Source organism: Streptomyces sp. NPDC039424 (assembly GCF_055639495.1).
Genome location: NZ_JBVKAI010000011.1, coordinates 171,299 through 279,327, shown reverse-complemented (window position 1 = coordinate 279,327; position 108,029 = coordinate 171,299). Strand labels below are relative to the sequence as shown.

Sequence of the window (108,029 nt, the reverse complement as noted above, 5' to 3'; positions counted from 1 at the left end):
CGGCCCTGGTCATCACCGCCGAGGCGGACGTGCTGCGCGACGAGGGCGAGGCGTACGCGAACAAGCTGCGCGAGGCCGGAGTACCGGTCACCGCCGTCCGCGTCCAGGGCATCATCCACGACTTCGTGATGCTCAACGCCCTGCGCGAGACCCACGCGGCCGAGCTCGCCATCAACCTGGCCGCGGGCACCCTGCGCGCCGCCCTGCACACCGCCTGACCCGAGGAGACCCGCTCACATGACCACCTCCACCCCCACCGTCGTCCTCGTCCACGGAGCCTTCGCCGACGCCGGCAGCTGGGCCGGGGTCATCGCCGAACTGCAGGGCCACGGCATCCCCGTGATCGCCCCGCCCAACCCGCTGCGCGGCCTCGCCTCCGACGCCGCGTACGTCGCCTCCGTCGCCGCCCAGATCGACGGCCCCGTCATCCTGGTCGGCCACTCCTACGGCGGTGCCCTCATCACGGTGGCCGGCACCACCGAGAACGTCGTCGGCCTGGTCTACGTGGCCGCCTACGCCCTCGAGGAGGGCGAGAGCCTCGGCGAGCTGCAGGGCCGCTTCCCGCTCTCCTCGCTGGTGAGCAACCTCAAGGAGTGGACGTACCCGGTGGCGGGCGGCGACCCGGCCGTCGAGGTCACCATCGCCGAGGACGCCTTCCCGTCGGTGTTCGCCGCCGATGTGCCCGCGGGCGTCACCAAGATCCTCGCGGCGGCCCAGCGTCCGCTCGCCGCGGCCGCGTTCGAGGAGACCGCCGCCGCGGCCGCCTGGAAGACCAAGCCCTCCTGGGCGCTGATCGCCGGCGCGGACGAGGCGATCAACCCCGAGGTCGAGCGCTTCGGCGCCAAGCGGGCCGGCGCGACCGTCGTCGAACTCGAGGGCGCCTCGCACGCCGTCGCGGTCTCGCAGCCCAAGGAGGTCGCCGACCTGATCCTCGAGGCGATCCGCGCGACCAGCTGACGGCTCCCCCCGAACGGCCGCGCGGACACCCCCTCCCCGGCGGAGCGTCCGCGCGGCCTCGCGACTGGACCCTGTGGTGGGCCAACTGCCGCAGCGCGAGCTCCAGTTGGGCCTGGAGCAGGGCGGTCGCCGACCTGATCCTCGAGGCGGTCCGCACGACCGGCTGACGGCTCCCCGAAACGGCCGCGTGGCCGCGGGGCTAGCCGAGCCCGCTCTTCTAGACCCTGTCGTGGGCCAACTGTCGCATCGTGAGCGCCAGTTGCAGCCGGAACCGCCCCTGCGGGGTGCGTACCGGCCAGCCGAGCAGGTGTTCGGCGTGGGTCAGCCGGTCCTGGAGCGTGGAGTGGTGCACGTTGGCCTCGGCGGCAGCCGCCCGCAGGCTCGCGGTGGCGGCGACGGCGTGCAGTGTGCGCAGCATCCAGGGCGCGTCCGCGGCGGCGGCCTCCACGGCCCGCACGTCCGGCGGTGGCTCCGCCCCGGGCGCCACCAACTCCGCGAGCAGCGCGACACCGCCCAGCTCCTCGGCCCACACGACCCGCTGCCCCGGCTCCTGCGCGCTCGCGTCACCGGTGAACCGCAGCGCGGTGCGGGCCGCGGCCCAGGAACGGGGCAACTCCAGCACGGGGACGGCGGGGCCCACACCCACGCGCCCCGGCGGCAGCTCGGCCTCGGCCGGCCTGCCCGGCGCGGGCAAGGCCCCCTTGGGCGACCCGGACTCCCGCCGGGGATCGTCGGCCGTGTCGCCCGTCTCGGCCCGGCCGTACCGGTCGACGGCCCGCCCGTCCCCGTACGCGTCTCTCGGCTCCCCAAAACCCTGCCGCCCCTCGGCGACCCCCGCCCGTCCGGACCCGGAGACCGGCACGATCCGGGGCGGCCCCTCGGCCGGGACGGCCACCCGGGCCCGGGTCGCCGGGTCGGCGGTGTCGAGGCCCAGGCGGCGGGCCGCGTGCAGCCGCGCCGTTTCGGTGCCGTGGCGTCCAGGACCGTCTCCACCAGCGCGGGATCGTCGATCCGCGTACCCGGGGCACGCCCCCGGGTACGTACGGCCGCCGCGGCCCGTTCCAGGACCACCGCGTCCACGACGCTCGGCTCGGCCGCGACCCGCTCCAGCCACAGGGCCGGCGGCCCGTCCGGCACCAGCGGCGCGCACGGCCAGCCCGGATCCGGCGCCCCCGCAACCTCCGCGCGCCGCCCGTCGGGCGTGACCCGCAGCCCGACCCGTCGCTCCTCGTCCACCAGCCGCGCGGCACACCCGGCCAGCACGGCGGCGCCACGCACCAGCGCCTCCAGACCGGCCCGGTTCTCGGTCAGCCGGTCGAAGTAGGCGATGACCTGCACGGCGGCCCCGGCGTCCGGATCCAGCGCGGCCAGCCGCCCGGCCAGTTCCTTCATGCCCCCATGGTGCGGCATGCCCCCGGGGTTGGTCAGCCCCCGCTTCCACCCCGGTCGCCACAGGACCGACGGCCGTCGCGCATGGGTACGACCCGGACCTGATCGGCGTGGAGGGACTGTATGCGGGTTCAGTCGGCGAGCAACCGCCGCAGCCACTCCAACTGAGCCCCCCGCGCCGCCTGAGACAGTGCGGCCTGGGGGGCGAAGCCGTCGAAGCCGTGGAAGCCGCCGGGCCAGACGTGGAGTTCGGCGATGCCGCCTGACTGCCAGAGGCGGGTGGCGTAGGCGACGACCTCGTCGCGGAAGGTCTCGGCGGAGCCGACGTCGAGGAAGGCGGGGGGCAGGCCGGAGAGGTCGGTGGCGCGGGCGGGGGCGGCGTAGGGGGAGACGTCGGGGGTGCCCCGCCGGTCGCCGAGGAGGGCGTCCCAGCCGGTCTCGTTGGCGGTGCGGTCCCATATGCCGAGGCCGGCCATCTGGTGGCTGGAGACGGTGTCGTTGCGGTCGTCGAGCATCGGGCACAGCAGCATCTGGCCGAGGGGCCTCGGGCCCTGGCGGTCGCGGAGCAGCAGGGCCAGCGCGGCGGTGAGGCCGCCGCCCGCGCTGGCGCCGACGAGGACGATCCGCTCGGGGTCGCCGCCGATCTCCTTGGCGTGCTCGACCGTCCACAGCAGGCCCGCGTGGACGTCGTCCACCGGTGCCGGGTGGGGGTGTTCCGGCGCGAGCCGGTACTCGACGGAGACCACGACCGCGCCCAGTTCCCGCGCCCAGGCCAGCGGGGCGTCCACGCCGACCCGGTTGTTGCCGAGGATCATGCCGCCCCCGTGGACGTGGTAGATCACGGGCAGCGGCGCATCGGTCGCCGGGGCGGTGGGGCGGCAGATCAGCAGCGAGACGTCGGGCGCGCCCTCGGGGCCCGGCACGGACCGGTCCTCCACGTCGAACGCGCCGCCCAGGGTGAGGTCGAGGTCCGCCAGCATCTCGATCCCCGGGCCCTGCCGGACGGTGTCGATCTCCTCCGGGGTGAGCCCCGGCGAGATCACGTCCTTGATCATCTCCAGGGCGGCGGCGAGTTCCGGGTCGAACGGGGGCGGGACCGACGTCATGGTGGCTCCTCACGCTGGGCGCTGCGGCTCGTACGGTCATCATCGGCGCGCCGCGCCCCGGCGGCGGGCCGCCGTACGGCGGAACCTGCCCGCCGCATGGCGGGTGGCCCGCGCCCCCGACCGCCACCGCGACGGGCGCAGGGGCCGCAGCCGTGGTGGCCGGGCCCCTGCGGGGGTGCACTGCTCGGGTCAGGCGGCGGCGGTCTCGCCCGCGTGGCTGTGCAGGCGCGCGACGACCTCGGTGAGCTGGGCGGCGACCTCGGCGTCGTCGGCCGGGTGGGTCTCGGCGAAGCGGGTGAGGGAACCGGGGATGGAGAGCTTGAGGTCCTCGATCACCTTGCCGCCGGCGATGCCCACGGCCTTGCGGGCCTCGTCCTGGGCCCACACGCCGCCGTACTGGCCGAAGGCGGTGCCGACCACGGCGACGGGCTTGCCGCCGAAGGCGCCGGCGCCGTACGGGCGGGACAGCCAGTCGATGGCGTTCTTCAGGACGGCCGGGATGGTGCCGTTGTACTCGGGCGAGAAGAGGAGGAAGGCGTCGGCCGCCTGGGCGGCCTCGCGCAGCTTCGCGGCGGCGGCCGGGACGCCGCCCTCGACGTCGACGTCCTCGTTGTAGAACGGGATGTCGGCCAGACCCTCGAACAGCTCGACCTGGGCGCCCTCCGGAGCGAACTTGACGGCCGCCTCGGCGAGCTGGCGGTTGTGCGAACCGGCGCGGAGGCTGCCGACGAGCGCAAGGATGCGAACAGACATGGGGTACTCCAAAGGGGCTGAAACATCGCTGTAACGATCCGGACCGAGGTCCGTTTACGTTTCTAGCATCCTAAGCGGACCGCGGTCCAGTTTTGTTCCCGATGCTTTACGCTGTCTTCATGTCCAGCGCCCTGCCGCCTTTCCCCCAGCCCCAGGAGCCCCTCGACCCGCCCCAGTTGCTCGAAGTCGGCTCCGCTCCCGAGGAGCCGTGCCTGCGTGCCGACGCCGCCCGCAACCGCGCCAAGCTGCTGGAGGCCGCCGCCCGGCTGATCGCGGAGCACGGTGTGGCCGGGGTCACCATGGAGGCGGTGGCCGCGGCGGCCCAGGTGGGCAAGGGGACCGTCTTCCGCCGCTTCGGCGACCGCACCGGCCTGCTGACGGCGCTGCTGGACCACTCCGCGAAACGACTGCAGACGGATTTCCTGGGCGGACCTCCGCCGCTGGGCCCCGGGGCGCCGCCGCTGGAGCGCCTGCGGGCGTTCGGTGTGGCCGTGCTGTACCGCTCGGCCGAGCAGTTGGACCTGCAGCTGGCCGCCCAGCCGGAGCCGACCCGCCGGTTCACCCACCCCTCCGTACGCGCGCTCCACACGCACGTCACGGTGCTGCTGCGGCAGATCCTGCCGGACACCGACTGCGAGCTGCTCGCCCAGACGCTGATGGCGTATCTCGACCCCGCCCTGATCCACCACCTGACCAGGCAGTGCGGGATGCCCATGGAGCGACTGGAGGCCGGCTGGACCGACCTCGTCGCCCGCGTGACGGGTACCGCGCACCCCCGCTGAGCCCCGTTCGGCCGCCGCCGAGACCTCGCTCCGCGCGAGCAGATCCCCCTCGTCACCGCCCGCCAATTCGTGAAACCTTCACCGAAGTTGCCCCGCCCGCCCCCGTCTCCCGGGCTTCTGCCAAGATGCGGTACGTCATGGTGCAGATACCGAACTCGCCCTCGCCCGGGTCGCCCGCACCGCGCTCCGTCCCCACGAGTGCCGATGTGGCCCGCCTGGCCGGCGTCTCACGCGCGACCGTCTCCTACGTCCTGAACAACGCCAGTGCGGTACGGATCAGCGAGCCCACCCGCCGCCGCGTCCACCAGGCCGCGAAGGAACTCGGGTACGTGCCCCACGCGGCGGCCCGCAGCCTGCGCGCCGGACACAGCCGCATGGTCGTCATACCCGCCCCGACCGTCCCCGTGGGCCCGCTCTACGGCCAGTTCGTCAACGAACTCCAGTGGGCCCTCGGCCGCCTCGACTACACGGTCGTGCAGTACGGCAGCGTCGGCCTGCGCGGCGACGAGGCCGCCCGCGCCTGGGCCGAACTGCGGCCGGTCGCCGTCCTGGTGCCCGGCGCCGGACTCGGCCCCGAGGGCGTCGCCGTCCTCAAACGGGCCGGCGCCCGAGCCGTGGTGACCCTCGGTCCCGAGCGCGTCGAGGGGGCCCACGCCCTGCTGGTGGACCACGCCGGCGTCGGCCACCGCGCCGGCGCCCATCTGTACGCCCGCGGGCGGCGCCGCGTCGGTGTGGTCGTCCCTGAGGACCCCGGCCTGGAGATCTTCTCCCGGCCCCGCCTGGAAGGCGTACGGCGGGCCCTGCACGGCACCGACGCCGCGGTGACCGCGCTGCCCCTCGCCTACGACGAGCAGGCCGCCGCCCAACTCGCCGCGCGCTGGCGCGACTTGGACCTGGACGCGGTGTTCGCGTTCAACGACGAGTACGCGATGCTGCTGATGCGCGCCCTGCAGGACGCGGGCGTCCGCATCCCCGAGGAGACCGCGGTGATCGGCGCCGACGACCTGATGCTCGGCCGCCTGCTGCGCCCCAGGCTCAGCACCATCCACATCGAACTGCCCTCCGGCCGCGACCTCGCCGAACTCGTCGACCGCGCGGTACGCGACCCCGCCGCCGCGCCCGAGACGCACAGGGTGCTGGGCGCCTCGGTGGTACAGCGGGACTCCAGCTGATCGCGCACTACGATGTTGCGTGCTCAACCAAATGCCCCCGGCGATCGGAGAGCCGTCATGCCCTTGCTCGATCCCAAGACCTGGCAGTCCCTCAACTCCCGTGTGCTGACCGGCCCCGAGCACGCCGTCTCCGAGCCCGCCACCGGCGACCGGCTCGGCACCGTCACCCTCGCCTCCCCCCAGGACGTCGAGGCGGCGGCCGGCGCGGCCCGTACCGCCCAGCGCGAATGGGCCCGCGCACCCCACTTCGTCCGCGCCCAGGTGCTGCGCCGGGCCGGTGACCTGTTCACCGCGCACGCCGCCGAACTGCGCGAGTGGATCGTCCGCGAGTCCGGCTCCATACCCGGCAAGGCGGACTTCGAACTGCACGTCGCCGCCCAGGAGTGCTACGAGGCCGCCGCCCTCGCCTCCCGCCCCGCCGGACAGGTCCTGCCCAGCGAGGCGCCCCGGCTGTCGTACACCCGACGGGTCCCGGTCGGCGTGGTGGGCGTGATCTCCCCCTTCAACGCCCCGCTGATCCTCTCCATCCGCTCCGTCGCCCCCGCCCTAGCCCTCGGCAACGCGGTCGTCCTGAAGCCGGACCCGCGCACCGCGGTCTGCGGCGGTCTCGCGCTCGCCGCCGTCTTCGCGGAGGCGGGTCTGCCGGAGGGCCTGCTGCACGTGCTGCCCGGCGGAGCCGACGTCGGCGCCGCCCTGGTCGAGGACCCGCGGGTGCCCGTCATCTCCTTCACCGGATCCACCGCGGCGGGCCGCGCGGTCGGCGAGGCGGCCGGGCGCCACCTCAAGCGCGCGCACCTCGAACTGGGCGGCAACTCCGCCCTGATCGTGCTGGAGGACGCCGACCTGGACGCGGTGATCTCCACCGCCGCCTGGGGCTCGTTCTTCCACCAGGGGCAGATCTGCATGACGACCGGCCGCCACCTGGTGCACGCCTCCGTGTACGAGGAGTACGTCGAACGGCTCGCCGCCAAGGCCGACTCCCTCGCGGTCGGCGACCCGCACCGGGCCCAGGTGCACCTCGGCCCGGTCATCGACGCCGGACAGCTCGCGAAGATCCGCGGCCTGGTGGAGACGAGCACCGCCCGCGGCGCGAAGCTCGCCGCGGGCGGTACGTACGACCAGCTCTTCTACCGGCCGACGGTGCTGGCGGGCGTCGACGACGACACCCCCGCGTACGCCGAGGAGGTCTTCGGGCCCGTCGCGCCCGTCCGCCCCTTCCACAGCACCGACGAGGCGGCGGCCCTGGCGGCGGACGGCCCCTACGGGCTCTCCCTGGGCATCGTCACCCGGGACACGGCACGGGGCCTGGACCTCGCCGAGCGCATCCCCACCGGCATCGTCCACATCAACGACCAGACCGTGAACGACGAGGCCGTGGCGCCCTTCGGCGGCATCGCCGCCTCCGGCACCGGCGCCCGCTTCGGCGGCGAGGCCAACCTGGAGGCCTTCACCGAGGTGCGCTGGACGACGGTGCGCGGGGACGTGGCGGCGTACCCCTTCTAGGGGAACGAGCCGGGACAGGCAACGAACAAGGGCCGAGAACCAAGAACCAAGAACCAGAACCGGGGACTACTCGCCCTGGGTACCGGCCTCCTGCTCGGCGATGCTCTTGCGGACCTCGTCCATGTCCAGCTTCCGGGCCTGCCCGATGACGTCCGTCAGGGCGGACTCGGGCAGCGCGCCGGGCTGGGCGAACACGGCGACCTGGTCGCGGACGATCATCAGCGTCGGGATCGACTGGATACCGAAGGCCGCGGCCAGCTCCGGCTGGGCCTCGGTGTCCACCTTGCCGAACACCAGGTCCGGGTTCTCCTCGGCCGCCTTCTCGTACACCGGCGCGAACTGACGGCACGGCCCGCACCAGGACGCCCAGAAGTCGATCAGGACGAACTCGTTGTCCGTGACCGTCTGGTCGAAGTTCTCCTTGGTGAGCTCCACGGTGCTGCTCATGCGTCTACCTCTTCCTCGACATGGGGGGCGAAGCCGTCGGGACAACACGGCCCTCTCAGTACATATTCCGGCCGCCTACCCATGTGGCCACCGGGCACACCACCCACCAGACTGTGCCCATGACCCAAACGGAATCCATCGCTTACGACGTCGTGGTGCTCGGTGCCGGCCCCGTCGGTGAGAACGTCGCCGACCGCACCCGGGCGGCGGGGCTGACCACCGCGGTCGTGGAGAGCGAGCTGGTCGGCGGTGAGTGCTCCTACTGGGCGTGCATGCCCAGCAAGGCGCTGCTGCGCCCGGTCATCGCCCAGTCGGACGCCCGCCGCCTGCCCGGTCTGAGCCAGGCCGTCCAGGGCCCCCTCGACACGGCCGCGGTGCTCGGCCGCCGGGACGAGTACACCTCCCACTGGAAGGACGACGGCCAGGTCGGCTGGCTGCGCGGCATCGAGGCCGACCTCTACCGGGGCCACGGCAGGCTCGCCGGGCCGCGCACGGTCACCGTGACCGGCCCCGACGGCGGGCAGCGGACCCTCACCGCCCGGCACGCCGTCGCCGTGTGCACCGGCACCCGCGCCGGGCTGCCCGGCCTGCCCGGGCTCGACGCGGTGCGGCCGTGGACCAGCCGGGAGGCCACCAGCGCCAAGGCCGCGCCCGGACGGCTGATCGTGGTCGGCGGCGGGGTCGTCGCCACCGAGATGGCCACCGCCTGGCAGGCCCTCGGCTCGCAGGTCACCCTTCTGGTGCGCGGCAAGGGGCTGCTGTCCCGCATGGAGCCGTTCGCCGGTGAACTGGTCGCCGAGGCGCTCATCGAGGCGGGCGCCGATGTGCGCACCGGCGTCTCCGTGGAGTCGGTGGCCCGGGAGAACGGCACCGTCGTGGCGGTCACCGACGGCGGCGACCGCATCGAGGCCGACGAGATCCTCTTCGCCACCGGCCGTGTCCCGCGCACCGACGACATCGGCCTGGACACGGTCGGTCTGGAGCCCGGCTCCTGGCTGCCGGTCGACGACAGCCTGCGGGTGACCGGCAGCGACTGGCTGTACGCGGTCGGGGACGTGAACCATCGCGCCCTGCTCACCCACCAGGGCAAGTACCAGGCGCGGATCGCGGGCGCCGCCATCGCCGCGCGGGCCTCCGGCGAGACCGTGCCGGAGTCGGATCCCTGGGGTGCCCACGCCGCCACCGCCGACCACCACGCCGTACCGCAGGTCGTCTTCACCGATCCCGAGGCGGCGGCGGTCGGCCTGTCCCTCGCCGAGGCGGAACAGGCCGGCCACCGGGTCCGGGCCGTCGACGTGGAGTTCTCCTCCGTCGCCGGAGCGGGCCTGTACGCCGAGGGCTACCGGGGACGCGCCCGCATGGTCGTCGACCTGGAGGACGAGATCCTGCGCGGCGTCACCTTCGTCGGCCCCGGCGTCGGCGAACTGATCCACTCGGCCACCGTCGCCGTCGCCGGCCAGGTCCCCGTCAGCCGCCTGTGGCACGCGGTCCCGTCCTACCCGACCCTCAGCGAGGTGTGGTTGCGGCTGCTGGAGGCCTACCGGGGCTGAGCAGGCTTCCGGCGTCGGCGGGGTGCCGGGCGTGGCGTAGGTGTCGCCCGGTCCCCGTGTACGGCGGGGCCGGCCGCGCCGTACACCCTGGCCCCCTCCGGTGTCAGGGCAGATCGAAGCCCAGTTCCCGTGCGGCTGCCTCGGGGGTGGGCTGGGCCCACCGCTCGGCCATCGCCTCGTTGGACGACAGTGAGCGCAGTTCCGCCCGGTCCAGATAGAGGGTGCCGTCGAGGTGGTCCGTCTCGTGCTGGACGATGCGCGCGGGCCAGCCGGTGAAGACCTCGTCCACCGCATGCCCGTACTCGTCCTCGGCCCGCAGCCGCACCTCGGCGTGCCGGGCCACCACCGCCTGCCAGCCCGGCACGCTCAGGCAGCCCTCGAAGAACGCGGCGCGGCCGGTGCCGACGGGCTCGTACGACGGGTTGACCAGCACCCGGAACGGCTGCGGCACCCGCCCGCGCGCCACCCGCACCTCCTCCGGCACCGGAGCCGGATCCTCGATGACCGCGATCCGCAGCCCCACTCCGACCTGCGGTGCGGCGAGGCCGACGCCCGGGGCCGCGTGCATGGTCACGCGCAGCGCCTGGACGAAGCGGGCCAGCAGGGCGGGTTCCAACTGCCCCTCGAACGGCTCGGCGCCGCGCCGCAGCACCGGGTCACCGGCCGCCACGATCGGCAACGGGCCGTCGGCGGCGAGGAGTTCCTCGACCCGCTCGGCAAGAGGCGTACGACCGCAGGGAGATGCCATCGCGCCAGCATCGCACGACCCCCGCACCGCCTCATGTGACCGGCATCACTTCGTATCCCGGGAACTCGGCGGCCTCCGGCTCCGACTACTGGACCGCCCATACTGAGAGACAAGCCCCCGGAGAGCCCCGCCGATGTCCACCGCTCCCTCGACCGCCCCGGACGAGGCCCCCCAACTCCCCGCCCCGGCTCCCTCCCCGAGCCGCTGGGCCCCCTTGCGTCCCCTGATCCTGCGCCTGCACTTCTACGCGGGCGTCCTGGTCGCGCCGTTCCTGCTCGTCGCCGCCGTGACCGGCCTGCTGTACGCGGGTTCGTTCCAGGCCGAGAAGCTCGTCTACTCCCATGAGATGACCGTCCCGGCCGGCAAGGCCAGGCTGCCGATATCCGAGCAGGTGGCCGCCGCCCGCAAGGCCCACCCCGAGGGCACCGTCTCCGCCGTGCGGCCCTCGCCGGAGGCGGACGCCACCACCAGAGTGCTGCTCTCCGGCGTCGAGGGCGTCGGCGCCGACCACACCCTCGCCGTCTTCGTCGACCCGTACACGGGCAAGGTGCGCGGCGCGCTCGAACAGTACGGCTCCACCGGCGCGCTGCCGCTGCGCACCTGGATCGACGAACTCCACCGCGACCTGCACCTGGGCGACACCGGCCGGCTCTACAGCGAGCTGGCCGCGAGCTGGCTGTGGGTGATCTCGGGCGGCGGGCTGGTGCTGTGGTTCTCCCGCCGCCGCACCCTGCGCAAGGTGCGCGGCACCAGCGGGCGGCGCCGCACCCTCGGCCTGCACGGCAGCGTCGGCGTCTGGGCCGCGGCCGGTTTCTTCTTCCTGTCGGCGACCGGTCTGACCTGGTCGACGTATGCCGGGGCCACCATCGACGAGCTGCGCACCTCCCTCAGCCAGGCCACCCCCTCGGTGTCGGCGGCGGCGAGCGGTGAGCACGCGGGCCATGGCGCGGCGGCCTCCTCCGGCGGCGACGCCGAGCACGGCGTCGGCCTGGACAAGGTGCTCGCGGCGGCCCGCGCCAAGGGCTTGAGCGACCCGGTCGAGATCGTCCCGCCCGCCGACGCGAACTCGGCGTACGTCGTCAAGCAGGTCCAGCGCAGCTGGCCCGAGAAGCAGGACGCGGTCGCCGTCGACCCGGCCACCGGCCAGGTCACCGACGTCCTGCGGTTCGACGACTACCCGGTGCTCGCCAAGCTGACCCGCTGGGGCATCGACCTGCACACCGGCATCCTGTTCGGGATCGTCAACCAGATCGCCCTCGGGCTGCTCGCGCTCGCCCTGATCCTGCTGATCCTGTGGGGCTACCGCATGTGGTGGCAGCGCGGCCGGGGCTCCGCCTTCGGCCGTCCCGTCCCGCGCGGCGCCTGGGCGCAGGTGCCGCCCTACCTCCTGGTCCCGGCGATGGCGGTGATCGCCGTCCTCGGCTACTTCGTGCCGCTCCTCGGCATCCCGCTGGCCGCCTTCATCGTCGTGGACGTCGCCCTCGGCGAGATCGCTCACCGCCGAGGGCGCCGGGCGTACTAAACGGTTTCGAAGTCACCCGCGAGCGCGGAGGCGATCCGCAGATGCGACTCCGCCTCCGCGTGCCGCCCCTGCCGCTGCAGCGTGCGGCCCAGCATCAGCCGGGCGTAGTGCTCCACCGGGTCGCGCTCCACGATGACGCGCAACTCGGCCTCGGCGCGCCGCAGTTGCGCCGAGTGGTAGTAGGAGCGCGCCAGCAGCAGCCGGGGTCCGGTCTGCTCCGGCGCCTCCTCGACCACCCCGGCCAGCACGCGCGCCGCGCCCGCGTAGTCCTTGGCGTCGAAGAACAGCCGCGCCCGCTCCCAGCGCTCCGCCGCCGTCCCCTGGTCGTAGTACGTCGTGTCCGTTCGAGACTCCACTGCTGACCTCCTTCGAGGCCGACAACGGAACCCGGTTGTTCAATATTCCACTACTTCTCGGGGGGGGGAGCCCGGCGGACTCCTGCGTTCCATTCCGTGCAGGACCCCGTCCTTGCGTTTCGAGGATCACGTCGAGGAGTGGAAGGCGGGGCCACGGCACCTGGCTGTCCCGTCGGTACGCCACCTCGACCCACTGCTGGAGCACCACCTTTTCCCGGCGCTCGGCAGCCGGCGGATGAACTCCTTCGATCACAAGGTGGTCGACGGCTTCATCCGCACCATGGACCGCAATGGTGTGGGCCAGGCCACCCAGTCCAACGCCTGGTCGTCGATCTGATGAGCGGCTGCGGTCTGCGGAACGGCGAGGCGTTCGCGGTGAACCTGAACAACATCGTGGCCGATGACGTGTATCGGGTCTCCGAGCAGGTCGTGCAGTCGACGCGCCAGTATGGGCCGCTCAAGCACAGGAGGGCGGGGGAGTACCGCGATGTGCCGCTTCCCGCTCGCATCAGGGCGACGATCGAGCGGTACGCCGAGAAGCACGGCACGTTTGACGGCTACTTGCTGCGTCAGCCGACCGACCCTCGCAAGCCGTATCCGTTCCGTTTTCGGGGCGCCTCCAGCAGGTCCGCCGGGAGGGCCCACGCCCTGCAGTTCCACACGGCCTCAGGGTCACCGCTCACTTCCGCCGATGGCTGCGGCACGTCCCTGGGCGGGGACGCGGGCGTGCCGGAGCGGTGCTCCGGCCTGATGGAGGCTGGTGAGGGCCAGCCGGTAGGAGGTGATCAGCCCGGTCTCCGTGTAGTCCAGACCCAGTTCCTGGCAGTGGCGCCGGACGATGGTCCGGGCCTTGCGCAGGTTGGGGCTGGGCATGCTGGGGAACAGGTGGTGCTCGATCTGGTGGTTCAGCCCGCCCAGTGCGATGTCGGTGAACCGGCCGCCGCGCACGTTGCGTGAGGTGAGCACTTGGCGGCGCAGGAAGTCCGGGCGGTCCTCGCCCGTCAGAATTGGCATGCCCTTGTGGTTGGGTGCGAAGAGGGAGCCGAGGTAGACGCCGAACAGGCCCTGGTGGACGGCGAGGAAGGCGATCGCCGTACCGGGCGGCAGCAGCCAGAGCAGGACGGTCAGGTAGACCGCGAAGTGGGCGAACAGCAGGGTGCCGTCGAGCGTTCGGTGTTTGAGTGAGCGATTGGCCAGCGCCTTCGCGCTCGACACGTGCAGGTTGAAGCCCTCCAGTGTGAGGAGGGGGAAGAAAAGGAACGCCTGCCAGCGGCCGATCAGGCGGGGGAGCCCTTTTGCGGCCCGGGCCTGGTCCTGGGACCAGACGAGCAGGTCGGGGTCGAGGTCGGGGTCGAGTTCCTCATGGTTGGGGTTGGCGTGGTGGCGGGTGTGCTTGTCCTGCCACCACCCGTAGCTCATCCCGATACCGGCACCGGCGATCCGTCCGGACGCCTCGCTGGCCCGGCGTCGGGGGAACACCTGGCGGTGGGCTGCGTCATGGGCGAGCAGGGCGACCTGGCCGAAGACAACGGCCAGGAAGACGGCGACCGCCAGGGTCCACCAACTGTCGCCGATGAGCGCGACGGCGGCCCACCCGGCAGCGTAGAGCCCGGCCACCACTGTGGTCCGCAGTGCGTAGTAGCCAGGGCGGCGATCCAGCAGGCCGGCATCAGCGATCTTTCTCGACAGTCGGGCGAAGTCACTGCCGGACGTCCCCGAGGGCGGGGGGCGGCCTGTGGTGTTCCCGGTCATGATGGTGAACTCTCTTCGAGGGCGGCAGATGGCTCAATGCCGCCTCGGGAGCCGCTGAGACCGGGCCGCGGGTAGGGATGCGCTTCCGCCACTGCGGGATGCGCATCGCGCGACCGCGCAGCAAAGGAAGACGTCTGCTTCGTCCGCCAGCGGCAGCGCAGGCCCTTTGTCTGATGCTGGGTTCCCTGCCAGGCAGGTCTCACACCGTGACAGGACAGGGCTTCTGGAGCGGTCCGCGCGCTTTCATGGCAGAACCGAGGCCGGCCCGCGAATGGGCGGACCCCAGCAGGCGGGCACCGGCGGGAATTGAATGGGCTGATTTGTAGGGAAATCTTTGCGTTAGCGGGCCGGGAGGATCAGAGTCGGAGGGGGACAGGAGGCGAACGTGACCGTTCTCGCGACGTTTCTTCTCATCATCGGGGCAATTTTGATCCTGCTCGGGATGCTCCTGGTCGCCGTCGGGGCAGTCGTGATCTTCGTGGGGATTGCCTTGATCGCCATTGCGGCCTTCCTGCTGATCCGGAGAGCGCTGAGGCGCCGACAGTAGAAAGGGCAAGGCCGAGGCGGGTGTCTGTGCGTTCGGGCCAGGGCGGTGGCCGCCGAGGCGGCCCGGGCCGAGGGCGAGGCCGGAGAAATGGGATCGGATCAGGCCGAATGCGTCGAGCTGTCATTGACGCCTGGCTGGCTAGGCCGCGGTTTCCGTGATGAGGACGGCGGCGGTGACCGGGCCCGAGGCGTCAGTGGTGGCCGCGTCGGCTACGGCGGCCCGGACGGCGCGGGCGACTTCCAGTGGATGGTGTCCGGGGGCGACCGCGAGCTGGACCTCGATGTGGCGGCCGGGTGGATCGGCATGGTCCTCCACCTTGACCGGGCGGCTTCCCAGCACGGCGGTGAGTCGGGCGACGCCCGGAACACCCGTCGCGACGTCCGCCAGCTTCCCGGCGGGCCTCCGCATGGGTCCTGTTCCGGTCACCGGGGGCGAGCTTCGCGCGGCCGCAGTTTCCGGCGTCGGCCCCATGGCCCTTGCCGCGGTCCGCGACTCCATGCCTGTCTCCGGGCCCTCATGGAGATCTGTGACGCGCAGGTCAGCTGCCACGGTGGCCAGGCCGAGCCGTTCAGTGGCCGCGTTGAGCAGTGCGCTCCTCAACTGGTCGGCGGTGTGGGGCAGTGGCTGCCCCAGGGATGCCGTGAAGGCGGCTTCGATCCTGAGGGGGCCGGGCGGTAGCGCGCTGGCCGGCGGACGGACGGCCGGCTCGGACACGGGCTCGAGCGGTGCCGACCCGATACGCAGAGACTCCAGTCGAACGCCGGGAATCTCGGCGGCCGCGCGCCCAAGGGCCCGGAGGGCCGCTTGCTCGGTGATCCATGTCCCGTCGTCGGGCCCGCCGAGCGGGAGCAGCCGGCCCAGGTCGAGCTGGTGCCGTACTGCCTGCGTCCACGCCTCGGTTTCCACCGGCCTCTCACCCTCTTTCCCGCACTGCGCCCGGAGTGTCCGCGAGGGTCCCGGGCAGGGGCGCTCGGGCCCTTCGTTGGACTACCCCGCCTCATGGTCCGCATCTCGCGCAAGATGCACCGAAACGAATGTAATCTCGATAAAGGGTGCAAAGCGTGCTTCTTGAGCTGACGTGTTCGGCGTCTATGCCCTGGGCAGCGGATTCGCGCGCTATGGGATCCATTCGGGAGCGGGTGCCTGGTGTCGGTAGTGGCAGATCCGTCACACGCGGGGTCAGTGATCGAGGTCGGAGAGCTGCAGGCGGCCATCGATCTGGATGGCGGGCCGGGAAGTCGTGAAGTCGACATCACCGTCAGCGCGTGAGGCTGCCCGACGAGGAGGACGAAGGGGTCTGGGGCTGGGCGTCGTCGGCCTCGTGGTCGGGCGGTTCATGGAAGGGGAGCTCGAACCGGGCGACTTCGTCCGCCGCCGAGACCGGCAGGAGCGGATCCGCGATAACCGGCGACGGGCCCGGGGAGACTGGCGGCAGTGACCGGTGAAGCCGATCGGCGTCCGCGCGTCCCCGCGGGGAGCGTGATGCGATCACCGTCGCCGACCGGGTCGCCGTGAAGATCGCCTCCCAGGTGGCGCACGAGGCGCTGAGCAGGTTCACCGAGTCGGCCGGCCACGTGCCGCCCGGCCGCCGGACGCCACGCGTGACGACGTCCGTGCGGCGGGCACCGGAGCGGAATCCGAGGCCGAACAGAACACCTCCCTGGGGGGAGAGAAACCCCAGGCCGGCGGGCGCGACGCGTTGTGCCCCCAGCAGGATTCGAACCTGCGCCACCCGCCGGCATGGCGTTTGATCCTGCCTTGTGGCGTGGCGACTGGTGCTCGGCCATCCGCTCACGCAGGCCGCAGGCGAGGACGACGGCGATGCGTGGTGTCGCCCCGGTGTCCTGACCGGACCAGGAACAGCTCAGGGGCGGCCATGAAATGCCCCGGCGCGCACCGCAACGCCCCTCGGCGTGGCATGGTCGGGTTTACGGGGCGGAGTGGTCAGTGTTTGAAGGCGTCCTTGATCTTTGCCGCAGCCTGCTTCAGGTTGCCCTTGACTTGGTCTCCACGGCCTTCCGCCTGCAGGCGGCGACTGCCGGTGGCGCGGCCGGTTGTCTTCTTGGCATCGCCCTTCATCGCTTCGGCTCTGTGCGCGATTTTCTTAGCGATACTCATGGGTGGCCACCCTGGGTGAGTTGTCTTGTGGGGTTTGGCGGGAGGGCTGTCCCGTGGCGCTGATCAGCGTTCTGTGCGTGCGGTGGCGACCTACCGCGGAGCGGTTCGGTGCCCGAACGGCGCGGTCTGCTCCGACGACCGCCATCCGGGACCGGAGGTAGATCACCGTGGGGTGAGTTCCCCCGGGCGTTCGCGGTCTCCGCGCGGGCGGGCTCGCGTGGGTCTACCAGGTCGTCGCGGTCCCTCCTGGTGGAGGCCGTATCGCGAGGATCTGCCTGCTCCAACAGTAGAACCACACCGTCCACAAGGCCACGGGGACCGGGACGCAGGGTGTGGAGTGTTCCACGTGCGGCCCGTCGGCTTGTCCAGGCGCCGGCGACCGCCCGTTCTGGCCCCGCCGACCACCGGGACGCCGCCGGCGCGTGACGGAGTCGCAGCAGGGTGGACGCGATCGCGCGGCTTCCGGGCGCCGGCCGGACCGCGTGTGGGCCGAAGGAGCAGCGGGTGGGGCTTCACCGTTGGGATGCCTTTTCTCGTCGCCGTGAATACGCTGAGAGTGGGTGTTGTTCATGGAACCACTGACGAGGCTGCCTCTGATCGCACGGCTGAGGGGTACGCACGTGTGGCGGGCGTTCGCGCGGCTGGGTGCGGTCCACTGGGCCCGGCTCGCCGCCGCCATCACCTTCACCAGTTTCGTCGCCCTCTTTCCACTGATCACCGTCGGCGCGGCGATCGGTGCTGCGCTGCTGAGCAAGGACCAGCTCGGAAGGCTTCAGGACAAGATCGCCGCCCAAGCGCCGGGGCTTTCCGATCTGCTGAACCTGAACGGCCTGGTCGCGCACGCCGGAAGCGTTGGGCTCATCGCGGGCGCGCTGCTGCTCGTGATCGGCATCAACTGGGTCGGCGCCCTGCGCGGGTGTCTGCGCGCGGTGTGGGAGAAGGAGCAGGATCCGGGGAACCCGATCCTGCTCAGGCTCAAGGACGCCGGTGTGCTGGTCGGTCTCGGCGTGGTCGGGCTGGTCGCCATGGGCAGTTCCGTGTTCGCGAACAGTGCCGTCGGCTGGACCGCCGACAAAGTCGGGATCGAGGGCGGGGCGGGACGGGCGCTGCTGTTCTTCGCGGGCCTGGCCATCGCCCTGCTCGTCGACTTCCTGCTGCTGGTCTACCTGCTCACCCGGCTACCGCAGGTACATCCAGGCCGACGCGCGGTCGTGGTCGCCGGCCTGATCGGCGCGGTCGGGTTCGAGCTGCTCAAGCTGCTGCTGACCGGCTATCTGCAGGGCGTCGCGGGGAAGAGCATGTACGGCGCCTTCGCCGTGCCGGTCGCCGTCGTGCTGTGGATCAACTTCATGGCCAGGTTGCTGCTGTACTGCGCCGCTTGGACGGCGACGGCGGTGCGGTCCGGTGAAGCGGCCGAGGGTGAGGGCCCGGCTCCCGGGATCAGCCCTGCGGTCGGTGACGCATCGCGGGGCGCGGCGGCCCACGGCGGACCAGCGGCACCGCGCCGCACTGCGGCTCCACCGCGCGGCCCGTGATGCCGAGTGCCGATTCCGTACCTGTCATGCCGGGCAGGCTGGTCGGGCCGATGCCCGGAATGGCGCGAGTAGTCGCTGCCGGGAAGGCGATGGGCACTCAGGGGCGGCTTGCCGCGTCGATGCGCGACTTGGTGGCGTCCGTGAGGAAGACGCGGGTGCTGCCCGGGGAGGTGGTCGTACATCACGGTGTAGTGCTGTACCTCGGATGGTTTCTCCAGACAGAGGTCGCTGGTGAACCGTTCGAGGTAACACCACCCCCGTCTCGGGGCTGTCGGCGAACTGCAGGATGGTCCCAGCCCGTCCGGTCGTGCCGGACACGGTGGCTGGAAATGGTCTCGCGGCCGGAGACGGTCTGGGCCAGGACCAGGCCGGATCGGGTGTGCTCGCTGGCCCAGGCGAGATCAGTTGACGAGGGTATGCCTGTGAAGGGGGGATGCTGAGGTCCGCCTTCAGGAGTGCGCGGACGCGGTCGGCAGGGTCTCCGCGATTTCACCGAGGATGGACGCGGTCAGCTCGACGTCGTGTTCCTGGTCGGTGGAGTAGTCGGTACGGCCGAAGACCGCCTTCACACACGTGGCTCGTCGCCGGGACGTGCCAGACGTGATCTTCGTCGGCGTAGGCGGCCCACAGACCACACGGAGCGTTCAGGCCGCCGCCTGCGGGGAATTCCCGAAGGACCATATTGCTCAGCGCACCCGACCCCGCGCCTTCAGCGGCACCGGCGGCAGCTCCGGCGCAGGCAACGGATCCCCGTCGTACCCCTTCACAACCCCAAATCGCGACCCGTTCATCCAGTCTTCCCGGGCCTGACCGACTTCGTCCTGCGTACGCCCGACGAAGTTCCACCACATGATGAGCTCCTCGGCGAACGGCTCGCCGCCGAGCAGCATGAGCCCGGCGTCCGACTCGGCGCGCAGCGGCAGTTCGGTGCGTCCGCAGCCGAGGTAGAGCATCGAGCCCGGCAGTACGGGCACGCCGTCGACGCGGACCTCGCCGGACATCGCCAGGACGCCGTACTCGAAGTCGGGTTCCAGGGGCAGCCGGACGTCGGCGCCCCGGGTGAGCGCGAGGTCGGCGCCGACGATCGGGGTGTACGCGGTGCCGGGGGAGAGGGAGCCGTCGAGGTCGCCGAGGAGGACGGTCGCGGTCAGGCCGGGCGCGGTGACCGTGGGCAGTACCGGGTGGTGCTCGAACTTCGGGTCGGTGTGGCGGTGCGCGTCCGGCAGCGCGACCCAGAGCTGGGCGCCGTGCAGGAAGCGGGCGTGCGACCGCGGGCTCTCCTCCGAGTGGCTGATCGCCCGGCCCGAGGTCATCAGCCCGAGCTGCTTCGGCCGAATCGTCTGCAGGCTGCCGGTCGAGTCGCGGTGCAGCACCTCGCCCTCGTGCAGCCAGCTGACCGTCTGCAGCCCCATGTGGGGGTGCGGCGGCACCTGCATGCCGGGTTCGTCGGCGATGTCGTCCGGGCCGTAGTGGTCGACGAACGCCCAGGCGCCGATCATGCGCCGGCCCAGGTTCGGCAGCAGCCGGCGCACCTCGGTCGACTCGCCGAGTCTCACGCGACGGGGGCTCAGCAGCTCGCGGACGGGCTCGGCGGCGACGAATCCGCGCCCACCGCACACGCTGGGCACGGGCGCACGGTCAAGGTTGCTCATGCCGCCAACCTAGCGGGCACGGGTGTCCGGCGCCGAACGCTCAGCCGGTCGAGGCGAACCGGTCGCGGACGGTCTCGAAGACGGGGCGGAAGGTGTCCCACCGGGCGCCCGGGGCGGAGAGGTAGAGGTCGTACTCCCGGCCGCCCTCCTTGCCGTAGCCGAGGTCGACGGCGCGGAAGACGCGCACACGCCCCCGGAAGGTGAACTCCCACACCGCGGCGGGCTGCCCCCGGAACGTGGTCCGCTGCATGCGCAGTTTCCGGTAGCTCGGGTAGTTCGCCTTGGTGTTGGCCTCGATGTCGGCGAAGTGGGCCATGGGGCTCGCCCCGGCGGGCTCGACCATGCCGACGGTGATCCCGGCCAGCCCGGAGGGGTCGGTGTAGGTGACCTCGTCACTCGCGCCGGGGCCCGCCTTCCAGCCGTCCGGGACGGCAGGTTCACGCGGGCGGGGTTCCCGTGCCTGCCGACATCAGGCGCGGGAACCCCGGTCGGGGGGCGGACCTCAGCGTGCGGTCAGCTTCCACAGGTGGTCGGCCGTGCCGTTGTCGGTCCACTGGAGGACCTGGGCGCCGGAGGAGGTGCTCATGGAGTCGACGCCGAGCAGGAGGCCGCTGTTGTAGTTGGCGATCTTGTAGTAGCCGTCGCGGGCCGGGATCAGCTGCCAGAGATGGTCGGCGGTGCCGTTGTCACCCCAGATCAGGGCGGTGCCGCCGTCGGAGGTGCTCATGCCGTTGATGCCCAGCAGCAGCCCGCTCTTCTGGTTGACGATCTTGTACAGGCCCGATCCCGCGGCCACCAGGGTCCAGTTCTGGTCGGCGGCGGTGCTGGACGAGGCCTGGACGACGGAGGTGCCCTGAGCGGTGCCCGCGTTCTGGGTGTCCAGGGCGAGAGAGCTGTTCTTGTTGGTGATCTGGTAGCGGCCGACGAGCGAGGTGGAGGTGCCGCTGGGAGTGATCACCAGGTGGTAGCCGTCGGAGGCGTTCATCGTGACCGGCACGGTGACGGAGCCGTTGCTGACGGTGTAGTCGGCGTCGGAGACGGTGATCGGGCCGGGGGACGCCGTGGTGCGGCCGGTGTGGGGGGAGTACTCCAGCTTGACGTGGACGGTGCCGCCGAAGGCCGACAGCGAGGACAGGCCCTTGACGGTCACCGCGCAGGAGCCGGTGCAGCCGCCCGCGATGACGCTGATCTGGTTGCCCGCGCCGTTGCGGGAGGCGAGACCGTCGATGCCGGTCTGGGCGGGCGGCGTGGTGACGAGCATGTTTCCGGACATGTCGCCGTACCACTTGTACGTCCAGTACGAGCCGTTGGGTGATCCGCCGGTGTCGGTCAGGGTGTCGCCGAGGGTGCCGTAGTGGTTCCAGAAGGCGAGTTCTGCGTCGCGGACGCCCGCCCGCTCGAACTTGGCCGCGTACCCGATGAGAGCGCCGGAGTTGCCCATCTCGGAGGGCGTGCCGTACTCCTCGATGGCGATCGGCCGCGGGCTGATGCCCAGGCTGCTCTCCAGCGCGCGGTACGCCGAGACGTGCGCGGCGATGTCCTTGCTGCCCTGCAGCTCGTGCCAGGCGATGACGTCGGGCACCGTGCCACTGGCCTTGGCGTCGGTGAGGAACGTGCTCATCCAGGACTGGTTCCACGCCGAGTAACTCGGGCCCTGGATGGGCGTCTTGGTGTCCTTGGCCCGGACCTCCTTGTACGTGCGCGCCCAACCGGCGTCGAAGGCGCCCGCGTTGGTGGTGTCCCAGGTCCAGTCGGGCTCGTTCCACAGCTCGTAGGCGGCGATGTCGGTGGCGCCGGAGGACTGCACGGAGGCGATCTGCTTGTCGACCGCGGACAGCCAGTCGCTCCAGCTCACCCACTTGTACGGGAAGTTGGGGTACCAGTCGGGCATGCGGACGACCACCTTGGCGCCCGCGCGGGCGGCCTTGGCGGCCACCACCAGCGCGTCGCCGGCGGGCTTGGGCTCGCCGTTGGGCAGCTGGGCGCCGCCCGGGGCCATCTGCACGAAGGTGTTCGGCTTGAGCGGGGTGACCAGGCTGTCGGCGGGGGTGCTCGCGTCGGCCAGGCCGTAGAGGCTGCCGGTGGCGACATGGGTGACCGGGCGCAGGGTCTGGTCGGCGTTGACCACCAGGGTGGTGGCGGAGGTGGGGGCCGCCTGGGCGGGGGTGGCGAGGGCGGCGGTGAGGACGGCCGTGCCCACGGCCGCCGTCAGGCGTCCGGAGAGTCTCGTGCGGCTCATGAAAGGGGGTGCTCCTCACGGAGGGAGGGAAGGGAGGCGGGTCAGTCCTTCACGGCGCCCGCGGTCACACCCGCGGCCACGTAGCGCTGTGCGAGGACCAGCAGGACCGCCGCGGGGACGGAGGCGACGACGGCGGTGGCCATGATCGCGTTCCACTCCTGGTTGTTGTTGCCGATGTACCGGTAGATGCCGAGGGTGATCGGCTTCCAGTCGCCGCCGCCGTCCAGGGTGTTGGCGAAGACGAAGTCGCTCCAGGCCCACAGGAAGCCGAAGAGCGAGACCGTGACGATCGCGTTGCGGCTCAGTGGCAGCACGATCGAACGAAAGGTGCGCCAGGTTCCGGCGCCGTCGATCCGGGCGGCGGAGATCAGCTCGCCGGGGATGCCGGACATGAACGCCGTGAAGATCATCACGCCGAACGGCACGGCGATGGTGGAGTCCGCGACGATCAGTCCCCACCAGGAGTTCAGCAGTCCCAGGTCGAGGAAGATGCCGTAGAAGCCCATCGCCATGACGATGCCGGGGACCATCTGCGCGATCAGCAGCGCCAGGCTCAGCGCCCCGCCGCCGCGCGGGCGCAGCTTGGCCAGGGAGTATCCGGCCGGGGCGGCGATGACCAGGGTGAGCGCGACCGTGCCGAGGCCGATGAGCAGACTGGTGCCCAGGTAGGGCAACTGGTCGTCCAGGACGGCCCGGTAGCCCTGGAAGGTCGGGTGCAGCGGGATCAGGTCGGGCGGGTCCTTGCGCATGTCCTGCTGCGGGGTGAGGGACACGTTCAGCATCCAGTACACCGGGAACAGCATCAGCGCGGTGAGGAGCAGCCCGAGGAGCGTGTAACGACGGGAAGAGGTACGGGACTTCACGCTTCCTGCCTCCTCTGCACGCGGATGTACAGCAGCCCGAAGACGAGCGCGATGAGGATGAGGATGTCGCCGACCGCCGCGCCGGGGCCGAACTTGGGCAGCAGCGTGCCGAAGCCGAGCTGGTACGACCAGGTGGCGAGGGTGGAGGAGGCGTCCCCGGGGCCGCCCTTGGTCATGATCCAGATCAGGTCGAACACCTTGAGCGTGTAGACGAGCCCGAGCAGCAGCGTGATCGCCGAGACCGGGCGCAGCAGCGGGAAGGTGATCCGGCGCAGCTGCTGCCAGGCGTTCGCCCCGTCCAGGGCCGCCGCCTCGTACAGCTCGGCCGGGATGTTCTGCAGCCCGCTGTAGAGGATGACCAGGTTGAACGGGATGCCGATCCAGATGTTGGCGACGATCACCGAGGTCAGCGCCCAGTCCGGGGAGGTGAGCCAGCCGACCGGGTCCACGCCGATGAAGTGCAGGAAGTAGTTCACCACCCCGGACTCGCTGTTGAACATCCACGACCAGGTCGACGCCGACACGATCAGCGGCAGCAGCCAGGGGATCAGGAACAGCGCGCGCAGGGTCGGCGCCAGGCGGAAGTGGCGGTTGAAGAAGACCGCGAGGGCGAGGCCGATGGCGTACTGGAAGGCGATCGACACGAAGGTGAAGACCAGCGTGTGCCGCATCGCCGGGCCGAAGGTCGGGTCGTCCAGCACCTTCTGGAAGTTGTCCCAGCCGGAGAAGGGAGCGTCCCCCGCCACGAACGACCGGACGGTGTAGTCGCGCAGGCTCAGGTCGAGGTTGCGGTAGAGGGGGTAGACGTAGAAGGCGGCGAGGTAGGCGATCAGCGGGGCGGCGAAGGCGAGCGCGGTCAGCCGGCTCCGGCGCCGCTGCCGGCGTTCCGCCGGCGGCCCGCCGGGGCCGCCGGCCTTCGATGCCACCGCGGCCCGGCGCGGTCGCTCGACTCGGGCGATGGTCATGGTCGCGGGCCTAGCCCTTCCGGGCGCTCGCCTGGGCGGTGGCCAGGGCGTCCTGCGGGCTCTTGCCGCCGGACAGGGCGGCCTGGACGGCGGTCCACATCGGCTGGGAGATGGTGGGGTACTTGGAGCCCAGTCCGCCGCTGGTGCGGCCCCGGGCGGCGGCCACGGCGTCCACCCACGGCTTGAGCTTCGGGTTCCGCTCGACCTGCTGGGCCTGGACCGAGGCCGTCGGGGCGACGTACATCAGTGTGGTGTCGGTCGTCAGCAGGTTCGTGGAGCTGGTCAGACAGGTGACGATCTTCTTGCTGACGTCGTAGCGCCCGGTGTCCTTCTGCACGGGGACGGTGACGAACTCACCGCCCGTCGGGACCGGCGCCGAACCCCCGCTCTGCCCGGGGATGTTGATGATCCCGTAGTCGAAGCCCGCCTTGTCGGCGTTGCCGAGCTGCCAGGTGCCGTTCTCGCCGAACGCGTAGTCCCCGGTGGCGAACTCCTGCCAGCTGGTGGTCTGCGTGTTCTGCAGGACGTCCTTGGGCGCGTATCCCTCGTCCACCCACCCCTTCCACAGGGACAGCGCGGCCACGCCCTTCGCGGAGTCCAGCTTCGTGAGGTCGCCGCCCGCGCCCCAGAACCACGGCAGGAACTGGAAGCTGCCCTCCTCCGTGTTGATCGCGGAGAAGGTGATGCCCTTCTTCCCGGCGGCCTCGACCTTCTTCAGGGCCGCGGTGAGGGAGTTCCAGTCCTTGATGCCCGCGGGGTCGACGCCCGCGGCGGACAGGACCTTCTTGTTGTAGTAGAGGGCGAGGGTGTTGGCGCCGATCGGGACACCGTAGGAGGCGTTGTCGATGGTGCCCGCGCCGATGATGTTCCGCTGGATCGGCTTGGTGTCGATGCCGAGGTCGCCGGTCTTGTTGAGGATCCCCGCCTCCACCAAAGTCGAGACGACCGGGTTGTCCACGAGCATCACGTCGGGCGCGTTGCCCTGCTGGGCGGCGAGCAGCGCCTTGTTGCCGAGGTCGGTGGTGTCGTACGCGGTCCGCTTCAGCTTCACCCCGGCCCGGGTGCCGCACGCGGTGACGGCCTTGCCCCAGGAGGAGGAGGCGTCGAACTGCGGGTAGGGGTCCCAGAAGGCGTACGTCCCCGAGGACGAGGACGACGACTTGGAGGAGTCGGAGCCGCCACCGCAGGCGGTGAGGGAGGCGAGGGTGCCGGCCGCGGCGAGCGCGGCGATCAGGGCGCGGTGGGTGGGAAGCAGAGGGCTACGGCGGGTGGGTATCACGGGGTGACCTCGTTGTCGTGGCGGGGCGGGGTGGTCAGGAGGTGGGGAGCCAGACGCGCATGCTGCCGTCCTCGCGGTTGGCCCAGGCGTAGTAGGGGATGGCGGTGAGCTCGACGGGATCGCCGTCGTCCGGCGCGGTGTCGGAGGCGGACCCGTACGGCCACCAGTCCGAGGCGGGGATCCGGCGCCGCCGGCCGCCGGCCACCACCGTGGTGACCCCGCCCAGCAGGTCGGGGCGGTGCTTCACGGCGAGCGGGCGGGTGGTGTCGAGGACGATGCCGTCCAGGCCGCCGCCGGGGTGGTCGGCCTGCTCCAGGCAGTACACGAGCGGGCCGCGCTCGATCGCCACACAGCCGCGGACGGCGTCCACCCGTGGGTCGGCCGAGGTGAGCCGGGGTTCGAGGGCGAGCTCCAGGACGACCCGGTCGCCGGGGGACCAGGTCCGCTCCAGCCGCAGCCAGCCGTCGGTGACCGGGGCCTCGTACGTCTGCTCCCCGCACCGCACGCGGAACTTTCGGCACCAGTGCGGGATCCGCAGCGACAGTGTCCACGGGCGGTCGGCCGGGGTCTCCTCGACGGTGAGGGCGACCGTGCCCTGCCAGGGGTAGTCGGTCTCGGCGCGCACGGTGATCTCGTCGTGGCAGTAGCGCCCGGTGACGTACTGGTGGATCTGCACGCCCCGTGCGTCGCCGGACGCCATGTAGTGGTCGAGGCTCGCCAGCAGCCGCATCACGTTGGGCGGGCAGCACGCGCAGCGGAACCAGCGGGTGCGGCGGGCCGACTGGTCGCCGCCGGGGTCGGTGTGGCCGTCGCGGACCTGGAGCGGGTTGACGTACAGCCAGCGCTCACCGTCCAGGGAGACGCCGGCCAGGAAGCCGTTGTAGAGGGTGCGCTCGATCAGGTCGGAGTAGCGGGCCTCACCGGTCAGCAGGGCCAGGCGCCAGCTCCACTGGACCGAGGCGATGGCCGCGCAGGTCTCGCAGTAGGCGCGCTCGTTGGGCAGTTCGTAGGGGTCGCCGAAGTCCTCCTGGTCGTGGTGGGCGCCGAGACCGCCGGTGATGTGGGTCTTCGTGCTGGTCATGGCCTGCCACAACCGCACGTTGGCGGCGAGGAGTTCGGCCTCTCCCGTCTCCGTCGCCAGGTCGGCCGCCGCCGCCAGCAGGTACAACTGCCGTACGGCGTGCCCCTCGACGTTCGTCGCCTCGCGCACCGGGACGCGGTCCTGGCAGTAGGCCTCGCCGCCGAGCAGGCCGTGTCCGTGGCGGTCGACGAAGTAGCCGGCCAGGTCGAGGTAGCGGCGCTCGCCGGTCTCCCGGTACAGCTCGACCAGGGCGGTCTCCACCTCGGGGTGGCCGTCGATGCCGTCGATGGGCCTGCCGCTGCCGGGCGGGCCGAAGACGGAGTCGATGTGGTCGGCGAACTTCACGGCCACGTCGAGGAGCTCGGTGCGGCCGGTTGCCCGGTGGTGGGCCACGGCCGCCTGGATGAGGTGGCCCGCGCAGTACAGCTCGTGGCCCCAGCGCAGGTCCTGGTAGCGCTCGCCGCCCTTGACCAGCTGGAACCAGGTGTTGAGGTAGCCGTCGGGCTGCTGGGCGGCGGCGATCAGGGAGACGATCCGTTCCACGTCGGCCGCCGACTGCGCCGAGTCGTCCCCGGCCAGGTGCCAGGCGGCGGCCTCCAGCCACTTGTAGACGTCCGTGTCCACGAACGGGTAGGCGCCCTGGAACCCGCCCTCGGCCGCCGCGTCCGCCGACGCCCCCGGCGCGGGCGCCGCGAGCCGCAGGTTGTGCAGGTTCCCGGCCGACTCCAGCAGGCGGGGGCCCTGCGGGAGGGACACGCGGGCGTTGGTCTCGCGGCGGGCGTGCCAGAAGCCGGCGTCGACGCGGGTGGTCGCGGGGCGCAGCGCGGCCCGGGCCTCGGGCCCGAGGCGGACCGGGCCGGTGGGGGACAGGGCGGAGCGTGTGCGGGGCATGGCTCTCCGGGATCGGTGAGATGGCGGCGGTACGGAGCCGTTTTGCGCAACCGTTTTCTCGACGGAAAGTAGAGGGCAGTGCGGAAGGCCGGTCAAGAGTCGCGGCAAGAGATTTTTCGGTTTCCCAGTCGCTTGGCAGTTCAGCGGCTGAACTGTCACCATGTCAGGCGTCCATGTCGTTGAGAAAAAGGTTTGCCCGTGACCTCTGCTCCAGGCTCTCCCCCCACCGGCCGGGCCCGCCTCGCCGATGTCGCCGCGCTGGCGGGCGTCAGCGTGGGCACGGCGTCGAAGGCGCTGAGCGGCGGCGGCCGGATGCGCCCCGAGACCCGGCAGCGGGTGCTCGACGCGGTGGAGGCGCTCGGCTTCCGGCCCAACCAGCACGCCCAGAGCCTGCACAGCGGCCGGAGCTGGACGGTGGGCCTGATGACGACGGACGGGATAGGCCGGTTCAGCACGCCGGTGCTCCTCGGCGCCGAGGACGCGCTCGGCGCCGGGAAGATCTCCGTGCTGCTGTGCGACACCCGGGGCGACGCCATCCGGGAACAGCACCATCTGCGCACCCTCACCGACCGCCGGGTGGACGGCATCATCGTGGCCGGGCGCCGCACGGACCCGCGTCCGCCGCTGACCGGCATCGACCCCTCGATCCCCGTCGTCTACGCGCTCGCCCCGTCCACCGACCCCGCCGACACCTCCGTCGTCACCGACGACCGCGGCGGCGCCCACCTGGCCGTCGAACACCTGCTGGCCACCGGCCGCACCCGCATCGCCCACATCACCGGCCCCGAACACCACCAGGCCGCCCGCGACCGCGCCCGGCACGCCGTCGAGCACCTCGAGAACGCCCAACTGGGCCTGGCCACGGGCCGGGTGCACTTCGGCGAGTGGAGCGAGGCCTGGGGCCGCCGCGCCGCCGACGCGGTGCTGCGCACCGCCCCCGACACGGACGCCTTCTTCTGCGGCAACGACCAGATCGCCCGGGGCGTGGCCGACGCGCTGCGCGAGCGGGGCAGGGACGTGCCCGGCGGCATCGCCGTGGTCGGCTACGACAACTGGGACACCATGGCGCTGGCCTGCCGTCCGCCGCTCACCACGATCGACATGAACCTGACCGAGATCGGCCGCATCGCCGCCCTGCTGCTGCTCCAGGCGATCGACGCGGAGCCGGAGCCGGGGGTGCACACGGTGCCGTGCCGACTGGTGGTGCGGGAGTCGAGCTGAAGCGCCTCCTCGGGGCGCGCTGTCCGGCGCGGGCGAGGGGGATCATGACATCGGGCTCGCCCGGCCGCGGACGTGGTTCACCGGCTCTGCTGCCGGTCGGGGCCCGGCGCCGGGGCTGTCTCTCCCACGGGGCGCTCCCCGGTGTCGGGCCGCAGGATGCCGGTCACCGTCCCGGTGAGCGCCACGAGGAGGATGGCGGCGCCGGTGAACAGGCAGACCGTGGTGACGCCCAGCCCGGCCGCCGCCGCGGTGGTGGCGGCGGCGCCCAGCGGGCCCAGGGCGGAGTGGATGGTCCAGAACGACGAGGTGACCCGGCCCAGCAGATGGCCGGGGGTGACCTCCTGGCGCAGCGACATCGAGCAGATGCCCGCGATGCCCGCGCACAACAGGTGGACGGTCACCAGCGCGGCGATCACCGGGACGGTCCGGGCGACGCCCATGCAGGCCACGGCGATGCCCGCGAGGGAGAAGGCGCCGATCCAGCTGACCCCGAACCCCAGGCGCCCCCGGACGCGGGCGACCACCGAGGAGGCGGCGAAGGAGCCCACGGAGCCGGCGGCCAGGACATAGCCGACCGTCGCGTCCGGGCGGCCGAGCTCGTGCTTGACCAGGTAGACCACGAGGTCCGTGAGGCCGTACGTGAGGAAGGTCAGCACGGACAGCAGCACGGTCAGCGGGCGCAGGACCGGATGCCCCCACAGGTAGCGGGCGCCCGCCAGGAACTCCCGGCGTCCGCCCGCGCGTTCGGCCCCGGCGGACGGCCGGGCGGCGGCGCCCAACCGGACGTAGCGGATGCCGAACGCGGAGACCGCGAAGGTGGCCGCGTCGATGCCGATCGCGGCGGCCGGCCCGGCGGACGAGGCGACGAGCCCGGCGAGCGCCGGGCCGACGACACCGGCCACGGCGTAGCTCGCGAAGAGGTGGCCGTTGGCCCGGGTGATCCACTCCGGTGCCACGAGCGACGGCACCACGGTCACACAGGTGACATCGAAGAGCATCGAGAAGACCCCGGCGACCGGCACGACCGTGTAGAGCAGCCAGACCGGTGTGGCGAACGTCCACACCAGCGGCACCAGCAGGTACAGCAGACAGCGGGCCGCGTCGGTGACCATCAGCAGCCGCCGGCGGTCGAGCCGGTCGACGAGCACGCCGGCGAACAGGCCGGTCAGGATCGAGGCGACGCCGGTGAGCCCGGTGACCACGCCCATCTGGACCACCGAGCCGGTGCTGTGCAGCACCAGCAGCGGGATCGCCACGTAGGAGAAGGCGTCACCGAGGGCCGACAGGGTCTGGACGGTGAGGAAGACGCGATAGCCGGGGTTGCCCCATAACCGAGGGCTGTCGCCGTCCGCTGAGGTCACCGTCCGCCTCCCCTGTCGACCCGGCGAAGGGATCACACGCTACACGGGATCAACGTCCGGGGGTACGAACGTCGTTCAGCCCAGCCTCGTCAGCAGCTCGGCGGCGAGCGGGGCGGAGGAGGCCGGGTTCTGGCCGGTGACCAGGTTGCGGTCGACGACCACGTTCGGCGCCCACGGCTCGCCCACCTGGACCGCCACGCCCGCCTCGGTCAGACGGTCCTGGAGCAGCCACTCGGCCTTGCCGGCGAAACCGGCCTGGGTCTCCTCGGCGTTGGTGAACGCGGCCACCCGGTACCCGGCGAAGGCGTTGGAGCCGTCGGCCGTGACGGCCGCGAGCAGGGCGGCCGGGCCGTGGCAGACCACGCCCAGCGGCCTGCCCGAGCGCAGCGCTTCGGCCAGCAGCCTGCCGGAGTCGGCGTTGACCGCGAGGTCCTCCATGGGGCCGTGCCCGCCGGGGTAGAACACGGCGTCGAAGTCGTCGAGCCGTATGTCCTCCAGCCGGACCGGGGCACGCAGCTCGGTCATGGATTCGAGGGTGCGCGCGATGGCGTCGGCGTTGCCCTGTCCGCCGTTGGCCTCGGCGGAGAGGCTGCCCGGGTCCACGGGCGGGACCACGCCGCCGGGGGTGGCGACGACCACCTCGTGCCCCGCGTCCTTGAACGCCCGGTAGGGGGCGGCGGCCTCCTCCGCCCAGAAGCCGGTGGGGTGCTTGGTGCCGTCGGCGAGCGTCCAGTAGTCGGCGCCGGTCATGACGAAGAGGATGCGTGACATGGGTTTTTCTCCGGAACTCGGGGTGTGCGGTCGCCTGCGAACGTAGTCCGTCCAGCCATAGGTTTCCAATGAAGGTCCCGATGTCAGGCATTGGAACTTCTATGGCACCCGGAGGAATACCGGAGTGATACTGAACCGGGTGGACAGCACTTCCCTCGACCTGAACCTCCTGCGCACCTTCCTCGCGGTCTACCGCTCGGGCTCCTTCACCGGCGCCGGGCGGCTGCTGGGGCTGTCGCAGCCCACGGTGACGACCCAGATGCGCGCCCTGGAACGGCAGACCGGGCGGGAACTGTTCGAACGGCTGCCGCGGGGCGTCGTGCCGACGGCCGTCGCCGACGAGCTGGCCGCCCGCGTCTCCGCGCCCCTCGACGAGCTGGCCACCGTGGCGGGACCGGCCCCGGCGGCGGGCGGCCGGCCCGACCCGGTCCTCCTGGCCGGGCCCGCCGAGATCCTCTGCACCCGCGCGCTGCCCGCCCTGGCGCCGCTGGTGGCGGAGGGCGTACGGCTGCGGGTGGCCACCGGGCTGACGGACCCGCTGCTCGACGAACTGCGGGCGGGCCGCCACGACCTGGTGATCACCACCTCCCGGCCGCGCGGCCGGACGCTGAGCGCGGTCCCCCTGGCGGACGAGGAGTTCGTCCTGGTCGCCGCCCCCGTGTGGGCCAGGCGGGTGAAGGAGCCGCTGGCCGTCGAGGGGCCCGCCGTGCTGCACTCCGTGCCCCTGATCACGTACGCCGAGGACCTCCCGATCGCCCGCCGGTACTGGCGGCACGCCTTCGGCCGGCGGCTCTCCTGCCCCGCCGCCGTGACCGTGCCCGATCTGCGCGGGGTGCTGTCGGCCGTGGTCGCGGGCGCGGGCTTCACCGTCCTGCCCCGCTACCTCTGCCTCGACCAGCTGGCCTCCGGAGCACTCGTCCCGCTCCACGAACCCGAGGACCCGCCCATCAACACCGCCTTCCTGGCCCAGCGCCCCGGCCCGGCGGACAACCCGGACGTGGCGCGGGTGCGGGATCTGCTGCTGCGGGCGGCGCGGTCGTGGTAGCACAGAGAGGTCGCGAGCGGGAGTGGGTCCACGGCGTCTGACGGAGGGTCACATGCGGGCACTGCACACGGCGTTGCTCCTCGGCACGGGTTTGTTCTGGACGGCCGCCTACGTGCTGCTGATCCGCACGGGGCTGCGGGAGCGGACCTTCGGCATGCCGGTCGTCGCGTTCGCCACCAACATCAGCTGGGAGTTCATGTTCGCCTTCGTACGACCGCCGTCCGGCGTCCTGCACCCCGTCAACATCGTGTGGTTCTGCTTCGACCTCGCCATCGGTTACACCGTCGTCCGCTTCGGCCGGGCCGAATTCCCCTCCCTGCCCGAGCGGTTGTTCCTGCCGGCGCTGGCGGCATTGCTGCTGCTCGCCTACCCGGGCATGGACTTCGCCTCCGAGCAGTTCGACCAGGGCGCCGGCGCCGTCACCGCGTTCGGCAGCAACCTGGCGATGTCCGCGATGTTCCTGGCGATGCTGGCCGCCCGCCGCGGCACGCGCGGCCAGTCCCTCGGCATCGCGCTGACCAAGCTCCTCGGCACCGGCTGCGCCTCCCTGGCGCTGCTCACCGACCCGGACGTGGATCCGCGCTACGAGAACCCCCTGATGTACTACCTCTACACCGGCTGTTTCCTCCTCGACGCGGTCTACGCCTGCGCGGTGTACGCCGTGGGGCGGCGCGGCGCCGGGCCGGTCCCGGCGGCCCCCGTCCCCCGCCCGGCTGGACTCCCCGTACACGGCCTGGACGAGTAGTCTCGAAGCCCCGCCGAACGAAGGAGTTCCCGATGGCCGACGAGCACGCCCCGGAGGCGGAGCGGGACGCGGTCCTCGCCGCGCTGGGCCCGGTCGTCGACGGGCTCGCGGCGACGTTCGGGCCGCTCTGCGAGGTGGTCCTGCACGACTACCGGCAGCCGGAGAAGTCGGTGGTCGCGATCGCCGGGGAGGTGACCGGGCGCACGCTGGGCGGGGCGATGAGCGAGATCGGCATGCGGATGGTCACCCGGGGTGACACGGCGGCCGACGAGCTGAACTACCTCACCCGCACCCCCTCCGGGAAGCTCGTCAAGTCGTCCACGATGCTGCTGCGGGACTCCGGCGGCACGGTGTTCGGCGCGCTGTGCGTCAACCTCGACGTCACCGCGCTGACCCAGGCCCACACCCTGCTGGGCGCCCTCGCCGGAACCGGCACGGACGCCGCCGAGCCGCCGGTCACCGCCTTCGGCGACGACATCGACGCCGTGGTCGACGCCATCGTCGACGCCCACCGGCTCAGGCAGAACGCCGGCTGGGCCCAGCTCGACCGGGCGCAGCGCCTGGAGCTGTTCCGCGGCCTCGACGAACAGGGCGTGTTCGCGGTGCGCCGGGCGGTCGAACAGGTCGCCGGGCGGCTCGGCATCTCCCGTGCCTCCGCCTACAACTACCTCGCCCAGGCCAGGGCCGGCGGCGCGGGCTGACGGCCGGCCGGTGTCCCCCGAATGGCGGCGCCGGGTCGACAGACCGACGATGGACTGGTGGGGACCGATCGCCGTCGGAGCGCCGGTGCCGCCGTGGCCGCCGGGTGACGGGGACCGGCCCCCGGCCGTGGTGAGCGGCCGGAAGGGAGGACACCGTCATGGCGATGCTGGAAGTGAAGACGGTCGAGAAGCCGGACGAGCGGCGTGACTTCCCCCGGGGCCACCTCGAAGTGGTCCACCTCACGGGCCTGGACTTCGCGGTGGGCACCTTCGAACCGGGCTGGCGCTGGACGGAGTCCGTGGGCCCGATCGCGGGCACCGAGAGCTGCCAGGTCCACCACAACGGCTATGTCGTGCAGGGGCGGATGCATCTCCGCATGGACGGCGAGGGCGGCGAGTCCGAGGTCGGGCCCGGCGACGTCTTCGTCTGCCCGCCCGGCCACGACGCCTGGGTGGTCGGTGACGAACCGGTCGTCGTGTACGACTTCGCCGGACAGATGGCCCAGGAGTACGCGAAGGCCTCCGGGACGTGACGACAGGCTCCGGCCGACGAGCGGGTGCCGCTCCCTCCGAGGAGGCGGCACCCGCCGCTGCCCGGGCTCGGCCGGGGTGAGCGGTCGCCGCCTCACACCGGCAGCAGCCGTCCGATCAGCCCGCTGAGCTGCCGGGCCGTACGGCACTCGTGCATCTCGACCAGCTCCGCGTACCCGGGCGCCGCGGAGTCGCCCGTGCCCCACTGGGCGCGCGGCTCGGGGTTCAGCCAGTAGACCCGGCGGGCCCGGGAGGCGATGTGGCGTACGGCGGCCAGGTTGGGGTCGCTCATGTTCGTACGGGCGTCCCCGAGGACGAACACCGTGGTGCGCGGGCCGACCGCGTCGCCGTACCGCTCCGCGAACTCGCCCAGCGCGACACCGTAGTCACTGCTGCCGTGCCAGCCGGTGAGCACGGCCTCGGCGCGGATGCGGGCGCCGAGCCCCTCCGGGTCGGCGGCGCCGTGGTCGAGCAGCCCGGTCACCTCGTCGAGCCGGTTGACGAACGCGAACACCCGCACCTTGCTGAACTGGTCGTGCAGCGCCTGCACCAGCAGCATCGTGAAGTCCGAGAAGCCCGACACCGACCCCGACACGTCGCACAGCAGCACCAGTTCGGGCCGGACGGGACGGCGCCTGCGCAGCACCGGCCGCATCGGCACCCCGCCCGTCGACAGTGAGCCGCGCAGGGTCCGGCGCAGGTCGATCGTGCCGCGCGTGGCCCGGCGGCGCCGCGCGGCCAGCCGGGTGGCCAGCTTGCGGGCCAGCGGCCGGACGGTGCGGCGCAGTTCGGCCAGCTGGTCCCGGCCCGCGTACAGGAAGTCCACCCGGTCTGCGGTCGGCGCCACCGCCCGCCGGGCGATCAGTTCCCGGCCGCGCCGCTCGGCGACCCGCCGCCGCGCCTCCGCCGCGACCAGGGCACGGAAGGCGTCGATACGGCGGCGGATCTCGTCGTCCAGCAGCCGCTGGGCGAACCCGCCGGTACCGGGCCGCCCCCGGACGTCCGCGCGCACCCGGGCCAGCAGCGTCTGCGGACGGAGCCGGTCGAGGGTCTGGTACGAGGACCAGCCGTCCGACTCCGGCGAGCTCCCGTACCCGCCCAGCGCGTCGACGGCCTCCGACGCCAGCCGGGCCAGCGCCGCCCGGTCGTCTTCGGCGAGGGCGGCGGCGAGCCGGTCGCGCAGCTCGTCGCGGCCGGCGGGAGCAGAGGTGCCGGGCCCGCCGACGCCGCGCGGGAAGTACAGGTCGAAGACCGGGTCGAACACCGCCCGCTGCCCCGCGCCGTGCAGCAGCGTCGCCGCCAGTCCCTCGCGCAGCAGCTCCCGGTCCGCGAGGCCGAGCGCCTCCACCGCGCGGGCCGCGTCCACGGTCTCGCCGGTGCCGATCCGCATGCCGTGCGCGCGCAGCGCCCCGACCAGGCCGGTCAGCCGGTCGGCCACCCCGGTGGGGGTGCTCACAGGGCCTCCAGATCGAGCTTGGCGGCGGCCTTCAGGATGTCGTCCTGGTGCTTGAGGACCACGCCCAGGCTGTCGCGGACCACGGTCTCGTCGAGCGTTTCGGCGCCCAGCGCCAGCAGCGTGCGCGCCCAGTCGATGGTCTCGGCGACCGAGGGCACCTTGCGCAGGTCCATCGCGCGCAGCGCGCCGATCACCCGCACCACCGACTCGGTCAGCGCCTCGTCGAGGCCCGGCACCTTCAGCCGTACGATCCGCCGCTCCAGCTCCTCGTCGGGGAAGCCGATGTGCAGGAACAGGCAGCGGCGGCGCAGCGCCTCGGACAGTTCGCGGCTGGCGTTGGAGGTGAGCACGACGAAGGGGCGCCGGGTCGCGGTGACCGTGCCCAGCTCGGGGACGGTCACCTGGAAGTCGCTGAGCACCTCCAGCAGCAGCCCCTCCACCTCGACGTCGGCCTTGTCGGTCTCGTCGATCAGCAGCACCTTGGGCTCGTCGCCGCGGATGGCCGTCAGCAGCGGGCGCGGCAGCAGGAACTCCTCGCTGAAGATGTCCGTGCGCGCGTCGTCCCAGGTCTCGTCGCGGCCCGCGCTGATGCGCAGCAGCTGCTTGGCGTGGTTCCACTCGTACAGCGCCCGCGACTCGTCGACGCCCTCGTAGCACTGCAACCGCACCAGCCGCGCCCCCGCGACCTCGGCCACGGCCTTGGCGAGTTCGGTCTTGCCGACCCCGGCGGGTCCCTCCACCAGCAGCGGCTTGCCCAGCCGGTCGGCGAGGAAGACGGTCGTGGCCACGGCGGGCGAGGCGAGGTAGCCGGTCTCGGCCAGGCGGGCGGAGACGTCGTCGACGGATGTGAACAACGGGGCCTCCGGGTGCGGTCGGGCGTCAGGTTCCGGGCTCCTATCTAAGCGCTTGTTCACCCAGCCTGTCACGTGTGTTCCGGTGTCCTGGTCCGGTCCGCCGGACACACGTGGGAGGGCGGCCACCGAAGTGACCGCCCCCGGCACCAGCGCCGTTCACGCCGCCAGCGCCACCGCCTCGACCGCCGGAGTGCCGAGCACCCGCCGCGCGGTGGCCAGGCTCGTCCCCAGCGTCACCGTGGCCGCGACCGCGGTCACCGCGAGCCAGACGCCGAGGAATTGGTGGGGGAGTGTGCCGTCGGTGCGGGTCATCGTGAACGGGACGACCCCCGCCAGCGCGGCCACCGTGCCCGGCAGCACCCCGGCCACCGTGAGGATCAGGCTCTCCACGCCCACCGAGGCGAGCACCTGGCCGGGAGTCGCGCCCGCCAGACGCTGCTGCCCGAACTCCCGCCGCCGGTGCACGGTCGCCGCGTACAGCGAGTTGACCAACATGACGCAGACGAACACCACGATGATGCCGACCACCGTGAGGTTGAGGGTCTCCAGGTTCTTGGCGTCGACCGACCTGGTCAGTCCCGAGGACCTGAGCGCGTCGTTCTCCACCGCCTGCATGGTCAGCGTCGCCGTGGACACGGCCGTGAAGAGGATCAGCGACATCAGGATCCCGGCGAGGTGCCCGACCCGCTCCCGCAGACCGCGCACCGCGAGCCAGCCGCTCGCCCCGGACAGCGACAGCCGGGACAGCAGGCGCCCGAAGAGCCCCGGCGACAGCAGGGCCAGGCCCACCGACAGCAGGATCGCCCCGTAGGCCGACGTCGCCATCAGCTGCTCGTCCCGCGCCGAGAAGGCGAAGGTGGCCGACGCGGACCCGGCACCGGCGAGCAGCGCGGCCCAGCCGGAGACCGTCCGCGTCCGGCCGAGCCGCCGGGTACCCGGGCGGGTGGCCCGCCGCACGGCGAGGAACGCGGCGCCCGCCGACGCGAGCAGGGTGATGCCGAAGCCGGAGGACAGCGCGACCGCGCCCAGGGCGGGTTCGACCGACCACGCGACCTGTCCGCTCCGGTGGAACATCCCGAGCAGCGCCCGCCCGCCGAGCATCGCCGGGCCGATCGCCAGTGCCGTGCCCGCCAGGGCCACGGCCACCGCCTCACCCACGACCATGCGCCTGAGCTGCCCCGGGGTCGCGCCGGAGCAGCGCAGCAGTTCCAGTTCGGCGGACCGCTGGCGCACGTTCACGGTCAGGGTGGAGGCGACGGCGAAGAAGACCAGCAGGCTGCCGTAGGCCCCGACGACATTCGCGGACAGGGTCAGCGTGTCCGCGCTGACCTTGTCGACGCCGGGCCGCGCGGCCGTGTCGTGCAGCGAGTTGAACGTCATGACGATCGTGGCGCCCAGGAAGGCGGACAGCAGCGTGGCGAGGAAGCGGCCGGGCCGGCGCCGAATCGAGTGCAGAGCGAGTGCGAGCATCGGTCACACCCCCGCCGGCACGGCGTCGCCGAGGTGCGCCAGGCGTTCGGCGACCGCGTCGGCGGTCGGCTCCGCCATCTCGCCCGCCAGCCGCCCGTCCGCCAGGAACAGCACCGCGTCGGCGTACGAGGCGGCGACCGGGTCGTGCGTCACCATCACCACGGTCCGGCCGTGCAGCCGCACCGTGTCCCGCAGCAGCCGCAGCACCTCCCGCGCGCTGCGTGTGTCCAGGGCGCCCGTCGGCTCGTCCGCGAAGATCACCCTCGGCTCCGTGACCAGCGCGCGGGCGATCGCCACCCGCTGCCGCTGACCGCCGGACAACTGGCCGGGCAGATGGCCGAGCCGGTCGCCGAGCCCGACGGCCGCCAGCACCTCCCGGACCTGTGCGCGGTCCACGCGCCGGCCCGCGAGCTTCAGCGGCAGCACCGTGTTCTGCGCGACGGTCAGTGTGTCCAGCAGGTTGTACTGCTGGAAGACGAAGCCGATCCGGCCGCGCCGGAACTTCGTCAGCTCGCTCTCGCCGGAACCCGTCATCTCCTTGCCGTCGACCACCACGATGCCCCGGTCCGGCCGGTCCAGCCCGGCCGCGCACTGCAGCAGCGTGGACTTCCCGGAGCCCGAGGGACCCATCACCGCGGTGAACGTGCCGCGCTTGAGACCGAGCGTCACCCCGTCCAGGGCGGTCACGGCGCCGTCGCCGCTGCCGTAGGTCTTGGTCACCTTGACCAGGCGCAGCGCGTCGGCCGTGGGCACCGGGCCGTGCGGGGGGCGCGAGCCGTTGCGGAACATCGTCATCACTCTCCGTCCGGCACCCTCTGTGCCTCACCGAAGACGCTACGGACGGGCGGGCCGGGGCACATTGGGCGTACGACCCGTATCACCGGGTGTACCCAGCACCACCCCGCCCGGGACGCGGGTGCCCTCAACTCAGGAGCACGACCTCCAGCGTCCGCGGCCCGTGCACACCCTCCACCCGGTCCAGTTCGATGTCACTGGTCGCCGACGGGCCGGAGATCCAGGTCAACGGGCGGGTGGGGTCGAGGCGTTCGAGGGCCTCGGGGACGGAGGCGACGACCTGGCCGGGGACGCGCACCACGCAGATGTGGTGGTCGGGGATCAGGGTGATACGGCGACGGCCCTGGTCGGGGGAGCCGTCCAGGACGATCGTGCCGGTCTCGGCGACGGCGACCGCGCAGCCGGTGACCACGCTCTCCACCTCGTCCAGCTCGTGGGGTGTGCTCGCGGCACGGTCATGGACCCGGGTGGCGTCGGCGGCGGACAGCCATTCCGGGGGAAGGCCCGGGGGCACGAGCACATACCGGCTCCCGCGCTCGGCGAGCAGCCGCATGACGAGGTGCGGCAACTCCTCCTCGGTCGCGCGGTGCACGATCGCCCGGTAGTCCGCGAGGTTGTCCGCCAGCAGATCCACCGTCTCCTCGGCACCGAGCTCGCCGTGCCGGCGCAGGTACTTGCGGGGGACCGCCCGCTCGTACGGCGGGTCGCCCGGCGGTACGTCCGCGAGCGCGCGGCGCACCCGCCCCAGGATCCGGTCCCGGCTGCTCACTTCCCGGCCCCCTTCTCACGGTTCTCACCGTGTGTGCGCTGCCACCAGTCGCGGAACGGCTCCGCCGGTACGGCCGGCAGGTCCCGCGTGCCGCTCCACGCCCGGCCCGGGCCCGGCAGCGTACGGGGATGCAGCCGGCGGGTGCGGGAGGCGAGCCGCTGCCCGGCGCGCAGGGCGCCGGGACGGGCGAACGCCCAGCGCGCGGCGCGCATCGCCGCCCGCTCGGCGGCATGCCCCTTGGCGGGCTTGAGCACCACCTTGTTGCCCGCCCGGGTCACCGTGCCGCCCTCCGCGATCCGTTCCCGCAGATGCACCAGCACCTCGGGGATGTCGATGGCCACCGGGCACACCTCGTAGCAGGCACCGCACAGCGAGGAGGCGTAGGGCAGGGAGGCGTCGATCTCGCTCGCCGTTCCCCGCAGTTGGGGGCTCAGGATCGCGCCGATGGGACCGGGGTAGACCGAGCCGTAGGCGTGGCCGCCCGCCCGCTCGTACACCGGGCAGACGTTGAGGCAGGCCGAGCAGCGGATGCAGCGCAGCGCCTGGCGGCCGACCTCGTCGGCGAGGGTGTCGGTGCGGCCGTTGTCGAGGAGGACCAGATGGAAGGTCCTCGGCCCGTCGCCGTCGGTCGTGCCCGTCCACATGCTGGTGTACGGGTTCATGCGCTCGGCCGTCGAGGAGCGGGGCAGCGTCTGCAGGAAGACCTCCAGGTCCCGCCAGGTCGGCACGATCTTCTCGATGCCGACGACCGAGATCAGTGTCTCGGGCAGGGTCAGGCACATCCGGCCGTTGCCCTCGGACTCGACGACCACCAGCGTGCCGGTCTCGGCGACCATGAAGTTGGCGCCGGAGACGCCCACCTTGGCCCGCAGGAACTTCTCCCGCAGGTGCAGCCGGGCCGCCTCGGCGAGTTCGGCGGGTGTGTCGGTGAGGCCCTCGGGGGCGGGGCGGCCCCACTCCTTCATCTCGGAGCGGAAGATGTCCCGGATCTCGCCCCGGTTGCGGTGGATGGCGGGCACGAGGATGTGCGAGGGCCGGTCCTTGCCCAACTGCACGATCAGCTCGGCGAGATCGGTCTCGTAGGCGCGGATGCCCTCCGCTTCGAGTGCCTCGTTGAGTCCGGTCTCCTGCGTGGCCATGGACTTGACCTTGACGACCTCCGACTCGCCGGTGGCCCTGACCAGTTCGGCGACGATCCGGTTGGCCTCGTCGGCGTCGGCCGCCCAGTGGACGGTGCCGCCCGCCGCCGTGACCGACTCCTCCAGCTGGACGAGGTAGTCGTCCAGATGCCGGAGCGTATGGTCCTTGATCCGCTTCCCGGCCTCCCGCAGCTCCGCCCAGTCGGACACCTCCGCCACCGCCTTCGCCCGCTTGGCGCGGATGGTGTGGGTGGCGTGACGCAGATTGCCGCGCAGGGTCTGGTTGCCGACGGCCTCGTGCGCGGCCTTCGGGAAGGACGGCATGCCCACGAACGTTCCGCTCATCCGGCCGGTTCCTCCTCCGTGCTCGCCAGGATCTCCGCGATGTGCACGGGCCGCATGCCCGTCCTGAGCCGTGTCATGGTCCCGCCGATGTGCATCAGACAGGAGTTGTCGGCCGCGCACAGCACCTCGGCGCCCGTCGACTCGGCGCTCCGCACCTTGTCCGCGCCCATCGCCGCGGAGACGTCCGGGTTCTTCAGCGCGAAGGTCCCGCCGAAGCCGCAGCACTCGTCGGCGCCGGGCAGCTCGGCCAGCTCCAGCCCCTTGACCGCCTGGAGCAGCCGCCGCGGACGGTCGCCCAGCCGCAGGCCGCGCAGCCCGTGGCAGGTGGGGTGGTACGTCACCTTGTGCGGGTAGTACGCCCCGACGTCCGTGACCCCCAGCACGTCCACCAGGAACTCCGTCAGCTCGTACGTCTTCGGCACCACCGGCGCCAGCACGGCCGCGAGCCCGTCCCCGCGGCCCTCGGCGCGCGCCCGCTCACCCATGCGCGGATACAGCTCCCGCACCATCGCCCCGCACGACCCGGAGGGCGTCACGATCGCCTCGTACTCCCCGAAGACATCGGAGAAATGCCGGGCCAGCGGCTCGGCCTCGTGGCGGTAGCCGGTGTTGTAGTGCGCCTGCCCGCAGCAGGTCTGGGCCATCGGGAAGTCGACCTCGACGCCCAGTCTGGTCAGCAGTTTCACCACCGCGCGGCCGGTGTCCGGATACAGCGTGTCGTTGACACAGGTCAGGAACAGGGCGACACGCATCGCGGCTCCTTGGGGTCGGTCATCGGACGAGTGCAGCGTAATGGGCGGTACAGCGCTCGGGGAGTCCCCGGCTCACGGCGCGGCGAGCCGGGCCTGGGCCGCCCGCCACCGTGCCGCGCCGCCCTGGGGTTCGTACCGTGTCAGCGGCTGCGTACGGACCAGCAGTCGCCGCATGCCGGCGAGGTCGCCGGCCGGCCCGTGCGCCCGGGCCTGCACCAGTACGTTGCCCAGCGCGGCGGCCTCCGTCGGTCCGGCCACCACCGGCAGTCCGCAGGCGTCGGCGGTGAGCTGGCACAGCAGCGCGTTGCGGGTGCCGCCGCCGACGACGTGCACCACGTCCACCGGGTGCCCGGCCAGCCGCTGGGCGTCCTCGACGGCCCGGCGGTGGGCGAGCGCGAGGGAGTCGAGGATGCACCGCGTGACCTCCGCCGGGGTCCGCGGCACCGGCTGGCCCGAGGCCCGGCACGCCTCGGCGATCCGCTCGGGCATCCGGCCGGGCGCCAGCAAGGCGGCGTCCCCCGCGTCCACCACCGACCGCAGCGCGGGGACGGCGGCGGCCTCGCGCAGCAGCGCTCCAAGGTCCGCGTCCCCCCAGGCCCGCAGGCACTCCTGGAGCAGCCACAGCCCCATGATGTTGCGCAGGTAGCGGACCGTGCCGTCCAGGCCCAGCTCGTTGGTGAAGTTCGCCGCCCGGCTCTCCTCGGTGAGCACGGGCGAGGACAGTTCCAGCCCGGCCAGGGACCAGGTGCCGGTGCAGATATAGGCGAACCGCTCGCCCGTCGCGGGCACGGCGGCCACCGCCGAGGCGGTGTCGTGCGAGCCGACCGCCGTCACCGGCACGGGCCCGGCGAGCCCGGTCTCCTCCAAAACCTCCGCCCGCAGCACCCCGGCCGGATCCCCGGGCCGCCGCAGCGGCGGGAACAGGCCGAGGTCGATGCCCAGCCGGTCGGCTGTGTCGTACGACCAGTCGCGGGTGCGGGGGTCGACGAGCTGGGTGGTCGAGGCGTTGGTCAGCTCGGTGCCCTGCTCGCCGGTCAGCCAGTACGTCAGCAGGTCGGGGATGAGCAACAGCCGCTCGGCCGCCGCGAACTGAGCCGTGGAACGGGCGGCGGTCAGCTGGTACAGGGTGTTGAAGGGGGCGTACTGGATGCCGGTCGCCGCGTACAGCTCGGCGGCCGGTACGGTCGCCCACACCTTCTCCGCGACGCCCTCCGTGCGGGCATCGCGGTAGTGCACCGGGTTGCCCAGCAGGGCGCCGTCCGCGTCCAGCAGGCCGTAGTCCACCGCCCAGCTGTCGATACCGACGGAGTCGATCCGGCCCCCGGCCTCGGTGCCGGCCGCCCGCAGCCCGTCCAGCAGCCCCCCGTACAGCCCGAGCACGTCCCAGCGCAGCCCCTCCGGGACGCGCACCGGCCGGTTGGGGAAGCGGTGGACCTCGCTCAGCTCCAGCGAGTCGGGACCGACGCGGCCGACCATGACCCGCCCGCTGGAGGCGCCGAGGTCGGCCGCCGCGTACGCCCTCACTTCGGCGCTCATCGCAGGAACGCGGCCGCCACACCCGCGTCGACGGGGACGTGCAGCCCCGTGGTGTGCGTCAGGTCCCCACCCGTGAGCGCGAACACGGCGTTCGCCACGTGCTCGGGCAGCACCTCCCGCTTGAGGATGGTCCGCTGCGCGTAGAACTCGCCCAGCTTCTCCTCCTCCACCCCGTACACGGCGGCCCGCTGCGCCCCCCAGCCGCCCGCGAAGATCCCGGAACCGCGCACCACCCCGTCCGGGTTGACGCCGTTCACCCGGATCCCGTGCTCGCCCAACTCGGCGGCCAGCAGGCGCACCTGGTGGGCCTGGTCGGCCTTGGTGGCGGAGTAGGCGATGTTGTTCGGCCCCGCGAAGACGGCGTTCTTGGAGGCGATGTAGACGACGTCGCCGCCCAGCCCTTGCGCGATCATCACCCGCGCCGCCTCCCGCGACACGAGGAAGGACCCCCGGGCCATGATGTCGTGCTGGAGGTCCCAGTCCTTCGCCGACGTCTCCAGCAGCGGCTTGGAGATGGAGATACCGGCGTTGTTGACCACCAGGTCCACGCCGCCGAAGGCGAGCACCGCCGCCCTGAAGGCCTCGGCGATCTGCTCCTCGGAGGTGACGTCCACGGTCACGGCGACGGCCTTGTCCGGGCCGCCCAGTTCCTCGGCCACCTCGGCGGCGTTGTCACCGCTCAGATCGGCGACCACGACACACGCCCCCTCGGCCACCAGCCGATGGGCGATCGCCTTCCCGATCCCGCTGCCCGCGCCGGTCACCAGCGCCACCCGGGTCGCCAGCGGCTTCGGCTTCGGCATCCGCCGGAGCTTGGCCTCCTCAAGGGCCCAGTACTCGATCCGGAACTTCTCCGCCTCCTCGATCGGCGCGTACGCCGACACCGCCTCGGCGCCCCGCATCACATTGATCGCGTTGACATAGAACTCGCCGGCCACCCGGGCGGTCTGCTTGTCCTTGCCGAAGGAGAACATGCCGACGCCCGGCACCAGCACGATCGCCGGGTCGGCGCCGCGCATGGCGGGGGAGTCGGGCAGAGCATGCCTTCGGTAGTAGGCGGCGTACTCCTCGCGGTACCCGGCGTGCAGTTCCTCCAGCCGTGCGACCGCCTCCTCCAGCGGGGCCGTGGGAGCCAGGTCGAGCACGAGCGGCCGTACCTTGGTCCGCAGGAAGTGGTCCGGGCACGACGTGCCCAGCGCGGCCAGCCGCGGATGCTCGGCCCGGGCCAGGAAGTCGAGGACGACCTCGGTGTCCGTGAAGTGCCCGACCTGCGCCTTGTCCCGCGAGGCGATCGCCCGGACGTACGGCGCCAGAGCGGCGGCCCGCGTCCTGCGCTCGCCCTCGGGCAGCGCCTCGTAGCCCTCGACCACGGGCCCGAACGGCTCGGCCCTGCCCCGCTCCTGAAGGAACGCCTCGGCGGTGCGGATGATGTGCAGCGAGTTCCGCTCGCACTCCTCCGACGTGGCTCCCCACGCGGTGATCCCGTGTCCGCCGAGCACGCATCCGACGGCCTGCGGGTTGGCCTCCTTGATCGCCGCGATGTCCAGCCCGAGCTGGAAGCCCGGCCGCCGCCACGGCACCCAGACCACCGTGTCGCCGAAGCACTCGGCGGTCAGCTTCTCCCCGTCCGCCGCACAGGCCAGCGCGATCCCCGAGTCCGGATGCAGATGATCCACGTGCGGCGCGCCGACCAGCCCGTGCATCGCCGTGTCGATCGAGGGAGCCGCCCCGCCCTTCCCGTGCAGGCAGTAGTCGAACGCGGCGACCATCTCGTCCTCCCGCTCGACCCCCGGATACACCTCGACGAGCGCCCGCAGCCGGTCCAGCCGCAGCACCGCCAGCCCGGCCTCGGTGAGCGTCCCGAGATCGCCTCCGGAACCCTTCACCCACATCAGCTCGACGTCCCCACCGGTCACGGGGTCGGTGTCGATGCCCTTGGCGGACGCGTTGCCGCCCGCGTAGTTGGTGTTCCGGGGGTCGGATCCGAGCCGATGGGACCGGGCGAGGAGGGCGGCGGCTTCGGGATGGGTTGCCATGAATAATCAGTCCTTCGTGACACGAAAGTGTGGGTGAGTGCACCCCGCCCAGGGGCGCGGGGAACTGCGCGACCGGCCACAACGGGCCCGCAGCCCGCCATGGACAGAACCCGGCAGACGCTTACGCGCCCCAGCCGGCCTGCTGACCACTGACCCGCTCGGCGACGATCTTCTCCGCCCACCCGGACCGGCGGTAGGCCGCGATCGGGTCGCCGTCCAACCCCATTTCCTCCCGCACATCCCGAAGCAGTGGCCGCACATCCGTGTTGTACGCATCCATCAGCACGGCATTGGCTTCGAGCACGTCACCGGAAGCCTGCGCATCAGCCAACGCCCGCCGGTCGACCAGCAAAGCCTTGGCCGTAGCCTCCTGCACATTCATCACCGAGCGGATGATCGCCGGAATCTTCGCCTCGATGTTGTGGCACTGGTCGAGCATGAACGCGACCTCGGCCGTGAACCCACCCCCACGCACCACCTCGTACATGATCCGGAACAGCTGGAACGGATCCGCCGCCCCCACCATCAGGTCGTCGTCGGCGTAGAACCGCGAGTTGAAGTCGAACCCGCCGAGCTTCCCCTCCCGCAGCAGCGTGGCGACGATGAACTCGATGTTGGTCCCGGGTGCGTGGTGCCCCGTGTCGACCACGACCTGCGCCTTGGGCCCGAGCTTCAGGCAGTGCGCGTACGCCGTACCCCAGTCCGGAACATCGGTCGTGTAGAAAGCGGGCTCGAAGAACTTGTACTCCAGCAGCATCCGCTGCCCGTCCCCGAGCCGCTCGTACACCTCGGCCAGCCCCTCCGCCAGCCGGTCCTGTCGCCCCCGTACATCGTCCTGACCGGGATAGTTCGTCCCGTCCGCGAACCACAGCTTCAGATCGGCGGAGCCCGTCGCGTCCATGATGTCGACGCACTCCAGCAGATGATCGACCGCCTTGCGCCGCACCGCCGCGTCCGGGTGGCAGACGCTGCCCAGCTTGTAGTCGTCGTCCTGGAAGGTGTTGGAGTTGATCGCGCCCAGGCTCACGCCACGTTCCTCGGCGTGCTTGGCCAGCGCGGCGTAGTCGTCGACCTTGTCCCAGGGGATGTGCAGCGCCACGGTCGGGGCCACACCCGTGACCGCGTGCACCTGGGCGGCATCGTCCAGCTTCTCCCAGGGGGACCGCGGAACGCCCTGCTGGGCGAACACCTTGAAGCGGGTCCCCGAGTTCCCGTACGCCCACGACGGCGTCTCGACGGCCTGGGTCTTGAGCGCGGCCTTCACCGCGGCGAGGTCGGTCACAACAGGGCTCCTGGGGCATCAGGTGGGCACGACTGAAGCGAATCGATGAAACGATTCAGAACGGCAAGCTATGAGCCCCCCGAAGGGGTGTCAAGCTCTTGGACACGCCCCGTTTTCCGTGACTCGACAGTGACCTTGGGCTATCGAAATTTTTTCGACACGGACCCATTGACGTGACATGGCCGCCATGCCTAACGTCCCGGCCATCCAGTTGAAACCTTTCACGACGCCGTGAGGGCCGCCCCGCCGGCGTCGTCGAGGAGCCTCCATGACCCACCCGTCCGACACGGGACCGGCCCCGGTGCTGGCGCTGAAGGGTGTCTCGAAGTCCTTCGGCGCCGTACGCGCCCTGCGGGACGTCTCCCTGGAGCTGTTCCCCGGCGAGGTGCACGCCCTCGCAGGTGAGAACGGCGCGGGCAAGTCAACCCTGATCAAAACCCTTGCCGGGGTGCACCGGCCGGACGCCGGCCAGGTGCTGCTCGACGGCGAGCCCGTCGTGTTCCACGGCCCCAAAGACGCCCGCGACGCCGGTATCGCCGTGATCTACCAGGAGCCCACGCTCTTCCCCGACCTGTCGATCGCCGAGAACATCTTCATGGGCCGCCAGCCCCGCCGCGCCCTCGGCCGCATCGACCACAAGGCCACCCACGCGGCGACCGCCGCCCTGATGAAGCGGCTCGGCGTCGTCCTCGACCCCGACCGCTCGGCGCGCGGCCTGTCCATCGCCGACCAGCAGATCGTGGAGATCGCCAAGGCGCTCTCCTTCGACGCCCGGGTCCTGATCATGGACGAGCCGACGGCGGCCCTGACCGGCAGCGAGGTGGCCCGGCTCTTCGGCGTGGTGCGCACCCTGCGCGAGCAGGGCGCCGCCGTGCTGTTCATCTCGCACCGGCTGGAGGAGATCTTCCAGATCTGCGGGCGCGTCACCACGCTGCGGGACGGGGCGTGGATCGCCAGCGAGCCGCTGGAGGGCATGACCGAGGACGACCTGGTGCGCCGCATGGTGGGCCGCGACCTCGACGAGCTGTACCCCAAGCAGGACGTCACGCCCGGCGAGGTCGCGCTGTCGGTGCGCCGGCTGACCCGGGAGGGCGTCTTCACCGACGTCTCCTTCGAGGTGCGGCGCGGCGAGATCGTGGGCCTCGCCGGGCTGGTCGGCGCCGGACGCACCGAGGTCGCCCGGGCCGTCTTCGGCGTCGACCGGTGGGACGCGGGGGAGGTGGAGGTCGCCGGACGCAAGCTCACAGGCGGCGCCCCGTCCACCGCGATGGCCGCCGGGCTGGCCCTCGTCCCCGAGGACCGGCGAGCCCAGGGCCTGGTGATGGACATGTCCATCGAGCGGAACATCGGCCTGACCGGACTGCGCTCGACCGTGAGGGCCGGGCTGATGGACCGGGGCGCCGAGCGCAGCCGCTCCCTCGACTGGGCGGTGAAGCTCCAGGTGAAGTACGCCCGGATCGCCGACACCGTCTCCACCCTGTCCGGCGGCAACCAGCAGAAGGTCGTCCTCGCCAAGTGGCTGGCCACCGGACCCGAGGTGCTGATCGTCGACGAACCGACCCGTGGCATCGACGTCGGCACCAAGGCCGAGGTGCACCGGCTGCTGGGCGAACTGGCCGCCGACGGGGTGGCCGTCCTGATGATCTCCTCCGACCTGCCCGAGATCCTCGGCATGGCCGACCGCGTGCTGGTGATGCACGAGGGCCGGATCACCGCCGAGATCCCGCGCACCGACGCGACCGAGGAAACCGTGATGGCCGCAGCGACCGGGAGGGCCGCCGCATGACGGTGACCACCCCGAACCCAGCCCCTGTCGCCGAGGTACCCAAGTCCAGTGGCACCCGGCTGGTCGACCGCGTCTTCAGAATGCGCGAACTCGCCATCCTCGCCGTCTTCCTGGTGATGGTCGCCGTCACCCAGGCGGGCAACAGCGAGTTCCTGTCCGAGCAGGGCATCAAGGACCTGCTGCTCAACTCGACCATCCTGGTCCTCGTCGCCACCGGCCAGTCGCTGGTGGTCATCACCCGCAACGTCGACCTGTCGGTCGGCTCGACGCTCGGCATCAGCGCCTTCGCCGCCGGTACGTATTTGCACGACGGCGGCAACCCGGTGGTCGCCGTGGGCCTGGCCGTCCTGCTCGGCGTCGGCTGCGGGCTCCTCAACGCCCTGCTCGTCAGCCTCGGCCAGGTGCCCGCGCTGGTCGTCACCCTCGGCACGCTCTACATCATCCGGGGCGTCGACTCCATCTGGGTCGGCTCCCGCCAGATCGTCGCGTCCGACCTGTCCGGCGGGTTCGTGGACTTCGGGTCCGGCGGCATCTCGGCCGTGCCGTGGCTGGCGCTCATCGCCCTGGCCGTGCTGGTGGCGACCGCCTACTACCTCAAGCACTTCGGCAGCGGCCGCGAGCTGTACGCCCTCGGCTCCAACCCCGAGGCCGCCCGGCTCGCCGGCATCCCGGTCCGTAAGCGGATCCTCACCGCGTACACCTTCTGCGGCGGCCTGGCCGGACTGGCGGGCGCGCTGTACCTGGCCCGGTTCGGCAACGTCGACTCCAGCACCGGCAACGGCTACGAACTGACCGTCGTCAGCGCGGTCGTGGTCGGCGGCGTCGTCTTCACCGGCGGCTCCGGCAGCGTCTACGGAGCCGCACTGGGCGCGCTGCTGCTGACCTCCATCAACAGCGTGCTGCCCGCGCTCGGCGTCAGCTCGGTCTGGGTGCTCGCCATCAACGGCGTCCTGCTCCTGCTCGCCATCGCCGTCGACCGGATCGTCGCGCTGCGTCTGGCCTCCGCCCTGAAGAAGAGGAACGCCCGCCATGCCTGAGTCCTTGACGCGCGCGGTCCGTTGGGACACGGTCGTCGGCGCCCTGCTCATCGTCCTGCTGGTGCTGTCCTTCTCCTTCGTCGACGGCTTCGGCAACGCGCTCAACCTGTCGTTCCTGATCGGCAACACGCTGCCCATCGCGCTGATCGCCCTGCCGATGACCCTGCTGGTCGTCGCCGGCGAGATCGATCTGTCGGTGGCGTCCACGGCCGGGCTGTCCGGAGCGGTGATGGGCAAGCTCTGGAACGAGGGCATGGCCATCGAGACGATCATCCCGATCTGCCTGCTGCTCGGCGTGGTGTGCGGGCTGGTCAACGGCCTGCTGGTGACCCGGCTCGGGCTGCCCTCCCTCGCCGTCACCATCGGTACCCTCGCCGCCTACCGGGGCATCGCGCAGATCGTGCTCGGCGCCGACGCGGTGACCGACTTCCCCACGCAGTACCTCGACTTCGCGGCCGGCCGGGTCGGGAACAGCTTCCTGCCCCAGGCCTTCCCGCCTTTCCTGGTGCTGCTCGCGATCGCCGTGGTCGTCCTGCACGCCACCTCGTTCGGCCGGTCGCTGTTCGCGGTCGGCGCGAGCGAGGAGGCCGCCCGGTTCGCCGGGATCCGGGTGAAGCGGGCCAAGCTGATCCTGTTCACCGCCACCGGCCTCATGGCCTCCCTCACCGGCGTCTTCTGGGCCCTGCACTACGCCAGCGCCCGCTACGACAACGCCACCGGCCTCGAACTCTCCGTCGTCGCGGCCGTGCTGCTCGGCGGCATCGACTTCGACGGCGGCAAGGGCACGCTGGGCGGCGCCGTCGCCGGGGTGTTCCTGCTCGGCGCGCTGCAGAACGTGATGAGCCTGCTCAACGTCTCCGCCCAGTCGCAGATCGTCGTGACCGGTGTGCTGCTCGTCGTCTCCGTGCTCGGCCCCCGGGTCGCACGGCAGATCTCCGTCGCGAGGGCGGGCCGCGAGGCGGCTGCCTCGACGCCGGCCGCCTCGTAACCCCGCTCGCTCACCCTCGTAAAGGACCCGCCATGCGCAAGGCCACACTCCGCCGCACCTGTGCCGCCCTCGCCGCCGTCTCCTCCCTCGCCCTGGCCGCCACCGCCTGCGGCGGCACCACCAAGAGCGATGTCAAGGACGACAACGCCTCCGCCGCCACCGCGGGCAAGGCCGACCCGGGTGCCGCCACCAAGAAGGGCCTCACCGTCGGCTTCCTGCCCAAGCAGGTCAACAACCCCTACTTCACCTCCGCCGACAAGGGCGGCGAGAAGGCGCTCACCGAACTGGGCTCGAAGTACAAGGAGGTCGGTCCGTCCAGCGCCACCGACACCTCCGGGCAGGTGAGTTACGTCAACACCCTCACCCAGCAGCGGGTGAACGCGATGGCCGTCTCCGCGCAGGACCCGGGCGCCCTGTGCACCGCGCTGAAGCAGGCCATGACGAACGACATCAAGGTCGTCACCTACGACTCCGACACCAACCCCGGCTGCCGCAACGCCTTCGTGTCGCAGGCGAGCGCCGAGGACCTGGGCCGTACCGAGGTGCAGCTGCTGGCGAAGCAGATCGGCTACAAGGGCGAGATCGCGATCCTGTCCGCCGGGCAGACCGCGACGAACCAGAACACCTGGATCGGCTACATGAAGGAGGAGCTGAAGGACCCCAAGTACAAGAACATCAAGCTCGTCAAGACCGCCTACGGCAACGACGAGGCCCAGCTGTCCTTCCAGCAGACGCAGGGTCTGCTCCAGGAGTACCCGAACCTCAAGGGGATCATCTCCCCGACCACCGTCGGCATCAAGGCCGCCGCCCAGTACCTCTCCGGCTCCAAGTACAAGGGCAAGGTCAAGCTGACCGGCCTCGGCACCCCCAACGACATGCGCAAGTACGTCAAGAACGGCACCGTCGACGCCTTCGAGCTGTGGGACCCGGCCAAGCTCGGCGACCTGGCCGCCCGCACCGCCGTCGCCCTGGCCTCCGGGCAGATCACCGGCAAGGAGGGCGAGACCTTCAAGGCCGGTTCCACCACGTACACCATCGGCAAGGACGGCGTGATCACCCTCGGCAAGCCGACCGTGTTCGACGCCGAGAACATCGACCAGTTCAACTTCTAGTCCGGGGAGGTTCCGTCGATGCAGCGTGTGTGCTTCCTGCTGAAGGTCCGCGCGGACCGTCTCGACGAGTACCGCGAGCGGCACGCCGCCGTGTGGCCGGAGATGCTCCAGGCGCTTTCCGCCACCGGCTGGCACAACTACTCGCTCTTCCTGCGCGAGGACGGCCTGCTCGTCGGCTACCTGGAGACCGAGGACTTCGCCGCCGCCCAGGCCGGCATGGAGGCCACCGACGTCAACGCCCGCTGGCAGGCGGAGATGGCGCCGTTCTTCGAGTCGCTGGACGGCGCCCGGCCCGACGAAGCGATGAAACCGCTCACCGAGGTCTTCCACCTCGCCTGACTGCTTTCAGGAGCCGCACCATGAGAAGACGTACCGTGCTCTCGTCCGCCATGCTGGCCGCCATGGCAACCCCGGGCATCGCACGGGCCGCATCCCCCGGCCCCTCCGTCACCAAGAAGGGCACCACGCAACTCGACGCCCAGGCCGTCTACTTCGTCTCCTACGACGGCCTGGTCAACAACAACTCCTTCCAGAAGAACGGCCTGCTGACCTACAAGGGCCACCAGTACGCCGCCTGGTACACCGCCAGCCGCAACGCGGTGGTCGCCCGCCGGGTCCTGGGCGGCTCCACCTGGTCCACCGTCACGCTCTCCCACCAGCTCAAGAGCGACGACTCGCACAACGTCATCTCCATGGGCGTCTCGAAGACCGACGGCCGCCTGCACCTCAACATGGACTCGCACAGCGACGGCTTCTTCTACGTGAAGTCGGCCGCCGGGCTCCTGGACAACCCTGCGTCCACCGCCTGGAAGCCGTCCGTCTTCGGCGCCGTACAGCCCTCGCTGGACGGGCTCGCCCTCACCTCGCAGTTCACCTACCCGCAGTTCGTCTCCACCCCCGAGGGCAGGCTCCAGCTGAGCTACCGCGTCGGCATCTCCGGCAACGGGCGCAACGCCCTGGCCGAGTACGACGGTTCGTCCTGGAAGGCGCTGGGGGAGTGGAGCAGCTCCACCGGCACCTACACCAGCTCGCACGGCTCCTCGACGGCCCGCAACATGTACCTCCACGGCATCGACTACGACGTCAACGGCCGACTGCACGCCTTCTTCACCTGGCGCGAGCAGAACGGCGCCGTGATGTGCAGCAGCGGCGGCATCACCAACCACGACACGGGCTACGTGTACTCCACCGACCGGGGCCGCACCTGGCGCAACGACACGGGCACGGTCGTCGGCACCACGGGCACCTCCGACACGGTGGCGGTCACCGACGGCGGTCTCGTCGTCGACTCCCTCAACCCGGACCACTCCCTGATGAACCAGGAGAGCCAGGCGACCGACTCCACCGGCCTGCCGCACGCGGTCATCTCCTACGTCCCCGGCCGCTTCGGCCAGTGCACCACGAACTACGTCGCCGACCGCACTGCGAGCGGCCGGGCCTTCCACCTGCGCAAGAACTCCTCGGGCAGCTGGCAGAAGACGGAGATCCCGGTCCCGCTGAACTCCAGCCAGCGCACCAAACTGGTCCTCGACAAGTACGACAACGCCTACGCCGTCTTCCCCTACGGCCGGATCGCGGGCGCCTCCAAGGCCTCCGGACACACGGACTGGACGCTGCTGTACGACGGCGGTGACCTGGGCGCCTTCGGAGAGGTCGTGATCGACGAACCGCGGGTCAGGGCCGACAACGTGCTGTCCTTCCTGTACCAGGAGAAGTCCAGCGGTACGACCCCCTCGGCGCTGCACGTCGCCGACTTCGCCCTGCCCGCCTGACCGGTCCGGTGTGCGGTGGGACGACGGTAATGTGAAGGGCCTTCCCGCCGCCCCTCGTCCCCCTGGAGGTCTCCGCCCGATGGCCCAGTCGGTGGGTATCAAGGACGTCGCCCGCGCCGCCGGAGTCTCGGTGGGTACCGTCTCCAACGTCATCAACCGTCCGGACACGGTGGCCCTGGAGACGCGCGCCCGCGTGCAGTCCGCCATAGACCGGCTGGGCTACGTCCGCAGCGAGTCCGCCCGCCAGCTGCGCGCGGGCCGCAGCCGGATCATGGGCCTGCTCGTCCTGGACATGGGCAACCCGTTCTTCGTGGACGTCGCCCGCGGCGCCGAGCGGGCGGCACGGGAGGCCGGGCTCGGCGTGATGGTCTGCAACAGCGCGCAGAGCGCCGGCGAGGAGGCCGAGTACCTGTCCCTCTTCGCCGAGCAGCGGGTGCGCGGCGTCCTGCTCACCCCGGCGGACGCCACCGGGCGCAACATCGAGACGTTCCGGCGGCACGGCATCCCCTTCGTCCTGGTCGACCGGGTCGCCGAGGGCACCACCGAGTGCTCGGTCTCGGTCGACGACGTGGCGGGCGGCGCCCTGGCGGTGCGGCACCTGGTGGACGCCGGGCACCGCTCCCTCGCCTACGTCAGCGGCCCGCCCGGGTTCAACCAGGTCAGGGACCGCCGCACCGGCGCCCTGCACGCCCTCGCGGAGGCCGGCCTCGGCCCCGACGCCCTGCGCGAGCTGCCCACCGAACGCCTCGACGTGGCCGCCGGGCGGGACGCCGGAGCACGGCTGCTCGGCCTCGCCGACCGCCCGACCGCCGTGTTCTGCGCCAACGACCTTCTCGCCCTCGGTGTCCTGCAGGCCATGTACGCGGCCGGCGTGGTCGTCCCGGACGACCTCGCGATCGTCGGCTACGACGACATCGAGTTCGCGGCCGCCGCCGCCGTCCCGCTCACCTCCGTACGCCAGCCCGCCGTCACCATGGGCGCGCTCGCCGCCGAGCTGCTCCTGGAGGAGACGGAGGCGCAGGACGCCCCCGGGGCGCACGAGCACCGCCGGGTGGTGCTCCAGCCGGAGCTGGTGGTACGCCGCTCCAGCCTCGCCGCCCGCTGATTCCCGATTCAGTAACATTCCATGATCCCAGGGGGCGGACGGCGCACGGACATGTGCTGAACTGGGACGCGACCATCCGTCCGTCCCGGGAGATTCGTTGACCGTCAGCTACCGCCAGCCCGGCGTCGTCCTCACCGACCACCGCTTCACCGTGCCCCTGGACCACGCCGATCCGGCGGGCGAGACCATCGAGCTGTACGCCCGGGGGGTCGTCGCGAGCGACAAGGCGGACCGGGACCTGCCGTGGCTGGTCTATCTCACGGGCGGGCCCGGCTTCGGGGCGAACCGATTCATCGGCAAGCAGGCCTGGCTCGGCCGCGCCCTGGAGGACCACCGCGTCCTCCTCCTCGACCAGCGCGGCACCGGCCACTCCACGCCCGCCAACCGGCAGACGCTCCCGCTGCGCGGCGGCCCCGCCGCACAGGCCGACTACCTGAGCCTCTTCCGCGCCGACTCGATCGTCCGCGACTGCGAGCTGATCCGCCCGCGGCTGACCGGCGGCGCCCCCTGGACCGTCCTCGGCCAGAGCTTCGGCGGCTTCTGCGCGGTGACCTATCTGTCCCTGGCGCCCCAGGGCCTGAGCACCGCCGTGATCACCGGCGGCCTGCCCTCGCTGGACGCGCACGCCGACGACGTCTACCGGGCCGCCTACCCGCGCATCGAACACAAGGTCACCGCGCACTACACCCGCTACCCGCAGGACGTCGAACGTGCCCGCCGCATCGCCGACCACCTGCTGACCCACGACGTGGTCCTGCCCAGCGGCTACCGCCTCACCGTCGAGGCCTTCCAGTCCCTCGGCATCCTGCTCGGCACCAGCGACGGCAGCCACCGTCTGCACTACCTCCTGGAGCACGCCTTCGCCCGCACCCCGCACGGCTGGGAGCTGTCGGACGCCTTCCAGGAGGAGGCGCAGGGCCTGCTGTCGTACGCGAGCCACCCCCTCTACGCCCTGGTCCACGAGGCGATCTACGGCCAGGGCGACCGGCCCACCGCCTGGGCCGCCGAACGGGTGCGAGCCGAGTTCCCGCAGTTCGACGCCGCCAAGGCCCTCGCGGGCGACGCGGCGGTGCTCTTCACCGGCGAGACCGTCCACCCCTGGACCTTCGACTGCGACCCCGCCCTGCGGCCCCTGCGCGACACCGCCGAACTGCTCGCCGCCCGCACCGGCTGGCCGCCGCTGTACGACCCCGCGCGCCTGGCCGCGGCCGAGGTCCCGGTCGTCGCCGCCGTCTACCACGACGACATGTACGTCGACACCGCCCACGCGCTGCGCACGGCCCGCGCCATCCGGGGCCTGCGCACCTGGGTCACCGACGAGTTCGAACACGACGGCCTGCGGGCCGGCGCGCCCCGCGTCCTGGACCGGCTGCTGGCGATGGCCCGCGACGAGGTGTGACGCCCCGGGGCCCGCGCTGTCCGAAAGGAGTTGCCCGCTCAGCGCGGCGGAATAGTCTGCGCCCATGACCGAGCCGAAGATCACCCAGCTTCAGCCCATGCCGACCGACTGGCAGCGAGCCCTCGCCGTGGTCGCGCACCCGGACGACCTCGAGTACGGGTGCTCCGCGGCCGTCGCCGCCTGGACCGACGCCGGCCGCGAGGTCGCCTATGTCCTCGCGACCCGCGGCGAGGCGGGCATCGACACCCTCGAGCCCGCCCGGTGCGGTCCGCTGCGGGAGCGGGAACAGCGGGCGAGCGCCGCCGCGGTGGGTGTCTCGGTCGTGGAGTTCCTCGACCACAAGGACGGCGTCATCGAGTACGGCACCGCGCTGCGCCGCGACATCGCCGCCGCGATCCGCCGCCACCGGCCCGAGCTGGTGATCACCCTCAACCACCGGGACACCTGGGGCGGTGCCGCCTGGAACACGCCCGACCACGTGGCGGTGGGGCGCGCCACGCTGGACGCCGCAGGGGACGCCGGCAACCGGTGGATCTTCCCCGAACTCGCCGAGCGGGGCCTGCAGCCCTTCAACGGCGTCCGCTGGGTCGCCGTCGCCGGTTCCTCCTCGCCCACCCACGCCGTGGACGCGACGCCGGGCCTGGAGCGGGCGGTGCGGTCGCTGCTCGAACACCGCAGCTACATCGAGGCGTTGACGGACGAGGACCCGGAAACGTATGCCCGGGGGTTCCTCACCGGCAGCACCCGAGCGACCGGCGAGAGGTTCGGCGGGCGGCCTGCGGTGGCGTTCGAGGTCTTCGGCCGGTAGGCGAGCATCGACGGACAGGGGGAAGACATGACCGGCACGGAGATTCTGGCGGACCGCTTCGAGGAGCACCGCGGGCATCTGAAGGCCGTGGCCTACCGGATGCTCGGCTCGCTCACCGAGGCGGAGGACGCCGTCCAGGAGGCGTGGTTCCGGCTCGGCCGCACCGACGTGGACGAGATCAAGAACCTCGGCGGCTGGCTGACCACGGTGGTCGGCCGGGTCTGCCTCGACATGCTCCGCTCGCGCTCCGCGCGCCGCGAGGAACCGATCGAGGACATGTACGGCACCTTCGTCCCGGACCCGGTGATCCGGCCCCTGTCGGCCGTCGACCCCGAGCAGGAGGTGCTCCAGGCCGACTCGGTGGGCCTCGCCCTGCTGGTGGTGCTGGAGATGCTGGAGCCCGCCGAGCGGCTGGCGTTCGTGCTGCACGACATGTTCGCCGTGCCCTTCGACGACATCGCGCCGATCGTCGAGCGCACCCCGGCCGCGACCCGGCAGCTGGCCAGCCGGGCCCGCCGCCGGGTGCAGGGCGCCACCCCGTCCGCCGACCCCGATCTCGGGCGGCAGCGCCAGGTGCTCGACGCCTTCCTCGCGGCCTCCCGCGGCGGTGACTTCGAGGCCCTCGTCGCCCTGCTCCACCCGGACGTGGTGCTGCGCGCCGACGCGGGCGCCCTGGTGCGGGGCGCCGCCGCCTCCAAGGTGGTGCGCGGGGCGAAGGCGGTGGCCGAACAGGCGTCCCTGTTCTCCCGGTTCGCGGACTGGGCGCGGCCGGTCCTGGTCAACGGCTCGCTCGGCGTCGTCCTCGCGCCCGAGGGCCGTCCCCTGTCCGTCACCGCACTCACCGTCGCCGACGGCCGGATAACCGGCATGTACATCCTGGCCGACCCCGACCGGCTGGCCCGGCTCGGCCTGCCCGACTTCCCCGAGACGGGCCTCGACAGCGCCTCCCGGCCCACCCACGAAGGGGCCGCTCCCGCAGGTCAGTAGGCTGGACGGCATGCCAGATCAGATAACCGGCCGGCCGGAACTGCGCGGTGACTGCGCCTCGTGCTTCGGGCTGTGCTGCGTCGCGCTGCCCTTCGCCGCCTCGGCGGACTTCGCGCTCGACAAGCCGGCCGGGAAGCCCTGCCCGAACCTCCGGGGCGACCACCGCTGCGGTATCCACACCCGGCTCAGGGACAAGGGCTTCACCGGCTGCACGGTCTATGACTGCCTCGGCGCCGGCCAGAAGGTCTCCCAGGTCACCTTCGGCGGGCAGGACTGGCGCACCGGTTCCCGGGAGCACGCCCGGCGTGTGTTCGAGGTGTTCCCGGTCGTCCGGCAGCTCCATGAACTGCTCTGGTACCTCACCGAGGCGCTGACCCTGCCCGCCGCCCGCCCGGTCCACGCCGGTCTGCGCGCGGCCCTGGACGAGACCGAGCGGCTCACCCGGCAGAGTCCGGAGGAACTGCTGGCGCTGGACGTGGCCGCCCACCGGCAGGAGGTCAACGTGCTCCTGCTGCGCACCAGCGACCTGGTCCGGGCGGCCTCCGGCGGCAAGGGCGGGAAGAAGAAGGACCGCCGGGGCGCGGACCTGATGGGCGCCCGGCTGAAGGGGGCCGACCTGCGGGGCGCCAGTCTGCGCGGTGCCTACCTCATCGCCGCCGACCTCACCGGCGCCGACCTGCGCGGGGCGGACCTGATCGGCGCCGACCTGCGCGACGCCGACCTGACGGACGCCGACCTGACCGGCGCGTTCTTCCTGATCCAGCCCCAGCTCGACGCCGCCCGGGGCAGCGCCGGCACCCGGCTGCCGGAGTCAGTCACCCACCCCGCGCACTGGACAGCGCGGCCCTGACTCCGGGGCGCCCGCGTCCGGGACCGTCACCCGGTCGGGCGCGGGGCGCCGCTCCAGGCGCAGCCGCAGGCCCTCCGGCATCAGCGTGAGCCGCTCCGAGACCCTGAGCCGGTAGCCGGGGTCGGCCCGCAGGTCGTAGCGGCGCAGCAGCAGGCCGAGGACGAGCGTCGCCTCGTGCAGCGCGAACTGCCGGCCGATGCAGGCCCTCGCCCCCGTCCCGAACGGCTTGAAGACGTGCGGGGCGCGGCCCCGGGCGGCCTTCGCGTCGAACCGGTCCGGGTCGAACCGCTCGGCGCCCTGGCCCCACACCTCGGGGTCGCGGTGCAGCATCGGCAGCAGCACCAGCGCCCACGCGCCCCGGAGCATCGGATGCTCCCCGGCCAGCACGGTGTCCTGCCGGGCCTCGCGGGCGAAGGCGGGCGCGGTGGGCCACAGCCGCAGCGACTCGTCCAGCACCCGGCGCACGTATCGCAGCTTGGCGACCTGGTCGTAGCCCGGCTCCGGAGTGTCGCCCCAGACGCGGTCCACCTCGGCGCGGGCGCGGGCCGCCACCTCCGGGTGCCGGGAGAGGTAGTGCAGGGCGAAGGAGAGCGCGCCCGAGGTGGTCTCGTGGCCCGCGACCAGGAAGGTGATCACCTGGTAGCGGACGTTCTCCTGCGACAGCCGCTCCCCGGTCCGCGGATGCGCCGTCGCCAGCATCCGGCCGAGCAGATCGCCGTCCCCGCCCGCGTCCGCCCCGCGCCGGGCCCGTACGAGGTCGTCGACCGTGCGGTTGAGCAGGTTGATGTCGGCCGCGTTGCGCCGGGAGGCGCCGCGCAGCAGCAGCGGGGCCAGCGGCGCGGGCACGGTGTTCAGCCGCTGGGCGTAGGCGAGCGTGCCGATCATCGCGGTCACGAAGGGGTGGAGCCGGTCGCGCTCGAAGGAGCCGAAGTCGTGCCCGAACCCGGTCCGGGCGATCGTCTCCAGGGTCAGCCTGGTCATGTCGCCGGGCACGTCCACGGTGCGTCCGGCCGCGAGCTCCCGGTCCCAGTGGCCGGTGAGCCGCCCGGCCACGTCCAGCATCATCGGGTGGTAGCCCGCCATCGCCTCACGGCTGAAGGCGGGGGCCAGCACGTCGTGCGCCAGTTGCCAGTTGGGCTCGTGGTTGTACGCCGTGAACAGCCCGTCCCCGGCGACCGGCCGCAGATTGGCCACCCCGAGGCCGACGTGCTTGGCGAACCGGGACTCGTCCGCGAGGTCGGCCGCGAGCCGGGCGCCGGCCACGAACACGAACTCCTTGCCGAACGCCTTGCGCCGGAAGATCGGGCCGAGGCTGCGGGCGTAGCGCATCGAGTCCTGCACGGGCGTGCGCCGGTCGACGCCGAGCACATCGCCGAGCAGGGGCACCCGGTGCGGCGGACGGGGGATGCGGCGCAGCTCCGGCCAGCCCAGCTCGGCTCCGCGGAACCCTTTCGGCAGCGCGGCGGTCCCCCCGGTCGTCCGTGTGCCCGTCTCCGCCATGACGCGATCTCCCTTGATCCAGGTCACCGGTTGAGCGTGTTGTACGTGAGTTCAATAGCGCGTTCCAGTCTGGTCCGGTTGTTGAATCGGCGTCAAGTAAGGTGCCGGCATGGCCGAGGAAAAGGGCGAGCGCACCCGTCGCCGGCTCAGTACCGAGCAGCGTCGCGAGCAGTTGCTGTCGGTGGGCGCGCAGCTGTTCTCCGAGTGCCCCTACGACGACGTGTGGATCGAGCGGGTCGCCGAGATCGCCGGGGTCTCGCGCGGGCTGCTCTACCACTACTTCCCGACCAAACGGGACTTCTTCGCGGCGGTCGTGGAGCGGGAGAGCGAGCGCATGCTGCGCATGACGGAGGCCGTGCCCGGGGTGCCGGTGCGCGAGCAGCTCACCACCGGCCTCGACGCCTACCTGGAGTACGTCGAGGCCCATGCCCACGGCTATCGCGCCTTCCATCGCGCGGACGCGGCGGGCGACCAGGACGTGCGCCGGGTCTACCGGCAGGCCCTGGCCGCCCAGGAACGCCAAATCCTGGCGGCCCTCTCGGCCGACCCCGAGTTCGGCCCGCGCTTCGCCGGGCGCCCCGACCTCCGCCTGGCCGTACGCGGCTGGCTGGCCTTCACGACGGCCGTCTGCCTGGAGTGGCTGCGCGGCTCGGAGCTGTCCCGGGACCAGGTGCGGGACCTGTGCGCGCGGGCGCTGCTCGGCGTGATCGTGTGACCCGTGGTTGGCGTACCCCGCGATCTTCGATAGGTTAGGCAAGGCTTACCTAAGGAGGTTGGGATGGGTGACAGCCAGAGCATGGGCGACCGCCAGGGCGTGAATGACGGCCAGGGCCTGGACGACGGCCGGAGCTGGACCGCCGCGCCCGGCACGGCGGAACGGGCCCGCTCGGTGCTCGCCGTGGCCTGGTCCTGCACGGTGACCGCGGAGGGCGCCCGGGAGGAACTCGTCGGCGCGCACACCGTGACGGAGGACGGCCGGGTGCTGCTGCGCGTGCCCGGGGACAGCGCTCTGCACGTGGCGGCCCTCTGCGCGCCGCGCGGGGAGCCGTCCGCCGTCCTGGAGTTCGCCGATGTCGCGCCCGTTCCCGTGCGCCACCGGATCCGCTCCCGGCTCCGGCTGGCCGGCTGGTTCGCCGCCGAGGACGCCCAGCTGGCCTTCCGGCCCACCCGGGTGGTGCTGCGCCGCCCCTCGGGCGCGGTGCTCGTCGACCTCGACGAGTTCGCCGCCGCCGCACCCGACCCGCTCGCCACCGCCGAGGCCCGGCTGCTGACCCACCTCGCCGACGCCCATCCCGACGCCGTCGAACGGCTCACCCGCCTGGTCGAGCCCGGCAGCCTCCAGGCCGCGACCCGGGTGACGCCCCTCGCGGTGGACCGGCACGGACTGACGCTGCGCATCGAGCGGGCCCGCACCCACGGCGACGTACGCCTGCCCTTCCACGCGCCCGCCGACGACCTCGCCCAGCTCACCGAGCGGGTGCACGTGCTGCTGTCGCAGGCGAGCGCCGCCGGCTGCCCCCGGGCGCTACAGCGGCAGCGCGCAGACGGCGACCGGTGAGGCGAACGGCTCACCCGCGAGCCGCAGTTCACCGGAGCTCTCCGCCACATGGAAGACGCTGACCGTGCCCGACCGCTGGTTCGCGGCGAACAGCAGCCGTCCGTCGGGCGAGAACGCGATCTGCCGGGGGAAGTCCCCACCGACCGGCACGGTGTCGATGAGCCGCAGCCGCGCGCCGTCCGCCTCGACGGCGTACCGGGCGAGGCTGTCGTGGCCGCGATTGGCGAGATAGGCGTAGGCGCCGTTCGCGGTCACCAGGAACTGCGCCGGGTAGTTGGTGCCCGCGCCGGAGCCCGTGGACTGCGGCGCGCCGATCGTCAGACGGCCGGTGGCGGGGTCGTAGGCGCACACCGCGACCGTGTCGTCTGCCTCGTTGGCCAGATAGGCGTGCCGGCCGTCCGGATGGAAGGTGAGGTGGCGCGGGCCCGCGCCGGGCCGGGTGTGGGCCCGGGAGACCTCGGTGAGAGTGCCCTCGGCGTGGTCGAGGCGGTAGCTGTAGACGGTGTCGGTCCCCAGGTCGACGGCGAGGACATGCCCGCCGTCGGGGCTGGTGACGACCTGGTGCGCGTGCGGGCCCTGCTGACCCGGGCCTGGCGGCGGGCTGGAGTGGGTGACCAGGTCGGTGCGTTCGCCGAGGGCGCCTTCGGCGTCGATCGGGTGCACGGCCACGCTGCCGGACCCGTAGTTGGCGCTGAGCAGCCAGCGCCCGCCGGGATGCACGGACAGATGACACGGAGCCGCCCCGCCGGTGCTCCGGGTGCCGAGGATCCGCCGGTCGGCCAGACGCACGGCGCTCACCCCGCCGTCCGTGCGCTCGTCGACCGCGTACAGAGTGCGGCCGCTGGGATGTACGGCGAGATACGAGGGGTCGGGCACGCCGGTGAGGGTCCCGGAGCGGGTGATCCGGCCCGTCGCCGGGTCGTACGTCGCCAGGCCGATGCCCGTGCCGCCGCCCTCGGCGGAGGTGTACGTGCCCAGGTAGAGCGGACGGGGGGAGTCTTGCGGGGTCCCGCGCTCGGGCCGCGCGGTCGCCGTGCTCCCCTTCGACGCGGCGGCCGTGCTTCCCTCCGGGGCGGAGGTCGTGCTCCCCTGCGGGGGAGAGGCGTCGGCCCCGCACCCGGCCGCGGCGGGCACCACGGCGGCGACGGCGGTTCGGGCCACGGCCCCGACGAACCGGCGCCGGCTCCAGCCGCCGCGCGCCGCTTCCGCACCACTGTCCATGCCCGCACCTCAGGTCGTCGGTTGCCCCGGTCGTCACAGCCACCTTCGCCCGGACCGCACGGTGAGCGCAAAAACGGCAACGCTTGGTGCGTGGGGCGCAACGGACGGGTGCCCGCCTACCACTCACCGTCCTCGACCGGCATGCCCGGCGCGTCCTTCAGCTGCTTCACCTGGCCCGTGGAGGGCTCCTGCCAGGGCTCCAGGTCGTCGCCGAGCCAGTCGCCGACCGGTTTGACGGCCTCCAGGGCCTCGGTGGGCGCGAGGTCCTCGGCGTCCTGGTCGTAGTAGTCGTACCAGGGCAGTCCCGCCCGCGTGTACGCCGCCCGGTCCACCGGCGACGGCGGGGGCGCCTCACCCGTGATCCGCCGCCACTGCGGCGGCGTGACCAGGTGCACGAACACCCGCCCGGCCGGCTCCTTCGACCAGTCGCCCGGCGGCCGGTCGTCGCGGTAGACCTCCTGCCGCATCGAGCCGCCGACGCCGAGCCCCATGGCCGCGGTCTTCCGGGACCTGGTGGGTGCCCCACCGGGGGCGGCCGGTGCCGCCATGGGCGGCGCGGCGGCCATGGCACCGCCGTACGCCCGCATCCGCTCCGGCCTGCGGCGCCGCTCCTCGCGCCACTGGTCGAGGAGGTCGGCCCGCAGCGGGAATGACCGCAGCTGCACACCGCCCCACACCTCCTCGCCGGTGACCTGGCCCTCCACCGTCGCGCCCAGTCCCAGCGGCACGGTCACGAACTGGCGGACCGTGCCCTTGCCGGAGTTGATGCCGTCCAGCCAGGGCTGACGGGGCAGCACGAGGTAGTTCTGCGGATCACGAGAGAGCCGGTCGCTCCACGGTTCGCCCGACACCGCGCACACCTTGCCCACCCCGACTTGCAGGGCGGCCGGCTCGGAGGTGCCCGCGAAGCTCAGCCACATCGCCTCGCGCAGATACACCGGCAGCATCACACCGCCACGCGCCCGCCACTCCTCGGGCACCGCGTCCGCGTAGTCGGAGATCCGCCGGACCGGGAACTCGCCCAGCCCCGGCGGCAGCGGATGCGTACCCGACTCCGGCAGCCGCAGGGTGCGCACGAACCGCACCGCCACCCCGCCCGGCAGCCGCAGCGTGTTCCCGTCGATCGTCGCGGCCGTGCCGGTCATCCGCACGCCCCCTTTCCGCCTCGCGTCGTCTCCTCAGGGGAAACGCCTGCCGGCCCCCAGGCGGTTCCGGTGCAGCTGCTCCTGCACTCCGATGCGCTCCCGCAGCCGGGTCAGGCGCGGCATCCGGGAGCGCTGCTCGCGGGAGACGCGGTCCAGTTCCTCCAGCAGGCGGCGCGAACGGTGCTCGGTGTCGAGCTCGTCGATGACCCGGTTCACCTCGGTCAGGACGGCGCCGAGCAACTGCCAGTTGCGGGGGTCGCGCTCGGCCTCCGCCCGGAGCGCCACGGCCAGCTTGTCGCGGGTGGCGGCGGCGGTGTGCAGTTCGGCGGTGAGCCGGGCCTCCGCCGACTCCGCGTTGGTGCTGAGATGGGTGGTCACCAGCACCGCGAAGCTGACCACGGCGTCGGCGATCTCGGACAGCAGCTGCTCCACCAGGGCGCCCGGCTCCGGCGCGAACATCGGCTCCGGGTCGCGGGCCTTCGCCAGGTCGGTGAAGGAGCGGGCCAGCACCCGCAGCACGACCACGCAGATCTCCAGCGTGTCCAGGCCCGTGCGCAGCACCACCCGGTGCAGCAGCCCCTCCCGGACCCGGGGATTGAGCCGCAGGCTGTCCTCGGCCTGCCGCAGGGCCGCGTCCACCTCGACGATGTCGTGGTCGAGGCGGCGCGCCTCGTACAGCCGCGCGGTGGCCGACTCCACCGGTGTGCTGGACGCGGCCTCCTCGCCCACCCGCAGCATCAGCCGCCGCAGCCGCCGCGCCAGACCCTCGATGGACTCCCCGGCCTTGTCCACCCACACCGGCGGAGGCATCAGCAGGTTGCAGGCCATGCCGACGACCGCGCCGATCAGCGTCTCCAGGATCCGGGCCCACGCCGTGTTCCCGACCGTGGTGACGCCGAGCACCAGCATGGCGCTGATCGCCACCTCGGGCACGTACTCGTCGACCCGCACCAGGTGCCCGACGGCCAGCGCCGCCACGATCAGCAGCGCCAGGCTCCACCAGGTCAGACCCACCAGCAGACTGAAGGCGATGGCCACCAGCACCCCGGCGACCACGGAGTTCACCCGGCGGATGCCGTTGGTGAGCGTGGCGTACAGGGTCACCTGGACGACCAGCAGCGCGGTCAGCGGCGCGGTCAGCGGCGCCGGTTCCGGACTCAGCCGCAGCGCGATGACGTAGGCGATCGACGCCGCGACGGCCGACCGCAGGGCCTGTACGACGACCGGGTCACGCCGACGCCGCAGGATGCGCGACAGGGGCGCCGTCCACTCTCGTACAACTTGCATCGTTGCCCCTGTTCCCGTTCAGGGGGCTCATCGAACACATCGATCCGCCGAGTGGCAAGGAGTCACTCGGGTGTCCTGGTCCGCCTCAGACGACCAGCTTGTCGAGGAAGGCGGTCAGATGGCCAGTCGTACGGGCTATCTGCTCCTCCAGTGTGAGGCTCTCCTCGAACCGGACCCCGGAGTCCGGGACCTTCTTCCCGCGTACGTACAGGGAGCAGGCCAGGTCGGTGCACATGTACACGCCGACCGAGTTGCCCTCGCGGCCCGCGGCGCCCGCCTTGCGGGCCGTCATGAGGGACACGCCGCCGCCACGATGGGTCGTCAGGCACAGCGAGCACATGCTGCGGTGCAGGAACCCGCGCCGCGCGGAGGGGAAGCGCAGGGCCACGCCGACGAGCCGGCCGTCCCGCTCGGTGACGAGGTAGCTGCGATCGGGCGCGCCGGGATCCCGCCAGCCCAGGAAGTCCAGGTCGTCCCAGGGGCGCTGGTCGAGATCGCGGGGGGTCGCCAGCCGCTTGGCCTCGCCTTTCGAGCAGTTGACGAACGAGTTGCGGATGTCCTGCTCGGTGAGTGACCTCATGAGGGGCTCCTGGGATCGACGGAAGCGGAAACCTAGGGGCATTAGGTTCCTGGCGGCAAGGTTAGGCGGAATCTGGGAGGGGGATCCAATGGATTTGCCGCTCCCCGGGGCGGCGGCAGGTCCGCACGGCCTCGCGCCGGCCCGCTCGCGCCCGGCACAATCGCCGATCGTGGAGATCACCGCACGCGAACTCAACCGTGCCACCCTCGCCCGTCAGCTCCTGCTGAGCCGTGAGCCGCTGGGCGTCGGTGACGCCGTGCGCCGTGTGGTCGCGCTCCAGGCGCAGCACGCCGCCTCGCCGTACGTCGCGCTGTGGAACCGGATGGACGGCTTCGACCCGGCCGACCTGGACGCCGCCTTCACCGACCGTACGCTGGTCAAGGCGACCTTGATGCGGATCACCCTGCACGCCGTCCACGCCGACGACCACCGTGTCTTCCGGGAGGCGATGCAGCAGACGCTGTACGCCTCCCGGCTCGGCCACCGCTTCGCGGCGGCGGGGCTCACCCCGGCGGACGCCCATGAACTGGTGCCGCCCTTCCTGGAGTTCGCGGGCCGACCGCGTAGCGCGCAGGAGCTGCAGGCGTGGCTGGAGGAGCGGCTCGGTCCCGAGAGGACGGCGGGGGCCTGGTGGGGGCTGCGGGCGTACGCTCCGCTGGTGCACGTGGTCACCGGCGGCCCCTGGTCGTTCGGCTTCCGGCCGTCGTACGTCGCCGCGTGGCCGGGGCCGGTGCCGACCCGGCACGAGGTGGTCCCGGAGGCGCTCCAGGCGCTCGTCCTGCGCTACCTGGCCGGGTTCGGACCGGCGTCGGTGGCGGACATCGCGCAGTTCGCCCTGGTGCGGCGGGCCCCGGTGCGGCAGGCGCTGGGCATGCTGCGGGGGCAGGTGGAGGAGCTGAAGGGCCCCGCCGGCACGGTCCTGTTCGACCTCCCCGGCGCCCCGCGTCCGCCCGCCGACACCCCGGCCCCGCCCCGTCTGCTGGGCATGTGGGACAGCGTCCTGCTGGCGTACGCCGACCGGGGCCGGGTGATCCCGCCGGACCTGAGGCCCCTGGTGATCCGGGTCAACGGCGACGTGCTGCCGACGCTGCTGGTCGACGGCCATGTGGCCGGGGTGTGGCGTCCGGTAGAGGGCGGCATCGAGGCGACCGCCTTCCACGACCTGTCGCCCGGGGCGTGGGACGGGCTCGCCGAGGAGGCCCGCTCCCTCACCGCGTTGCTGGCCGGCCGTGACCCGCGGGCCTACGGCCGGTACGACCACTGGTGGGCCAAGCTGCCCGGCGGCCGGGTGCGGGTGCTGCCGGGCTGAGGAGTTCGGGGCGGGGAGGGTCCGAGGCCGCCTCCCAGCCACCCCCCACCTCTTAGCTCACAGCGTGAACTAAGGGTTGGGCGAATGTCGCGCCGGGCCTGCCCCCAAGGGTATGTTGCAGCTCGGGCAGGGTTCGAAGGGAGCCACATGACGGGGCGGAACGGGCGCACGGTACGCGATCTCAGACGGGGCAACCGTACGGCGGTGCTGCAACGGCTGTACTTCGACGGCCCCCTCAGCCGCTTCGAGCTCGGCCCGGCGACCGGGCTGAGCTCCGGCTCCGTCAGCAACGTCGTCGCCGACCTGATCGCCGACGGGCTGGTCGAGGAGGCCGGCAGCGTCGACTCCGACGGCGGCCGGCCCCGCACCCTGCTGCGGGTGGCCCCGGACAGCGGCCACATGATCGGCGTGGACATCGGCGAGACCCGCGTCCGGGTGGAGCTGTTCGACCTCACCCTCACCGAACTGGCCCGCGCCGAACGCCCGTTGACGCAGCAGCGGTACGACGTCGACGTCATCGTCTCGCACGTACGCGACGGCGTCACCGAGGTCCTCGCGGGTGCGCGGGCCGCCCCCGAGCAGTTGCTCGGCGTGGGCGTCGGCGTCCCGGGCATCGTCGAGCACACCGCCGACCGGGGCGCCGTGGTGCACGGGCAGACGATCGGCTGGGACGCCGTCCCGCTGGAGTCCCTGCTCCGCTCGGGCCTGCGCCTGCCCGACACCGTCCCGTACTTCATCGACAACGGTGCCAAGACCCTGGGCCAGGCCGAGATGTGGTTCGGCGCCGGGCGCGGCGCCCGCAACGCCGTCGTGGTGCTGTTCGGCTCCGGCGTCGGCGCCTGCCTCGTCACCCCGGATGTGGAGCACGGCCGGGCCGTCGAGTGGGGGCATCTGACGGTACGGGTGCGCGGACGCCGCTGCCGCTGCGGCGCGCTCGGCTGCCTGGAGGCCTACGCGGGCGCCGAGTCGCTGCTCGCCCGCTGGCGGGAGGAGGGCGGACATCCGCCGCACGGCGCCGACGAGGAGAGCGCGCTCACCGCGATGCTGGCCGCGGCCTACCCGCCCGAGGGCACCGCCGCCGACCCGGTCGCCCTCGCCGTGCTGGAGGAGACGGCCGAGTACCTCGGCGCCGGCCTGTCCGACCTGATCAACCTCTTCCAGCCCGAGCGGATCCTCATCGGCGGCTGGGCCGGGCTCCAGCTGGGCTCCCGCTTCCTGCCCGCCGTACGCCATCACGCGACCGCGTACGCGCTGCGCCACCCGGCCGAGAAGGTCACCATCGAGCTGGGCCGGCTGGGCCCCGACGCGGTCACCGTCGGCGCCGCGGTGCTGCCCCTGGCGGACTTCTTCGCGCACGGCGGCCGACGCGCTCGGCCGGCCGCCGAGGACCGGCTGCCGGCCTGGCGGACGGCGCTTCAGGAGCGCGCACCGCACCGGTGACACGGTCGAGCGTGCCCGGTGGCCGCGGGCTCAGTCCGCGGGCTCGTCCGGCACGGGATGCTCGGGGTGCACCGAGCCCGAGCGCGGCGCGCCCTGCCGCCCCGTCCCCGCCTCGTCGGTGTCGGGGACGTTCTCCTCGACGCCCTCGGCTTCCTCGTCGGGCGTGCTGCCGGAGGCCGCCTCCCACGGGTCCTCGGCGGGGCTCGCCTGCTGGTCCTGCATGTCCCGTGGAACGGGCGCACCGCCCTCCACAGGTCCTTGGTGGCGGTCGTGGGCCACGGCGTTCTCCCCTCGGGTCGTTGTGCGGACTGTTGCGGGTACCGTGCCGGTGACCTGCGAAACCTCAGCCGACCTTCCGCCCCCGCATCGGTGCGGTGTCCGCCCCGGCGCCCTGCTGGAGCCCGCCGAGGAACTCCCGCAGCACCTCCGTCGCGGTGCGCGTCGCCTCCCAGCCCAGATCGGTACGCGCGCGCGTGCAGTCCATCAGGGGCAGGCGCAGCACCGCGTCGAAGAGGTGCGGGGAGGCGGGCAGCAGGTGCAGCCCCCAGGCGGCGGCGATGGCGGAGCGGGCCGCGGTACGGGGCAGCCAGACCGGGCGGGTGCCCAGCATCCCGCTCAGCAGATCGGCGTCGACCGGCGGCTCGGCCGCCAGGTTGTAGGCGCCCCGCGCGTCCGGTGACCGCAGGGCCAGGCGGTAGGCCGCGGCCGCGTCGTCGGTGTGCAGCGCCTGGACCCGCAGACCGGGTACGTCGGGAAGGAAGCGCAGCAGCTCGGGGCGGGCCAGCGGGCCCGGCAGGAAGCGGCCCCCGAAGATGCGGCGCTGCTCGCTCGCCGACTCCCGCTTGAAGAGGAAGGCCGGCCGCATGCGCACCACCCGCACATCGGGGTGGTCGCGCTCGAAGATGTCCAGGGCGCGTTCCAGATAGGCCTTCTCACGGCAGTACGCGGCGTCCGGCCAGCCGTGCGTGGGCCACGACTCGTCCACCGCTTCGTCCTTCGGCCCCGGTGAGTACGCGCCGACCGACGAGGCGTGCACCAGCACCGGCACCCGGGCCGCGGCCACCGCCTCGAACACCCGGATGCCGCCGAGCACGTTGGTCCGCCAGGTCTTCGCCGGATCGTGCGTCGGCTGGAAGGCCCACGCCAGGTGGATCACGGCGGTGGCCCCCTGGAAAGGCCCGGTCAGATCGGCCTCTTCGGAGGACAGGTCGACGGCGGCCCACTCGGTCTTCGCCGGTGCCCATTCGGGCGTGCGGCGGGCCAGGCCCCGCACCCACTCGACCTGCGGATCCTCCGAGAGCAGGCGCACCACACTCGTACCGACGTTGCCGGTGGCGCCCGTGACCACGACCCTGCTGCCCGCTGCGCTGCTCACCTTCGGCTCCTCTCGGCGGCGGTCGGCGACTGGACCGCCCGAGTACCCGGTCCGCGCGGGACGCAACGGCCCGCCGGGCCGTGACGCCGCGGCATGAGAAAGCCCCGACCGGACGGGGGAGACCGGTCGGGGCAGCAGATGGGTGGGCGCGGATGGCGGTCGCCTCTCGGCGAAAGGCTCCACAGGGCTTCAGCCGAACGATCGTCCCTGTGGGCAAAAGGTGAGGCCCGGGGACACTGTCCCATCCGCACCCACGGATGGTTCAACGGGGAACCACCGGTTGTTGTTCCGGAGTTCGCCACGATGTGTGGTGACGCGTGTCATGCCTGTCACTCCCCGGAGTCGTCGGCCGAGGACGGGATGGTCTCCGCCCACAGGTTCTCGGCCTGCAGCAGCAGCGACCCGAGGACCGCGGCCCGGGGCGCCTCCCGCCCCGCGTGCTCCCGCAGCCCGTCCTGCAGACGCCGCCGCAGCTCCCGTCGTACGTCCTCGGCGCGGTCGTCGTCCGGTTGCTCACCCGAGTGCCCGTCGGGCCCGTCGGTGCCGTCGCCGGAGTCCTCGCCGAGCAGGCGGCGGCCCTCCGTGTGGCAGGCCTGCGCGATCATGTCCAGCAGGTCCGCGTACGCGTCCAGCACCGCCGCGTCCGGAGGCGTGGCCGTACGCCCCTCGTCGGCCGCGACCGCGAGCGTCCGGGTCAGGGCGCGGACATGACCGGTCACCCGGCTCCAGCGCTCGTCCTCCGTCTCCGGCGGCACGTCCGAGGGGACCCGGCGCAGGACGCGCAGCGGGCCGTTGGTCAGCCGCAGGCTCTCCCGGCTCCAGGCGCGGGCCGAGTGCAGCGCCTCCAGGCGGTGCTCCAGCCGGGACGAGCCGTGCGACCAGTCGGCCGCGGTGTCGGCGTCCCATTCCCCGCGCCGCAGGCCGGCGGCGATGGCGCACAGCACGTCACCCGCCTCCCGGGCCAGCGCCGCGAGGTTCTCCCGTACGTCCCGCAGGTGGATCGGCGGGAGTACGAACGCGTTGACGGCCACCCCGATCACCGCGCCCAGCGCGGCCTGGCCCACCCGGTGCCCGACCGCGGCCGCCGAGACGCTGCCGGAGGCCAGTGTGAACACGGCGGTGGTGGCGCCGTAGATCCCCTGGTCGCCGAAGCGCGACCAGTTCGACAGCAGCATCAGCACGGGCAGGCACAGCGCGAGCGCGCCCAGCGTGTCACCGGTGACCGCCTGCGCGGCGGAGGCGAGCAGCGTGCCCACGCAGATCGCGGTGCACTGCTGCGCCGCCTGCCGCAGCGAGCTGTACACCGTGGCCTGCACCATGACCAGCGCCACCCAGGGCGCCATCAGGGCCAGCGGGTCGCCCAGCCAGTCCTTCGCCACCAGCCAGGCCAGCAGCGCGGCACCGGCGGCCTTCAGCGACTGCACCACCAGGTCCCGTTCCCGGCCCGGGCCGCGCCAGGCCGCCCGCACGGAGTGGCCGACGCCTCGCGCCCCTCGGCGCACCACCTGACGTGGGGTCTGTGTCACGCTTGTCATCCGGTCCGGGTATCCGAAGATCACGATTCCTCAGCAGCGAAATTCCTTCGCCGCGAAAAATGGGTGCCGGTCAGGCCAGCGGGCTGTCCGCCAGGGACGCCAGCAGATGCGCGGGGTCGTCGTAGACCGCCTCCGCGCCGGCCTCCTCCAGGTCGGCGCGCGGAATGCCGCCGCACAGCACGCCGACGCAGCGCACCCCGGCCCGGCTGCCGGCCCGCATGTCCCACACGGTGTCGCCCACGAACACCGCCCGTTCGGCGGGCACCCCGGCCAGCTCCAGGGCGTGCTCCACGGGCTCGGGCGCGGGCTTGCCGTGCGTCACGTCGTCGGCGCTGGCGGTGGCGGTGATGGCGTCGTCCGCGTCGATCGCGCGGCGCAGCGCGCCCAGCTCCGGCCCGCTCGCGGAGGTGGCCAGCACCACCACCCAGCCGTCCCGGTGCAGTCGCCTGAGCAGTTCCCCGGCGTCCCGGAGGGCGGGCAGGCGGTCGAAGTACTGGCCGTACAGGGCCTTGTGGGCGGCGCTGAGTTCGCCGTCCAGCTCCTTGTCCCGGTCGTCGCCGAGCAGGTGGGCGACGAGGTCGTCCGAGCCGAGGCCGACGGCCCGGTGGACGGCGTGCATCGGTACCCGGTGGCCCGCCTGCCGCAACGCCTCCCACCAGGTCGTGACGTGCAGGTGGTTGGTGTCGACGAGCGTTCCGTCGACGTCGAAGACGGCGGCACGGTCCATCCGGGGGGTCCTTTCTCTCGCGTCCGGCACGGGTACCACGTCAGACGTCCGCCACGCCGGACGGTGTCCGGCGCTCCCGGGCCCAGGCCAGCAGTTCCCCGAGGGACCAGGTGGTCACCACCCGCTCGGCCGGCACCCCGCACTCCTCAGCCCGCGCGCAGCCGTGGATCTGCCAGTCCAGCTGGCCGGGCGCGTGCGCGTCGGTGTCGATCGAGAACAGCACGCCCGCCTCGACGGCCCGGCCGAGCAGCCGCCGGGGCGGATCGAGGCGCTCCGGACGGGAGTTGATCTCCAGGGCCGTGCCCGTCTCGGCGCAGGCGGCGAACACCTCCTCCGCGTCGAACTCCGACTCCGGCCGCCCGCGCCCGGTCAGCAGCCGTCCGGTGCAGTGCCCGAGGACGTCGGAGTGCGGGTCGCGGACGGCGGCCACCATGCGGCGGGTCATGGAACGGGCGTCCATCCGCAGCTTGGAGTGCACGGACACGACCACCACGTCGAGCCGGTCGAGCAGCTCCGGTTCCTGGTCGAGCGAGCCGTCCTCGAGGATGTCGCACTCGATGCCGGTCAGCAGCCGGAACGGCGCCCAGGTCTCGTTCAGCTCCGCCACGACCCGCAGCTGTTCCCGCAGGCGCTCGGGGGACAGTCCGCGCGCCACCGTCAGCCGCGGCGAGTGGTCCGTCAGCACCGCCCACTCATGGCCCAGCCCGGCCGCCGCCCGGCCCATCTCCTCGATCGGGCTGCCGCCGTCGGACCAGTCCGAGTGCAGATGGCAGTCGCCGCGCAGCAGCGCCCGCAGCCGTTCGCCGCCGTGTGCGAGGGGGCCCGCCGCCTCGCCCTCCAGCTTCCGCAGGTAGCCGGGCACCTGTCCGGCGAGCGCCTCACGGACCACCTGCGCGGTCTTCGGGCCGACTCCCTTGAGCGACTCCAGCGTCCCCGCCGACGCCCGCTCGGCCACCTCCTCGGCGGACAGCCCGGCGAGCACCCGGGAGGCCGTACGGAAGGCACGTACCCGGTAGGTCGGCGCCTGGGACCGCTCCAGCAGGAAGGCGATCCGGTCCAGCGCCTCGACGGGCTCCAGCGCCATCTCCACCGCCCCTTCGTCCTCCTCGTCCCTGGGTGCCCCTCCAGGGTTCCCCAGCTGCCCCCGGGCCGCACCACGGCCGTCCGGTTTGCCCGCGGTGCGCCCGGGTACTGCGATCTCCCGCAGCTGCCGCACGCAGGAGGAGGCCCGTCATGTCCGCTCCCGCCGCACCGCGCCCGAAGGTGGCCGTCGTCACCGGCGCCGACTCCGGCATCGGCCGCGCCACCGCCGTCCGCCTGGCCCGGCAGGGCGTGGACGTCGGCATCACCTGGCACAGCGACCTCAAGGGTGCCGAGGAGACCGCCGAAGAGGTGCGGGCCGCCGGACGGCGGGCCGCCGTCACGCAGATGGACCTCACCCGGCTGCCCGGCGCCGCGGGCGCGGTCGACGAGCTGTGCGACCGGCTCGGCCGGCTCGACATCCTCGTGAACAACGCCGGTACGGGCACCTCGACGCCCTTCCTCGACCTGGAGCCGGAGACGGTCCGCGAGGTCCTCGACGTCGACCTGCTCGGTCCCTTCCTGTGCGGGCAGCACGCGGCCCGGCACATGATCCGGCAGGGCGACGGCGGCCGGATCGTCAACGTGACCTCCGTCCACGAGTACCAGCCCAGGGTGGGCGCGGCCCCGTACTGCGCGGCCAAGGGCGGCCTCGGCCTGCTCACCCAGGTCATGGCCCTGGAGCTGGCCGAGTACGGCATCACGGTCAACGCCGTGGCGCCCGGTGAGATCGCCACGCCCATGACCGGGCAGGAGGACACGGACCCGCACACCGAGAGCCGCCCCGGAGTCCCGCTCGGGCGGCCGGGCGACGCACGGGAGGTGGCGTCCGTGATCGCCTTCCTGGCGGGCCCGGACGCCTCCTACGTCACCGGCGCCTCCTGGGCCGTAGACGGCGGCATGCTCCGGATGGGCCCGATGGCCGGTTCGCACCTCGGGAGCGACGACTGGCGCCGCCCCTGAGCCGCGGGACGCGTCGCGTTCTACGCTCTATTGCATGACCGAACAAGCAGCCCCCTACATATCGCACCCGCGGATCCTGGTGCACGGGGTGATGCCGGGCAAGCCGGGCACCCCGCCCTTCCGCATCGTGGAGATAGACGGTCAGGTGGTGGGTGAGGCGAAGGCCGTCACCGACGTCCTCGAAGCCGCCGCCGCGTACGGCATCACCGTCCACGACCTGGACGACCCGGACACCGTCCGCTGGGTGGGCGGCGACAAGTTCACCTGGGCGCCGCGCTAGGGTCGCGGTTCAGCCGACGGTCCATTTCTGGTTGGCGCCGCCCGTGCAGCTCCAGATCTGCAGCCGGGTTCCGTTTGCCGGATTGTTGCCGGTGACGTCCAGGCACTTGTCGGCCTGCGGGTTGACGATGTCGTGCGCCGCGGAGAGGGCCCATTTCTGGTTCGGGCCGCCCGTGCAGTCCCACAGCTGGACGGTGGAGCCGTCCGCGGTGCCGTTGCCCGTCACGTCCAGGCATTTGCCGAGCGCCCGGATCGTGCCGTCCGCGCCCACCGTCCACTGCTGGGCGCCGGTGCCGTTGCAGTCGTACAGCTGTACGGGTGTGCCGTTGGCGGGGTTCGCCCCGGCCACGTCGACGCACTTGCCGGCCAGGCCCCGGATCGGGACCCCGGTCGTGGAGCCGGCGGTCGTCACCGACACCGAGTCCACCACCAGCTGCTGGGGGAAGGCGGTGGAGCCGTCCGGGTCGCCGGGCCAGTAGCCGCCCACGGCCAGGTTCAGGATCAGGAAGAACGGCTTGTCGAACACCCAGGTCCGTCCGCCCAGGTCGGCGGGCGTACGGCGCTGGTAGACCGTGCCGTCCACCGACCAGGTGAGGGAACCGGGTGCCCAGTCGACGGCGAAGGTGTGGAAGGCGTCCGCGAAGGCCTGGCCGTTCGGGAGGGAGTAGGCGGCGCCGATGCCGCCCGAGCCGGAGTAGCCGGGGCCGTGGATGGTGCCGTGCACGGTCGAGGGCTCGAAGCCGACGTTCTCCATCACGTCGATCTCGCCCGAGGCCGGCCAGCCGTCCTGCCCGATGTCGTTGCCGAGCATCCAGAACGCGGGCCACATGCCCTGCCCGCGCGGGATCTTCATCCGGGCCTCCACGTGCCCGTACTGCGCGGTGAACCGCCCGGAGGTGTTCAGCCGCGCCGAGGTGTACTGGCAGCTGCCGTACCAGCACTGGTAGCCCGCCGGGTTCTCCCGCCGGGCGGTGACGACCAGGTGACCCTGGCCGTCCAGGGCCGCGTTCCTGGTGCCCGAGGTGTAGTACTGCCGCTCGTGGTTGCTGACGTTGTCGCCGGTCTCGGTCAGCCACTTCGAGGAGTCGACGGCCGCGCCGGCGGGCCCGTCGAAGGTGTCGGAGAAGGTGACGGCGGCGGCACCGGGGTCCGGGGCGTCCGCCTGTGCCGGGCCGATCGCGGCGGACGCGACCAGCGCGGCGGACAGGGCGGCGAACAGGCATCTGCGGAGCAGGCGTGGGGTGGCCACGGCTCTCCTTCCGTGGGGGGATGGATGCGTCGCCACTTGATTTAAGGAGTGAGATAAAGAGTCGTCAATAGCTTGGTACGGACCAGTGGCCCCGGGGTGGCTACCGCGTCCGGCGCGCGTGCACCGTACGGCTGAGCCGCCGCCCCAGGAGCAGGTAGCCCACCAGCGCCCCGGCGGTGTTGAGGATGACGTCGTCCACGTCGAAGGCGCGCCCGGTCACCAGCAGGCCCTGCGCCAGTTCGACCAGCAGCATCACGGCGGCGGTGAGCAGCAGCACTTTCAGGATCCCGCGCGTCCGTGGCGCGAGGACCGGCACCAGCACCCCGAACGGGACGCCCAGCAGCAGGTTCCCGCCGATCTGCTTGACGGCGTCGCGCAGTTCGGGCTGGTCCAGATATGCCTGGAGTGAACGGCCCGGGTGCAGGTTGGTGTGCGTGAGGGACACCGACGCCGGGGAGGGCTGGAGGGTGAGCCGGGCCAGGACGACGGCGAACGCCACCATGAAGGCGAAGGCGACCAGCATCGCCAGCAGCCGCACGGGCAGCGGGAGTACGTGGTGCCCGGGTTTCTCCGGCCGCGCCGCGCCGGGTGTCTTGGCGGTGCGGCCCGTCCTGAGACCGCGCAGGTGCAAGGCGGTACGGCCCATCTGGTCCTCCAGTCTTCAACTTCCCTGCGTGACAAGCCGGTTACCCGGGAACGGGCCGGGGATGCCGCCCGGCTCGTTCGCGGGCCGCGCACACCCCCCGGTTTCCGGACGCGCTGCCGGGGCACTCCGGGCTCAGGCCCGCGCGCCGTCGCCTGCTCCGGCGGCGGCGGTGCTTGGATGCCCCAAGCGGCGAAAGCCCATGAAGCGGACATCGCTGAAGCAGACATCGCCGGATGAGAAACCGGCAGTCCGGGGAGGTGGCGCGTGAACCGGCGTACGGCCCTCCTCGCCGTAGGCGAGTGGCTCGCCTGGTGGGCCGGGCTCGCCCTGCTGTGGCTGGTGCTGATCAGCACCGTCGACACCCTGGAGTGCGCGGTCGGCGCGGGCGCGGCGGCCGTCTCGGCGCTCGCGGCCCGGGCCGCGCGACGGGCGGTGGACTGGCGGTGAACGGCTGGATCCTGGCGGCGGCCGTCCTGCTCGCCGGAGGAGCGGGAGCCGCCCTGTGGGGCGTGGCCACCGGTCCGCTGCGGCGCCGGGTCATGGCCCAGAACCTGATCACCTCGGCGGTCTGCCCGAGCCTGCTGCTCCTCTCCCAGGGCTACGGCCGCCCCTCCTACGTCGACCTCGCCCTGCTGCTCGCGCTGCTCGGCCCGGTCGGCACGCTCGTCTTCGCCCGGCTGCTCGCCGACGAACTGGAGGACGACCGGCCGCGCGCCTGGGCACCGACCTGGGCCGCCGCGGGCCTCGGCGCGGCCGTCGTACTCGTCCTGTGCGCGGCCACCGGACCGAGCCGCGCGACGGCCAAACTCCTCGTCATCGGCGCCCTCCTGATCGGCGGCAACCTCGTCGCCTCACGCGCGCTGTCCGGCGGAGTGCGGGGGGTGGGCCGTGGCTGACGTGGGCACCGCCCGGGGCGCTCGCCGTCCGGGAAAGCGCGGGCGTGTCATGGCCGACGGGATCGCCGTCCGGCCCAAAGGCGGGTGTGGCGTGACGGGGAAGGGTGCGGACCGACGGGAGCGCGCGGGTGCCCCGGCCGGTGGGATCGGCGTTTGGCGGGAGGCCGGGGGGTGCCGTGGCTGACGTGGTGATCGTCGTCGCCCTGCTGCTGGTGGCCGCCGCCGCGACCGCGGCCGTGGCCACTCGGGACCCGGCCCGCCAGGCGCTCGTGCTGTCCGTCCTCGGCGTGCTGCTCGCCGTCCTGTTCACCGTGCTCCAGGCCCCCGACGTCGGCCTGTCCCAACTGGCCGTCGGCTCCGCGCTGACCCCGCTGCTGCTGATGCTGTCGGTGCGCAAGGTGCGGCGGCGGCCACGGGCGAAGGACGGCGACCGGTGAAGCCCCGTACCCGGCTGTGGCTGCTGGCCGTGGGCGGCGCGGGCCTCGCCGCCCTCCTCGTCGCCGCCTGCCTCGACCTGCCGTCCTTCGGCGGCCGGCGGCACCCCTACGGCGAGCGGGCCGTGCACGCCTCCCTCGCCCGGCACATCGCCAACACGATCGCCTCCGTCAACTTCGACCAGCGCGCCTACGACACCTTCGGCGAGATGACCATCCTGTTCGCCGCCGTCCTCGGCTGCGTGGTCCTGCTGCGGCAGGCCCGCGACGAACACCGGGCCCCGCCCGAACCCGCCGAGGTGGCCCTGCCGGTGCGCCGCTACGCCCTGCTCGTGCTGCCCGTCGCCCTGCTCACCGGCCTCTATGTGATCGCCCACGGCCAGCTCAGCCCCGGCGGCGGCTTCCAGGGCGGTGTGGTCGCCGCGACCGCCCTGCACCTGCTGTACCTCGGCGCCGACTACCGCGCCCTGGAACGCGTCCGCCCCCTCGGCCTGTTCGAGGCCGGCGACGCCCTCGCCGCCTCCGCCTACCTGGTGCTGGGCCTGGCCGGACTGCTCGCCGGGACCGCCTTCCTCGCCAACATCCTGCTGCCGTACGGCACCTTCAACACACTCTCCTCCGGCGGCACCGTCCCCCTGCTGAACGCGGCCATCGGCATGGAGGTCGCCTGCGCGGTGGTCGTACTGCTCGCCCACTTCCTGGACCAGGCCGTCGAGATCGAGGAGGAGAACGGGAGTTGAGACCACTGTGACCGCCGTGCTGCACGTCCTTCCGTACCTGGTCGCCGTATGGGTGTTCCTGACCGGCTGCTACGGCCTCGCCACCAGCCGCAACCTGATCCACGCCGTCGGCTGCCTCTCCGTGTGCCAAGCCGCCACCTACGTCCTGCTGCTCGCCGTCGGCTACCGCGCCGGCGGCACGGCCCCCGTCTTCTCCGACCTCCGGCCCGGCTCGCGCCCGGTGGTCGACCCCGTCGTGCAGGCCCTCGCCCTCACCGATGTCGTCGTCGGCGCCACCGTCACCGCGCTGCTGCTCGCGCTCGTGGTCCAGATCGCCAAGCGGCACGGCACGGTCGACCCCGACGAACTCTCCGAGCTGCGCGGCTGATGCACCACCTGCTGCCACTGCTGGTCGCCGTGCCGGTGCTGGGCGCCGCCCTGCTCGTCGCCACCGGCCGCCACCTGCCCCGCCTCGCCGCCGAGACCGCCGCCTGCGCCGTCTCCGGCGCGACGGCGGCGCTCGCGATCGTCCTGCTGCTCCACTCGTCCCCGCCGTTCGTCGAATGGGCCGGCGGCTGGGTGCCCGTGGGCGGCGAGAGCGTCGGCATCGTGCTGACCGGGGACGGACCGGCACTCGGCATGGCCGCGCTCGCCTCGCTGCTGACGCTGGCGGCGCTGGTGTACTCCTGGCACTACTTCGACGAGCCGCCGCGTGGTCACGCGGGCTCCTTCCCCGCGCTGATGCTGCTCTTCCAGGGCGGCATGTGCGGGTTCGCGATCGCCGGCGACCTGTTCAACGCGTTCGTGTTCTTCGAGCTGATGAGCGTCGTCGCCTACGCGCTGACCGGCTACCGGATCGACGACCCCAAGGCCGTGCAGGGCGCGGTCACCTTCGGTGTCGTCAACTCCCTCGGCGCCTACGGCCTGCTGATGGGCATCGGCCTGCTGTACGCCCGCACCGGTGAGCTGGCCATGACGAAGATCGGGCGCGGACTCGACACCGCCGCCACGCACGGGCGGCCCGACGCGCTCGTCCTCGCCGCCTTCGTGCTGGTCATGACCGGCCTGCTGGTCAAGGCCGCCACCGTGCCCTTCCAGTTCTGGCTCCCCGACGCGCACGCCGTCGCGCCCACCCCCGTGTGCATGCTGCTGTCCGGCGTCATGGTCGAACTCGGCGTCTACGGCGCGTGGCGGGTCTACACCACCGTCTTCTCCGGGCCCGGCGGCATCCCGCCCGCCGACCTGGAGCGGGCGCTGGTGGTGCTCGGCGCGGTGACCGCGGCCGTCGGCGCGGTGATGTGCTGGTACCAGCGGCACATCAAGCGGCTGCTGGCCTACTCCACCATCGCCCACACCGGGCTGTTCCTCGTCGGTGTCGGCGTGCTCAAGCCCGAGGCCGACGACGGCGTCGCGCTGTACGTGCTCGGGCACGCCGGAGTGAAAGCCGCCCTGTTCGCCTGCGCGGGCATCCTCCTCGACCGGTACGGCAGCGTCGACGAGCACGCCCTGCACGGCCGGGCCCGGCGGCTGCGCGCGGTCGCCGTCATGTTCACCGCCGGCGCCCTGGGCCTCGCGGGCCTGCCGCCGTTCGGCACGGCGCTCGGCAAGTCGGTCACCGAGGAGGCCGTGGGCGGCCCGCTCACCGTGCTGTACGTCGCCGCCTCCGCGGTGACCGCCGCGGCCGTGCTGCGGGTCGCCACCCGGGTGTTCCTGGGCCTCGGGCCCCGCCCCGAGGACGCCTCCGAGGACGAGACCACCGGCTGTGACGAGGAGCCCGAGACCCGGGGCAGACTGCGCCGGATCCCGGACACCATGACCACCGTCCCCGCCGTCCTGCTCGCCGCCGCCCTCGCCGTCGGCGTGGCCCCCGGCTTCCCGGAGGCGGTCGCCCACGCCGTCAACGAGGCCGGGTCAGGTGGTGCCGAGGCCGCCGTCGGCTGGACCCCGGAGGGCGTCCTGTTGGGCCTGCTGTCCACGCTGCTGGCCGTCGGCCTCGCCGCGCTGGCCGTCACCCGCCCGGACTGGACCGCCGCCCCGGACCGGGCGCGGGCACTGCGCCGGCTGCAGTCCGGGCACGTCGGGGACTACGTGGCCTGGCTGCTGCTGGGCACCACCGTGCTGGGGGTGCTGGCCCTGCCGGGCGTGCTGGGCGGCTGAGCCCGCCCGACGGGTCGCGTCAGGTCCCGTACGAGACGTGCACCTCCTTGAAGCCGAGCGAGCCGAGCAGGCCCTGCAGCATGTCCGTGGTGTTCTTCTCGGCCCGCGCGGTCAGCCCGCTGCCCCTGGCCGCCTCGCCGATGTGCCGCACCGCGAGCTCCTGCACGGCGTGCTCGCTGTTGGGATTGTCCGAGAAGAGATCACCGAGCCGGTCGAGCAGTCCGCGCTGCTTGGAGACGGCGTAGGAGTGGTCCGCGTCCAGGGCGGGCTTGCCGAGCAGCGCGTGCGGCAGCCGGAGCGTGGCCGACGTACGGTCGCCGTTCACCGTCACGTCCTCCTTGCCCACCCGGCCGAGGTCGACGTAGGCGTCCACGGTGCCCGCCCCGACGTACAGGGTGCGGGTGCCGCGGATCGCGTCGGGCAGGTACTTGGCGTCCTTCTCCAGGTCCACGACGACCTGGAAGGTGCCGGAGGCCGCGTCGTAGCGGCTGAGGTCCCGGATGGACTTCAGCAGCGTCGGGCCGGAGCGGTCGTGCGTCTCGGTGCCGAACAGGTCCTTGATGCCCGGCAGCACGGCCAGCCGGATCCCGGCGAACAGCACCGCGAGCACCAGCACCACCGCGGTCACCACCTTCGCCCAGCCGGGCATGCGGCTGGGCAGGCGCCTGGGCAGGCGCCTGAGGGAAGTCGTCATACCGACGGTCCTCCTTCCTACAGTGCGCATGCCCGGCAAACTCCGCGACAGACCGGCGCGTTGAGGCCGGACGGCGGCTCCTTCTCCTGGGACGGCACACCCGTGCCTGGTGAGGGGACCGGTGTCAGTAGCATGAACGCGGCCCGTAATGATCATGCGAGGAGCCGATCGTGCGAGACATCGCCGTCTTCAGTGGCAGTGCCCATCCCGAACTGGCGCGGGAGGTCTGCGCCCACCTCGGCGTGCCGCTCAGCCCGACCCGCGTCAGCCGGTTCGCCAACGACTGCCTGGAGGTGCAGCTCCAGGCCAACTGCCGGGAACGGGACGTCTTCCTGATCCAGCCGCTGGTGAAGCCGGTGCAGGAGCACCTCGTGGAGCTGCTGCTGATGTGCGACGCGGCCCGGGGCGCGTCCGCGGCGCGCATCACGGTCGTCATGCCGCACTACTCCTACGCCCGCTCCGACAAGAAGGACGCCCCGCGCATCTCCCTCGGGGGCCGCCTGGTCGCGGACCTGATGGTGGCGGCGGGCGCCGGCCGGGTCCTCGCCATGACCCTGCACGCGCCGCAGGTGCACGGCTTCTTCTCGATGCCGGTGGACCATCTGCACGCACTGCGGGAGCTGGCCGCGCACTTCCGGCAGTACGACCTGACGCGCACCACCGTCGTCTCGCCGGACCTCGGCAACGCCAAGGAGGCCGCCGCGTTCGCCCGGCTGATCGGCGCCCAGGTGGCGGCCGGCGCCAAGCAGCGGTTCGCGGACGACCGGGTGAGCATCAGCTCGGTGATCGGCGACGTGGCCGGGCGGGACGTCATCGTGCTGGACGACGAGATCGCCAAGGGCAGTACGGTGCTCGAACTCCTCGAACGGCTGCGGGAGTTGGGCCCGCGATCGATCCGGGTCGCGTGTACGCACGGACTGTTCGCGGCGGGCGCCCTGAAGCGGCTGAGCGAACAGCCGGACGTCCTGGAGATCGTGTGCACCAACACGGTGCCGGTCCCCGAGGACGAGCACACCGACAAGCTACGGATCCTGTCGATCGCCCCGGCGCTCGCCGAGGCCGTACGCCGCATCCACAACGGTGAGTCCGTGAGCGCCCTGTTCGACGAACCGAGAACCGCCTAGGGCCTGTCCGGCGGCTCAGGTCGCAGGAAAGTCATAGCGAGCCGGACGTGGCCTCGGGCTGTCCCAGGGCCTCGTCCAGTGTCGGCCGCGGCGGCAGCAGGCGGGTCAGCCCCATGACCCGGAAGACGCGCAGGGTCAGGGGGTGGGTGCAGACGAGGTGCAGCTGCCCGCCGCGGTCGAGCACCCGGCCGCGGGCCCGGTACAGCAGGCGCAGCCCCGAGCAGTCGAAGAACTCGATGTGCCGCAGGTCGATCACGACGCGGGCGCCGGGCCGGGCCGTCACCCGGTCCAGGTACGGAGCGATCTCCGTGGCCGCCGCGATGTCGATCTCGCCGCGGAACTCCAGCACCGTGTGCCCGCGGTCCTGGTGGATGCGCAGGTGCCGGGTGAGTGGTGCGGGGTCCTGGTGCATGCCGGCGTCACCTCCCACCCGTGCCGGGTCATCCGCTCCCCGCCCAGCAAGTTACCCTCGATAGAGGGAATTTGAGCATGTTCGATTGACATATGTCTTCGACTTTGGCGTGTGTCTTGCTGTGGTCTGCGTGACAGGGCGCCGACGGGCACGACCTAGGACAGGGCGTGCCAGGCCTTGGTGAGTGCCTGGCGGAACTGCTCCTCCTGGTGGGCCGTGAGGTCGGTGACCATGCGCTCCTCCAGCTCCCGCACCGGACCGGCGAACCCCGCGAGCAGCTCGCGCCCGGCGTCGGTGAGCAGGATCAGCAGCTCGCGCCGGTTGCGCGGATTGCGCTCCCGGCGCACGAGTCCGCGGCTCTCCAGGGACCGGACGAGGTCGGCCATGGACTGGGCGGTGACGAACGAGTCGCGCGCCAGCTGCGCCGCCGACAGTCCGTCGTGCCGTTCGAGGACGGTGAGGGCCGTGTACTGCAGGGCGGTGATCCCCGCGGGCTTGACCAGCTCGTCCAGATGAGAGCGCACCACGAGCTCCACTTGCTTGACCATGTAGAGCAATGATGGGCGTGTGCGTGTACCGACCATGCGTGAACCCTAGACCATTGACAGGAAACCTGTCCGTAATGAGACTGCGAACCAACAGGAATCCTGTTGGTTGAAATCTTGGCGATCTACGCTGGGGAGTGGGCAATGACGACCACCATCGACACCGGCCCGGGGCAGCTGTTCATCGGCGGACAGTGGCGCGAGGCCGCCGACGGCGCCCGTACGGACGTGATCGACCCGTCCACCGGGCAGGTGGTCACCACCGTCGCGGAGGCGGGCGCCGCCGACGTCGACGCCGCCGTGCGCGCCGCCCGCGAGGCCTTCGACGGCGGCGAGTGGTCCGGACTGAGCGGCCGGGAGCGCGGCCGGATCCTGCACCGGGTCGCCGAACTGATCCGCGAGAACGCCGAGGAGCTCACCGCCCTGGAGAGCCTCGACGTCGGCAAGCCGGTCACGCTGTGCGGCGCGGTCGACATCGCCAACGCGGCCAACGACTACGAGTACTTCGCCGCCCTGGCCTACTCCCTGGACGGCGCCACCCGCGACACCCCCCTCAACGCCCTCGCCTACACCCGTCGCGAGCCCCTCGGCGTGGTCGCCGCGATCACCCCCTTCAACTTCCCGCTGATCCTGGCCGGCTCCAAGATCGGCCCGGCCCTCGCGGCCGGCAACACGGTCGTCCACAAGCCCGCCGACGAGACCCCGCTCAGCGCCCTCTACATGGCCCGCCTGCTGCAGAAGGCCGGGGTCCCGGACGGCGTGGTCAACGTCGTCACCGGCACCGGCCCGGTGGCCGGCGAGGCCCTGCTGCGGCACCGGGGCGTGGACAAGATCGCCTTCACCGGCTCCAGCGCCGTCGGCCGGCATGTGGCGTCAGCGGCGGGCGAGGCGCTCAAGCCGGTCACCATGGAACTCGGCGGCAACGCCGCCCACGTCGTCTTCGAGGACGCCGACCTGGAGAAGGCGGTCGGCGCGATCATCAAGGGCTTCGTCTTCAACACCGGCCAGTTCTGCATGGGCGGCCCGCGCCTGCTGGTGGCGCGCGGGGTGTACAGCACCGTGCTGGGCATCCTCGCCGAGGCCGTACCCGGCGTGCCCGTCGGCGACCCGCGCGACGCGGCCACCGTCGTCGGGCCGATGGCGGGGGAGAAGCATCTGAAGAAGGTCGAGGAGTACGTCGCCCTGGCCCGCAAGGAGGGCGGCCGGATCGTCTGCGGCGGCGAGCGGCTCGAACTGAACGGCGGCTCCTACTACAAGCCCACCGTGATCGCCGACCTCCCCAACGATTCCCGGGTGGTCCAGGACGAGATCTTCGGCCCGGTCCTGACCGTGCAGCCCTTCGACTCCGAGGACGAGGCCGTGGCCCTCGCCAACTCCACCCCGTACGGCCTCGCCGCGGGTGTGCAGACCTCCCACCTGGCCCGTGCCCACCGCGTCGCCGGCCGCCTCCAGGCGGGCATCGTCTGGATCAACGACTGGGCGATGCTCGACCCCGCGGTGCCCTTCGGCGGGGTCAAGGACTCCGGCTTCGGCCGCGAGTACGGGCCCGAGGCCCTCGCCGCCTACACCAAGGTCAAGTCCGTCGTCGTCTCGCTCGACTGAGCGCCCCCCCGCACCATCGAACCGAAAGGAGTTCACGCGATGCCCATCACCACACGTGCCGCCGTGGTCGAGTCCGGGGGAGCGCCCTTCACCCTCTCCGACGTCGTACTCGACGAGCCGGGACCGCACGAGGCGGTGGTCCGCATGGTGGCGGCCGGCCTGTGCCACACGGACCTGGGCGTGGCGAGCGGCGGACTGCCCTTCCCCCTGCCCGGAGTGCTGGGCCACGAGGGAGCGGGCATCGTCGAGGCCGTCGGCTCCGCGGTCACCGGTGTCGCGCCCGGTGACCACGTCATCCTGTCCTTCACCTCCTGCGGCGAGTGCCGCAACTGTCACGGCGGGCACCCCGCGTACTGCGCGACCTGGCTGCCGCTGAACCTCATCGGGGGCCGCCGGGCCGACGGCAGCGGCACCATCAGCCGGGGCGGCGAGCCGCTCGGCGGCCACTTCTTCGGCCAGTCCTCGTTCGCCGAGCGGGCCCTGGTGGACGAGCGCAGCCTGGTGAAGGTCGACCAGGACCTGCCGCTGGCGTCCCTCGCCCCGCTGGGCTGCGGGGTGCAGACCGGTGTCGGCGCCGTCTGGAACGTACTGCGGCCGGTCGCGGGGAACAGCGTCGTCGTCCTGGGTGCCGGAGCGGTCGGCCTGTCCGCCGTGATGGCCGCCGCCCTCACCCCGGCCACCACGATCGTCGCGGTCGACCGGGTCGCCGAACGTCTCCAGCTGGCCCTCGAACTCGGCGCCACGCACACCGTCGACGCGGGGGAGGAGGACCTCGCCGGGGCGCTCGCCGACATCACCGGCGGCCAGGGCGCCGACGGCGTCGTGGAGACCACCGGCAACGTCGGCGTACTGCGCCAGGGCGTCGACGCGCTCGCCGCCCGCGGCACCCTGGTCATCGTCGGCGCCCCGCCGTTCGGCACCGAGGTCGCCCTGGACGTCAACGGGATGCTCGGCGGCAAGCGTGTGGTCGGTCTCACCCTCGGCGACAGCGAGACCCAGACCTTCATCCCCGCCCTGGTCCAGCTGGTGAGGGACGGACGGCTCCCGCTGCACCGCCTGATCAGCACCTATCCGTTCGCGGACATCGAGCAGGCGGTGCGGGACATGAAGGCGGGCAAGGCGATCAAGCCCGTACTCACCTTCTGAACGGCCGACTCACCTGGTCAGTCGACCAGCAGCACCAGCTTCCCGATGGTGCGGCCGGTGTCGCCGAGCGCGTGCGCCTCGGCGGCGTCGGCCAGCGGGAAGGTCCCGGCGATCGTGGCGCGAAGCTTCCCCGCCTCGACCAGCTCCGCGATCGCCCGCATCCCGCTGCGCGAGGCGTCCACGAGCATCCGGACCGCCCGCACACCGAGCCGCTCGGCCTCCTCGGGGAAGTCGTCCGATCCGACCGGCAGGATCGAGACCACGACGCCGCCCGGGCGCAGCACGCGCAGCGACCGCGTGGAGTGGTCCCCGCCGATCGTGTCCAGCACCACGTCGACGTCCTTCACGGCCTCGGCGAAGTCCGTCTCCCGGTAGTCGATCGCCTCGTCCACCCCGATGGAGCGCAGGAAGTCGTGCTTGCCCGCGCTCGCGGTGCCGATCACATACGCGCCGCGCGCCTTGGCGATCTGCACGGCCACATGCCCGACGCCGCCGGCCGCCGCGTGGATCAGCACCCGCTGTCCGGGCCGTACGTCCGCCGTCTCGACCAGCGCCTGCCAGGCGGTGAGGGAGACCAGAGGCAGGGCGCCCGCCTGCGTGTGGTCGATCCCGGCCGGCTTGTGCGCGAAGGCGCGGGCCGGGCCGGTGACGTACTCCGCGTGCGAGCCGTGGCCGTAGGGGTAGGGCAGCATGCCGAAGACCTCGTCGCCGGGGCGGAAGGCGGCGACGCCGATGCCGACCGCCTCGACCACGCCGGAGACGTCCCAGCCCAGGACGAAGGGCGGCTCGCCCAGGAAACCGCCGGTGGCGCGGTGCTTCCAGTCCGTGGGGTTCACCCCGGCGGCGCGCACCCGCACCAGCACCTCGTTGGGCTTCGGCGCGGGCCGCTCCAGCCGTACCTCCTTGAGAACCCCGGGCCCGCCGAGGACGTCCTGACTGATCGCACGCATGGTGTTCACATCGCTCATGGTCAACCAGCCTGCCCGTCTCCGCCCGCCCGGGAAATGGCATGATTGCCAACATCCGATAGGATCGTGCCATGCGTGGCAAGCGGAGCAGTGAACGGGTCGTGGTCCTGGCCCTCGACGGCGCCTACCCGTTCGAACTGGGCATCCCCAGCCGGATCCTGGGCGCGGCCGACGGCCGGTACGAGGTGCTGACCTGCACGGTCGACGGCGGCCCGGTCCGCACCAACGCGGACTTCTCGGTCACCGTCGAGCACGGACCCGAGATCCTGGACACCGCCGACACCGTGATCCTCACGGCCGTCCCGCCGGCGCACATCCCGGACGAGCTGCCGGACGCGCTCACCGCCGCGCTCGCCCGGATCCCGGAGCACGCGCGCGTGGTCTCCATCTGCACCGGCGCCTTCGTGCTCGCCGCCGCCGGACTGCTCGACGGCCGCCGGGCCACCACGCACTGGCAGGTCGCCGACGGCTTCCGGCGCCTCTTCCCCCGCGTCACCCTCGACCCGGACGTGCTCTTCGTCGAGGACGGCCGTTTCCTCACCTCCGCGGGCGCCGCCTCGGGTGTCGACATCTGCCTGCACCTCGTACGCACCGACCACGGCCATGAACTCGCCAACACCGTCGCCCGGCGCTGTGTCGTCCCGCCCTTCCGGGACGGCGGCCAGGCCCAGTACATCGAGCAGCCGGTGCCCGACGCCGGCGCCGCGAGCACGGCGGACACCCGCGCCTGGGCCCTGGAACGCCTCGGCGAACCCCTCACCCTCACCGACCTCGCCGGGCACGCCCGGATGAGCCTGCGCACCTTCGCCCGCCGCTTCAACGACGAGGTGGGCGTCAGCCCCGGCCGCTGGCTGATCCAGCAGCGAGTCGTCCGGGCCCGGCATCTGCTGGAGTCCAGCGACCTGTCCGTCGACCAGATCGCGGGCGAGGTCGGCTTCGCCACGGGCGCCTCCCTGCGCCAGCACCTGCACGCGGCGATCGGGGTGTCGCCGCAGGCGTACCGGCGTACGTTCCAGACGGCCCGCTGATCTTCGAACGTTCCGGTCCGCCGCCGCGTCGAAGGGACACGGCAGTGACCGGGACGCGAAGGAACAGGGGCGGGAAAATGCGCAGAGGACTGATCATGACGGCGGCGCTGGTGGCCATGACGACGGTGTCGTGCGGCGGTGAGGTCGCGGGGGACGACGAGGCGGCTCCAGCTCCTGCCCCGGCCTCGGCCTACAGCGGTCCGCTGCACGGCTCCGAGGCCGCCCGCCGGGCGCTGGAGTGCGAGGGGAAGGTCTTCGAGAGCGGCGGCGGCGGTGCGTGGAGCGAGGGGGACGGCGGCGGCAGTCCCGAGGAGGGGCTGAAGGCGTACTTCGACATCGAGCAGCCCGATGTCCCCCGGTCCGGCTACCGGGCGGAGCGGAAGGAGGGTGACCGCGTCCTGTACTCCTTCGACGTCGCGGGCCGCACCAAGGTGGCCGTGGTGGTCGCCAAGGACCAGAAGAACCGGCCCGGCTGGGGACCGCAGTCCAGCGCCTCCTGCGATCCGGCCGAACTCCCGGCGAGCTTCACGGACTCCCAGGAGTACGAGATCTGGACGGACCGCTCCGGCAAGCGGGTACCGGTCACCGAGGTCAGCAGCAACGGCGGTGCGGAGCACTGCGACTGGCAGAGCGCCCACTTCCTGGCCATGGGCGGCGGCAGGGACGCCAGGCTCTACGTCCGTGACCCCGAGGGGCTGTTCGAGGTCGGTGCCCAGCTCTCCGCTCCGTACGACGGGGACGTCCGCATGCCCGCGGGGGCCCACGACACCGGATACCGCTTCAAGCACTGGCGGCTGTGGCTGACGGACGACAAGACGAAGGCGTACGTCCGCACCCCCGACGGCGTCGAGGCCTGGCCGCAGGCGAAGGACGGCGTCGGCTGCAAGTGAGCCGTCACCGGCTGCGGTGCAGGGCGACCAGCAACTGCCAGACCTGATGGGCGACTTGCTCCGGGCTCGCGTCCAGGAGCCCGTGCAGCCAGTCGGCGAGGACACCGGCGAAGGTCGCCGCCACGGCCGAGGCGACCAGCGGGGCGTCGGCGGCGCCCGCCCGTTCGCGCTCGGCCAGGCTGCGGGCCCTGAGGTCCCGGTGCAGCACGTGCCCGAGCGGTCCGCCGCCGCCCGGGGTCAGCAGGGTGCGGTACAGGCCCGCGTGCGGGGCCAGACCCGCGAAGAACGCCGGCAGTGCGGGCGGGGCGTGCACCGGGTCGGGCCGGCCGCGCCAGGCGTGCAGCGCCTCGACCGCCTCCCGTACGACGTCCGCGCAGGCGTCGACGGCCAGCGCCTCCAGGCCGTCGTAGTGCACGTAGAACGTGGCCCGGCCCACCCCGGCGCGGCGCACCAGCGCGGCCACGCCGACCTCCGCCAGCGGCCGCTCGGCGCACTCGGCCAGCAGGGCCGCGCGCAGCCGCGCCCGGGTGCGGGCGGCCCGCGGGTCCTCGGGCGCGGGCCGGGTCACCGGGCGGCCAGTACGGCGGCCAGGGCCAGCGCGCCGGGCAGCGCCTGGGCGAACAGGATGCGGCGGTTGGCCGTGGCCGCGCCGAACACGCCCGCGACGACGACACAGCACAGGAAGAACACCTGCGCGCGCTGCCCCGTCGGATCGGCGGCGATCAGCCCCCACACCAGACCGGCGGCGAGGAAGCCGTTGTAGAGCCCCTGGTTGGCGGCCATCGGCGCGGTCGCGCGAGCCATCTCCGGGTCGAAGCCGTGCAGCGCCCGGCCCGGCTTCTTCTGCCACAGGAACATCTCCATCACCAGGATGTACGCGTGCAGCGCGGCCACGAGGCCGACCAGTGTCTTCGCCACTATTTCCACGATCTGTGGGCTCCTCATTCTTGGACAGGTGTCCAGGATAGCTGGACACCTGTCCAGGAGTGAAGCTCGCTGCCGGTGCGTGACGGAACCCTCACTCCCATGCACCGTGCGGTTGATCCTTTGGGGTTCAAACCCGATAAGCTCCAGTCCGTCACTGCGAGTTGACGTGAGTGCACACCCCCCTGATTCGATCGTGTTTGCTTTCGAAGGATGCAGATGGAACTCGCCACTCCGCCACCGGCGGCGCGGGCACCTGTCGCTTGGTACAGCTGGTGGCTGATGCCACTGGCCTTAGGAGGCGGGACGGTTGCCGCCACGTTCATGAGCTCGGAGCGAATAACCGCCGCCGTCGCCGGTGCCGCCGCCACCGCCGCCGGCGCCGTGTGCGTACGGCTGCTGATCCGCTCGCAGCGTCAACTGCGCCGCGTTGAGGGCGGTTTCCGCACCACGCAGGCCGAGCACACCCAGCAGTGGCAGCAGCATGTGGCAGGCCTCGAGCGGAAGTTCAGCGCCGAACGAGCCGCCCTTGAGGCGCAGCTGACCGAGCAGTCGGCCGCGTACGAGGACCGGATCGCCGAGCGGACGGCCGCCTACGACACCCAACTGGCCGAACAGGCAAGGGCGTACGAGCAGCGGATCGCCGACACCGCCCAGTCCTACGAGGCCCAGCTCGCCGACCGGGCGGAGGTGTGGCAGGAGGAACTCGCCCACCAGCGGGAGGCCGTCGCCCGGCTCGCGAACGAGCAGCTGCCCGAGGCACTGAAGCGGCTCAGGGCCGGCGACGCCATCGACGACGTACTGCCCGCGGCGAACCAGTGCGCGAAGGTCGACGCCGAACTCCAGGCCGACCTGCGCCGGATCCTGCGGACCTCGCTGATCGGCCTGGAGGAGGAGTTCAACCGCTCCACCTCCGCCGAACAGGCCGTCATCAGCATCGGCAACCGCATCCACGTGCTGACCAGCAAGCTCCGTGGCCGACTGCACGAGATGCAGGGCGAGCACGGGCGGCTGCCCGCCGTCGCCCGGGGCCTGATGGAGCTCGACCAGGAGCTCGGCCCCGCCGACTCGCTCGCCGCGAGCATCGGCGTGCTGGGCGGCTCGGACCGCCCCGGACGGCAGTGGCAGGAACCGCAGCGGCTGCTCAGCGTGGTCCGCGGCGGTATCGGCCGGATCAAGGACTTCCACCGGGTCGAGGTACGTCACCTGCCCGAACTCGGTGTCGACGGCGGCCTGGTGGACCACCTCACCCTGGTCTTCGCCCACCTCCTGGACAACGCCGCCCGCTACTCGCCGCCCACCGAGCCGGTGATCGTCTCCGGCAAGGAGGTGCCGAACGGCGTCGGCATCGAGATCCAGGACTCCGGCAAGGGCCTGAGCGAGGAGAAGAAGCGCGAGGCCGAGCACTCCCTCGCGGGCACCGCGGCCGGTCCCGGCCTCGGCGGCATCTCCGAGGACGCGAACATCGGCCTCCGCGTGGTCGGCATCCTCGCCCGCCGCTACGGCATCCGGGTCACCTTCGCCGACTCTCCCTGGCTCGGCACCTCGGTGGTCGTCGTGGTCCCGCACAAGTACTTCAGCCCGATCGCCGCGCCCACCCCGGCCACGGCCACCCCCGCCGCTTCGGCCCCGGCCGCCGCCCAGGCCCCCGCCGCGGCTCCGGCCCCCGCCGAGGCACCGGCCGACACCGACGACGCGGTGGACACCACGCCCGGCGGCCTGCCCCGGCGCCGCAGCAAGCGCCGCGAGCCGGAAGAGCAGCGCCCGGCCGAGCCCACCGCCCGGCCCGAGCAGGCCTCCGTCACCGCCGTCCCCCCGGACGCGTCCTTCGCGGGTCTGGCCGCCTTCGCCACGGCGGGCCGCGCGCCCGGCGGGGCCGAACCCGCCCTGTCCGAACGGGAGTCGACCGAGCCCCGGGCGGAGGCCGACGAGACGAACCCCGCACGCGAGCCCGTCGGACGCGAGTCCACCGAGCACCGCAACGAAGAGAGCGACTAGTCCACATGACGCAACAGGGAACCGACGTGAGCTGGGCGCTCCGCGATCTGGTGGAGAGCATCCCGGAGATCCGCTTCGCCCTGGTGGCCTCCAGCGACGGGAAGGCCATCACCTCCTTTGGCGCCGAAGACCCCGACGACGTGGACCGCTTCGCGGCCGTGGTGGCCGGCCTGCAGGCCCTGGCCCAGCCGGTCGCCGAGCAGTTCCCCAAGTACGCGGGACAGCTGCGGCTCGCGATGATCGAGGTCGACGGCGGCCACCTCTTCGTCGTACGCGCCGGGGTCGAGACCTATCTGGGCGTCCTCGCCCGGGAGGGCCTCGACCAGGGCCTGCTCGGACACCAGATGAGGGACCTGGCCCGCCGGATGGGCGAGCTCCTCGGCACCACTCCGCGCCTGGAGGAGCACTCTGGATGAGTGCTCCCCGCCGGCCCACGGACCCGTCCGGTCTCGAGCGCTACTACGTCCTCACCGGGGGGCGCAGCGGACCGGGCGGGTCGGCGTCGAGCCTCGACGTGGCGACCCTCATCGTCTCCCGCACCGGCCCCTTGCCGGGCATGCAGCACGAGCACGAGGAGATACTCCGGCGCTGCCGTGATCCGCTGTCGGTGGCCGAACTCGGCGCCCATCTCGGATTGCCCTTCAACATTCTCGCGGTGCTGTTGGCGGATCTGCTGGACGCAGGCCGTATTGAAGCCCGTGATCCCATTCCGGCGCACGACGCCGGACGCGGGCCCGACCTCGCGCTCCTCCAGGAGGTACTCAGTGGACTTGAAAGGCTTTGACCATCCCGGCCGGCCCGCCGCCGGGGGCATCCGCTCGGTCAAGGTGATGATCGCCGGCGGGTTCGGCACCGGGAAGACCACCATGGTCCGCTCCGTCAGCGACATCAAGCCGCTCACCACCGAGGAGACCCTCACCCAGGCCAGTGTCGGCGACGACCATCTCATCGGCGTCGCCGACAAGGCCGAGACCACCGTCAGCCTCGACTTCGGCAAGATCAGCCTCAACGACAGCCTGATGCTGTACCTGTTCGGCACGCCCGGCCAGGAACGGTTCTGGTTCCTGTGGAACGGCCTGTTCAAGGGCGCGCTCGGCGCGGTCGTCCTGGTGGACACCCGCCGCCTGGCCTCCAGCTTCCGGGCGATCGAGGAGATGGAACGGCAGGACGTGCCGTTCGTGATCGCGCTGAACATCTTCCCCGACTCGACCAAGCACCCCGTCGAGGAGATCCGGGACGCCCTCGACATCTCCCCGCACACTCCGATCGTGGCCTGCGACGCCCGCGACCGGGCCTCCAGCCGCGATGTGCTCGTGGCGCTCATCCGCCACCTGCAGGAACGGTCCGCCGTCGCACTGGAGTCCCGATGAACGACCAGCCCCACGGCCCCGACGCCCCGGCCGGGTGCCCCGTCGCCCACGGTTCGGGCATCGCCCGGCTGTACGGTCCCGAGTCGGAGACCGATCCGCATGGCATCTACGAGCGGTTGCGCAAGGAGCACGGGAGTGTCGCCCCGATCCTGCTGGAGGGTGACATCCCCGCCTGGCTGGTGCTCGGCTACCGGGAGAACCGGCGGGTCCTGGACAACCCCCTGCAGTTCAGCCGGGATTCAAGGATCTGGCGGGACTGGAAGGCGGGCCGGGTCGCCGACACCTCGCCGCTGATCCAGATGCTGGGCTGGCGCCCGGACTGCGTCTCCCAGGACGGCGAACCGCACCGCAGGCTGCGCGGTGCGGTCACCGACAACCTGCTGGCGGTGACCGGCCGCGGCATCCGCCGTCACGTCACGCACTTCGCCAACAAGCAGATCGACGCGTTCGCCGACGCCGGCCGCGCCGACCTCGTGACGGACTTCGCCGACTATCTCCCGATGCTGGTCCTCACCCGGGTCGTCGGACTCGCCGAGAGCGAGGGGCGCAGCCTGGCCGAGTCCAGCCACCAGATCATGAAGGGCAGCGCGGACGCCCTCGCGCACAACGAGAAGATCATGGGCGTGCTAGGTGAACTCGCCGCCCGCAAGCGCGCGGAGCCGGGCTCCGACTTCGCCACCGGGCTCATCGACCACCACGCGAGCCTGGACGAGGACGAGCTCCTCAACCATCTGCGCCTGGTGCTGATCACCGGCCACACCATGACCAGCAACCTGCTGGCCCGGGCGCTGCAACTGATCCTCACCGACACCAACCGGCGCTCCGGGCTGGTCAGCGGGCAGCTGGACATGTCCGCGGTGGTGGAGGAGGTCATGTGGAACACCCCGCCGCTCGCCGTGCTGCCGGGCCGGTTCGCCACCTCCGACCTGGAGCTGGGCGGCTGTCCGATCAAGGAGGGCGACCTGCTGGTCCTCGGCCTGACGGCGGGCAACATGGACCCGCAGATCCGGCCCGACGCCGGGGTGTCCGTGGTCGGCAACCAGTCCCACCTCGCCTTCAGCGCCGGCCCGCACGAGTGCCCGGCACAGAACCTGGGCCAGGCCATCATCGAAACGGCCGTCAACGTCCTCCTCCACCGCCTCCCCGGCCTGCGCCTGGCCGTCCCCCCGGACGAACTCACCTCCACCGCCTCCACCTGGGAGTCCCGCCTGGACAGCCTCCCGGTCGAGTTCACGACGTAACCCCGCCGGAAGAATCCGGCACCCGCGCGAACACCCGCCCCCGCGCGGGTGCCGCCCGCCGGGAGGCGGGCGGAGGTGCGGGCTCTGGCGCGGTCGCGTGCGCGTGCGGGTTGTGGGTTCCCGGCGGGGGTGGTGCTCTCGCCGACGGTGGGGCGTCCGCCCCCGGACCACCGCCCGGTGCCGGAGCACCGCCGACCCCCTTCCCTCCCCCCAGCGACCCCGCGCGGGTCCTTGAAGAACCCAAAACCCATAGCAGGGGTGGTCGGGGTGGTCAGACTGCCAGGAGGTCGTCCACGGAACCGCGGCCGGCCCGTTCGGCGGTGGTCGCGGGGCTTTCCTTGGCCGCCGCGTAGCGGCCGGTGGTCAGGGCCCATTCGTAGTTGCCGTTGATCCAGTGCTGGATGGCCTCCACGCCCATCCGCACCCGGGCCCGCTGGTCCTCGTCCAGACCGAGTTCGTCGCACATCCGCGGCACGCGCGCCTCGAGTGCGACGTACTCGTCGAGACAGGCGGTGGTCATGCGGTACGCCTCGTCCGCCGCGTCCTGCCAGGTGCCGCCCCGCTCTCTCTGTAGGACGCATATCAGGTTGTGGCCGTCACCTCGGCGCCGTTCGCGCTCGAAGGAGTGGATGTCGTTCATGAACCCGATGGTGTCCGCGGCCAGGTCGCGCATGCGCTCCATCAGCGGATGCGCCTGCACCTGCGCCGGAACCTCGAAGCCGCGGCTGCGCTCACCCGCGTCGATGCTGTGGTGGATGCCGACCGTGCGGCGGCGGAACTCCGCGTACTCGTCGAGCCCCAGCGTTCCGGCCAGCCCCCGCGCCGCTAGGTCGACCTCCTCGCAGTGCGCCACCAGGAACCGCCCCCAGGAGGCCGCGAACCGCGTCTGCCATGTCAGGGACATGCCATCCGAAAGGTGCCGCCAGACCTCCGCCCAGGCCAGCGTGATCGGGCAGACCACCCGCGGCCGGCTGCCCGCCGGACGCAACGGCGTGACGATCAGCTCGCGCGCGACCTCGGCGATCCGGTCGGCGCGGTCCGGCTGGTTGGCGTCGAACTGGTCGTCGAACAGGAAGGCCAGCGAGAACCAGTTCATCAGCACGACCATGTCGTCCGCCGAGGCGTGCGGATAGGTGCGGGCCGCCGCCTGCGGCAGGTCCCAGGACTGGTACTCCTCGAACCCGGCCTGGCTGCGCACCAGCCCCATGTCCCAGATCCAGCGCAGATGCCGGGCGCGCGCGTACTCCAGATGGTCGCTGACGGGGGTGTCGAAGGGCAGGTCGAAACGGACGTCCTGAGGCATGCGCTTCCTTTCGGGAGACGGAACGCAGGTCCCCCCACTCCTGCGAGCGGGCGGCCAGACGGCCGCCCGCGCACTCGAACTGCGCTTCGTGGCCCGAAAGTTGAGCCGAGAAGCGGTACGAGACTGCCCAGAGAGTAAATGATCTACACCGTGACCTGACCGTGATGTCTGTTACTGCTCACGCCTCATGAGTCGCGTACACTCCCTCGCCTCACACACAGGCCGACTGCCTTGCGGGAAGCGGCCGTTGGCCGACTGAATCCGCGGGGCGGGGATAACCGCGAGGAGAGGGACCCCGTCATGAGGGCCCTGTCATCCCCGTGGAGGAAACATGGCACTGGTGAAAGCGGGCGTCGTGGTGCTCGACTGCGCCGAGCCCGAGAAACTCGCCGAGTTCTACAAGGAGTTCCTGGAGGGCGAGGAGACGGACGCGTCCGCCAACCTCGTGGAGATCCGCGGCGCCGACGGGGTCCGGCTGGCGTTCCGCCGCGACGTGAACGCGACCCCGCCGAGCTGGCCGCGCCCCGAGAACTCCCTCCAGGCCCACCTGGACTTCCTGGTGGACGACCTGGACGAGGCGGAGCGCAGGGTGATCGGGCTCGGCGGACGGCCGATCGACACGAAGGACGCGGCCGGGCCGTACGAGGAACGCGGCTACGCCGACCCCGCCGGGCACTCCTTCACCCTGCGCCTGATGCCTCCCACGGCGCCCAAGCAGGGCTGAGCGGGAGGCCCGGTTCAGGCGGTTCAGCCCCGGCGGTTCAGTCCCGGCCTCCCTTTTCCTTCGCCGGCCAGACCCCCGTCGAGCGTTCGATGGCCTTGGCCCCGGTGCGGTCCACGGCGCTGCGCACCACCGCGAAGATGGCGCCCTGGACCGCCGCGGCCAGCAGGATCTCGCCCCAGCCGCGGTCCGGGTCCAGCGCGTCGGGCGCGTCGTCCTCGTGCCGCAGCGTCTTCCAGGCCTTGCGGAAGGCCATCCCCGCGAGCGCCCCGCCCGCCCAGCTCAGCACGAAGCCGACGGGCTGGTAGGCGAGGGGCAGCTTCTTCTTCTTGGCCACGAGTGATACTCCTTAGTCTGCGGTCTGCTGCGATGGGTACGTTTCAGGGCCGCCCCGCGGCCGGCACCTCCTCGCCGGGGCGGAGCGGTCCGGGCGGTGTGCCGTCGCCGAACGGCCGGCCGCCGAGTTCCTCCCGGTGGTGCGGCGCGAGCCAGCCGGCGAGGTCCGGCCCGAGCGGCACGATCCCGGTGGGATTGATGCCGGTGTGGACCTGGTAGTAGTGCCGTTTGATGTGGTCGAAGTCGACGGTGTCGCCGAATCCGGGCGTCTGGTAGAGGTCCCGGGCGTACGCCCACAGCACGGGGTTCTCCGCCAGCTTCCAGCGGTTGCACTTGAAGTGACCGTGATAGACGGCGTCGAAACGGACCAGTGTGGTGAACAGCCGGATGTCCGCCTCGGTGAGGGTGTCACCGACGAGGTAGCGCTGCCCCGAGAGCCGCTTCGCGAGCAGCTCCAGCCGCCGGAAGACCGCGGCGCAGGCGGCCTCGTACTCCTCCTGGTGGGTGGCGAACCCCGCCCGGTACACGCCGTTGTTGACGTCCTCGTAGACGTCCGCCATCACCTCGTCGATCTCGTCCCGCAGCGCGCGCGGATACAGGTCCGGCGCCCCTCGGCGATGCAGCGCCGTCCACTCGGTGGCCAGATCGAGGGTAAGCCGCTGGTAGTCGTTGGTGACCAGGCGTCCGCTGGGCACGTCCACCACCGCCGGCACGCTCACGCCGCCCGGGTACCCGGTCTCCCGCCGGTCGTAGGCCTCGGCCAGGAAGCGGATGCCGAGTACGGGGTCGCGGCCGTCGGGGTCGAGGGTGAAGCGCCAGCTGCGGTCGTCCTGGACCGGATCGGCGATCGCCAGGGACAGGGCGTCCTCCAGGCCCAGCAGCCGGCGCGAGATCACCGCCCGGCTCGCCCACGGACAGGCGCGGCTGGCCACCAGACGGTAGCGGCCCGGCTCCACCGGCCAGCCGTCGCGGCCGTCCACCGTGATCCGGTCCGCGAAGTGGCTCTTGGACCGGGTGAACGACTTGCGGCCGTACGCGCTGTTGCCCTCGCCACTCATGTTTCCTCCTTGCCGCGGGGGGCGTCCTGGTGAACGCGTTCCCCGATTTGCGCCGTCGGCACGGTGTGAGCTGTCCCGGTGCGGGCAATCGGCGGTGGTGAGCGGGACATCCTCGGAAGAGAAGACCGAAGACAAGACGGAAGCGCGGACCGGCGAGAAGGCCGCGGAGCACGCCGGAGAGGAGGCGGCGGAGAGCGAGTCTCCCCGTGCCGGAGCCCCGGACGACGGGGCCGACCGCAGAACACGCGTCACCGTCCTCGTGGCACTGGCTGCCAATCTGGTCATCGCCGCCGCCAAGGCCGCCGGAGGACTCCTCGCGGGCTCGCCCGCCCTGCTGTCGGAGGCGGCCCACTCGGTCGCCGACAGCCTCAACGAGGTCTTCCTGCTGGCCGCGCTGCGCCGCAGCCGCCGCCCGGCCGACGCACGGCACCCCTTCGGCTACGGCAAGGAGCGGTTCTTCTGGTCGCTCCTCGCCGCCGTCGGGATCTTCGTCATGGGCGGCTGCTTCTCCTTCTTCCAGGGTGTCGAGGCGCTGCGCAACGGCGCGGAGGAGAAGTTCAGCGGCTATGTGGCGGGCCTGATCGTGCTGGGCGTCGCGCTGCTCGCCGAGGGCGCGTCCCTGTTCCGGGCGCTGCACCAGGTGCACCGGCAGGGCGGCGGTCTCGGCGGCATGCGCGACCCCGCCCTGCGTACCGTCGTCGCCGAGGACGGCACGGCGGTGCTCGGCGTGACCCTCGCCATCGCCGGCATGGCCCTGCACATGGCCACCGGCCAGGTCGTCTGGGAGGCGTCGGCCTCGCTGGCGATCGGCGTGCTGCTGGTGTACGTGGCCTACCGGCTCGGCCGGGACGCCCGTGACCAGCTCATCGGGGAGGCCGCCGACCCGGAGCTGAGCGCCCGGATGCGGGCGCTGCTGGAGTCGGAGCCGGAGATCGACAGCGTGGAGGCGCTGTTCACCATGAAGCTGGGGCTCGACTCGACCCTGGTGGCCGCCCGGATCGACCTGGTGCCCGGCCTGGACAGCGAGCGGGTCGAGGAGGTCGCCGTGCGCATCAAGCGCTCCCTCGCCGAGGCCGTCCCGGAGGCCGAGCAGATCTTCCTCGACGTGACCGACCGCCCGGCGCACGAGGCACGGGAAAGCCCCGCCGCGACGGGGGAACGCGGCGGGGCCTGACAGGCGGGTGCCCGGGGCGGAGGAGGTTCATGCCTCCCCGAAACAGATTTTTCTAAAAGACGGCGTTCCCGGGCCGGAATCAGTCCCCGTCGGCCGGTTCGAGGACGAAGAGCGGGATCTCCCGGGAGGTCTTCCGCTGGTAGTCGGCGTAGGCCGGGTACGCGGCCACGGCCCGCTCCCACCACGCGGCCTTCTCCTCGCCGGTGACCTCACGAGCCCTCATGTCCTGCTTGACCGGGCCGTCCTGCAGCTCCACCCGCGGGTCGGACTTGACGTTGAAGTACCACACCGGATGCTTGGGAGCGCCGCCCAGCGAGGCGACCGCGGCGTACCGCCCGTCGTGCTCCACCCGCATCAGCGGCGTCTTGCGGATCTTGCCGCTCCTGGCACCCCGGGTCGTCAGCACGATCACGGGCAGCCCCGTGTCCCTCAGCGTCGTCCCCTTGGTGCCACCGGAGCTCTCGTACAACTCGACCTGTTCGCGCACCCACTGGGTCGGGCTGGGCTCGTACTCACCCTCGAGAGGCATGACGTTCGTCCCTTCGACGGTCTGCGGCTGACTGGCATCGTGCTGCAACACCGGACGGTGCTCGTTTCATCCGTACCACGCCCGCCGGACCGGATCCGGCAGCCGCCGCGCCCGCGCGGCGCCCGTATCGCGCCAGGCCCGGGTCACGGCGCCACCGCCGTCCGCACCGCCAGCACCATGGTCACGCCGCTCGACAGCAGCGCCGTGGCCAGCCGTCCCCGGCGACCGGTGAGGGCGCGGCCGAGCAGCGCGCCGCCGCCGGCGAGCAGCAGCTGCCAGCTCGCGGAGGCTGCGAAGGCGGCGAGGACGAAGACGCCCTGCTCCCAGGGGCGTACGGCGTCCCCGGCGCGGGTGCCGAGCACCAGCGCGGCGAAGTAGATCACCGTGGTGGGATTGAGGAGTGTGATCCCGAGAAGGCCCAGGTAGGCCCGCCCGGGGCCGGGCGGCGGCCGGTCCGCCCGGGTGCTGAGCGTCAGCGCGCGGTACTGCCGTACGGCGGTCACCGCGCCCAGCACCGCCAGGGCCGCCAGTACCAGCGCCGAGGTCCAGCGCAGCGGTTCGAGCACCGGCCGCAGCACCGCCGCGAGGGCGGAGCCGCCCACCGCGGCCAGCAGCGCGTACAGGCCGTCGGCGCTCGCCACGCCGAGCGCGGCCGAGGCACCGGTCCGCAGGGACGTACGGGCGGTGAGGGAGACCAGATAGGCCGCGACCGCGCCGACGGGTACGGCGACGCCGTATCCCGCGAGCAGGCCCGCGACGAGCGCGGCCGTCATGGGCGCGTTGGCTCGGTCCTGCGGGGGCGGCCGGGCTGCTGTCGGCCCCGCACCGGGAGGACGGCGGCGGAGGTCGGCGGCAGGATGAAGTCAGTCGTGAACATGCGCCCGATCGTGGGGCCCGCGGCCGGGCACCGGCAACCGGATTTCGGCGCGGTCACGGTGGCCGCGAGCGCGATGTTCGGCCAGATCGCGCGGATCACCGATCTGGCCGAACTTGCCGTCGTCCCCTAGATGCCCGAGGCATCTAATGAAGATCGGCACGACGCACCCTTCGTCTGCGAGGCCTGCCATGACGGAACCGACGGAACTGACGCAACTGACGGAAACAACGGAACCGATGGACGCGCCGGCTCGGCACGAGCCCGTCGCCTTCCCCCAGGACCGCACCTGCCCCTACCATCCGCCGACCGCCTACGACCCGCTGCGCGCACACCGCCCGCTGGCCCGCGCCACCCTGTACGACGGCCGGCCGGTCTGGCTGGTCACCGGCCACGCCGCCGCCCGCGCGCTGCTGTCCGACCCGCGCCTGTCCGCAGACCGCACCCGCTCCGGCTTCCCCGTGATCACGCCGCGCATCGCGGCGGTCCGCGACCGCAGGATCGCCCTCCTCGGGCTCGACGACCCCGAACACCACACCCAGCGGCGGATGATGGTCCCCGGCTTCACCCTCCGGCGCGCCACCGAACTGCGGCCCGCCATCCAGAAGATCGTCGACGAGCGGCTGGACGACATGATCTCCCAGGGGCCGCCCGCCGACCTGGTCGGCGCGTTCGCACTGCCCGTGCCGTCCATGGTGATCTGCTCCCTGCTGGGCGTCCCGTACGCCGACCACGAGTTCTTCGAGGAGCAGTCCCGGCGGCTGCTGCGCGGCCCGGAACCGGCCGACACCCTGGACGCCCGCGAGCAACTGGAGTCCTACCTGGGCGAGTTGATCGACCGCAAGGGCAGCCGCCCGGAGCCCGGCGACGGCATCCTCGACGACCTCGCCCACCACCAGCTGCGCGAGGGCACGGTCGACCGCGCGGAAGCGGTCTCGCTGGCCGTCGTCCTGCTGGTCGCCGGCCACGAGACCACGGCCAACATGATCTCGCTCGGCACCTACACCCTCCTGCGGCATCCCGAGCGGCTGGCCGAACTCCGCGCCGACCCCGCGCTGCTGCCCGCCGCGGTCGAGGAGCTGATGCGGGCGCTGTCCATCGCCGACGGGCTGCTGCGCACCGCCCTGGAGGACATCGAGGTGGCCGGGACGACGATCCGGGCCGGTGACGGGGTGGTCTTCTCGACCTCGGTCATCAACCGCGACGCGTCCGTCTACCCCGATCCCGACGCCCTGGACTGGCACCGCCCGGCCCGCCACCACGTGGGCTTCGGCTTCGGCATCCACCAGTGCCTGGGCCAGAACCTGGCCCGCGCCGAGCTGGAGATCGCCCTCGGGACGCTGTGGCAGCGGCTGCCCGGACTGCGTCTGGCGGTGCCGCCGCAAGCCGTTCGGTTCAAGCCCGGCGACACGATCCAGGGGATGCTGGAACTCCCCGTGGCCTGGTAAGAGGCTCTGCTCATGCCCAACGACTCGATCGCGCGCATCGACATCGACAAGGACGTCTGCATCGGCGCGGGCCAGTGTGCCCTGGCCGCCCCGGGCGTCTTCACCCAGGACGACGACGGCTACAGCACGCTGCTCCCCGGCCGGGCGGACGGCGGCGGCGACCCGATGGTCCGGGAGGCGGCCCGCGCCTGCCCGGTCGGCGCCATCACCGTGTCCGGGGAGGGCTGATCCGGCCGGCGGCCTGAAGGAGCAGGCCCGCCGCCTCGCGGGCCTCGGCCGCCGGCCGCGTGCCGCCCTCCGTGCCCGCCGTGACCATGGCCCCCTCGGCCAGCAGGAACAGGGGGCCGGCCAGCGCGGCGGGCAGCCCCGCCCCGGTCACCAGAGAGGCGAGGTACTCCCGGAACGCCCGCTTGTGCGCGCCCACCTGGCCCGCCACGCGCACCGACGTGGCGCCCAGCTCGCCGTACGCGTTGATCCAGGCGCAGCCGCGGAAGCCGTCCTCGCCGAACCAGTCCTCCAGCCAGTCGAACACGGCCAGGATCCGCCGGGCCGGGTCCTCCTCGCGCTCCACGTACGCGGCGAGCCGCCCGCGCCAGTGAACGTCCCGCCGCTCCAGATAGGCCTCGACGAGCTGCTCCTTCGCCGGGAAGAGCTGGTAGAGCCGCTTGAGCGAGACGCCCGAGGCGCCCCGGATCTCGTCCATGCCGACGGACTGGACGCCCCGCCCGTAGAACAGCTCCTCGGCGGCGTCCAGCACCCGCTCCCGGGCGACTGCGCTGTCCATGTACGACCACTCCTTGACGCGAGAACGAGCGTTCTCCTACGGTAGCAGCCACGCCGGAGAACGACCGTTCTCCAGGTGCGGCCCGCCGAGGAGGAGCCATGACCGACCGCCCGCCCCTGCCGCCCTTCACCCGCGAGACCGCCGCCCGGAAGGTGCAGGCCGCCGAGGACGCCTGGAACACCCGCGACCCGCACCAGGTCGCGCTCGCCTACTCCGAGGACTCGGTCTGGCGCAACCGCGACACCTTCGTCACCGGCCGCGCCGCGATCGTGGAGCTCCTCACCGCCAAGTGGGCGCGGGAGCGGGAGTACGCGCTGCGCAAGGACCTGTGGGCCTTCGACGGCGACCGCATCGCGGTCCGCTTCCAGTACGAGTGCCGGGACGCCGACGGCCAGTGGTGGCGGTCGTACGGCAACGAGCTGTGGGAGTTCGACGGACGCGGGCTGATGACCCGCCGGGAGGCGAGCATCGACGACGTGCGCATCGAGGAGCACGAGCGCAGGATCCGCGGCCCCCGGCCGGAAGCCGAGCGGGGGCTGTCCTTCCCGCTCCAGTAGGGTTCCCGGATGACCGAACAGGCCGGGAAGCCCTTCCTCTACCTCGTAGTGTGCGCGGCCGGGATCGCGGCGGACGTCAGCAAGCTGATCACCGCCGCCCAGGAACGGGACTGGGAGGTCGGCGTCTTCGCGACGCCGGTCGCGACGGGCGGCTTCTTCGACACCGCCGCCGTCGAGGCGCAGACCGGCCGCCCCCTCCGCTCCGCCTGGCGCAGCCCCGGCGACCCCCGCCCCTTCCCGCCGCCCGACGCGGTGGTGGTCGCCCCCGCCACCTTCAACACCGTCAACAAGTGGGCCGCCGGAATCGCCGACACCCTCGCCCTGGGCACCCTGTGCGAGGCCGCGGGCCTCGGCGTGCCGATCGCCGTCCTGCCCTGCGTGTCCGACGCCCTGGCCGCCCACCCCGCCTACCAGGAGAGCCTGATACGCCTGCGCGGGATGGGCGTCCGCTTCGCCGACCCGTACTCCGGCGAGCCGCAGGACGCCGGCGGCCGGCCGGAGTTCGCGTGGGAACGGGCCCTCGACCTCCTGGACGCCCGCTAGAGGCAGCCGCTCACCGCACCTCGCGCACGTACCCCGCGCTGTCCGGCGTCGAGACCCGTACGTCCCGGCGCACGATGCTCAGCTTGCCGCCGAAGGCCGCGACGGCCTTGCGCAGGCCCTTGTCCGAGTACTCGATGACGACGACCCGGTCGTCGAAGGCCTTGGCGTACGTCCCGCACTCGTCGTACTCGCCGCACTCCTCGGCCACCGCGAAGTCCAGCCCGGTGCGTTTCCTGGACCCGGCCAGTTCCACGGTGTTCTTCTGGGCGATGGCCAGTTGCCGGGCGTGCGCGTGGCGGGCCAGGAGGGTCATGAAGGCGGTCGCGTCGTCGGCGGTGAGCAGGTGCCGGGATCGGGTGTAGCTGTCGTAGTTGTCCGGCTCGACGGCGTCGAAGCCCTTGGCGGCGCACTCGTCGATCCAGCGGTCGACCCGCTCGGCCGCGCGCTCGCGCTTGGCGGGCGTCCGGATGTCCAGCAGCGGCTCGTTCCACTCCTTGTCGATGACCACCTCGCCGTCGGCGTCGCGCAGCAGCAGCTCGGCGGGCCAGGAGGCGCGCTCCTCGGGCTGGGCCTGGAAGGCGTTGACGTAGCAGATGTTGTACAGACCCGGCGCCGGGGAGGCCGAGCGGTCACGGCTGACGATCCGTACACCCGCGGGCGGGGGATAGGGGCCGCCGATCTGGTAGTCGAACCCGGCGGCCCGCGGCGGGAGCCGAACTCCCCCGGCGGGCTCGCCGGTTGACGCGGAGGGCGGGCCCGCGTGCCCTGCGCCGGAGGAACCGCACCCCGCGAGCCCCAGGGCCACGGTGGCGGCGAGCAGGACAGGGGTCGCGGGTGACAGCGGGCGCGACGGCACGGGTGCGATCAAATCCGCCGGGCGCGGCCGTCGTCAAGTCGGGCGGGACGTGCTACGACGTACGCTCCCCCTGGTAACCGACCCGAAGGCAGGAGCAGCAACGATGCAGTACGTGAAGCTCGGTTCGACGGGCCTGGACGTGTCGCGGATCTGTCTGGGCTGCATGACCTACGGCCTGCCCGACCGCGGCGTCCACGAGTGGACCCTCGACGAGGAGGCGTCGCGCCCGCTGATCCGGCAGGCGCTGGACGCGGGCATCAACTTCTTCGACACGGCCAACGTCTACTCCGACGGCACCAGCGAGGAGATCGTCGGCCGGGCGCTGCGGGACTTCGCGAGCCGCGACGAGATCGTCCTCGCGACCAAGGTGAACGGGCGGATGCGGCCCGGGCCCAACGGGGCGGGCCTGTCCCGCAAGGCGATCATGACGGAGATCGACCACAGCCTGCGCCGCCTCGGCACCGACTACGTCGACCTCTACCAGATCCACCGCTACGACCACCACACGCCCGTCGAGGAGACGATGGAGGCGCTGCACGACCTGGTCAGGGCGGGCAAGGTGCGCTACATCGGGGCGAGTTCGATGTACGCCTGGGAGTTCTCCAAGGCCCAGTACACCGCCGAGCGGCACGGCTGGACGAAGTTCGTGTCCATGCAGAACCACTACAACCTCCTCTACCGCGAGGAGGAGCGGGAGATGCTGCCGCTCTGCGCCGACCAGGGCGTCGGCGTGCTGCCCTGGAGCCCCCTCGCCCGCGGCCGTCTCACCCGGGACTGGGGCACCACCACCGAGCGCAGCGCGGGCGACACCTTCGGCAGCCGCCTCTACCCGGACAGCGACCGCTCGATCGTCGAGGCCGTCACCCGGATCGCCGGCGAGCGCGGTGTCCCGCGCGCCCAGGTCGCCCTGGCCTGGCTGCTGCACCAGGACACGGTGGCCGCGCCGATCGTCGGCGCGGCCAGGCCGCGGCACATCGAGGACGCGGTGGCCGCCGTCGAACTGGAGCTGAGCGACAAGGAGATCGAGCAACTCCAGGCGCCCTACACCCCGCACGCCATCAGCGGCCACTGACCATCAGTGGGGTCCGTGCGGTGCGAACTCCGTGCCGCACGGACCGGCCCCCTCGCTCCCGGGCAGCGGGACGCGGGCGCCGGACATGGTCATCGTCCGGTAGTAGTCGCCGATGCGCTCGGCCGAGCGGCCGACGTAGTGTCCGATGAAGGAGCGGCGGAACCGGTCGGCGCTGCGGTTGGGCTGCGAGCCGTGCACCAGGCTGCCGTTGAAGAACAGCACGTCGCCCGGCGCCATGTCCACGGGTACGGCGCTCAGGCCCGGCGGCGGCGCGACGTACTCCCGGGCGAACGACAGCCCGGCGTCCGCCTCCTCGGGGCAGAACAGGTCCATCCGGTGCGTGCCGGGGACGACTTCGAGCCCGCCGTTGTCCCGGTCGATCTCGTCGCAGGCGACCCACGCGGCCACGCAGGTGCCCGGCTCCACCCGGAGATAGAAGTTGTCCTGGTGCAGCGCCTGGCCCCGGGCGCCCGGCGGCTTGAAGTAGAACATGCTCTGCGCGGCCAGCACCTCCTCACCGAACAGCGCCTCCAGCACGGTCCGCAGCCGGGCGTCCAGCAGGAGGTCCCGGGCGAGGTCGCTGATCTCGTGCGGATGCATGACCCTCGGGTGGGTGTGCAACGGGTCGGCCAAAGAGCCCTCCGGGGGTGTGCGGGGCTCGAAGTGCCCGGGCACCGGGCCGCCCGCGGGCAGCGCCGCGAACTCCGCGCACAGCCGGTCGATCTCCTCCCGCCCGAACAGGCCGGGTACCACCGTGAAACCCGCCTCCTCGAACTCCCCGACCCGCTGCCGCAGCGCCTCGGGCGCGAGGTACGCCTGGTTGTCCGTCGCTGTCATGTCGCCGTCCCTCCGTTCACCGTCCTGGCCTGTAAAGCTAGGCCGACCCGCCCGTCCGGAGGATGCCCGTGAGTACTGAGCAGCTGCCCGAGACTGCCGCGCCCGGTGACCCCTCGCCACCGCCCGGCGTGGTGGTGGTCGGCCGTTTCGACCGGGATCCCGGGTACGGCGTCAACCGGCCCGGCGGCGCCGAGAGCTGGCTGTTCACCTGGACGACGGGCGGGCACGGCCTGGTCCGGCAGGGGCTGGCCGAGGCCCGTCCCGGGGCGGGTGACCTGGTGGTGCTCGCGCCCGGGGTCCGGCAGCGCTACGCCGTCGCACCCGGTGCCCCGCACTGGCGGTTCTGGTGGGCGCACTGCCAGGCCCGCCCGTCCTGGGCCGCCTGGCTCGGGCCGTATGCCGTCGCCGACGGGATGTACCTCGTCACCGTCCCCGCCGCCCTGCGCGAGCGGGTCGCCGCGGCGTTCGCCCGTATGCTCGCCGACGCCCGCCGGCCCGGCGGCTCGGCGACGCCCGCCGCGCCGCCCGAGGACGAACCGGTCGCCGTCGCCCACCACAGCGCGGCCCGGGAACTGGCTCTGTGCGCACTGGAGGAGGTCGTCCTGCTCGGGGCCGCGGGAGCGCGCGAGCCGGCACCGCCGCCGGGCGCCGACGCCCGGATCCTGCGCGCCGAGGAGCTGATCGCCGCCGACCCGGCCGCCCCGCACACCGTGCGCTCGCTCGCCGCGGCTGTCGCGCTCTCACCCTCCCGATTCGCCCACCTGTTCACCCGGCAGACCGGCCGGTCGCCGGTGCGGGCGCTGCGCGAGGCCCGACTGCGGCAGGCCGCGCAGCTGCTGGAGAGCACCGACCTGACCGTGGAGCGGGTGGCCGTGGCGTCCGGATTTCCCAGCCCGTTCCACTTCAACCGGGTCTTCCGGGAGCGCTTCGGGGTCCCGCCGGGCGCGTATCGGGCAATTACCGTGTCGAGACGGCGGTGACACGCGAAAGCCTCTATTGACGAATCGTCAATTCCGGGGGCCTGGGCGAGCAATCCGCGAAACCGGGAGGTCCCTTGTTCTGGCCCGCTGGCCTGTGCAAAGGTGTGCCCTGTCGGCGTGCTGACAATTCAGCTTGTCCCGCTGCATGCACGAGGCCGCTCCCGTACGCCCCCCATGCTTCAAAAGAGCTGCCGAAGGCGGACGTTCGAGATGTCGAATCCCGTACGGGTGGTCCGGACCGGGTCGTAGGGCCGGATAGCATACTCGTTGGTATGGACTAAATCTTGTGTTGCGTCTTGGAGGAATGCAGCCGTGAATGACGCAGGCATGTCGAATTCCCCCACCCCTCCCCGCCCGTTCGAGGTGACCGACGAGCAGCTGAGCGCGGAGCTGAAGAAGTGGACGGGAGCGACACCCGCGCTGCATCCCGTCGGCGAACTCCTCGACCGGCACTGGGAAGCGGCCTTCGCCTACGCCCGGCTGTGCACCGACGGACCGCGCGCGGCCGGCATGCTCACCACCGCGGCCTTCACCCGGCTCTTCGGCGCCTCGCTCAGACAGGCGGGGCCCACCTCCGCCTGGCGGCCCCAGCTTCTGGTCACCGTACGGCGCATCGCGGCGGAGTGGGACAACGACGGCCGCCAGGAACTGCTCCACCCCGAGCTGCGCTCCGGCGCGGCGGCCCGGCTGCAGCCGTCGGCGCAGCGGCGCCTGGTCTCCCGGGCGTTCCAGCGGCTGCCCCAGTCCGCCCGCGCCGTGCTGTGGCACACCGAGGTCGAGGCCGAACCCCTGGCGATACCCGCAGCTCTGCTCGGTCTCGACGAGGAGCGCGCCCGCGTCGAACTCGGGCGCGCCCGCGACCGGCTGCGCGAGGAGTGCCTGCAGGCCCACCGCGAGTTCGCCGAACAGGACGAGTGCCTGCGCTACGTCCGGATGCTGGACGTCACCTACCGGCGCGGCGGCGTCGACGTCGACCCGGACCTCCAGCGGCACCTGAACGGCTGCCGGCACTGCATGAGCACCGCCGAGCTGCTGAACCAGTTCAACGCCGGACT

The 108,029-nt window shown here is 72.4% G+C and carries 110 protein-coding genes and 2 pseudogenes (1 of these 112 cut by a window edge); 58 read left to right on the top strand and 54 right to left on the bottom strand.

The features are described from left to right. A partial coding sequence (locus ACZ7L0_RS26775) for an alpha/beta hydrolase fold domain-containing protein (protein ID WP_471245102.1) occupies positions 1 to 218 on the top strand: 218 nt, incomplete at its 5' end. A 19-nt stretch (positions 219 to 237) separates the two neighbouring features. Further along, entirely contained in the window at positions 238 to 957 is a 720-nt protein-coding gene (locus ACZ7L0_RS26770; protein ID WP_471245101.1) for an alpha/beta fold hydrolase, read from the top strand. Between the two features lie 217 nt (positions 958 to 1,174). On the opposite strand, the pseudogene ACZ7L0_RS26765 reads toward ACZ7L0_RS26770, so the two are convergent. From ACZ7L0_RS26765 to ACZ7L0_RS26755, 3 genes and pseudogenes are all read right to left on the bottom strand, one after another. Beyond that, positions 1,175 to 2,349: pseudogene (locus ACZ7L0_RS26765) on the bottom strand (helix-turn-helix domain-containing protein). 128 nt (positions 2,350 to 2,477) lie between these two features. Continuing rightward, the gene (locus ACZ7L0_RS26760; RefSeq protein ID WP_471245100.1) at positions 2,478 to 3,452 is read right to left on the bottom strand and encodes an alpha/beta hydrolase; all 975 of its coding nucleotides are present in this window, start codon (positions 3,450 to 3,452) and stop codon (positions 2,478 to 2,480) included. Between the two features lie 189 nt (positions 3,453 to 3,641). Continuing rightward, complete coding sequence (locus tag ACZ7L0_RS26755) at positions 3,642 to 4,205, bottom strand: NAD(P)H-dependent oxidoreductase (RefSeq protein WP_471245099.1); 564 nt, start codon at positions 4,203 to 4,205, stop codon at positions 3,642 to 3,644. A gap of 101 nt (positions 4,206 to 4,306) precedes the next feature. On the opposite strand from ACZ7L0_RS26755, the gene ACZ7L0_RS26750 reads away from it, so the two are divergent. The 3 genes from ACZ7L0_RS26750 (at position 4,307) to ACZ7L0_RS26740 (ending at position 7,662) form a co-directional block, all read left to right on the top strand. Then, positions 4,307 to 4,987 carry a TetR/AcrR family transcriptional regulator gene (locus ACZ7L0_RS26750; RefSeq protein ID WP_471245098.1) on the top strand — a complete coding sequence of 227 codons (681 nt, stop codon included), beginning with the start codon at positions 4,307 to 4,309 and terminating at the stop codon, positions 4,985 to 4,987. Positions 4,988 to 5,124: 137 nt separating this feature from the next. Continuing rightward, the gene (locus ACZ7L0_RS26745; protein WP_471245097.1) at positions 5,125 to 6,159 is read left to right on the top strand and encodes a LacI family DNA-binding transcriptional regulator; all 1,035 of its coding nucleotides are present in this window, start codon (positions 5,125 to 5,127) and stop codon (positions 6,157 to 6,159) included. Positions 6,160 to 6,216: 57 nt separating this feature from the next. After that, entirely contained in the window at positions 6,217 to 7,662 is a 1,446-nt protein-coding gene (locus tag ACZ7L0_RS26740; RefSeq protein WP_471245096.1) for a benzaldehyde dehydrogenase, read from the top strand. Between the two features lie 66 nt (positions 7,663 to 7,728). Here the strand turns inward: ACZ7L0_RS26740 and trxA are convergent, their stop codons facing one another. Beyond that, positions 7,729 to 8,109, bottom strand: a complete 381-nt coding sequence (gene trxA / locus ACZ7L0_RS26735) for a thioredoxin (RefSeq protein WP_471245095.1) — start codon at positions 8,107 to 8,109, stop codon at positions 7,729 to 7,731. A 119-nt stretch (positions 8,110 to 8,228) separates the two neighbouring features. On the opposite strand from trxA, the gene ACZ7L0_RS26730 reads away from it, so the two are divergent. Continuing rightward, the gene (locus tag ACZ7L0_RS26730) at positions 8,229 to 9,659 is read left to right on the top strand and encodes a dihydrolipoyl dehydrogenase family protein (RefSeq protein ID WP_471245094.1); all 1,431 of its coding nucleotides are present in this window, start codon (positions 8,229 to 8,231) and stop codon (positions 9,657 to 9,659) included. Positions 9,660 to 9,762: 103 nt separating this feature from the next. Here ACZ7L0_RS26730 and ACZ7L0_RS26725 read toward each other — a convergent pair whose 3' ends face one another. Further along, entirely contained in the window at positions 9,763 to 10,407 is a 645-nt protein-coding gene (locus tag ACZ7L0_RS26725) for a peptide deformylase (protein WP_471245093.1), read from the bottom strand. Positions 10,408 to 10,540: 133 nt separating this feature from the next. Between ACZ7L0_RS26725 and ACZ7L0_RS26720 the strand changes: the two genes are divergently transcribed. Continuing rightward, on the top strand, positions 10,541 to 11,929 hold the full coding sequence (locus ACZ7L0_RS26720; protein ID WP_471245092.1) for a PepSY-associated TM helix domain-containing protein: 1,389 nt from the start codon (positions 10,541 to 10,543) through the stop codon (positions 11,927 to 11,929). On the opposite strand, the gene ACZ7L0_RS26715 is transcribed toward ACZ7L0_RS26720, so the two are convergent. Next, positions 11,926 to 12,285 (bottom strand): tetratricopeptide repeat protein, encoded by a 360-nt coding sequence (locus ACZ7L0_RS26715; protein ID WP_471245091.1) that lies wholly within the window; start codon positions 12,283 to 12,285, stop codon positions 11,926 to 11,928. The genes ACZ7L0_RS26720 and ACZ7L0_RS26715 overlap by 4 nt on opposite strands. A 112-nt stretch (positions 12,286 to 12,397) precedes the next feature. Between ACZ7L0_RS26715 and ACZ7L0_RS26710 the strand changes: the two genes are divergently transcribed. Continuing rightward, positions 12,398 to 12,622 carry a hypothetical protein gene (locus ACZ7L0_RS26710; RefSeq protein WP_471245090.1) on the top strand — a complete coding sequence of 75 codons (225 nt, stop codon included), beginning with the start codon at positions 12,398 to 12,400 and terminating at the stop codon, positions 12,620 to 12,622. A 335-nt stretch (positions 12,623 to 12,957) separates the two neighbouring features. On the opposite strand, the gene ACZ7L0_RS26705 is transcribed toward ACZ7L0_RS26710, so the two are convergent. Next, positions 12,958 to 14,037: a fatty acid desaturase family protein gene (locus ACZ7L0_RS26705; protein WP_471245089.1), complete on the bottom strand. Its 1,080-nt coding sequence runs from the start codon at positions 14,035 to 14,037 to the stop codon at positions 12,958 to 12,960. A 385-nt stretch (positions 14,038 to 14,422) separates the two neighbouring features. Between ACZ7L0_RS26705 and ACZ7L0_RS26700 the strand changes: the two genes are divergently transcribed. Further along, positions 14,423 to 14,584: a hypothetical protein gene (locus ACZ7L0_RS26700; RefSeq protein ID WP_471245088.1), complete on the top strand. Its 162-nt coding sequence runs from the start codon at positions 14,423 to 14,425 to the stop codon at positions 14,582 to 14,584. Positions 14,585 to 14,722: 138 nt separating this feature from the next. Here ACZ7L0_RS26700 and ACZ7L0_RS26695 read toward each other — a convergent pair whose 3' ends face one another. Together ACZ7L0_RS26695 and ACZ7L0_RS26690 are read right to left on the bottom strand one after the other, a co-directional pair. Beyond that, a complete protein-coding gene (locus tag ACZ7L0_RS26695; protein WP_471245087.1) occupies positions 14,723 to 15,490 on the bottom strand; it encodes a hypothetical protein in 768 nt (255 codons plus the stop codon). A gap of 1,038 nt (positions 15,491 to 16,528) precedes the next feature. Continuing rightward, positions 16,529 to 16,702: a CsbD family protein gene (locus ACZ7L0_RS26690; RefSeq protein ID WP_471245086.1), complete on the bottom strand. Its 174-nt coding sequence runs from the start codon at positions 16,700 to 16,702 to the stop codon at positions 16,529 to 16,531. Between the two features lie 569 nt (positions 16,703 to 17,271). Here ACZ7L0_RS26690 and ACZ7L0_RS26685 point away from each other — a divergent pair. Further along, the gene (locus tag ACZ7L0_RS26685) at positions 17,272 to 18,237 is read left to right on the top strand and encodes a YihY/virulence factor BrkB family protein (protein ID WP_471245085.1); all 966 of its coding nucleotides are present in this window, start codon (positions 17,272 to 17,274) and stop codon (positions 18,235 to 18,237) included. A 686-nt stretch (positions 18,238 to 18,923) separates the two neighbouring features. On the opposite strand, the gene ACZ7L0_RS26680 is transcribed toward ACZ7L0_RS26685, so the two are convergent. The 7 genes and pseudogenes from ACZ7L0_RS26680 to ACZ7L0_RS26650 all read right to left on the bottom strand — a co-directional run bounded on the left by ACZ7L0_RS26680 (position 18,924) and on the right by ACZ7L0_RS26650 (position 27,207). Then, positions 18,924 to 19,889, bottom strand: a complete 966-nt coding sequence (locus tag ACZ7L0_RS26680; protein ID WP_471245084.1) for a pirin family protein — start codon at positions 19,887 to 19,889, stop codon at positions 18,924 to 18,926. Between the two features lie 40 nt (positions 19,890 to 19,929). After that, positions 19,930 to 20,319 (bottom strand): annotated as a pseudogene (locus ACZ7L0_RS26675) (serine/threonine protein kinase); the annotation flags it as partial. A 72-nt stretch (positions 20,320 to 20,391) separates the two neighbouring features. After that, positions 20,392 to 22,128: an RICIN domain-containing protein gene (locus tag ACZ7L0_RS26670; protein WP_471245083.1), complete on the bottom strand. Its 1,737-nt coding sequence runs from the start codon at positions 22,126 to 22,128 to the stop codon at positions 20,392 to 20,394. Positions 22,129 to 22,169: 41 nt separating this feature from the next. Further along, positions 22,170 to 22,991 carry a carbohydrate ABC transporter permease gene (locus tag ACZ7L0_RS26665; protein WP_471245082.1) on the bottom strand — a complete coding sequence of 274 codons (822 nt, stop codon included), beginning with the start codon at positions 22,989 to 22,991 and terminating at the stop codon, positions 22,170 to 22,172. Then, complete coding sequence (locus tag ACZ7L0_RS26660; protein ID WP_471245081.1) at positions 22,988 to 23,956, bottom strand: carbohydrate ABC transporter permease; 969 nt, start codon at positions 23,954 to 23,956, stop codon at positions 22,988 to 22,990. Before ACZ7L0_RS26660 ends, ACZ7L0_RS26665 begins: the two co-directional genes overlap by 4 nt. A 10-nt stretch (positions 23,957 to 23,966) precedes the next feature. Beyond that, positions 23,967 to 25,235: a sugar ABC transporter substrate-binding protein gene (locus ACZ7L0_RS26655; RefSeq protein WP_471245080.1), complete on the bottom strand. Its 1,269-nt coding sequence runs from the start codon at positions 25,233 to 25,235 to the stop codon at positions 23,967 to 23,969. A 34-nt stretch (positions 25,236 to 25,269) separates the two neighbouring features. Continuing rightward, complete coding sequence (locus tag ACZ7L0_RS26650) at positions 25,270 to 27,207, bottom strand: glycoside hydrolase family 127 protein (RefSeq protein ID WP_471245079.1); 1,938 nt, start codon at positions 27,205 to 27,207, stop codon at positions 25,270 to 25,272. Between the two features lie 198 nt (positions 27,208 to 27,405). Between ACZ7L0_RS26650 and ACZ7L0_RS26645 the strand changes: the two genes are divergently transcribed. Beyond that, a complete protein-coding gene (locus tag ACZ7L0_RS26645; RefSeq protein WP_471245078.1) occupies positions 27,406 to 28,428 on the top strand; it encodes a LacI family DNA-binding transcriptional regulator in 1,023 nt (340 codons plus the stop codon). Positions 28,429 to 28,505: 77 nt separating this feature from the next. Here ACZ7L0_RS26645 and ACZ7L0_RS26640 read toward each other — a convergent pair whose 3' ends face one another. Both ACZ7L0_RS26640 and ACZ7L0_RS26635 read right to left on the bottom strand, forming a co-directional pair. Beyond that, positions 28,506 to 29,789, bottom strand: coding sequence for an MFS transporter (locus ACZ7L0_RS26640; protein ID WP_471245077.1), 1,284 nt, complete (start codon positions 29,787 to 29,789; stop codon positions 28,506 to 28,508). A gap of 75 nt (positions 29,790 to 29,864) precedes the next feature. After that, the gene (locus ACZ7L0_RS26635) at positions 29,865 to 30,560 is read right to left on the bottom strand and encodes a type 1 glutamine amidotransferase domain-containing protein (RefSeq protein WP_471245076.1); all 696 of its coding nucleotides are present in this window, start codon (positions 30,558 to 30,560) and stop codon (positions 29,865 to 29,867) included. 139 nt (positions 30,561 to 30,699) lie between these two features. Here ACZ7L0_RS26635 and ACZ7L0_RS26630 point away from each other — a divergent pair, with 139 nt between their 5' ends. From ACZ7L0_RS26630 to ACZ7L0_RS26615, 4 genes are all read left to right on the top strand, one after another. Then, positions 30,700 to 31,605, top strand: coding sequence for a LysR family transcriptional regulator (locus ACZ7L0_RS26630; RefSeq protein WP_471245075.1), 906 nt, complete (start codon positions 30,700 to 30,702; stop codon positions 31,603 to 31,605). A gap of 52 nt (positions 31,606 to 31,657) precedes the next feature. Further along, a complete protein-coding gene (locus ACZ7L0_RS26625) occupies positions 31,658 to 32,350 on the top strand; it encodes a transmembrane-type terpene cyclase (protein WP_471245074.1) in 693 nt (230 codons plus the stop codon). 32 nt (positions 32,351 to 32,382) lie between these two features. Further along, positions 32,383 to 33,051 carry a helix-turn-helix transcriptional regulator gene (locus ACZ7L0_RS26620; RefSeq protein WP_471245073.1) on the top strand — a complete coding sequence of 223 codons (669 nt, stop codon included), beginning with the start codon at positions 32,383 to 32,385 and terminating at the stop codon, positions 33,049 to 33,051. Positions 33,052 to 33,215: 164 nt separating this feature from the next. Next, positions 33,216 to 33,584 (top strand): cupin domain-containing protein, encoded by a 369-nt coding sequence (locus ACZ7L0_RS26615; RefSeq protein WP_471245112.1) that lies wholly within the window; start codon positions 33,216 to 33,218, stop codon positions 33,582 to 33,584. A 92-nt stretch (positions 33,585 to 33,676) separates the two neighbouring features. On the opposite strand, the gene ACZ7L0_RS26610 is transcribed toward ACZ7L0_RS26615, so the two are convergent. The 10 genes from ACZ7L0_RS26610 to rhaI form a co-directional block, all read right to left on the bottom strand. Beyond that, on the bottom strand, positions 33,677 to 35,038 hold the full coding sequence (locus ACZ7L0_RS26610) for a vWA domain-containing protein (protein ID WP_471245072.1): 1,362 nt from the start codon (positions 35,036 to 35,038) through the stop codon (positions 33,677 to 33,679). Then, positions 35,035 to 35,892, bottom strand: coding sequence for an AAA family ATPase (locus tag ACZ7L0_RS26605; protein ID WP_471245071.1), 858 nt, complete (start codon positions 35,890 to 35,892; stop codon positions 35,035 to 35,037). The genes ACZ7L0_RS26610 and ACZ7L0_RS26605 overlap by 4 nt, the downstream gene beginning before the upstream one ends. A 156-nt stretch (positions 35,893 to 36,048) precedes the next feature. After that, a complete protein-coding gene (locus ACZ7L0_RS26600) occupies positions 36,049 to 37,362 on the bottom strand; it encodes an FtsX-like permease family protein (protein WP_471245070.1) in 1,314 nt (437 codons plus the stop codon). Between the two features lie 3 nt (positions 37,363 to 37,365). Further along, positions 37,366 to 38,157, bottom strand: a complete 792-nt coding sequence (locus ACZ7L0_RS26595) for an ABC transporter ATP-binding protein (protein ID WP_471245069.1) — start codon at positions 38,155 to 38,157, stop codon at positions 37,366 to 37,368. Between the two features lie 127 nt (positions 38,158 to 38,284). Next, positions 38,285 to 38,926, bottom strand: coding sequence for a LutC/YkgG family protein (locus tag ACZ7L0_RS26590; protein ID WP_471245068.1), 642 nt, complete (start codon positions 38,924 to 38,926; stop codon positions 38,285 to 38,287). After that, entirely contained in the window at positions 38,923 to 40,410 is a 1,488-nt protein-coding gene (locus ACZ7L0_RS26585; protein ID WP_471245067.1) for a LutB/LldF family L-lactate oxidation iron-sulfur protein, read from the bottom strand. The genes ACZ7L0_RS26590 and ACZ7L0_RS26585 overlap by 4 nt, the downstream gene beginning before the upstream one ends. Then, on the bottom strand, positions 40,407 to 41,162 hold the full coding sequence (locus ACZ7L0_RS26580; RefSeq protein ID WP_471245066.1) for a (Fe-S)-binding protein: 756 nt from the start codon (positions 41,160 to 41,162) through the stop codon (positions 40,407 to 40,409). The genes ACZ7L0_RS26585 and ACZ7L0_RS26580 overlap by 4 nt, the downstream gene beginning before the upstream one ends. 72 nt (positions 41,163 to 41,234) lie before the next feature. Further along, a complete protein-coding gene (locus ACZ7L0_RS26575) occupies positions 41,235 to 42,698 on the bottom strand; it encodes a rhamnulokinase (RefSeq protein WP_471245065.1) in 1,464 nt (487 codons plus the stop codon). After that, complete coding sequence (locus ACZ7L0_RS26570) at positions 42,695 to 44,734, bottom strand: bifunctional aldolase/short-chain dehydrogenase (protein WP_471245064.1); 2,040 nt, start codon at positions 44,732 to 44,734, stop codon at positions 42,695 to 42,697. The genes ACZ7L0_RS26575 and ACZ7L0_RS26570 overlap by 4 nt, the downstream gene beginning before the upstream one ends. Positions 44,735 to 44,855: 121 nt before the next feature. After that, complete coding sequence (rhaI, locus tag ACZ7L0_RS26565; protein WP_471245063.1) at positions 44,856 to 46,016, bottom strand: L-rhamnose isomerase; 1,161 nt, start codon at positions 46,014 to 46,016, stop codon at positions 44,856 to 44,858. Between the two features lie 268 nt (positions 46,017 to 46,284). Here rhaI and ACZ7L0_RS26560 point away from each other — a divergent pair, with 268 nt between their 5' ends. The 11 genes from ACZ7L0_RS26560 to ACZ7L0_RS26510 all read left to right on the top strand — a co-directional run bounded on the left by ACZ7L0_RS26560 (position 46,285) and on the right by ACZ7L0_RS26510 (position 57,860). Beyond that, positions 46,285 to 47,802, top strand: a complete 1,518-nt coding sequence (locus tag ACZ7L0_RS26560) for a sugar ABC transporter ATP-binding protein (protein ID WP_471245062.1) — start codon at positions 46,285 to 46,287, stop codon at positions 47,800 to 47,802. Further along, complete coding sequence (locus ACZ7L0_RS26555; RefSeq protein ID WP_471245061.1) at positions 47,799 to 48,839, top strand: ABC transporter permease; 1,041 nt, start codon at positions 47,799 to 47,801, stop codon at positions 48,837 to 48,839. Before ACZ7L0_RS26560 ends, ACZ7L0_RS26555 begins: the two co-directional genes overlap by 4 nt. Next, complete coding sequence (locus ACZ7L0_RS26550) at positions 48,832 to 49,827, top strand: ABC transporter permease (protein WP_471245060.1); 996 nt, start codon at positions 48,832 to 48,834, stop codon at positions 49,825 to 49,827. The genes ACZ7L0_RS26555 and ACZ7L0_RS26550 overlap by 8 nt, the downstream gene beginning before the upstream one ends. A 32-nt stretch (positions 49,828 to 49,859) precedes the next feature. Then, a complete protein-coding gene (gene rhaS / locus ACZ7L0_RS26545; RefSeq protein WP_471245059.1) occupies positions 49,860 to 50,939 on the top strand; it encodes a rhamnose ABC transporter substrate-binding protein in 1,080 nt (359 codons plus the stop codon). Positions 50,940 to 50,957: 18 nt separating this feature from the next. Further along, positions 50,958 to 51,278 carry an L-rhamnose mutarotase gene (locus tag ACZ7L0_RS26540; protein WP_037671256.1) on the top strand — a complete coding sequence of 107 codons (321 nt, stop codon included), beginning with the start codon at positions 50,958 to 50,960 and terminating at the stop codon, positions 51,276 to 51,278. 20 nt (positions 51,279 to 51,298) lie between these two features. Further along, the gene (locus tag ACZ7L0_RS26535; protein ID WP_471245058.1) at positions 51,299 to 52,711 is read left to right on the top strand and encodes a BNR repeat-containing protein; all 1,413 of its coding nucleotides are present in this window, start codon (positions 51,299 to 51,301) and stop codon (positions 52,709 to 52,711) included. Positions 52,712 to 52,790: 79 nt separating this feature from the next. Beyond that, the gene (locus ACZ7L0_RS26530; RefSeq protein WP_471245057.1) at positions 52,791 to 53,816 is read left to right on the top strand and encodes a LacI family DNA-binding transcriptional regulator; all 1,026 of its coding nucleotides are present in this window, start codon (positions 52,791 to 52,793) and stop codon (positions 53,814 to 53,816) included. Positions 53,817 to 53,913: 97 nt separating this feature from the next. Then, positions 53,914 to 55,215: an alpha/beta fold hydrolase gene (locus ACZ7L0_RS26525; protein ID WP_471245056.1), complete on the top strand. Its 1,302-nt coding sequence runs from the start codon at positions 53,914 to 53,916 to the stop codon at positions 55,213 to 55,215. Positions 55,216 to 55,279: 64 nt separating this feature from the next. Next, positions 55,280 to 56,023: a PIG-L deacetylase family protein gene (locus ACZ7L0_RS26520; RefSeq protein WP_471245055.1), complete on the top strand. Its 744-nt coding sequence runs from the start codon at positions 55,280 to 55,282 to the stop codon at positions 56,021 to 56,023. A 27-nt stretch (positions 56,024 to 56,050) separates the two neighbouring features. Next, positions 56,051 to 57,010: an RNA polymerase sigma factor SigJ gene (sigJ, locus tag ACZ7L0_RS26515; protein WP_471245054.1), complete on the top strand. Its 960-nt coding sequence runs from the start codon at positions 56,051 to 56,053 to the stop codon at positions 57,008 to 57,010. Positions 57,011 to 57,020: 10 nt separating this feature from the next. Then, positions 57,021 to 57,860 (top strand): pentapeptide repeat-containing protein, encoded by an 840-nt coding sequence (locus tag ACZ7L0_RS26510; RefSeq protein ID WP_471245053.1) that lies wholly within the window; start codon positions 57,021 to 57,023, stop codon positions 57,858 to 57,860. Here ACZ7L0_RS26510 and ACZ7L0_RS26505 read toward each other — a convergent pair. After that, positions 57,822 to 59,360: a cytochrome P450 gene (locus ACZ7L0_RS26505; protein WP_471245052.1), complete on the bottom strand. Its 1,539-nt coding sequence runs from the start codon at positions 59,358 to 59,360 to the stop codon at positions 57,822 to 57,824. The genes ACZ7L0_RS26510 and ACZ7L0_RS26505 overlap by 39 nt on opposite strands. A gap of 109 nt (positions 59,361 to 59,469) precedes the next feature. Between ACZ7L0_RS26505 and ACZ7L0_RS26500 the strand changes: the two genes are divergently transcribed. Next, entirely contained in the window at positions 59,470 to 60,075 is a 606-nt protein-coding gene (locus ACZ7L0_RS26500; protein WP_471245051.1) for a TetR/AcrR family transcriptional regulator, read from the top strand. Positions 60,076 to 60,156: 81 nt separating this feature from the next. After that, positions 60,157 to 60,918, top strand: a complete 762-nt coding sequence (locus ACZ7L0_RS26495) for a DUF2470 domain-containing protein (RefSeq protein WP_471245111.1) — start codon at positions 60,157 to 60,159, stop codon at positions 60,916 to 60,918. Here the strand turns inward: ACZ7L0_RS26495 and ACZ7L0_RS26490 are convergent. The 4 genes from ACZ7L0_RS26490 to ACZ7L0_RS26475 form a co-directional block, all read right to left on the bottom strand. Then, positions 60,886 to 62,139: a lactonase family protein gene (locus ACZ7L0_RS26490; protein ID WP_471245050.1), complete on the bottom strand. Its 1,254-nt coding sequence runs from the start codon at positions 62,137 to 62,139 to the stop codon at positions 60,886 to 60,888. The genes ACZ7L0_RS26495 and ACZ7L0_RS26490 overlap by 33 nt on opposite strands. Positions 62,140 to 62,255: 116 nt before the next feature. Continuing rightward, complete coding sequence (locus ACZ7L0_RS26485; RefSeq protein WP_471245049.1) at positions 62,256 to 63,284, bottom strand: hypothetical protein; 1,029 nt, start codon at positions 63,282 to 63,284, stop codon at positions 62,256 to 62,258. Positions 63,285 to 63,317: 33 nt separating this feature from the next. Beyond that, positions 63,318 to 64,571: an FUSC family protein gene (locus ACZ7L0_RS26480; protein WP_471245048.1), complete on the bottom strand. Its 1,254-nt coding sequence runs from the start codon at positions 64,569 to 64,571 to the stop codon at positions 63,318 to 63,320. Positions 64,572 to 64,656: 85 nt separating this feature from the next. Then, a complete protein-coding gene (locus ACZ7L0_RS26475; protein ID WP_471245047.1) occupies positions 64,657 to 65,151 on the bottom strand; it encodes an FBP domain-containing protein in 495 nt (164 codons plus the stop codon). Between the two features lie 169 nt (positions 65,152 to 65,320). On the opposite strand from ACZ7L0_RS26475, the gene ACZ7L0_RS26470 reads away from it, so the two are divergent. Both ACZ7L0_RS26470 and ACZ7L0_RS26465 read left to right on the top strand, forming a co-directional pair. Then, entirely contained in the window at positions 65,321 to 66,460 is a 1,140-nt protein-coding gene (locus tag ACZ7L0_RS26470) for a winged helix DNA-binding domain-containing protein (RefSeq protein ID WP_471245046.1), read from the top strand. Positions 66,461 to 66,607: 147 nt separating this feature from the next. Further along, the gene (locus ACZ7L0_RS26465; RefSeq protein ID WP_471245045.1) at positions 66,608 to 67,900 is read left to right on the top strand and encodes an ROK family protein; all 1,293 of its coding nucleotides are present in this window, start codon (positions 66,608 to 66,610) and stop codon (positions 67,898 to 67,900) included. 30 nt (positions 67,901 to 67,930) lie between these two features. On the opposite strand, the gene ACZ7L0_RS26460 is transcribed toward ACZ7L0_RS26465, so the two are convergent. The 5 genes from ACZ7L0_RS26460 to ACZ7L0_RS26440 form a co-directional block, all read right to left on the bottom strand. Continuing rightward, positions 67,931 to 68,179, bottom strand: a complete 249-nt coding sequence (locus ACZ7L0_RS26460; protein ID WP_471245044.1) for a hypothetical protein — start codon at positions 68,177 to 68,179, stop codon at positions 67,931 to 67,933. A 64-nt stretch (positions 68,180 to 68,243) separates the two neighbouring features. Then, positions 68,244 to 69,275, bottom strand: coding sequence for an NAD-dependent epimerase/dehydratase family protein (locus ACZ7L0_RS26455; RefSeq protein ID WP_471245043.1), 1,032 nt, complete (start codon positions 69,273 to 69,275; stop codon positions 68,244 to 68,246). Between the two features lie 329 nt (positions 69,276 to 69,604). Then, on the bottom strand, positions 69,605 to 70,810 hold the full coding sequence (locus ACZ7L0_RS26450) for an FUSC family protein (protein WP_471245042.1): 1,206 nt from the start codon (positions 70,808 to 70,810) through the stop codon (positions 69,605 to 69,607). 70 nt (positions 70,811 to 70,880) lie between these two features. Beyond that, on the bottom strand, positions 70,881 to 71,537 hold the full coding sequence (locus ACZ7L0_RS26445; protein ID WP_471245041.1) for an HAD family hydrolase: 657 nt from the start codon (positions 71,535 to 71,537) through the stop codon (positions 70,881 to 70,883). A gap of 40 nt (positions 71,538 to 71,577) precedes the next feature. Next, positions 71,578 to 72,615 carry a PHP domain-containing protein gene (locus ACZ7L0_RS26440; RefSeq protein ID WP_471245110.1) on the bottom strand — a complete coding sequence of 346 codons (1,038 nt, stop codon included), beginning with the start codon at positions 72,613 to 72,615 and terminating at the stop codon, positions 71,578 to 71,580. A 155-nt stretch (positions 72,616 to 72,770) separates the two neighbouring features. Between ACZ7L0_RS26440 and ACZ7L0_RS26435 the strand changes: the two genes are divergently transcribed. Together ACZ7L0_RS26435 and ACZ7L0_RS26430 are read left to right on the top strand one after the other, a co-directional pair. Further along, on the top strand, positions 72,771 to 73,580 hold the full coding sequence (locus ACZ7L0_RS26435; protein ID WP_471245040.1) for an SDR family oxidoreductase: 810 nt from the start codon (positions 72,771 to 72,773) through the stop codon (positions 73,578 to 73,580). A 34-nt stretch (positions 73,581 to 73,614) separates the two neighbouring features. Beyond that, positions 73,615 to 73,860 (top strand): hypothetical protein, encoded by a 246-nt coding sequence (locus ACZ7L0_RS26430; protein ID WP_471245039.1) that lies wholly within the window; start codon positions 73,615 to 73,617, stop codon positions 73,858 to 73,860. A gap of 9 nt (positions 73,861 to 73,869) precedes the next feature. Here the strand turns inward: ACZ7L0_RS26430 and ACZ7L0_RS26425 are convergent, their stop codons facing one another. Beyond that, a complete protein-coding gene (locus tag ACZ7L0_RS26425) occupies positions 73,870 to 75,108 on the bottom strand; it encodes a ricin-type beta-trefoil lectin domain protein (RefSeq protein WP_471245038.1) in 1,239 nt (412 codons plus the stop codon). A 100-nt stretch (positions 75,109 to 75,208) separates the two neighbouring features. Then, positions 75,209 to 75,754, bottom strand: coding sequence for a VanZ family protein (locus tag ACZ7L0_RS26420; protein ID WP_471245037.1), 546 nt, complete (start codon positions 75,752 to 75,754; stop codon positions 75,209 to 75,211). A 264-nt stretch (positions 75,755 to 76,018) separates the two neighbouring features. Between ACZ7L0_RS26420 and ACZ7L0_RS26415 the strand changes: the two genes are divergently transcribed. From ACZ7L0_RS26415 to ACZ7L0_RS26390, 6 genes are all read left to right on the top strand, one after another. Further along, positions 76,019 to 76,201 carry a hypothetical protein gene (locus ACZ7L0_RS26415; protein ID WP_471245036.1) on the top strand — a complete coding sequence of 61 codons (183 nt, stop codon included), beginning with the start codon at positions 76,019 to 76,021 and terminating at the stop codon, positions 76,199 to 76,201. Continuing rightward, positions 76,198 to 76,650 carry an MrpF/PhaF family protein gene (locus ACZ7L0_RS26410; RefSeq protein WP_471245035.1) on the top strand — a complete coding sequence of 151 codons (453 nt, stop codon included), beginning with the start codon at positions 76,198 to 76,200 and terminating at the stop codon, positions 76,648 to 76,650. Before ACZ7L0_RS26415 ends, ACZ7L0_RS26410 begins: the two co-directional genes overlap by 4 nt. A gap of 176 nt (positions 76,651 to 76,826) precedes the next feature. Beyond that, positions 76,827 to 77,087 (top strand): Na(+)/H(+) antiporter subunit B, encoded by a 261-nt coding sequence (locus tag ACZ7L0_RS26405; protein WP_471245034.1) that lies wholly within the window; start codon positions 76,827 to 76,829, stop codon positions 77,085 to 77,087. Beyond that, positions 77,084 to 77,824, top strand: coding sequence for an MnhB domain-containing protein (locus ACZ7L0_RS26400; RefSeq protein WP_471245033.1), 741 nt, complete (start codon positions 77,084 to 77,086; stop codon positions 77,822 to 77,824). Before ACZ7L0_RS26405 ends, ACZ7L0_RS26400 begins: the two co-directional genes overlap by 4 nt. A gap of 19 nt (positions 77,825 to 77,843) precedes the next feature. Continuing rightward, a complete protein-coding gene (locus tag ACZ7L0_RS26395) occupies positions 77,844 to 78,191 on the top strand; it encodes a sodium:proton antiporter (protein WP_471245109.1) in 348 nt (115 codons plus the stop codon). Then, on the top strand, positions 78,191 to 79,960 hold the full coding sequence (locus ACZ7L0_RS26390; RefSeq protein WP_471245032.1) for a complex I subunit 5 family protein: 1,770 nt from the start codon (positions 78,191 to 78,193) through the stop codon (positions 79,958 to 79,960). The genes ACZ7L0_RS26395 and ACZ7L0_RS26390 overlap by 1 nt, the downstream gene beginning before the upstream one ends. Before the next feature lie 19 nt (positions 79,961 to 79,979). Here ACZ7L0_RS26390 and ACZ7L0_RS26385 read toward each other — a convergent pair whose 3' ends face one another. Beyond that, positions 79,980 to 80,654, bottom strand: coding sequence for a DUF4230 domain-containing protein (locus ACZ7L0_RS26385; protein ID WP_471245031.1), 675 nt, complete (start codon positions 80,652 to 80,654; stop codon positions 79,980 to 79,982). Between the two features lie 170 nt (positions 80,655 to 80,824). Between ACZ7L0_RS26385 and ACZ7L0_RS26380 the strand changes: the two genes are divergently transcribed. Then, positions 80,825 to 81,778, top strand: coding sequence for a ribose-phosphate diphosphokinase (locus tag ACZ7L0_RS26380; protein WP_471245030.1), 954 nt, complete (start codon positions 80,825 to 80,827; stop codon positions 81,776 to 81,778). Positions 81,779 to 81,809: 31 nt separating this feature from the next. On the opposite strand, the gene ACZ7L0_RS26375 is transcribed toward ACZ7L0_RS26380, so the two are convergent. Next, positions 81,810 to 82,190, bottom strand: coding sequence for an anti-sigma factor antagonist (locus tag ACZ7L0_RS26375; RefSeq protein ID WP_471245029.1), 381 nt, complete (start codon positions 82,188 to 82,190; stop codon positions 81,810 to 81,812). 155 nt (positions 82,191 to 82,345) lie between these two features. Next, positions 82,346 to 82,774: a MarR family winged helix-turn-helix transcriptional regulator gene (locus tag ACZ7L0_RS26370; RefSeq protein ID WP_471245028.1), complete on the bottom strand. Its 429-nt coding sequence runs from the start codon at positions 82,772 to 82,774 to the stop codon at positions 82,346 to 82,348. Between the two features lie 105 nt (positions 82,775 to 82,879). On the opposite strand from ACZ7L0_RS26370, the gene ACZ7L0_RS26365 reads away from it, so the two are divergent. Continuing rightward, positions 82,880 to 84,337: an aldehyde dehydrogenase family protein gene (locus ACZ7L0_RS26365; RefSeq protein ID WP_471245027.1), complete on the top strand. Its 1,458-nt coding sequence runs from the start codon at positions 82,880 to 82,882 to the stop codon at positions 84,335 to 84,337. Between the two features lie 39 nt (positions 84,338 to 84,376). After that, a complete protein-coding gene (locus tag ACZ7L0_RS26360; protein WP_471245026.1) occupies positions 84,377 to 85,483 on the top strand; it encodes an NAD(P)-dependent alcohol dehydrogenase in 1,107 nt (368 codons plus the stop codon). 17 nt (positions 85,484 to 85,500) lie between these two features. On the opposite strand, the gene ACZ7L0_RS26355 is transcribed toward ACZ7L0_RS26360, so the two are convergent. Then, positions 85,501 to 86,451: an NADP-dependent oxidoreductase gene (locus tag ACZ7L0_RS26355; RefSeq protein WP_471245025.1), complete on the bottom strand. Its 951-nt coding sequence runs from the start codon at positions 86,449 to 86,451 to the stop codon at positions 85,501 to 85,503. A 71-nt stretch (positions 86,452 to 86,522) separates the two neighbouring features. Here ACZ7L0_RS26355 and ACZ7L0_RS26350 point away from each other — a divergent pair, with 71 nt between their 5' ends. After that, the gene (locus tag ACZ7L0_RS26350; protein ID WP_471245024.1) at positions 86,523 to 87,479 is read left to right on the top strand and encodes a GlxA family transcriptional regulator; all 957 of its coding nucleotides are present in this window, start codon (positions 86,523 to 86,525) and stop codon (positions 87,477 to 87,479) included. Between the two features lie 77 nt (positions 87,480 to 87,556). Further along, positions 87,557 to 88,369, top strand: coding sequence for a hypothetical protein (locus tag ACZ7L0_RS26345; RefSeq protein ID WP_471245023.1), 813 nt, complete (start codon positions 87,557 to 87,559; stop codon positions 88,367 to 88,369). Between the two features lie 4 nt (positions 88,370 to 88,373). Here ACZ7L0_RS26345 and ACZ7L0_RS26340 read toward each other — a convergent pair whose 3' ends face one another. Both ACZ7L0_RS26340 and ACZ7L0_RS26335 read right to left on the bottom strand, forming a co-directional pair. Then, complete coding sequence (locus ACZ7L0_RS26340; RefSeq protein WP_471245022.1) at positions 88,374 to 88,937, bottom strand: TetR/AcrR family transcriptional regulator; 564 nt, start codon at positions 88,935 to 88,937, stop codon at positions 88,374 to 88,376. Next, positions 88,934 to 89,296: a DUF1304 domain-containing protein gene (locus ACZ7L0_RS26335; protein WP_471245021.1), complete on the bottom strand. Its 363-nt coding sequence runs from the start codon at positions 89,294 to 89,296 to the stop codon at positions 88,934 to 88,936. The genes ACZ7L0_RS26340 and ACZ7L0_RS26335 overlap by 4 nt, the downstream gene beginning before the upstream one ends. Before the next feature lie 216 nt (positions 89,297 to 89,512). Between ACZ7L0_RS26335 and ACZ7L0_RS26330 the strand changes: the two genes are divergently transcribed. From ACZ7L0_RS26330 to ACZ7L0_RS26310, 5 genes are read left to right on the top strand one after another with little or no spacing between them, the layout of a single operon-like run. After that, positions 89,513 to 91,291 carry an ATP-binding protein gene (locus ACZ7L0_RS26330; protein WP_471245020.1) on the top strand — a complete coding sequence of 593 codons (1,779 nt, stop codon included), beginning with the start codon at positions 89,513 to 89,515 and terminating at the stop codon, positions 91,289 to 91,291. 5 nt (positions 91,292 to 91,296) lie between these two features. After that, positions 91,297 to 91,707, top strand: coding sequence for a roadblock/LC7 domain-containing protein (locus tag ACZ7L0_RS26325; RefSeq protein WP_030043913.1), 411 nt, complete (start codon positions 91,297 to 91,299; stop codon positions 91,705 to 91,707). Next, entirely contained in the window at positions 91,704 to 92,075 is a 372-nt protein-coding gene (locus tag ACZ7L0_RS26320) for a DUF742 domain-containing protein (RefSeq protein WP_471245019.1), read from the top strand. Before ACZ7L0_RS26325 ends, ACZ7L0_RS26320 begins: the two co-directional genes overlap by 4 nt. After that, a complete protein-coding gene (locus ACZ7L0_RS26315; protein ID WP_471245018.1) occupies positions 92,056 to 92,661 on the top strand; it encodes a GTP-binding protein in 606 nt (201 codons plus the stop codon). The genes ACZ7L0_RS26320 and ACZ7L0_RS26315 overlap by 20 nt, the downstream gene beginning before the upstream one ends. Continuing rightward, positions 92,658 to 93,902, top strand: a complete 1,245-nt coding sequence (locus tag ACZ7L0_RS26310) for a cytochrome P450 (RefSeq protein ID WP_471245017.1) — start codon at positions 92,658 to 92,660, stop codon at positions 93,900 to 93,902. The genes ACZ7L0_RS26315 and ACZ7L0_RS26310 overlap by 4 nt, the downstream gene beginning before the upstream one ends. 271 nt (positions 93,903 to 94,173) lie before the next feature. On the opposite strand, the gene ACZ7L0_RS26305 is transcribed toward ACZ7L0_RS26310, so the two are convergent. Then, positions 94,174 to 95,205, bottom strand: a complete 1,032-nt coding sequence (locus tag ACZ7L0_RS26305; protein WP_471245016.1) for a 7-epi-alpha-eudesmol synthase — start codon at positions 95,203 to 95,205, stop codon at positions 94,174 to 94,176. A gap of 331 nt (positions 95,206 to 95,536) precedes the next feature. On the opposite strand from ACZ7L0_RS26305, the gene ACZ7L0_RS26300 reads away from it, so the two are divergent. Beyond that, positions 95,537 to 95,929 (top strand): VOC family protein, encoded by a 393-nt coding sequence (locus ACZ7L0_RS26300; RefSeq protein WP_471245015.1) that lies wholly within the window; start codon positions 95,537 to 95,539, stop codon positions 95,927 to 95,929. 37 nt (positions 95,930 to 95,966) lie between these two features. Here the strand turns inward: ACZ7L0_RS26300 and ACZ7L0_RS26295 are convergent, their stop codons facing one another. Continuing rightward, the gene (locus tag ACZ7L0_RS26295) at positions 95,967 to 96,263 is read right to left on the bottom strand and encodes a DUF4235 domain-containing protein (protein WP_471245014.1); all 297 of its coding nucleotides are present in this window, start codon (positions 96,261 to 96,263) and stop codon (positions 95,967 to 95,969) included. 43 nt (positions 96,264 to 96,306) lie between these two features. Continuing rightward, positions 96,307 to 97,320, bottom strand: a complete 1,014-nt coding sequence (locus ACZ7L0_RS26290) for a glutathione S-transferase family protein (RefSeq protein ID WP_471245013.1) — start codon at positions 97,318 to 97,320, stop codon at positions 96,307 to 96,309. Between the two features lie 97 nt (positions 97,321 to 97,417). Here ACZ7L0_RS26290 and ACZ7L0_RS26285 point away from each other — a divergent pair, with 97 nt between their 5' ends. Continuing rightward, positions 97,418 to 98,494, top strand: a complete 1,077-nt coding sequence (locus tag ACZ7L0_RS26285) for a cation diffusion facilitator family transporter (RefSeq protein WP_471245012.1) — start codon at positions 97,418 to 97,420, stop codon at positions 98,492 to 98,494. Positions 98,495 to 98,573: 79 nt separating this feature from the next. Here the strand turns inward: ACZ7L0_RS26285 and ACZ7L0_RS26280 are convergent, their stop codons facing one another. Together ACZ7L0_RS26280 and ACZ7L0_RS26275 are read right to left on the bottom strand one after the other, a co-directional pair. Continuing rightward, a complete protein-coding gene (locus ACZ7L0_RS26280; protein WP_471245011.1) occupies positions 98,574 to 99,023 on the bottom strand; it encodes a nitroreductase family deazaflavin-dependent oxidoreductase in 450 nt (149 codons plus the stop codon). A gap of 143 nt (positions 99,024 to 99,166) precedes the next feature. After that, positions 99,167 to 99,796, bottom strand: a complete 630-nt coding sequence (locus ACZ7L0_RS26275) for a LysE family transporter (protein ID WP_471245010.1) — start codon at positions 99,794 to 99,796, stop codon at positions 99,167 to 99,169. A gap of 84 nt (positions 99,797 to 99,880) precedes the next feature. Here ACZ7L0_RS26275 and ACZ7L0_RS26270 point away from each other — a divergent pair, with 84 nt between their 5' ends. The 3 genes from ACZ7L0_RS26270 to ACZ7L0_RS26260 all read left to right on the top strand — a co-directional run bounded on the left by ACZ7L0_RS26270 (position 99,881) and on the right by ACZ7L0_RS26260 (position 101,573). After that, positions 99,881 to 100,030 carry a hypothetical protein gene (locus ACZ7L0_RS26270; protein ID WP_471245009.1) on the top strand — a complete coding sequence of 50 codons (150 nt, stop codon included), beginning with the start codon at positions 99,881 to 99,883 and terminating at the stop codon, positions 100,028 to 100,030. Positions 100,031 to 100,136: 106 nt separating this feature from the next. After that, positions 100,137 to 101,345 (top strand): cytochrome P450, encoded by a 1,209-nt coding sequence (locus ACZ7L0_RS26265; RefSeq protein WP_471245008.1) that lies wholly within the window; start codon positions 100,137 to 100,139, stop codon positions 101,343 to 101,345. A 12-nt stretch (positions 101,346 to 101,357) separates the two neighbouring features. Continuing rightward, complete coding sequence (locus ACZ7L0_RS26260) at positions 101,358 to 101,573, top strand: ferredoxin (RefSeq protein WP_471245007.1); 216 nt, start codon at positions 101,358 to 101,360, stop codon at positions 101,571 to 101,573. On the opposite strand, the gene ACZ7L0_RS26255 is transcribed toward ACZ7L0_RS26260, so the two are convergent. Next, complete coding sequence (locus ACZ7L0_RS26255) at positions 101,551 to 102,129, bottom strand: TetR/AcrR family transcriptional regulator (RefSeq protein ID WP_471245006.1); 579 nt, start codon at positions 102,127 to 102,129, stop codon at positions 101,551 to 101,553. The two genes, ACZ7L0_RS26260 and ACZ7L0_RS26255, sit on opposite strands and share 23 nt — an antisense overlap. Positions 102,130 to 102,227: 98 nt before the next feature. Between ACZ7L0_RS26255 and ACZ7L0_RS26250 the strand changes: the two genes are divergently transcribed. Then, positions 102,228 to 102,686 (top strand): DUF1348 family protein, encoded by a 459-nt coding sequence (locus ACZ7L0_RS26250; RefSeq protein ID WP_471245005.1) that lies wholly within the window; start codon positions 102,228 to 102,230, stop codon positions 102,684 to 102,686. Positions 102,687 to 102,695: 9 nt separating this feature from the next. Then, positions 102,696 to 103,229, top strand: a complete 534-nt coding sequence (locus tag ACZ7L0_RS26245; protein WP_471245004.1) for a flavoprotein — start codon at positions 102,696 to 102,698, stop codon at positions 103,227 to 103,229. 10 nt (positions 103,230 to 103,239) lie between these two features. Here ACZ7L0_RS26245 and ACZ7L0_RS26240 read toward each other — a convergent pair whose 3' ends face one another. Further along, positions 103,240 to 104,085 carry an endo alpha-1,4 polygalactosaminidase gene (locus ACZ7L0_RS26240; RefSeq protein WP_471245003.1) on the bottom strand — a complete coding sequence of 282 codons (846 nt, stop codon included), beginning with the start codon at positions 104,083 to 104,085 and terminating at the stop codon, positions 103,240 to 103,242. A 103-nt stretch (positions 104,086 to 104,188) separates the two neighbouring features. Here ACZ7L0_RS26240 and ACZ7L0_RS26235 point away from each other — a divergent pair, with 103 nt between their 5' ends. Beyond that, complete coding sequence (locus ACZ7L0_RS26235; RefSeq protein ID WP_471245002.1) at positions 104,189 to 105,157, top strand: aldo/keto reductase; 969 nt, start codon at positions 104,189 to 104,191, stop codon at positions 105,155 to 105,157. Between the two features lie 3 nt (positions 105,158 to 105,160). Here the strand turns inward: ACZ7L0_RS26235 and ACZ7L0_RS26230 are convergent, their stop codons facing one another. Further along, complete coding sequence (locus tag ACZ7L0_RS26230; protein WP_471245001.1) at positions 105,161 to 105,994, bottom strand: phytanoyl-CoA dioxygenase family protein; 834 nt, start codon at positions 105,992 to 105,994, stop codon at positions 105,161 to 105,163. A gap of 62 nt (positions 105,995 to 106,056) precedes the next feature. Here ACZ7L0_RS26230 and ACZ7L0_RS26225 point away from each other — a divergent pair, with 62 nt between their 5' ends. Next, complete coding sequence (locus ACZ7L0_RS26225) at positions 106,057 to 106,974, top strand: helix-turn-helix domain-containing protein (RefSeq protein ID WP_471245000.1); 918 nt, start codon at positions 106,057 to 106,059, stop codon at positions 106,972 to 106,974. A gap of 327 nt (positions 106,975 to 107,301) precedes the next feature. Continuing rightward, on the top strand, positions 107,302 to 108,029 hold the start of the coding sequence (locus ACZ7L0_RS26220) for a ricin-type beta-trefoil lectin domain protein (RefSeq protein ID WP_471244999.1). Its footprint extends 1,414 nt past the window's final position; only the first 728 of its 2,142 coding nucleotides appear in the window; its start codon is at positions 107,302 to 107,304; the stop codon falls past the right edge of the window.

Coding starts and splice junctions, on each gene's coding strand:
- ACZ7L0_RS26770 (WP_471245101.1), top strand. CDS start 238: ATGACCACCTCCACCCCCACCGTCGTCCTCGTCCACGGAGCCTTCGCC.
- ACZ7L0_RS26760 (WP_471245100.1), bottom strand. CDS start 3,452: ATGACGTCGGTCCCGCCCCCGTTCGACCCGGAACTCGCCGCCGCCCTG.
- ACZ7L0_RS26755 (WP_471245099.1), bottom strand. CDS start 4,205: ATGTCTGTTCGCATCCTTGCGCTCGTCGGCAGCCTCCGCGCCGGTTCG.
- ACZ7L0_RS26750 (WP_471245098.1), top strand. CDS start 4,307: ATGCTTTACGCTGTCTTCATGTCCAGCGCCCTGCCGCCTTTCCCCCAG.
- ACZ7L0_RS26745 (WP_471245097.1), top strand. CDS start 5,125: ATGGTGCAGATACCGAACTCGCCCTCGCCCGGGTCGCCCGCACCGCGC.
- ACZ7L0_RS26740 (WP_471245096.1), top strand. CDS start 6,217: ATGCCCTTGCTCGATCCCAAGACCTGGCAGTCCCTCAACTCCCGTGTG.
- trxA (WP_471245095.1), bottom strand. CDS start 8,109: ATGAGCAGCACCGTGGAGCTCACCAAGGAGAACTTCGACCAGACGGTC.
- ACZ7L0_RS26730 (WP_471245094.1), top strand. CDS start 8,229: ATGACCCAAACGGAATCCATCGCTTACGACGTCGTGGTGCTCGGTGCC.
- ACZ7L0_RS26725 (WP_471245093.1), bottom strand. CDS start 10,407: ATGGCATCTCCCTGCGGTCGTACGCCTCTTGCCGAGCGGGTCGAGGAA.
- ACZ7L0_RS26720 (WP_471245092.1), top strand. CDS start 10,541: ATGTCCACCGCTCCCTCGACCGCCCCGGACGAGGCCCCCCAACTCCCC.
- ACZ7L0_RS26705 (WP_471245089.1), bottom strand. CDS start 14,037: ATGACCGGGAACACCACAGGCCGCCCCCCGCCCTCGGGGACGTCCGGC.
- ACZ7L0_RS26690 (WP_471245086.1), bottom strand. CDS start 16,702: ATGAGTATCGCTAAGAAAATCGCGCACAGAGCCGAAGCGATGAAGGGC.
- ACZ7L0_RS26685 (WP_471245085.1), top strand. CDS start 17,272: ATGGAACCACTGACGAGGCTGCCTCTGATCGCACGGCTGAGGGGTACG.
- ACZ7L0_RS26680 (WP_471245084.1), bottom strand. CDS start 19,889: ATGAGCAACCTTGACCGTGCGCCCGTGCCCAGCGTGTGCGGTGGGCGC.
- ACZ7L0_RS26670 (WP_471245083.1), bottom strand. CDS start 22,128: ATGAGCCGCACGAGACTCTCCGGACGCCTGACGGCGGCCGTGGGCACG.
- ACZ7L0_RS26660 (WP_471245081.1), bottom strand. CDS start 23,956: ATGACCATCGCCCGAGTCGAGCGACCGCGCCGGGCCGCGGTGGCATCG.
- ACZ7L0_RS26650 (WP_471245079.1), bottom strand. CDS start 27,207: ATGCCCCGCACACGCTCCGCCCTGTCCCCCACCGGCCCGGTCCGCCTC.
- ACZ7L0_RS26635 (WP_471245076.1), bottom strand. CDS start 30,560: ATGTCACGCATCCTCTTCGTCATGACCGGCGCCGACTACTGGACGCTC.
- ACZ7L0_RS26625 (WP_471245074.1), top strand. CDS start 31,658: ATGCGGGCACTGCACACGGCGTTGCTCCTCGGCACGGGTTTGTTCTGG.
- ACZ7L0_RS26620 (WP_471245073.1), top strand. CDS start 32,383: ATGGCCGACGAGCACGCCCCGGAGGCGGAGCGGGACGCGGTCCTCGCC.
- ACZ7L0_RS26615 (WP_471245112.1), top strand. CDS start 33,216: ATGCTGGAAGTGAAGACGGTCGAGAAGCCGGACGAGCGGCGTGACTTC.
- ACZ7L0_RS26600 (WP_471245070.1), bottom strand. CDS start 37,362: ATGCTCGCACTCGCTCTGCACTCGATTCGGCGCCGGCCCGGCCGCTTC.
- ACZ7L0_RS26595 (WP_471245069.1), bottom strand. CDS start 38,157: ATGACGATGTTCCGCAACGGCTCGCGCCCCCCGCACGGCCCGGTGCCC.
- ACZ7L0_RS26585 (WP_471245067.1), bottom strand. CDS start 40,410: ATGAGCGGAACGTTCGTGGGCATGCCGTCCTTCCCGAAGGCCGCGCAC.
- ACZ7L0_RS26580 (WP_471245066.1), bottom strand. CDS start 41,162: ATGCGTGTCGCCCTGTTCCTGACCTGTGTCAACGACACGCTGTATCCG.
- ACZ7L0_RS26575 (WP_471245065.1), bottom strand. CDS start 42,698: ATGAGCGCCGAAGTGAGGGCGTACGCGGCGGCCGACCTCGGCGCCTCC.
- ACZ7L0_RS26570 (WP_471245064.1), bottom strand. CDS start 44,734: ATGGCAACCCATCCCGAAGCCGCCGCCCTCCTCGCCCGGTCCCATCGG.
- ACZ7L0_RS26560 (WP_471245062.1), top strand. CDS start 46,285: ATGACCCACCCGTCCGACACGGGACCGGCCCCGGTGCTGGCGCTGAAG.
- ACZ7L0_RS26555 (WP_471245061.1), top strand. CDS start 47,799: ATGACGGTGACCACCCCGAACCCAGCCCCTGTCGCCGAGGTACCCAAG.
- ACZ7L0_RS26550 (WP_471245060.1), top strand. CDS start 48,832: ATGCCTGAGTCCTTGACGCGCGCGGTCCGTTGGGACACGGTCGTCGGC.
- rhaS (WP_471245059.1), top strand. CDS start 49,860: ATGCGCAAGGCCACACTCCGCCGCACCTGTGCCGCCCTCGCCGCCGTC.
- ACZ7L0_RS26540 (WP_037671256.1), top strand. CDS start 50,958: ATGCAGCGTGTGTGCTTCCTGCTGAAGGTCCGCGCGGACCGTCTCGAC.
- ACZ7L0_RS26535 (WP_471245058.1), top strand. CDS start 51,299: ATGAGAAGACGTACCGTGCTCTCGTCCGCCATGCTGGCCGCCATGGCA.
- ACZ7L0_RS26530 (WP_471245057.1), top strand. CDS start 52,791: ATGGCCCAGTCGGTGGGTATCAAGGACGTCGCCCGCGCCGCCGGAGTC.
- ACZ7L0_RS26520 (WP_471245055.1), top strand. CDS start 55,280: ATGACCGAGCCGAAGATCACCCAGCTTCAGCCCATGCCGACCGACTGG.
- sigJ (WP_471245054.1), top strand. CDS start 56,051: ATGACCGGCACGGAGATTCTGGCGGACCGCTTCGAGGAGCACCGCGGG.
- ACZ7L0_RS26510 (WP_471245053.1), top strand. CDS start 57,021: ATGCCAGATCAGATAACCGGCCGGCCGGAACTGCGCGGTGACTGCGCC.
- ACZ7L0_RS26505 (WP_471245052.1), bottom strand. CDS start 59,360: ATGGCGGAGACGGGCACACGGACGACCGGGGGGACCGCCGCGCTGCCG.
- ACZ7L0_RS26500 (WP_471245051.1), top strand. CDS start 59,470: ATGGCCGAGGAAAAGGGCGAGCGCACCCGTCGCCGGCTCAGTACCGAG.
- ACZ7L0_RS26495 (WP_471245111.1), top strand. CDS start 60,157: ATGGGCGACCGCCAGGGCGTGAATGACGGCCAGGGCCTGGACGACGGC.
- ACZ7L0_RS26490 (WP_471245050.1), bottom strand. CDS start 62,139: ATGGACAGTGGTGCGGAAGCGGCGCGCGGCGGCTGGAGCCGGCGCCGG.
- ACZ7L0_RS26485 (WP_471245049.1), bottom strand. CDS start 63,284: ATGACCGGCACGGCCGCGACGATCGACGGGAACACGCTGCGGCTGCCG.
- ACZ7L0_RS26480 (WP_471245048.1), bottom strand. CDS start 64,571: ATGCAAGTTGTACGAGAGTGGACGGCGCCCCTGTCGCGCATCCTGCGG.
- ACZ7L0_RS26475 (WP_471245047.1), bottom strand. CDS start 65,151: ATGAGGTCACTCACCGAGCAGGACATCCGCAACTCGTTCGTCAACTGC.
- ACZ7L0_RS26465 (WP_471245045.1), top strand. CDS start 66,608: ATGACGGGGCGGAACGGGCGCACGGTACGCGATCTCAGACGGGGCAAC.
- ACZ7L0_RS26450 (WP_471245042.1), bottom strand. CDS start 70,810: ATGACAAGCGTGACACAGACCCCACGTCAGGTGGTGCGCCGAGGGGCG.
- ACZ7L0_RS26445 (WP_471245041.1), bottom strand. CDS start 71,537: ATGGACCGTGCCGCCGTCTTCGACGTCGACGGAACGCTCGTCGACACC.
- ACZ7L0_RS26435 (WP_471245040.1), top strand. CDS start 72,771: ATGTCCGCTCCCGCCGCACCGCGCCCGAAGGTGGCCGTCGTCACCGGC.
- ACZ7L0_RS26430 (WP_471245039.1), top strand. CDS start 73,615: ATGACCGAACAAGCAGCCCCCTACATATCGCACCCGCGGATCCTGGTG.
- ACZ7L0_RS26420 (WP_471245037.1), bottom strand. CDS start 75,754: ATGGGCCGTACCGCCTTGCACCTGCGCGGTCTCAGGACGGGCCGCACC.
- ACZ7L0_RS26390 (WP_471245032.1), top strand. CDS start 78,191: ATGCACCACCTGCTGCCACTGCTGGTCGCCGTGCCGGTGCTGGGCGCC.
- ACZ7L0_RS26385 (WP_471245031.1), bottom strand. CDS start 80,654: ATGACGACTTCCCTCAGGCGCCTGCCCAGGCGCCTGCCCAGCCGCATG.
- ACZ7L0_RS26375 (WP_471245029.1), bottom strand. CDS start 82,190: ATGCACCAGGACCCCGCACCACTCACCCGGCACCTGCGCATCCACCAG.
- ACZ7L0_RS26370 (WP_471245028.1), bottom strand. CDS start 82,774: ATGGTCGGTACACGCACACGCCCATCATTGCTCTACATGGTCAAGCAA.
- ACZ7L0_RS26365 (WP_471245027.1), top strand. CDS start 82,880: ATGACGACCACCATCGACACCGGCCCGGGGCAGCTGTTCATCGGCGGA.
- ACZ7L0_RS26360 (WP_471245026.1), top strand. CDS start 84,377: ATGCCCATCACCACACGTGCCGCCGTGGTCGAGTCCGGGGGAGCGCCC.
- ACZ7L0_RS26355 (WP_471245025.1), bottom strand. CDS start 86,451: ATGAGCGATGTGAACACCATGCGTGCGATCAGTCAGGACGTCCTCGGC.
- ACZ7L0_RS26350 (WP_471245024.1), top strand. CDS start 86,523: ATGCGTGGCAAGCGGAGCAGTGAACGGGTCGTGGTCCTGGCCCTCGAC.
- ACZ7L0_RS26345 (WP_471245023.1), top strand. CDS start 87,557: ATGCGCAGAGGACTGATCATGACGGCGGCGCTGGTGGCCATGACGACG.
- ACZ7L0_RS26330 (WP_471245020.1), top strand. CDS start 89,513: ATGGAACTCGCCACTCCGCCACCGGCGGCGCGGGCACCTGTCGCTTGG.
- ACZ7L0_RS26325 (WP_030043913.1), top strand. CDS start 91,297: ATGACGCAACAGGGAACCGACGTGAGCTGGGCGCTCCGCGATCTGGTG.
- ACZ7L0_RS26320 (WP_471245019.1), top strand. CDS start 91,704: ATGAGTGCTCCCCGCCGGCCCACGGACCCGTCCGGTCTCGAGCGCTAC.
- ACZ7L0_RS26310 (WP_471245017.1), top strand. CDS start 92,658: ATGAACGACCAGCCCCACGGCCCCGACGCCCCGGCCGGGTGCCCCGTC.
- ACZ7L0_RS26305 (WP_471245016.1), bottom strand. CDS start 95,205: ATGCCTCAGGACGTCCGTTTCGACCTGCCCTTCGACACCCCCGTCAGC.
- ACZ7L0_RS26300 (WP_471245015.1), top strand. CDS start 95,537: ATGGCACTGGTGAAAGCGGGCGTCGTGGTGCTCGACTGCGCCGAGCCC.
- ACZ7L0_RS26290 (WP_471245013.1), bottom strand. CDS start 97,320: ATGAGTGGCGAGGGCAACAGCGCGTACGGCCGCAAGTCGTTCACCCGG.
- ACZ7L0_RS26280 (WP_471245011.1), bottom strand. CDS start 99,023: ATGCCTCTCGAGGGTGAGTACGAGCCCAGCCCGACCCAGTGGGTGCGC.
- ACZ7L0_RS26275 (WP_471245010.1), bottom strand. CDS start 99,796: ATGACGGCCGCGCTCGTCGCGGGCCTGCTCGCGGGATACGGCGTCGCC.
- ACZ7L0_RS26270 (WP_471245009.1), top strand. CDS start 99,881: ATGAAGTCAGTCGTGAACATGCGCCCGATCGTGGGGCCCGCGGCCGGG.
- ACZ7L0_RS26265 (WP_471245008.1), top strand. CDS start 100,137: ATGGACGCGCCGGCTCGGCACGAGCCCGTCGCCTTCCCCCAGGACCGC.
- ACZ7L0_RS26260 (WP_471245007.1), top strand. CDS start 101,358: ATGCCCAACGACTCGATCGCGCGCATCGACATCGACAAGGACGTCTGC.
- ACZ7L0_RS26255 (WP_471245006.1), bottom strand. CDS start 102,129: ATGGACAGCGCAGTCGCCCGGGAGCGGGTGCTGGACGCCGCCGAGGAG.
- ACZ7L0_RS26250 (WP_471245005.1), top strand. CDS start 102,228: ATGACCGACCGCCCGCCCCTGCCGCCCTTCACCCGCGAGACCGCCGCC.
- ACZ7L0_RS26245 (WP_471245004.1), top strand. CDS start 102,696: ATGACCGAACAGGCCGGGAAGCCCTTCCTCTACCTCGTAGTGTGCGCG.
- ACZ7L0_RS26235 (WP_471245002.1), top strand. CDS start 104,189: ATGCAGTACGTGAAGCTCGGTTCGACGGGCCTGGACGTGTCGCGGATC.
- ACZ7L0_RS26230 (WP_471245001.1), bottom strand. CDS start 105,994: ATGACAGCGACGGACAACCAGGCGTACCTCGCGCCCGAGGCGCTGCGG.
- ACZ7L0_RS26225 (WP_471245000.1), top strand. CDS start 106,057: ATGCCCGTGAGTACTGAGCAGCTGCCCGAGACTGCCGCGCCCGGTGAC.